Annotated in this window: 88 protein-coding genes and 2 pseudogenes (1 of these 90 only partly in view); 46 read left to right on the top strand and 44 right to left on the bottom strand. The window is 70.3% G+C overall.

Annotated features, from left to right (window positions below; genetic code table 11):
• Positions 1–22: 22 nt before the first annotated feature.
• Genes RGI145_RS15210 through malQ form a run of 6 tightly spaced genes read left to right on the top strand, consistent with a single transcriptional unit; the run spans position 23 to position 14,794 of the window.
• A complete protein-coding gene (locus RGI145_RS15210) occupies positions 23–3,322 on the top strand; it encodes a maltotransferase domain-containing protein (protein WP_075799010.1) in 3,300 nt (1,099 codons plus the stop codon).
• A gap of 9 nt (positions 3,323–3,331) precedes the next feature.
• Positions 3,332–6,586, top strand: coding sequence for a maltose alpha-D-glucosyltransferase (treS, locus tag RGI145_RS15215; RefSeq protein WP_075799011.1), 3,255 nt, complete (start codon positions 3,332–3,334; stop codon positions 6,584–6,586).
• Positions 6,576–8,774: a 1,4-alpha-glucan branching protein GlgB gene (gene glgB / locus RGI145_RS15220; RefSeq protein WP_075799012.1), complete on the top strand. Its 2,199-nt coding sequence runs from the start codon at positions 6,576–6,578 to the stop codon at positions 8,772–8,774. Before treS ends, glgB begins: the two co-directional genes overlap by 11 nt.
• Positions 8,758–10,866, top strand: coding sequence for a glycogen debranching protein GlgX (gene glgX / locus RGI145_RS15225; RefSeq protein WP_075799013.1), 2,109 nt, complete (start codon positions 8,758–8,760; stop codon positions 10,864–10,866). Before glgB ends, glgX begins: the two co-directional genes overlap by 17 nt.
• 14 nt (positions 10,867–10,880) lie before the next feature.
• Entirely contained in the window at positions 10,881–12,701 is a 1,821-nt protein-coding gene (gene treZ, locus RGI145_RS15230) for a malto-oligosyltrehalose trehalohydrolase (protein WP_083670790.1), read from the top strand.
• Entirely contained in the window at positions 12,698–14,794 is a 2,097-nt protein-coding gene (gene malQ, locus RGI145_RS15235; protein ID WP_075799015.1) for a 4-alpha-glucanotransferase, read from the top strand. The genes treZ and malQ overlap by 4 nt, the downstream gene beginning before the upstream one ends.
• Positions 14,795–14,868: 74 nt before the next feature.
• Here malQ and RGI145_RS25580 read toward each other — a convergent pair whose 3' ends face one another.
• Positions 14,869–15,381: a glyoxalase superfamily protein gene (locus tag RGI145_RS25580; RefSeq protein WP_237183088.1), complete on the bottom strand. Its 513-nt coding sequence runs from the start codon at positions 15,379–15,381 to the stop codon at positions 14,869–14,871.
• A gap of 334 nt (positions 15,382–15,715) precedes the next feature.
• On the opposite strand from RGI145_RS25580, the gene RGI145_RS15245 reads away from it, so the two are divergent.
• From RGI145_RS15245 to RGI145_RS15255, 3 genes are all read left to right on the top strand, one after another.
• Positions 15,716–16,309, top strand: coding sequence for an IS5/IS1182 family transposase (locus RGI145_RS15245; protein ID WP_075799017.1), 594 nt, complete (start codon positions 15,716–15,718; stop codon positions 16,307–16,309).
• Positions 16,310–16,436: 127 nt separating this feature from the next.
• On the top strand, positions 16,437–19,232 hold the full coding sequence (gene treY, locus RGI145_RS15250; protein ID WP_075799018.1) for a malto-oligosyltrehalose synthase: 2,796 nt from the start codon (positions 16,437–16,439) through the stop codon (positions 19,230–19,232).
• 174 nt (positions 19,233–19,406) lie between these two features.
• The gene (locus tag RGI145_RS15255) at positions 19,407–21,866 is read left to right on the top strand and encodes a glycogen/starch/alpha-glucan phosphorylase (protein WP_208863879.1); all 2,460 of its coding nucleotides are present in this window, start codon (positions 19,407–19,409) and stop codon (positions 21,864–21,866) included.
• Between the two features lie 20 nt (positions 21,867–21,886).
• Here RGI145_RS15255 and glgA read toward each other — a convergent pair whose 3' ends face one another.
• From glgA to RGI145_RS15275, 4 genes are all read right to left on the bottom strand, one after another.
• The gene (gene glgA, locus RGI145_RS15260) at positions 21,887–23,323 is read right to left on the bottom strand and encodes a glycogen synthase GlgA (protein ID WP_075799019.1); all 1,437 of its coding nucleotides are present in this window, start codon (positions 23,321–23,323) and stop codon (positions 21,887–21,889) included.
• A complete protein-coding gene (gene glgC / locus RGI145_RS15265) occupies positions 23,323–24,507 on the bottom strand; it encodes a glucose-1-phosphate adenylyltransferase (RefSeq protein ID WP_472509012.1) in 1,185 nt (394 codons plus the stop codon). Before glgC ends, glgA begins: the two co-directional genes overlap by 1 nt.
• A 334-nt stretch (positions 24,508–24,841) precedes the next feature.
• Positions 24,842–28,342: a PAS domain-containing protein gene (locus tag RGI145_RS15270; RefSeq protein WP_075799021.1), complete on the bottom strand. Its 3,501-nt coding sequence runs from the start codon at positions 28,340–28,342 to the stop codon at positions 24,842–24,844.
• A 212-nt stretch (positions 28,343–28,554) separates the two neighbouring features.
• Positions 28,555–29,193: a zinc-ribbon domain-containing protein gene (locus tag RGI145_RS15275; RefSeq protein WP_075799022.1), complete on the bottom strand. Its 639-nt coding sequence runs from the start codon at positions 29,191–29,193 to the stop codon at positions 28,555–28,557.
• Positions 29,194–29,252: 59 nt separating this feature from the next.
• Between RGI145_RS15275 and RGI145_RS15280 the strand changes: the two genes are divergently transcribed.
• The 4 genes from RGI145_RS15280 (at position 29,253) to RGI145_RS15295 (ending at position 32,400) form a co-directional block, all read left to right on the top strand.
• On the top strand, positions 29,253–30,026 hold the full coding sequence (locus RGI145_RS15280; protein ID WP_075799023.1) for a cell division ATP-binding protein FtsE: 774 nt from the start codon (positions 29,253–29,255) through the stop codon (positions 30,024–30,026).
• On the top strand, positions 30,019–30,966 hold the full coding sequence (locus tag RGI145_RS15285) for a cell division protein FtsX (protein ID WP_083670793.1): 948 nt from the start codon (positions 30,019–30,021) through the stop codon (positions 30,964–30,966). The genes RGI145_RS15280 and RGI145_RS15285 overlap by 8 nt, the downstream gene beginning before the upstream one ends.
• An 85-nt stretch (positions 30,967–31,051) precedes the next feature.
• Positions 31,052–31,684, top strand: a complete 633-nt coding sequence (locus RGI145_RS15290) for a YdcF family protein (protein WP_167668293.1) — start codon at positions 31,052–31,054, stop codon at positions 31,682–31,684.
• Positions 31,681–32,400 (top strand): lysophospholipid acyltransferase family protein, encoded by a 720-nt coding sequence (locus tag RGI145_RS15295; RefSeq protein WP_083670796.1) that lies wholly within the window; start codon positions 31,681–31,683, stop codon positions 32,398–32,400. The genes RGI145_RS15290 and RGI145_RS15295 overlap by 4 nt, the downstream gene beginning before the upstream one ends.
• Positions 32,401–32,702: 302 nt before the next feature.
• Here the strand turns inward: RGI145_RS15295 and RGI145_RS15300 are convergent, their stop codons facing one another.
• Positions 32,703–33,389: a gamma-glutamylcyclotransferase gene (locus RGI145_RS15300; RefSeq protein WP_237183090.1), complete on the bottom strand. Its 687-nt coding sequence runs from the start codon at positions 33,387–33,389 to the stop codon at positions 32,703–32,705.
• Positions 33,390–33,501: 112 nt separating this feature from the next.
• On the opposite strand from RGI145_RS15300, the gene RGI145_RS15305 reads away from it, so the two are divergent.
• Positions 33,502–34,677, top strand: a complete 1,176-nt coding sequence (locus RGI145_RS15305) for a DUF2125 domain-containing protein (protein ID WP_075799025.1) — start codon at positions 33,502–33,504, stop codon at positions 34,675–34,677.
• Positions 34,678–34,690: 13 nt separating this feature from the next.
• On the opposite strand, the gene RGI145_RS15310 is transcribed toward RGI145_RS15305, so the two are convergent.
• The 7 genes from RGI145_RS15310 to hmgA form a co-directional block, all read right to left on the bottom strand.
• Entirely contained in the window at positions 34,691–36,103 is a 1,413-nt protein-coding gene (locus RGI145_RS15310) for a helix-turn-helix domain-containing protein (RefSeq protein WP_027282841.1), read from the bottom strand.
• A gap of 143 nt (positions 36,104–36,246) precedes the next feature.
• Positions 36,247–37,911: an alpha-amylase family protein gene (locus RGI145_RS15315; protein WP_075799026.1), complete on the bottom strand. Its 1,665-nt coding sequence runs from the start codon at positions 37,909–37,911 to the stop codon at positions 36,247–36,249.
• Between the two features lie 69 nt (positions 37,912–37,980).
• Positions 37,981–39,021 (bottom strand): WD40 repeat domain-containing protein, encoded by a 1,041-nt coding sequence (locus RGI145_RS15320; RefSeq protein WP_075799027.1) that lies wholly within the window; start codon positions 39,019–39,021, stop codon positions 37,981–37,983.
• Complete coding sequence (locus RGI145_RS15325) at positions 39,021–40,031, bottom strand: CobW family GTP-binding protein (protein WP_075799028.1); 1,011 nt, start codon at positions 40,029–40,031, stop codon at positions 39,021–39,023. Before RGI145_RS15325 ends, RGI145_RS15320 begins: the two co-directional genes overlap by 1 nt.
• A gap of 744 nt (positions 40,032–40,775) precedes the next feature.
• Complete coding sequence (gene maiA / locus RGI145_RS15330) at positions 40,776–41,408, bottom strand: maleylacetoacetate isomerase (protein WP_075799029.1); 633 nt, start codon at positions 41,406–41,408, stop codon at positions 40,776–40,778.
• 19 nt (positions 41,409–41,427) lie between these two features.
• A complete protein-coding gene (gene fahA / locus RGI145_RS15335; RefSeq protein ID WP_075799030.1) occupies positions 41,428–42,777 on the bottom strand; it encodes a fumarylacetoacetase in 1,350 nt (449 codons plus the stop codon).
• A 20-nt stretch (positions 42,778–42,797) separates the two neighbouring features.
• Complete coding sequence (gene hmgA, locus RGI145_RS15340; protein WP_075799031.1) at positions 42,798–44,156, bottom strand: homogentisate 1,2-dioxygenase; 1,359 nt, start codon at positions 44,154–44,156, stop codon at positions 42,798–42,800.
• A gap of 68 nt (positions 44,157–44,224) precedes the next feature.
• On the opposite strand from hmgA, the gene RGI145_RS15345 reads away from it, so the two are divergent.
• Positions 44,225–44,785, top strand: coding sequence for a MarR family winged helix-turn-helix transcriptional regulator (locus RGI145_RS15345; protein ID WP_075799032.1), 561 nt, complete (start codon positions 44,225–44,227; stop codon positions 44,783–44,785).
• Positions 44,786–44,792: 7 nt separating this feature from the next.
• On the opposite strand, the gene RGI145_RS15350 is transcribed toward RGI145_RS15345, so the two are convergent.
• The 4 genes from RGI145_RS15350 to RGI145_RS15365 form a co-directional block, all read right to left on the bottom strand.
• Positions 44,793–45,770 (bottom strand): MBL fold metallo-hydrolase, encoded by a 978-nt coding sequence (locus RGI145_RS15350; RefSeq protein ID WP_075799033.1) that lies wholly within the window; start codon positions 45,768–45,770, stop codon positions 44,793–44,795.
• 36 nt (positions 45,771–45,806) lie between these two features.
• Positions 45,807–46,043: a DUF2783 domain-containing protein gene (locus RGI145_RS15355; protein ID WP_075799034.1), complete on the bottom strand. Its 237-nt coding sequence runs from the start codon at positions 46,041–46,043 to the stop codon at positions 45,807–45,809.
• 13 nt (positions 46,044–46,056) lie between these two features.
• Positions 46,057–47,826 carry an FAD-dependent oxidoreductase gene (locus tag RGI145_RS15360; RefSeq protein WP_237183091.1) on the bottom strand — a complete coding sequence of 590 codons (1,770 nt, stop codon included), beginning with the start codon at positions 47,824–47,826 and terminating at the stop codon, positions 46,057–46,059.
• A 113-nt stretch (positions 47,827–47,939) separates the two neighbouring features.
• Complete coding sequence (locus RGI145_RS15365; protein WP_075799035.1) at positions 47,940–49,244, bottom strand: NAD(P)/FAD-dependent oxidoreductase; 1,305 nt, start codon at positions 49,242–49,244, stop codon at positions 47,940–47,942.
• A 421-nt stretch (positions 49,245–49,665) separates the two neighbouring features.
• Between RGI145_RS15365 and RGI145_RS15370 the strand changes: the two genes are divergently transcribed.
• The 4 genes from RGI145_RS15370 to RGI145_RS15385 are packed head-to-tail and all read left to right on the top strand — an operon-like array spanning position 49,666 to position 55,658.
• On the top strand, positions 49,666–51,717 hold the full coding sequence (locus RGI145_RS15370; protein WP_075799036.1) for a hydantoinase/oxoprolinase family protein: 2,052 nt from the start codon (positions 49,666–49,668) through the stop codon (positions 51,715–51,717).
• A complete protein-coding gene (locus tag RGI145_RS15375) occupies positions 51,714–53,372 on the top strand; it encodes a hydantoinase B/oxoprolinase family protein (RefSeq protein ID WP_075799037.1) in 1,659 nt (552 codons plus the stop codon). The genes RGI145_RS15370 and RGI145_RS15375 overlap by 4 nt, the downstream gene beginning before the upstream one ends.
• A 47-nt stretch (positions 53,373–53,419) precedes the next feature.
• Complete coding sequence (locus RGI145_RS15380) at positions 53,420–54,943, top strand: ABC transporter substrate-binding protein (protein ID WP_075799038.1); 1,524 nt, start codon at positions 53,420–53,422, stop codon at positions 54,941–54,943.
• A gap of 19 nt (positions 54,944–54,962) precedes the next feature.
• The gene (locus RGI145_RS15385; RefSeq protein ID WP_075799039.1) at positions 54,963–55,658 is read left to right on the top strand and encodes an SDR family NAD(P)-dependent oxidoreductase; all 696 of its coding nucleotides are present in this window, start codon (positions 54,963–54,965) and stop codon (positions 55,656–55,658) included.
• A gap of 43 nt (positions 55,659–55,701) precedes the next feature.
• On the opposite strand, the gene RGI145_RS15390 is transcribed toward RGI145_RS15385, so the two are convergent.
• From RGI145_RS15390 to RGI145_RS15420, 7 genes are read right to left on the bottom strand one after another with little or no spacing between them, the layout of a single operon-like run.
• Complete coding sequence (locus RGI145_RS15390) at positions 55,702–56,790, bottom strand: Gfo/Idh/MocA family protein (protein WP_075799040.1); 1,089 nt, start codon at positions 56,788–56,790, stop codon at positions 55,702–55,704.
• 11 nt (positions 56,791–56,801) lie between these two features.
• Positions 56,802–57,830: a Gfo/Idh/MocA family protein gene (locus RGI145_RS15395; RefSeq protein ID WP_075799041.1), complete on the bottom strand. Its 1,029-nt coding sequence runs from the start codon at positions 57,828–57,830 to the stop codon at positions 56,802–56,804.
• A 3-nt stretch (positions 57,831–57,833) separates the two neighbouring features.
• Positions 57,834–59,117 (bottom strand): ABC transporter substrate-binding protein, encoded by a 1,284-nt coding sequence (locus RGI145_RS15400; protein ID WP_075799042.1) that lies wholly within the window; start codon positions 59,115–59,117, stop codon positions 57,834–57,836.
• Positions 59,118–59,148: 31 nt separating this feature from the next.
• A complete protein-coding gene (locus RGI145_RS15405; protein ID WP_075799043.1) occupies positions 59,149–60,381 on the bottom strand; it encodes a Gfo/Idh/MocA family protein in 1,233 nt (410 codons plus the stop codon).
• The gene (locus RGI145_RS15410; RefSeq protein WP_075799044.1) at positions 60,371–61,477 is read right to left on the bottom strand and encodes an ABC transporter ATP-binding protein; all 1,107 of its coding nucleotides are present in this window, start codon (positions 61,475–61,477) and stop codon (positions 60,371–60,373) included. Before RGI145_RS15410 ends, RGI145_RS15405 begins: the two co-directional genes overlap by 11 nt.
• Positions 61,474–62,340 (bottom strand): carbohydrate ABC transporter permease, encoded by an 867-nt coding sequence (locus RGI145_RS15415; RefSeq protein ID WP_075799045.1) that lies wholly within the window; start codon positions 62,338–62,340, stop codon positions 61,474–61,476. Before RGI145_RS15415 ends, RGI145_RS15410 begins: the two co-directional genes overlap by 4 nt.
• The gene (locus tag RGI145_RS15420; RefSeq protein WP_075799046.1) at positions 62,333–63,268 is read right to left on the bottom strand and encodes a carbohydrate ABC transporter permease; all 936 of its coding nucleotides are present in this window, start codon (positions 63,266–63,268) and stop codon (positions 62,333–62,335) included. The genes RGI145_RS15415 and RGI145_RS15420 overlap by 8 nt, the downstream gene beginning before the upstream one ends.
• A gap of 218 nt (positions 63,269–63,486) precedes the next feature.
• Between RGI145_RS15420 and RGI145_RS15425 the strand changes: the two genes are divergently transcribed.
• The 5 genes from RGI145_RS15425 (at position 63,487) to RGI145_RS15445 (ending at position 68,481) form a co-directional block, all read left to right on the top strand.
• Positions 63,487–64,125, top strand: a complete 639-nt coding sequence (locus tag RGI145_RS15425; RefSeq protein ID WP_075799047.1) for a TetR/AcrR family transcriptional regulator — start codon at positions 63,487–63,489, stop codon at positions 64,123–64,125.
• A 62-nt stretch (positions 64,126–64,187) separates the two neighbouring features.
• Entirely contained in the window at positions 64,188–65,342 is a 1,155-nt protein-coding gene (locus RGI145_RS15430) for a Gfo/Idh/MocA family protein (RefSeq protein WP_075799048.1), read from the top strand.
• Between the two features lie 5 nt (positions 65,343–65,347).
• Positions 65,348–66,508, top strand: a complete 1,161-nt coding sequence (locus RGI145_RS15435) for a dihydrodipicolinate synthase family protein (RefSeq protein ID WP_075799049.1) — start codon at positions 65,348–65,350, stop codon at positions 66,506–66,508.
• Positions 66,505–67,335, top strand: a complete 831-nt coding sequence (locus RGI145_RS15440) for a sugar phosphate isomerase/epimerase family protein (protein WP_083670801.1) — start codon at positions 66,505–66,507, stop codon at positions 67,333–67,335. Before RGI145_RS15435 ends, RGI145_RS15440 begins: the two co-directional genes overlap by 4 nt.
• 126 nt (positions 67,336–67,461) lie before the next feature.
• The gene (locus tag RGI145_RS15445) at positions 67,462–68,481 is read left to right on the top strand and encodes a Bug family tripartite tricarboxylate transporter substrate binding protein (RefSeq protein WP_075799051.1); all 1,020 of its coding nucleotides are present in this window, start codon (positions 67,462–67,464) and stop codon (positions 68,479–68,481) included.
• Positions 68,482–68,629: 148 nt separating this feature from the next.
• Here RGI145_RS15445 and RGI145_RS15450 read toward each other — a convergent pair whose 3' ends face one another.
• On the bottom strand, positions 68,630–70,747 hold the full coding sequence (locus RGI145_RS15450) for a TonB-dependent siderophore receptor (protein ID WP_075800108.1): 2,118 nt from the start codon (positions 70,745–70,747) through the stop codon (positions 68,630–68,632).
• 270 nt (positions 70,748–71,017) lie between these two features.
• Between RGI145_RS15450 and RGI145_RS15455 the strand changes: the two genes are divergently transcribed.
• The 5 genes from RGI145_RS15455 (at position 71,018) to RGI145_RS15475 (ending at position 77,342) form a co-directional block, all read left to right on the top strand.
• Positions 71,018–71,512, top strand: coding sequence for an RNA polymerase sigma factor (locus tag RGI145_RS15455; RefSeq protein WP_075800109.1), 495 nt, complete (start codon positions 71,018–71,020; stop codon positions 71,510–71,512).
• 57 nt (positions 71,513–71,569) lie between these two features.
• Positions 71,570–72,508, top strand: coding sequence for a FecR family protein (locus tag RGI145_RS15460; protein WP_075799052.1), 939 nt, complete (start codon positions 71,570–71,572; stop codon positions 72,506–72,508).
• A gap of 170 nt (positions 72,509–72,678) precedes the next feature.
• Entirely contained in the window at positions 72,679–75,114 is a 2,436-nt protein-coding gene (locus RGI145_RS15465) for a TonB-dependent siderophore receptor (protein ID WP_167668295.1), read from the top strand.
• Positions 75,111–76,244, top strand: coding sequence for an ABC transporter substrate-binding protein (locus tag RGI145_RS15470; protein WP_083670809.1), 1,134 nt, complete (start codon positions 75,111–75,113; stop codon positions 76,242–76,244). Before RGI145_RS15465 ends, RGI145_RS15470 begins: the two co-directional genes overlap by 4 nt.
• A gap of 12 nt (positions 76,245–76,256) precedes the next feature.
• Positions 76,257–77,342, top strand: a complete 1,086-nt coding sequence (locus RGI145_RS15475; RefSeq protein ID WP_075799054.1) for a siderophore-interacting protein — start codon at positions 76,257–76,259, stop codon at positions 77,340–77,342.
• 72 nt (positions 77,343–77,414) lie between these two features.
• On the opposite strand, the gene RGI145_RS15480 is transcribed toward RGI145_RS15475, so the two are convergent.
• Complete coding sequence (locus tag RGI145_RS15480) at positions 77,415–78,377, bottom strand: methyltransferase regulatory domain-containing protein (protein ID WP_075799055.1); 963 nt, start codon at positions 78,375–78,377, stop codon at positions 77,415–77,417.
• Positions 78,378–78,405: 28 nt separating this feature from the next.
• Positions 78,406–78,837, bottom strand: a pseudogene (locus tag RGI145_RS26215) (class I SAM-dependent methyltransferase); the annotation flags it as partial.
• Between the two features lie 330 nt (positions 78,838–79,167).
• Between RGI145_RS26215 and RGI145_RS15490 the strand changes: the two are divergent.
• The 4 genes from RGI145_RS15490 to RGI145_RS15505 all read left to right on the top strand — a co-directional run bounded on the left by RGI145_RS15490 (position 79,168) and on the right by RGI145_RS15505 (position 84,743).
• Positions 79,168–79,677, top strand: coding sequence for a sigma-70 family RNA polymerase sigma factor (locus RGI145_RS15490; protein ID WP_075799057.1), 510 nt, complete (start codon positions 79,168–79,170; stop codon positions 79,675–79,677).
• Positions 79,674–80,618: a FecR family protein gene (locus RGI145_RS15495; RefSeq protein ID WP_075799058.1), complete on the top strand. Its 945-nt coding sequence runs from the start codon at positions 79,674–79,676 to the stop codon at positions 80,616–80,618. Before RGI145_RS15490 ends, RGI145_RS15495 begins: the two co-directional genes overlap by 4 nt.
• 81 nt (positions 80,619–80,699) lie before the next feature.
• Positions 80,700–83,207: a FepA family TonB-dependent siderophore receptor gene (locus RGI145_RS15500; RefSeq protein WP_237183092.1), complete on the top strand. Its 2,508-nt coding sequence runs from the start codon at positions 80,700–80,702 to the stop codon at positions 83,205–83,207.
• Positions 83,208–83,294: 87 nt separating this feature from the next.
• Entirely contained in the window at positions 83,295–84,743 is a 1,449-nt protein-coding gene (locus tag RGI145_RS15505) for a YncE family protein (RefSeq protein WP_075799059.1), read from the top strand.
• 64 nt (positions 84,744–84,807) lie between these two features.
• On the opposite strand, the gene RGI145_RS15510 is transcribed toward RGI145_RS15505, so the two are convergent.
• On the bottom strand, positions 84,808–85,818 hold the full coding sequence (locus RGI145_RS15510; RefSeq protein WP_075799060.1) for a hydroxyacid dehydrogenase: 1,011 nt from the start codon (positions 85,816–85,818) through the stop codon (positions 84,808–84,810).
• Positions 85,819–86,115: 297 nt separating this feature from the next.
• On the opposite strand from RGI145_RS15510, the gene RGI145_RS15515 reads away from it, so the two are divergent.
• Complete coding sequence (locus RGI145_RS15515) at positions 86,116–87,405, top strand: ABC transporter substrate-binding protein (protein WP_075799061.1); 1,290 nt, start codon at positions 86,116–86,118, stop codon at positions 87,403–87,405.
• Positions 87,405–89,315, top strand: coding sequence for a DUF2264 domain-containing protein (locus RGI145_RS15520; protein ID WP_075799062.1), 1,911 nt, complete (start codon positions 87,405–87,407; stop codon positions 89,313–89,315). Before RGI145_RS15515 ends, RGI145_RS15520 begins: the two co-directional genes overlap by 1 nt.
• Positions 89,316–89,368: 53 nt before the next feature.
• Here the strand turns inward: RGI145_RS15520 and RGI145_RS15525 are convergent, their stop codons facing one another.
• On the bottom strand, positions 89,369–89,842 hold the full coding sequence (locus RGI145_RS15525) for an MmcB family DNA repair protein (RefSeq protein ID WP_027282873.1): 474 nt from the start codon (positions 89,840–89,842) through the stop codon (positions 89,369–89,371).
• Positions 89,843–89,977: 135 nt separating this feature from the next.
• Between RGI145_RS15525 and RGI145_RS15530 the strand changes: the two genes are divergently transcribed.
• Positions 89,978–90,343 (top strand): hypothetical protein, encoded by a 366-nt coding sequence (locus tag RGI145_RS15530; protein WP_156878562.1) that lies wholly within the window; start codon positions 89,978–89,980, stop codon positions 90,341–90,343.
• Positions 90,344–90,392: 49 nt separating this feature from the next.
• Here RGI145_RS15530 and panS read toward each other — a convergent pair whose 3' ends face one another.
• The gene (gene panS / locus RGI145_RS15535) at positions 90,393–91,346 is read right to left on the bottom strand and encodes a ketopantoate/pantoate/pantothenate transporter PanS (protein ID WP_075799064.1); all 954 of its coding nucleotides are present in this window, start codon (positions 91,344–91,346) and stop codon (positions 90,393–90,395) included.
• Between the two features lie 208 nt (positions 91,347–91,554).
• Here panS and RGI145_RS15540 point away from each other — a divergent pair, with 208 nt between their 5' ends.
• Positions 91,555–92,550, top strand: coding sequence for a Bug family tripartite tricarboxylate transporter substrate binding protein (locus tag RGI145_RS15540; RefSeq protein ID WP_083670812.1), 996 nt, complete (start codon positions 91,555–91,557; stop codon positions 92,548–92,550).
• A gap of 334 nt (positions 92,551–92,884) precedes the next feature.
• Positions 92,885–93,838: pseudogene (locus RGI145_RS15545) on the top strand (aldo/keto reductase).
• A 74-nt stretch (positions 93,839–93,912) separates the two neighbouring features.
• Here the strand turns inward: RGI145_RS15545 and RGI145_RS15550 are convergent.
• Genes RGI145_RS15550 through RGI145_RS15560 form a run of 3 tightly spaced genes read right to left on the bottom strand, consistent with a single transcriptional unit; the run spans position 93,913 to position 96,700 of the window.
• Complete coding sequence (locus RGI145_RS15550; RefSeq protein ID WP_237183093.1) at positions 93,913–94,710, bottom strand: ABC transporter permease; 798 nt, start codon at positions 94,708–94,710, stop codon at positions 93,913–93,915.
• Between the two features lie 50 nt (positions 94,711–94,760).
• Complete coding sequence (locus RGI145_RS15555; RefSeq protein ID WP_156878563.1) at positions 94,761–95,609, bottom strand: ABC transporter permease; 849 nt, start codon at positions 95,607–95,609, stop codon at positions 94,761–94,763.
• A complete protein-coding gene (locus tag RGI145_RS15560; RefSeq protein ID WP_075799065.1) occupies positions 95,606–96,700 on the bottom strand; it encodes an ABC transporter substrate-binding protein in 1,095 nt (364 codons plus the stop codon). Before RGI145_RS15560 ends, RGI145_RS15555 begins: the two co-directional genes overlap by 4 nt.
• Positions 96,701–97,077: 377 nt before the next feature.
• On the opposite strand from RGI145_RS15560, the gene RGI145_RS25140 reads away from it, so the two are divergent.
• On the top strand, positions 97,078–97,287 hold the full coding sequence (locus RGI145_RS25140) for a hypothetical protein (protein ID WP_156878564.1): 210 nt from the start codon (positions 97,078–97,080) through the stop codon (positions 97,285–97,287).
• A 705-nt stretch (positions 97,288–97,992) separates the two neighbouring features.
• On the opposite strand, the gene pcaG is transcribed toward RGI145_RS25140, so the two are convergent.
• The gene (gene pcaG, locus RGI145_RS15565) at positions 97,993–98,634 is read right to left on the bottom strand and encodes a protocatechuate 3,4-dioxygenase subunit alpha (RefSeq protein WP_075799066.1); all 642 of its coding nucleotides are present in this window, start codon (positions 98,632–98,634) and stop codon (positions 97,993–97,995) included.
• A 5-nt stretch (positions 98,635–98,639) separates the two neighbouring features.
• On the bottom strand, positions 98,640–99,410 hold the full coding sequence (gene pcaH / locus RGI145_RS15570; RefSeq protein WP_145144974.1) for a protocatechuate 3,4-dioxygenase subunit beta: 771 nt from the start codon (positions 99,408–99,410) through the stop codon (positions 98,640–98,642).
• 160 nt (positions 99,411–99,570) lie between these two features.
• Between pcaH and RGI145_RS15575 the strand changes: the two genes are divergently transcribed.
• Positions 99,571–100,488, top strand: coding sequence for a LysR family transcriptional regulator (locus tag RGI145_RS15575; protein ID WP_075799067.1), 918 nt, complete (start codon positions 99,571–99,573; stop codon positions 100,486–100,488).
• Between the two features lie 80 nt (positions 100,489–100,568).
• Complete coding sequence (locus RGI145_RS15580) at positions 100,569–102,260, top strand: ATP-binding protein (RefSeq protein WP_075799068.1); 1,692 nt, start codon at positions 100,569–100,571, stop codon at positions 102,258–102,260.
• Positions 102,261–102,356: 96 nt separating this feature from the next.
• Here the strand turns inward: RGI145_RS15580 and RGI145_RS15585 are convergent, their stop codons facing one another.
• A complete protein-coding gene (locus RGI145_RS15585; protein ID WP_075799069.1) occupies positions 102,357–102,683 on the bottom strand; it encodes a plasmid stabilization protein in 327 nt (108 codons plus the stop codon).
• Positions 102,684–102,801: 118 nt separating this feature from the next.
• Positions 102,802–103,698 carry a LysR family transcriptional regulator gene (locus RGI145_RS15590; RefSeq protein ID WP_075799070.1) on the bottom strand — a complete coding sequence of 299 codons (897 nt, stop codon included), beginning with the start codon at positions 103,696–103,698 and terminating at the stop codon, positions 102,802–102,804.
• 99 nt (positions 103,699–103,797) lie between these two features.
• On the opposite strand from RGI145_RS15590, the gene RGI145_RS15595 reads away from it, so the two are divergent.
• Both RGI145_RS15595 and RGI145_RS15600 read left to right on the top strand, forming a co-directional pair.
• On the top strand, positions 103,798–104,247 hold the full coding sequence (locus tag RGI145_RS15595; RefSeq protein ID WP_075799071.1) for a PACE efflux transporter: 450 nt from the start codon (positions 103,798–103,800) through the stop codon (positions 104,245–104,247).
• A 17-nt stretch (positions 104,248–104,264) separates the two neighbouring features.
• Positions 104,265–104,684: a secondary thiamine-phosphate synthase enzyme YjbQ gene (locus tag RGI145_RS15600; protein WP_075799072.1), complete on the top strand. Its 420-nt coding sequence runs from the start codon at positions 104,265–104,267 to the stop codon at positions 104,682–104,684.
• Between the two features lie 57 nt (positions 104,685–104,741).
• Here RGI145_RS15600 and RGI145_RS26085 read toward each other — a convergent pair whose 3' ends face one another.
• From RGI145_RS26085 to RGI145_RS15615, 3 genes are all read right to left on the bottom strand, one after another.
• A complete protein-coding gene (locus tag RGI145_RS26085; protein ID WP_075799073.1) occupies positions 104,742–105,467 on the bottom strand; it encodes a 3-keto-5-aminohexanoate cleavage protein in 726 nt (241 codons plus the stop codon).
• A complete protein-coding gene (locus RGI145_RS15610; protein ID WP_075799074.1) occupies positions 105,467–105,748 on the bottom strand; it encodes a PGPGW domain-containing protein in 282 nt (93 codons plus the stop codon). The genes RGI145_RS26085 and RGI145_RS15610 overlap by 1 nt, the downstream gene beginning before the upstream one ends.
• Before the next feature lie 135 nt (positions 105,749–105,883).
• The gene (locus tag RGI145_RS15615; RefSeq protein ID WP_075799075.1) at positions 105,884–107,308 is read right to left on the bottom strand and encodes a M20 family metallopeptidase; all 1,425 of its coding nucleotides are present in this window, start codon (positions 107,306–107,308) and stop codon (positions 105,884–105,886) included.
• 348 nt (positions 107,309–107,656) lie between these two features.
• Between RGI145_RS15615 and RGI145_RS15620 the strand changes: the two genes are divergently transcribed.
• Both RGI145_RS15620 and RGI145_RS15625 read left to right on the top strand, forming a co-directional pair.
• Entirely contained in the window at positions 107,657–109,138 is a 1,482-nt protein-coding gene (locus RGI145_RS15620) for a DASS family sodium-coupled anion symporter (RefSeq protein WP_075799076.1), read from the top strand.
• A gap of 1 nt (position 109,139) precedes the next feature.
• The gene (locus RGI145_RS15625; RefSeq protein WP_075799077.1) at positions 109,140–110,078 is read left to right on the top strand and encodes a lactate/malate family dehydrogenase; all 939 of its coding nucleotides are present in this window, start codon (positions 109,140–109,142) and stop codon (positions 110,076–110,078) included.
• Between the two features lie 63 nt (positions 110,079–110,141).
• Here the strand turns inward: RGI145_RS15625 and RGI145_RS15630 are convergent, their stop codons facing one another.
• The 3 genes from RGI145_RS15630 to hemN all read right to left on the bottom strand — a co-directional run bounded on the left by RGI145_RS15630 (position 110,142) and on the right by hemN (position 114,314).
• A complete protein-coding gene (locus RGI145_RS15630) occupies positions 110,142–111,764 on the bottom strand; it encodes an ABC transporter substrate-binding protein (RefSeq protein WP_075799078.1) in 1,623 nt (540 codons plus the stop codon).
• 414 nt (positions 111,765–112,178) lie between these two features.
• Positions 112,179–112,835, bottom strand: a complete 657-nt coding sequence (locus tag RGI145_RS15635; protein WP_075799079.1) for an OmpW/AlkL family protein — start codon at positions 112,833–112,835, stop codon at positions 112,179–112,181.
• Positions 112,836–112,916: 81 nt separating this feature from the next.
• Positions 112,917–114,314: an oxygen-independent coproporphyrinogen III oxidase gene (hemN, locus tag RGI145_RS15640; protein ID WP_083670815.1), complete on the bottom strand. Its 1,398-nt coding sequence runs from the start codon at positions 114,312–114,314 to the stop codon at positions 112,917–112,919.
• A 201-nt stretch (positions 114,315–114,515) separates the two neighbouring features.
• Here hemN and RGI145_RS15645 point away from each other — a divergent pair, with 201 nt between their 5' ends.
• Positions 114,516–115,064, top strand: a complete 549-nt coding sequence (locus RGI145_RS15645) for a hemerythrin domain-containing protein (RefSeq protein WP_075799080.1) — start codon at positions 114,516–114,518, stop codon at positions 115,062–115,064.
• 84 nt (positions 115,065–115,148) lie between these two features.
• On the opposite strand, the gene RGI145_RS15650 is transcribed toward RGI145_RS15645, so the two are convergent.
• Positions 115,149–115,343, bottom strand: the final stretch of a protein-coding gene (locus RGI145_RS15650; RefSeq protein WP_208863880.1) for a Crp/Fnr family transcriptional regulator. It continues 564 nt past the right edge of the window; 195 of the gene's 759 nt are visible here — the last part of the coding sequence; its start codon lies off the right edge, out of view — the gene reads right to left on this strand; it ends in the stop codon at positions 115,149–115,151.

Here is a 115,343-nt window from a genome sequence, read left to right on the forward strand (position 1 = left end):
CCAACGGAACGCGCCCAGGACCATGAACAGCCACGAGACCTCCCCCGAGACCTCGCATGACGTCGCCCTGGCCGGCCGCTCCATGCCGCCGCTCTACTATCTCCACCCCCTGATGCTCGGCCCCCTGCGCGACTGGGGGCCGGAACTGGCCCGCATCGCCGGGCTGGGCTTCGGCGGCGTGGCGATCCCGCCGGTCTTCGCCACGGGCGCCTCCGGCAACCTGTTCCACGTGGCCGACCACGACCGCCCCCACCCGCTGCTGGAAGCCGGCGAGGACGGCACCGCCGCCCTGTCCCGCATCGCCGCCGCCTGCCGCGCCGAGGGGCTGGCGCTGTTCATGGACCTCGTCCCCGAACGGGTGGCGGAGGACGGCACCCTGCGCGCGCAGCACCCGGACTGGTTCGCCGATCCGGCCGGGCAGCGCCCCGATCCGCGCACCGATCCCGCCCTGCGCGGCACCGTCCGGGGCGACCTGCGGAACGAGGCCCTGTCCGGCTGGTGGGCGGACCGGCTGCGCCGCTGGAGCCAGGCGGGCGTGGCGGGCTTCCGCTGCGAGGAACCCGGCGACGTCCCGCCCGAGACCTGGCGCCGCCTGATCGCCGCCGCCCCCGGCACGCTCTTCATCGCCTGGACGACCGGAATGCCGCGCGACGCCCTGCCCCGTCTGGCGGGGCTGGGCTTCGCCGCCACCGCCAGCTCGGCCGCCTGGTGGGACTACCGCTCCCCCTGGCTCTTCGAGGAGCGCGACGTCCTCGCTGCCATCGCCCCGCCTCTGGCCTTCCCGGAGGACCCCTTCGGAACCCGTCTGGCGGCGGACCAGCCCGACCCCACGCAGCGCGCCCGGATCGCCCGCCGCGCCCTGGGCTTCGCCGCCGGCTTCGGCGACGGCTTCGTCCTGCCCATGGGCTTCGAGTTCGGCGCCCGCACGCCGCTCGACCCGGCCCATGCGCGCCCCGGGGACTGGAGCTGGCTCCGCGACAACGCCCCCTACGACCTTTCCGCCGCGACCCGCGAGGCCACGGCCCTGGCCCATCGCCTCGCCCCCATGGCCGGCGGCGAGACCCGCTCCGTCACCGCGCCGAACGCCCCCGTGGCGGCGGTGCTGCGCCTGGATGGCGGCGACACCCGCACGGCCCGGGCGGCGGCGCTGATCCTCGCCAACCCGGACACGCAGAACGGCCGCGACCTGATGCCCGAGACCGTGCTGCCGGAACTGGGCGGCATGCTGGGCGGCTTCTCCGTGCCCGGCGGCTCCTCGGCCCAGGCGCTGGTGCCCGGCACGCCGCTGCGGCTGGAACCCGGCGCGGTGCTCGCTGCCACGGCCCGGCGCGGCCGTCCCATCCTGCGCGACGCCTCCGACATGCCCGCCGAGGACGCGGTGGAAAGCCCCCGCATCGCCATCGAGGCCATCACCCCCAGCGTGGATGGCGGGCGCTTCCCCGCCAAGCGCATCACCGGCGAGGTGGTCCCGGTGGAGGCCGACATCTTCACCGACGGCCATGGCAAGCTGAGCGCCGCCCTGCTCTGGCGCGCCGCCGACGAGACGGAGTGGCACGAGGTGCCCATGGTGCTGCTCAGCAACGACCGCTGGACGGCCTCCTTCCCGCTGGAGCGGCTGGGCCGGCACGTCTTCGTGGTGGAAGGCTGGATCGACGTCTTCGCCGCCTTCCGCGACGAACTGGGCAAGAAACACGCGGCCGGCGTGCCCGTGCACCTGGAGCTGGAGGAAGGCCGCCGCCTGGTCGCCGCCGCCGCCGACCGCGCCGGCTCCGACCTTCCCGGCCTCGCAGCCCTCGCCGCCCGCCTCCTGGACGCGGCGGATGCGGAGCGCCTCACCCTGCTGCTCGCCCCCGACACGGCGGCGATGATGGCCGAGGCCGACGACCGCCCGCACCGCCTCCGCTCCGCGCCGATCCCGGTGGAGGCCGAGCGCACCGCCGCCCGCTTCGCGAGCTGGTACGAGATCTTCCCCCGCTCGCAGAGCGGCGACCCGCATCGCCACGGCACCTTCGACGACGTGATCGGCCAGCTCCCGCGCATCCGCGCCATGGGCTTCGACGTGCTCTACTTCCCGCCGATCCATCCGATCGGGAAGAAGAACCGCAAGGGCCGCAACAACACCCTCACCCCCGGCCCCGACGACCCCGGCAGCCCCTATGCCATCGGCTCCGAGGCCGGCGGCCACGAGGCCCTGCACCCCGAGCTCGGCTCGCTGGAGGATTTCGAGCGCCTGCGCCAGGCCGCGGCCGACCACGGGCTGGAACTGGCGATGGACTTCGCCATCCAGTGCTCCCCCGACCATCCCTGGCTGCGCGAGCACCCGGAATGGTTCGACTGGCGCCCCGACGGCACCATCAAATACGCCGAGAACCCGCCCAAGAAGTACGAGGACATCGTCAACGTCGATTTCTACGCGGAGGGCGCCATGCCCTCGCTCTGGATCGCACTGCGGGACTCGGTGCTGTTCTGGGCGGAACGCGGCATCCGCACCTTCCGCGTGGACAACCCGCACACGAAGCCGCTGCCCTTCTGGGAATGGATGATCGCGGAGGTGAAGGCCCGCTTCCCCGACGCGATCTTCCTGTCCGAGGCCTTCACCCGCCCCAAGGTGATGTACCGGCTGGCCAAGGTCGGCTACTCGCAGAGCTACACCTACTTCACCTGGCGCAACACCAAGGCCGAGATGCAGGAATACCTGACGGAGCTGACGACCACGGCGCCCAAGGAATTCTTCCGCCCACACTTCTTCGTCAACACGCCCGACATCAACCCGAAATTCCTCCAGACCAGCGGCCGCCCCGGCCACCTGATCCGCGCCGCGCTGGCCGCCACCCTCTCGGGGCTCTGGGGCGTCTACAACGGCTTCGAGCTCTGCGAGGCGACGCCGATGGCTCCGGGCAAGGAAGAGTACCTCGACAGCGAGAAGTACGAGATCCGCGCCTGGGACCATGACCGCCCCGGCAACATCATCGCCGAGATCACCCGGCTGAACGCCATCCGGCGGGAGAACCCGGCGCTGCACAGCCATCTGGGCGTCACCTTCCACAACGCCTTCAACGACAACATCCTCTACTTCGCCAAGGCGACGCCGGACCGCTCGAACTGCCTGCTGGTCGCGGTGAGCATGGACCCGTTCAACGCCCAGGAGGCCAGTTTCGAGGTGCCCCTGTGGGAATGGGGCCTGCCGGACAGCGCCTCCATCGCCGCCGAGGATCTGATGCGCGGCCAGCGCTTCGCCTTCGCGGGCAAGACCCAGCACATGCGGCTTGACCCCGCCGACCTGCCCTTCGCCATCTGGCGCCTGAACCCTGTCGGGACCTGACGAATCGAGATGACCATGACCGAAGATCCGCACTGGTACCGCGACGCGGTCATCTACCAGCTGCACATCAAGAGCTTCTTCGATTCCAACAACGACGGCATCGGCGATTTCGCCGGCCTGATCGAGAAGCTCGACTACCTCTCGGAGCTGGGCGTGGACACGCTCTGGCTGCTGCCCTTCTACCCCTCGCCCCGGCGGGACGACGGCTACGACATCCAGGAATACCGCGACGTCAGCCCGGATTACGGCACGCTGGACGAGGCCAAGCGCTTCATCGAGGAAGCGCACAAGCGCGGCCTGCGCGTCATCACCGAGCTGGTGATCAACCACACCAGCGACCAGCACCCCTGGTTCCAGGCCGCCCGCAAGGCCCCCCCGGGCGACCCGGCGCGCGACTACTACGTCTGGTCGGACAATGACGAGCTCTATTCCGGCACCCGCATCATCTTCCTCGACACCGAGAAGTCGAACTGGACCTGGGACGAGGAGGCGAAGGCCTATTTCTGGCATCGCTTCTTCAGCCACCAGCCGGACCTGAACTTCGACAACCCCCGCATCATGGTGGAGGTGCTGAACGTCATGCGCTTCTGGCTGGATGCCGGGGTGGACGGCCTGCGCCTCGACGCCGTGCCCTACCTGATCGAGCGCGACGGCACCAGCAACGAGAACCTGCCCGAGACGCACGAGGTCCTGAAGACGCTCCGCCGCAAGCTGGACGAGGAATACCCCGACCGGATGCTGCTGGCCGAGGCCAACATGTGGCCCGAGGACACGCAGCAGTATTTCGGGGAGGGCGACGAATGCCACATGGCCTTCCACTTCCCGCTGATGCCGCGCATGTACATGGCGATCGCGCAGGAGGACCGCTTCCCGATCACCGATATCCTGCGCCAGACCCCCGACATCCCCGAGGGCTGCCAGTGGGCGATCTTCCTGCGCAACCACGACGAGCTGACGCTGGAGATGGTCACGGACAAGGAACGTGACTACCTCTGGAACACCTATGCCGCCGACAAGCGGGCCCGCATCAACCTCGGCATCCGTCGCCGCCTCGCCCCGCTGCTGGAACACGACCGCCGCCGCATCGAGCTGATGAACGGCCTGCTGATGTCCATGCCCGGCACGCCCGTCATCTACTACGGCGACGAGATCGGCATGGGCGACAACATCTATCTCGGCGACCGCGACGGCGTGCGCACGCCGATGCAGTGGTCCCCCGACCGCAACGGCGGCTTCAGCAAGGCCGACCCGGCCGGCCTCGTCCTGCCCACCATCCAGGACCCGCTCTACGGCTTCCAGGCGGTGAACGTCGAGGCGCAGTCGCGCGACGCGCACTCCCTGCTGAACTGGACGCGCCGCATGCTGGCCACGCGCCGGCGCTCCCAGGCCTTCGGCCGCGGCTCCATGCGCCTGCTCTATCCGGGCAACCGCAAGGTCCTCGCCTATGTCCGGGAATACGAGGACGAGAGCATCCTCTGCATCTTCAACCTTTCCCGCACCGCCCAGGCGGTGGAGCTCGACCTTTCCGCCTATGTCGGCCGCGTGCCGGTGGAGATGCTGGGCGGCACCGCCTTCCCGGAGATCGGCCAGCTCACCTACCTGCTCACGCTGCAGCCCTTCGGCTTCTACTGGTTCGTGCTGGCGACCGAGCAGGCCCTCCCCCCCTGGCACGTGAAGGCGCCCGAGCCCTTGCCCGACCTGCGCACCCTGGTCTTCCCGGCCAGTGCCACCAGCTTCGGCGACGCGCAGAAGCGCGAGCTGGAGCGGGAGGTGCTGCCCACCTACCTGCCCAAGCGCCGCTGGTTCGCCTCCAAGGGCGAGCGCCTGGAGAGCGTCAGCCTGAAGGCCATGGCCCCCTTCCCGCACGCCCGCTACGTCACCTTCGCCGAGATCGAGGCGAAGCTGCCGGGCCGCACGGAACGCTACTGCCTGCCCCTCGGCGCGGTGGAGGATGACGACAGTGCCAGCCCACTGGCCTACCAGCTCGCCCTCTCCCGCGTGCGCCAGGGGCGGCGCGTCGGCTACCTGACCGACGCCTTCGCCTCCGACGACTTCGTGCACGCCGCCCTGGTGAACTTCCACCGCAACGCCACGGCGCAGAGCGAGGAAGGCGAGATCCGCTTCATCGGCGGCGCCCTGCTGCACGACATCGAGATCCCCGAGGGGCCGGAGATCCGCCGCCTTTCCGCGGAACAGTCCAACTCCTCGATGATCATCGGCGACCAGGTGGTGCTGAAGATCCTGCGCAAGCTCTTCTCCGGCATCCATCCGGAGGCCGAGATGACGCGCCATCTCACCGAGGCCGGCTTCCAGAACATCGCCCCGCTGCTGGGCGAGGTGGTCCGCACCGGGCCGGACGGACAGCCGGTGACGCTGATGCTGCTGCAGGGCTTCGTCCGCAACCAGGGCGACGGCTGGGGCTGGACCCTGGACTGGCTGGCCCGCTCCGTGGACGAGGCGGCGCTGGCGCATGACGGGCACGAGGACATCTTCGCCGGCTACCTCACCTTCGCCACCGCGCTCGGCCGCCGCCTGGGCGAGCTGCACGCTCTGCTTGCCGGCCCCTCCGACAACCCCGCCTTCACCCCCGAACCGGCCGTGGAGGCGGACCGCACGGCCTGGGCCGAGGGCGCGCTGGAACAGCTCGAACCGGCGCTGAAGCTGCTGGAGAAGGCATCCGACCTGTCGGAGGCGGACGCCGCCCTGGCCCGCTCCCTGCTCGGCAGGGCCGGGGCCCTGCGCGGCAAGGTCCACGAGCTCGCGCGCTCGGCCGATGGCGCGCTCAAGACCCGCGTGCACGGCGACTTCCACCTGGGCCAGGTCCTGGTCTCCCAGGGCGATGCCGTGATCGTGGATTTCGAGGGCGAGCCGGCGCGCTCGCTGGAGGAACGCCGCGCCAAGGGCTCGCCGCTGCGCGACGTGGCCGGGCTGCTGCGCTCCTTCGACTACGCCGCCGCCGCCGCGGCGCAGAGCCACGACACGGGCAGCAGCTCCGCCGTGCCGCAGGAACGCCGCGAGGCGCTCCTGGCCCGCTTCCGCCAGGAGGCCTCCGACGCCTTCCTGGCGGCCTACCGGGCCGTGGAGCATGCGGCCGAGCGCCCCTGGGTTCCCGGGGATTCGGAACAGTCCCTCCTCGATCTCTTCCTGATCGAGAAGGCCGCCTACGAGATCCGCTACGAGGCGGCCAACCGGCCCGCCTGGCTCCCCCTCCCCCTGCGCGGCCTGGCCGCCATCGTCGAGAGGCTGATCCCCGATGCGGAATGACGCCGCCATCCAGGCCCTCATCGAGGGCCGCCACGGAGACCCCTTCGCCATCCTGGGCGCTCATGACGGCCCCGGGGGGAAAACGGTCCTGACCTTCCAGCCGGGCGCGAAGGGCGTGGAACTCCTCGACGCGGAAAGCGGCGAGGTCCTGGCGCCGATGGAGCGCATCCATCCCGCCGGCGTCTTCGAGGCCTCCATCCCCGATGCCCGTCCCTACCGCTTCCGGGTCGAATGGCCCGGCGGCGTGCAGGAGACCGAGGACCCCTACGCCTTCGGCCTGCTGCTCGGCGACATGGACCTCTACCTCTTCGCCGAGGGCCGGCACCGCGAGATGGGCCGGGTCTTCGGCGCCCAGGCGATGACGGTCGGCGGCATCCCCGGCGTGCGCTTCGCCGTCTGGGCCCCGAATGCCGAGCGCGTTTCGGTGGTCGGCCCCTTCAACAACTGGGACGGCCGCCGCCACCCGATGCGCCTGCGGCGGGAGGCCGGGATCTGGGAACTCTTCATCCCCCGCCTCACCCCCGGCACCGCCTACAAGTACGAGATCCGCGGCCCCGGCGGCGCCATGCTGCCGCTGAAGGCCGATCCCGTCGCCCTGGCCTCGGAGCTGGCCCCCGCCACCGCCTCCGTGGTGGCGGACCCGGCGCCGCATGAATGGCAGGACGCGGACTGGATGGAAGGCCGCGCCGCCCGCCACGCGCCCGACGCCCCCATCGCCATCTACGAGGTCCACCCGACCTCCTGGTGGAAGGCCGAGGACGGCCACGCGCCCGACTGGGAGGGCCTGGCCGACCGGCTGATTCCCTACGTGGCCGAGATGGGCTTCAGCCATGTCGAGCTGCTGCCGGTCATGGAACACCCCTTCGGCGGCTCCTGGGGCTATCAGCCGCTGGGCCTCTTCGCCCCCACGGCCCGCTTCGGCACGCCGGACGGCTTCGCCCGCTTCGTGGACCGCTGCCACCAGGCCGGCATCGGCGTCCTGCTCGACTGGGTGCCCGCCCACTTCCCGACCGACGCCCATGGCATGGGCCATTTCGACGGCACCGCCCTCTACGAGCATGCCGACCCGCGCGAGGGGTTCCACCAGGACTGGAACACCCTCATCTACAATTTCGGCCGCAACGAGGTGCGCGGCTTCCTGATCGCTTCCGGCCTGTTCTGGCTGGAGCACTACCATGTGGACGGGCTGCGCGTGGATGCCGTGGCCTCGATGCTCTACCGCGACTACTCCCGCAAGCAGGGCGAATGGGTGCCCAACCAGTATGGCGGCCGCGAGAACCTGGAAGCCGTGGCCTTCCTGCGCGAGCTGAACACCGTGGTCGCCGAGCGCTGCCCCGGCGCCGTGGTGATCGCCGAGGAATCCACCGCCTGGCCGGGCGTGACGAAGCCGGTCAGCGAGGGTGGCCTGGGCTTCTCCTACAAGTGGAACATGGGGTGGATGCACGACACGCTCCACTACATGGAGGAAGACCCGGTCAACCGCCGCTGGCACCACGACAGCATGACCTTCGGCCTCGTCTATGCCTTCTCCGAGAAGTTCGTGCTGCCGCTCAGCCATGACGAGGTGGTGCACGGCAAGGGCTCGCTGCTCGGCAAGATGCCTGGCGACGACTGGCAGAAACGCGCCAACCTGCGTGCCTACCTGTCCTTCATGTGGACCCATCCGGGCAAGAAGCTGATCTTCATGGGCATCGAGCTCGCCCAGCCGACGGAATGGAACCACGACGCCGCCCTGCCCTGGCACCTGCTGGACGATCCCGGGCATCGCGGCATGCAGGATCTCGTGCGCGACCTGAACGCCCTCTACCGCGGCCTGCCCGCCCTGCACCGCCTCGACGCGGAACCGGCCGGCTTCGAATGGGTGATCGGCGACGACAGCGCGCAGAGCGTCTTCGCCTATCTCCGCCGCGGCCATGACGGCGACCCGCCGGCGCTGGTGGTCTGCAACCTCACCCCGGTGCCGCGCGAGGGCTACCGCATCGGCGTCCCCTCCGGTGGCTGGTGGCACGAGCTCCTGAACAGCGACGCCGGCAACTACGGCGGCAGCAACCTGGGCAATGCCGGCGGCGTGATGGCCAAGGACCTGCCCAGCCACGGACAGGCGCAATCGCTCTCGCTCATCCTGCCGCCGCTCGCTACGATTGTGCTGTCACCCGGAGCACTCAACACGCATGGCCTTACCCCCTGACCGCCTCGCCCCCGGGCGGCCTTATCCGCTCGGGGCCTACTGGGACGGGCTCGGGGTCAATTTCGCGGTCTTCTCCGCCCATGCGGAGAAGATCGAGGTCTGCGTCTTCAACGCCACCGGCCGCAAGGAACTGGCGCGCTACCCCCTGCCGGAATGCACCGACGAGGTCTGGCACGGCTACCTGCCCGGCGCGCAGCCCGGCCTCGTTTACGGGTTGCGCGCCCACGGCCCCTACGAACCCCGGCGCGGCCACCGCTTCAACCCGCACAAGCTGCTGCTCGATCCCTATGCCCGCAAGCTGGTCGGCCAGGTCACCTGGTCCGACGCGCTCTTCGGCTACCGCGTCGGCAACAACCGGGAGGACCTCTCCTTCGACCGCCGCGACAGCGCCGTGGCCATGCCCAAGGCCCTGGTGGTGGACGAGAGCTTCACCTGGGGCGACGACCGCCCACCGGCCACCCCCTGGACGGACACGGTGATCTACGAAGCGCACCTGCGCGGCCTCACCATGCGCAACACCGCCCTGCACCCGCGCCTGCGCGGCACCTTCGCCGGCCTGTCCGACCCGCGCATGATCGAACACATGCTGCGCCTCGGCATCACGGCGGTGGAACTCCTGCCCGTGCACGCCTTCCTGCAGGACCGCTTCCTCGTGCAGAAGAGCCTGCGGAACTACTGGGGCTACTCCACCCTGAACTTCTTCGCGCCGGAAGCCGCCTATCTCAGCACCGGCTCGCTGAAGGAGATCAAGGTCGCCATCCGCCAGCTCCACGCCGCCGGGATCGAGGTGATCCTCGACGTGGTCTACAACCACACGGCCGAGGGCAACGAGATGGGCCCCACCCTCTCCTGGCGCGGCCTCGACAACGCCAGCTACTACCGCCTGATGCCGGGGGACGAGCGCGTCCACATCAACGACACCGGCACCGGCAACACGCTGAACATCACCCATCCCCGCGTGCTCCAGATGGTCACCGACAGCCTGCGCCACTGGGTGCAGACCTATCGCGTGGACGGCTTCCGCTTCGACCTCGGCACCATCCTGGGGCGGGAGGCGAACGGCTTCGACCCCGGCGCCGGCTTCTTCGACGTGCTGCGGCAGGACCCGGTGCTGTCCCAGGTCAAGCTGATCTCGGAGCCCTGGGACATCGGCCCCGGTGGCTACCAGCTCGGCAACCACCCGCCGGGCTTCGCCGAATGGAACGACCGCTTCCGCGACGACGTGCGCCGCTTCTGGCGCGGCGATTCCGGCCTGCGCCCCGGCCTCGCCAGCCGCCTCACCGGCTCCAGCGAACTCTTCGACCGCCGCCGCCGCCAGCCCTGGGCCTCGGTCAACTTCGTCGCCGCGCATGACGGCTTCACCCTGCGCGACCTCGTCTCCTACGCCCGCCGCCACAACGAGGCCAATGGCGAGAACAACCAGGATGGCCACGGCGAGAACTTCTCCGCCAACTGGGGCGTGGAAGGCGAGACGCAGCAGCCCTGGGTGCAGGAAACCCGGGCCCGCCTCCAGCGCGCCCTGCTCGCCACCGTCTTCCTGTCCGCCGGCACCCCGATGCTCCTGGCCGGCGACGAGATGAACCGCACCCAGGGCGGCAACAACAACGCCTACTGCCAGGACAACGAGACCTCCTGGCTCGACTGGGAGCACGCCGCCACGCCGCGCGCCCAGGTCCTCGCCGAGTTCGTCTCCCGCCTCGCCTGGCTGCGCCAGTGCTGGACCCCGCTCCGCCCCCGCTACTTCCCCCACAGCCGCACCGAGCCCGCCCCCGGGGTGCAGGACACCGGCTGGTTCGACCAGCACGGCCAGCCGATGCAGCCGGAGGCATGGAACGAGCCCGAGGCCCGCACGTTGACGCTGCGCCGCGCCGATACGGCCGCGGATGGCTGGGTCGAGGTCGTGATGCTGATGTTGAATGCCGATGGCGCGGAGCAGAGCTTCCAGATGCCGGAACCGGCGCTTCCCTGGCGGCTGCTGCTGGATACGGCGCTGCCGGAGGCCGAGGAACGCTCCCTGCTGCCGGAGGAGACCAGCCTGACGGTGGGGGCGCACGCGCTGCTCCTGCTGGGCGCGCGGGTCGAGAAGCCATGAGCGCCGCGCCCCCGATGCCCCTCCCGCCCCTCCCCTGGGGCGCGGAACTCCTGCCGGACGGCACGCGGACCCGCTTCCGCCTCTGGGCCCCCTCGGCCAGGGAGGTCGCGCTGGAGATCGCGGACCACCCCCCCGCGCCGATGCAGCCGGAACCGGATGGCTGGTTCTCGCTGGAGGCCGCCGCCCCGGCCGGCACGCGCTACCGCTTCCAGGCACGGCTGGAGAACGGCTCCACCCTCCCGGTGCCCGACCCGGCGGCGCGCTACCAGCCGGACGACGTGCACGGCTTCAGCCAGGTGGTCGATCCACGCGCCCATGCCTGGCGGAACACCGGCTGGAAGGGCCGCCCCTGGCACGAGACCATCCTCTACGAGCTCCATGCCGGCACCTGCGGCGGCTATGCCGGCATCCGCGCCATGCTGCCGCGCCTCAAGGCCCTGGGCATCACCGCCGTGGAGCTGATGCCGATCGCCGAATTCCCCGGCCCGCGCAACTGGGGCTATGACGGCGTGCTGCCCTTCGCCCCCGCCGCCTCCTACGGCACGCCGGAGGAACTCAAGGCCCTGATCGACGAGGCCCACGGCCTCGGCCTGATGATGTTCCTCGACGTCGTCTACAACCATTTCGGCCCGGACGGCGCCTATCTCCACGCCTATGCGAAGGACTTCTTCGACGAGGGCGTGCACACCCCCTGGGGCGCCGCCATCGACTTCAAGAAGGCCCCGGTCCGCGAGTTCTTCGAATCCAACGCCCTCACCTGGCTGCGCGAATACCGCTTCGACGGCCTCCGCTTCGACGCCGTCCACGCCATTGCCGAGCAGGACTGGCTCGACCACCTCGCCGCCCGCATCCGCCGGGAGATCCAGGCCGAGACCCCCGGCCGCCACGTCCACCTCGTGCTGGAGAACGAGCGCAACGGCGCCGGCCATCTCCGCGCCGGCCCGAAGGCACCGGGCTTCGACGCCCAGTGGAACGACGACGGCCACAACGTCCTGCATCCCCTCCTGACCGGCGAGCGCGAAGCCTATTACGAGGACTTCGCCGACAACGGCGCGGAAAAGCTCGCCCGCGTCCTGGCGGAAGGCTTCCTCTTCCAGGGCGAGACGATGCCCCATCTCGGCCATGCGCGTGGCGAGCCCAGCGCGCATCTCCCCCCCACCGCCTTCGTGCTCTTCCTGCAGAACCACGACCAGGTCGGCAACCGCGCCTTCGGCGAGCGCCTGCCCGCCCTGTCGCGCCCCGCCGCGCTGAAGGCCGCCACCGCCCTCCTTCTGCTCTCGCCGCAGATCCCGCTGCTCTTCATGGGCGAGGAATGGGCCGCCACCACCCCCTTCCTCTTCTTCACCGCCTTCCCGCAACAGGATCTCGCGGATGCGGTGCGCGAAGGCCGCCGCAAGGAATTCGCCAAGTTCGCCGCCTTCCAGGACCCGGAGAAGCGCGAGCACATCCCCGACCCGAACGCGGAAAAGACCTTCACCGATTCCATCCCCGACCCGGCCGAAAGCACCCAGGGCTTCCACGCGGAGATGCTCGCCCTGCACAAGGCCCTGATCGCCCTCCGCCATGCCGAGATCATCCCCCGCCTGCCCGGCGCGAAGGCGATCGGCGCCGATGCGGTGGGGCCGAAGGCCGTGCTGGCCCGCTGGCGCCTCGGCGACGGCACCCGCCTGACCATCGCCCTCAACCTGGACGAAGCCCCCGCCGCGGTGACGGCGGGCGGCACCATCGTCCTGCATGAATCCATCCCGGACGCCGCGGAATCGCTGGCCGCCGGAAGCCTGCCACCCGACTGTGCGGTGGTGATGCTCGACCTGCCGGAGAATTCGGGGCCATGAGCCGGGATGTCAGCCGGGATGAACTCCACGCCCTCGCGGAAGCCGCCGGGATCGCCTTGCAATGGCGCGACGCCCAGGGCCGCGACCAGACCGTCGCCCCCGAAGCGATCCGCGCCGTGCTGGAGGCCCTGGGCCTGCCCGCCGCCTCGCCGGAGCAGATGCGCGAGGCGCGGGAGACCCTGGCCGCCCAGGCCACACTGCCCCCGCTCTGCACCGCCACCGCCGGGCAGCCCGTGCTGCTGGGCCTGCCCGGCGAGCCCGAATACCGGCTCGACCTGGAAGACGGCGGCGTGCTGGAAGGCCGCGCCCGGCAGGAGCACGGCCTGTGCCGCCTGCCCGTCGCCCCGCCCCCCGGCTACCACCGCCTCCGCATCGGCGGCGCCGAGACCATCCTCGCTGTGGCCCCGCCACGCTGCTACCGTCCGGAAGACGCGCTGGCCGGAAGCGGCACGCACAACTCCCTCCCCTGGGGCCTGACCGTCCAGCTCTACGGCCTGCGCCGTGCCGGGCGGAACGGCATGGGCAGCGGCGGCGTGGGCGACTTCACCGCCCTGTCGCAATTCGTCGCCTCCGCCGCCCGCAAGGGCGCCCAGGCCGTGGCGATCAGCCCCGTCCACGCCCAGTTCTCGGCCGATCCCAACCGCTTCTCCCCCTATTCCCCATCCTCGCGGCTCTTCCTCAACGTGCTGCACGCCGATCCGGCCGTGCTGGGCGAGGCCCCTCTCCGCGCCGCCCTCGGCCGCACCGGCCTGGCCGGGGAATTCGACCGGCTGGAAGGGCTGGACCTCGTGGACTGGCCCGACGTGGCCCGCGCCCGCCTCGCCGTCTTCCGCGCCCTCTTCGACGCCTTCCCCGGCGCACCGGAATTCGACCGCTTCCGCTCGGAACAGGGCGAGGCCCTGGAAAGCCACGCCCGCTTCGAGGCCCTGCACGCCCATCTCTTCGCCCGCGACCCGGCGCTCTGGAACTGGCGCCAGTGGCCCGCGGAGTACCGCGACCCCGCCAGCCCCGCCGTGGCGGAATTCGCCCGCGTCCATGAGCGGGAGGTCGCCTACCACGCCTTCCTGCAATGGATCGCCGATCGCGGCCTCGGCACGGCGCAGCAGGCCGCCCGCGACGCCGGCGCCCGCATCGGCCTCGTCGCCGACCTCGCCGTCGGCACGGATGGCGGCGGCAGCCATGGCTGGAGCCGCCAGCGCGAGACCCTGCGCAACCTCACCATCGGCGCGCCCCCCGACATCTTCTCGCCGCTCGGCCAGGGCTGGGGCATCACCGCCTTCTCCCCCCTCGGCCTGAAGCAGGGCGGCTACGGCGCCTTCCTGGAGATGCTGCGCGCCGCCATGCGCCATGCCGGCGGCGTGCGCATCGACCACGCCATGGGCCTCGCCCGCCTCTGGGTGGTGCCGGAGGGCGCCGACCCGCGCGACGGCGCCTATCTGCAATTCCCCGCCGACGACATGTTCCGCCTCGTCGCCCTGGAATCGCAGCGCCACCGCGCCATCGTGGTGGGCGAGGACCTCGGCACCGTCCCGCACGGCTTCCGCGAGCGCCTGGAGCAGATCGGCATGCTCGGCATGCGCGTCCTCTGGTTCGAGCAGCGTGAAGGGGGCGGCCCCTTCGTCCCGCCCCGCGAATGGTCGCGCAACGCCGCCGCCATGACCACGACCCACGACCTGCCCACCGCCGTCGGCTGGTGGCGCGGCCTGGACATCGACTGGCGCGCCCGCCTCGGCCTGCTCGGAGAGGGCGAGGACGGCTCCGCCCAGCGCACCGAACGCGACCGCGACCGCGCCGCGCTCTGGCAGGCCATGCGCGACAGCGGCGCCGCCCAGGGCGATCCCCCGCCGCCAGAGGACGGCACCCCGGTCGCCGAAGCCGCCGCCGCCCAGATCGGCCGCTCCGCCTGCACCCTGGCCCTGCTGCCCGTGGAGGACGCCCTGGCCCTGCCGGAGCAGCCCAACCTCCCTGGCACCACCGACCAGCACCCCAACTGGCGCCGCCGCCTGCCCGGCGAGGCCGCGACCCTCCTCGACGACCCCGCCTGCACCCGCCGCCTCGCCGCGCTCGCGGAATCCCGGCCCGGCGCCGGCTGAACCCGCTCTGCCGGGGACCGGTTCCGGTCCCCGGCAGAGCTTCCACACCCTTCCCTACGGATCGGAACCCCGGTTCAGGCGCCCTGCTTGTCCTGACAGAAGCGGATGCGGTTGCTGAACGGGTCGGTCACGCTCATCACGAGCCCCCAGGGCTCGTCCTCCACGCTCGGCTTCCCGTGCTTGTAGTCCTTGCGCGCGAGTTCCCGCTGATAGGCTTCAACCCCCGTCATCCGCACGAACACCGTCGATCCCGGCGTCGCATCCCCATGATGGCCGCTGAGATGCAAGGTCAGCCCGGCGCGCGAGACCTGGGCATAGAGAGGGAAGTTCTCACCGAAACGGTGCTCCCAATCCAGATCGAAGCCGAGGAACCCCAGGTAGAACTCCCTGGCCAGGGCTTCGTCGAAGATGCGCAGGATCGGACAGGTCTGGTTGAAGCGGACCCCATCCCCGGAAGGCGCACGCCCGGCTGCAGCGAGGACATTCCAGCTCGCGAACCCGTGCTGGGCCGCCACGATTTCGAGGGCCGCGCCATGGGTGATGGCGATCTGCCGCTCCTGCAAGGCCGCGCGCAGCGCCTTTGCCATGGCCTTGGGATCAGGATGAGAACGCATAGCCTTCCTCGGATGGGCAAACGGTCGTCAGGGCTCGCCTTGCTGACGCATTCGCCCTCGGGAAGGGATGCGTTGCGGGAAACGGAAACGGCGCTTTCACCATCCCCATGCGGGGGCGAGCAGCAGGCAGCGCCAGCCTCGATACAACCCTAGTTTGGGCCATCCGCCGCAGCAAGCCGGCGCCGCCACGCCCCCTCATCGGCCAGCCCATGCGCGAGGAAGCGCCGAAGACCAGCCCCCCTTCTCGGCCCCGATTGCCTAAAGAATATATTCCTATTTTCATCCGGTCCATGCTACACTTCCCTCCATGCCCCTCCCCCGCCTCTCCCCGCCCCAGCCCTTCCGCCCCCTCTCCGACGCCGAGTGGTACGCCCTCCTCCCCCACCTCCTCCCTCGCACCCCGGCGGGCCGCCGCGTCGCCGACCTCCGCCGCCGCATGGACGCCATCTTCCACCTCGCCCTCACCGCCTCCCCCTGGCGCGAACTGCCCGCCCACTACGGCAACCCCGACAGCATCGCCCGCCACTTCCGCCGCCTCACCCATGCCGGCCTCTGGGAACACCTCCTCACCCTGCTGGCGAAATCCGCCCCCAACCACCCGCTCCGCACCATCGAGCACCGCATCTGCCGCGCCGCCCGCCGCGCCCACCGTATCCTGGGCTTCCGCCTGATCCTGCTCGCCCGCCGCCTGGGCCTGCGCTCGGCACTCCCCGGCCCGCCCTGGCTGCTGCCCGATCCGGATTTGTCCGAAACCCTCTCCCGGGCGAAAATCCCGGACTTCACAGGCGCCTACGGCACGATCGGCCCCTACCGCGCCCTGCTCCGCACCCTTCGCGCCCTCCACCGCACCGCCGCCGGCCGCGCCCGCCTCCCCAACCGCCTCCGCCACGCCTGGCCGTGAGGCCCGCCACCTCCTCCGGCGCTGATTTCCGCCCATGCCCCCTGCCACCACCCGCCCCCCTGGCGCGTTGTGCGCGGCAGCGAGCCCGCATCCAGGGCGCGGCCACGAGTGACGGAGAGCCGAAACAGTGATCCCCGAAACCCCGCGTGCGACGGCGCGTCTGCAGTTCCACAAGGACTTCACGCTCGACGACGCGGTGCCGCTGGTGCCCTATTACAAGGCGCTCGGCATCAGCCACCTCTACGCCTCGCCGCTGCTCAAGGCGCGCCCCGGCTCCACCCACGGCTACGACATCGTGGACCCCACCCGCATCAACCCGGAGGTCGGGGGCGAGGAGGCGCTGCAACGCCTCGTGGAGGCCCTGCACGCGGCCGATATGGGCCTCATCCTCGACATCGTTCCCAACCACATGGGCGTCGGCGGCGCCGACAACGGCTGGTGGCTGGACGTGCTGGAATGGGGCCCGCGCTCGCCCTTCGCCAGCTTCTTCGACATCGACTGGAACCCCGCCGACCCGGCGCTGAAGGACAAGCTCCTCGCTCCCTTCCTCGGCGGCCCCTACGGCACCGTGCTGGAATCGGGCGACCTCGCCCTGCATTTCGAGCCGGAAAGCGGCAAGATCTACGCCGAGTATTTCGAGCACCGCTTCCCCATCGCTCCCGCCACCTACGCGACCATCCTGCGCGCCACCGGCGATGCCTCGCTGGACGGCATCGCCCAGGTCTTCGCCGGCATCGGCCAGCCGGGAAGCGCGGAGGCCATGCGCGCCGCCGCCGGCGTGGCGCTGGACGTCCTCGCCCGCTTCGCGAAGGCGCCGGGCGGCCAGTCGAGCATCGACGCCGTCCTCGCCGCCTTCGACCCGAAGCAGCCCGAGAGCCGCGAGCGCCTGCACCGGCTGCTGGAGGCGCAGAACTACCGCCTCGCCTGGTGGCGCGCCGCGACCGACGAGATCAACTGGCGCCGCTTCTTCGACGTCACCAGCCTGGGCGGCCTGCGCCAGGAAGTCCCCGAGGTCTTCGAGGCCACGCACGAGCTGATCCTGAAGCTCTACGCCGAGGGCGCGATCGACGGCGTGCGTGTCGATCACGTGGACGGCCTCGCCGACCCGCGCGCCTATTGCCGCAAGCTGCGCCGCCGCCTGCGCGCCGCCGGCCGCCACCGCCCCGCCACCGCGCCGAAGGGCGAACCGCTGCTGCTGGTCGAGAAGATCCTCGCCCCGCATGAGCGCCTGCGCCAGGACTGGATGGTGGACGGCACCACCGGCTACAACTTCATGGACGAGGTCGCCGGCCTGCTCCACGACCCGGCGGGCGAGGAACGCCTGACCCGGCTCTGGGCCGAGCTCACCGCCCGCTCCCCCCGCTTCGAGGACGAGGCCCGCGAGGCCCGCCGCCAGATCCTGCGGGAGAACCTCGCCTCCGAGCTGAACGGCACCGCCACCGCCCTGCACCGCATCGCGCAGACCGACCTCGCCACGCGCGACTTCACCCTCACCGCGATCCGCCGTGCCATCTCCGAGGTGCTGGCGCATTTCCCCGTCTACCGCACCTACGTCTCCATGGCCGGCCGCAACGAGGAGGACGAGCGCACGCTGGAATGGGCGCTGTCCGGCGCCCGCCGCACCGTGCGCGCCACCGAGCGTCCCCTGCTCGACCTGCTCGACGGCTGGCTCGGCGGCGAGGTGCCGCGCAGCCTGCCGATCGCCGACCGCCGCCGGCGCCTGCGCGCCGCGGTGCGCTTCCAGCAGCTCTCCGCCCCCGTCGCGGCCAAGTCGGTCGAGGACACCGCCTTCTACCGCTACGGCCGGCTGATCTCCCGCAACGAAGTCGGCTCCGAACCCGGCCACCTCACGGAAAGCCCCGCCTCCTTCCACGCCATGTGCCGGGACCGCGCACGCAACTTCCCGCGCGAGATGCTGGCCACCGCCACCCACGACCACAAGCGCGGCGAGGACAACCGCATCCGCCTCGCGGTCATCTCCGAACGGCCCGAGGAATGGGCCACGGCGCTGACCCGCTGGACCCGGCTGAACAACAGCCTGAAGCGCGAGGTGGACGGCACCCCTGCTCCCGACGCGGTGGATGAGTTGATGCTCTACCAGACCCTGGTCGGCGCCTGGCCGCTGAACCTCGACCCCTCGGACGAACAGGGCGTGCAGGAGCTCATCAAGCGCGTCGCCGCCTGGCAGGAGAAGGCCCTGCGCGAAGGCAAGCGCCGCTCCGAATGGGCCGTGCCCAACGAGGCCTATGAATCCGCCTGCCAGGACTTCCTCCGCAACATCCTCGCCGCCGACCGCGCCAGCCGGATGCGCGAGGAGATCGCGGGCTTCGCCATGCGCCTCGCCCCCGCCGGCGCGGCGAACGGGCTGTCGCAGACGCTGATCCGCTGCACCTCCCCCGGCATCCCGGACCTCTACCAGGGCACGGAGTTCTGGGACTTCTCGCTGGTGGACCCGGACAACCGCCGCCCGGTGGACTTCCCCGCCCGGCAAGCGGCGCTGGAGGCGGGCGAGACCCCGGCCGACCTCCTGCCGCACTGGAAGGACGGCCGTGCGAAGCAGGCCGTGATCGCCCGCGCCCTGGCCCTGCGCGCCCAACGGCCGGAGCTCTTCGCGGAAGGCGACTACCTTCCCCTGGAGGTCCAGGGCGCGAAGGCGGCGCATCTCCTGGCCTTCGCCCGGCGCCGAGGCCAGCAGGCCGCCATCACCGTGGTCACGCGCCTGCCGGCAGCCCTGCTGGGCGAGGCGACGCAACCCCTGATCCCTCCCGAGGCCTGGGAAGACACCGCCATCCTCCTGCCGCCGGACATGCCGGGGGCAATCGCCGATGTGCTGAACGGCGGAGAGGTGGCGGCCCCGGACGGCATCCTGCCCGCCTCCACCCTGCTGGCGCGCCTCCCGGTCGCGCTGCTCTCCCTTGGCTGACCCCCGGCGGGAAGCCCCGGGCCGGACGCGGATGCGCGCCCGGCCTCCTTTTTCCCTGGACGTCGCGGGCAGCCATCCGCACAACCATGGCGAGAACGCTTGGAACCGCTCGCCGGGCGCGAGAGGATGTTTCCGGCTTTCCCTGCTTCCGCCTTTCCAGGAGGACCTGCCCGCGTGAACAATACCGACCTGCTCGCCCCCGCCCATGAGGCGACCGAAGGCACGGTCTCGCCAGAGGCCTTCCGCCAGAGGATCCTCGAAAGGCTGACGTATCAGGTCGGCGGATCACCGGAACGGGCAAGCGAGCGGGACTGGTTTCTGGCCACCGCCCTGGCGACGCGCGACCTGGTGATGGACCGCTGGCGCACCTCGAACGCCGACACGCTGGCCCGGGGTGACAAGCGGGTCTGCTATCTCTCGATGGAATTCCTGATCGGCCGGCTGCTGGCCGACACGCTGGGCAACCTCCGCATCACCGAGACAGCGCGGGAGGCCCTGTCGGGGCTGGGCGTGGACCTCGATGCCATCGCCGCACAGGAGATGGACGCGGCCCTGGGCAATGGAGGGCTGGGCCGGCTGGCCGCCTGCTTCATGGAAAGCCTGGCGAGCCTCGGCATCCCCGCCTTCGGCTACGGCATCCGCTACGAGCACGGGCTGTTCCGGCAGGTGATCCCCGCCGACGGCACCCAGCACGAGCTGCCAGAGGACTGGCTCTCGCTCGGCAACCCCTGGGAGTTCGAGCGCGCCAACCTGCGCTACAAGGTCGGCTTCGGCGGGCATGTGACGGTGGATGGCGGCCGGCTCACCTGGCATCCCGGGGAAACGGTGCGCGCCATCCCCTACGACACGCCCGTCACCGGCTGGCGCGGCAAGCGCGTCAACACGCTGCGCCTCTGGTCGGCCCGGGCCAGCGACCCGCTGCACCTCGCCGCCTTCAACCACGGCGACCACCTGGGCGCGCAGGCGGAGCGGATCCGGGCGGAATCCATCTCCCGCGTGCTCTACCCGGGCGACGAGACCCCGGCGGGGCAGGAGCTTCGTCTGCGCCAGGAATACTTCTTCGCCTCGGCCTCGCTGCAGGACGTCCTGCGCCGGCACATGGCGGAGTTCGACCGGCTGGACAACCTCGCCGACAAGGTCGCGGTGCAGTTGAACGACACGCATCCAGCGATCGGCGTGTCGGAGCTGATGCGGCTGCTGGTCGATGTCCACCACATGGAATGGGACCTGGCCTGGGACATCACCCGCGCCGTCACCTCCTACACCAACCACACGCTGATGCCGGAGGCGCTGGAGACCTGGCCCGTCTCGCTGGTGGAGCGTCTGCTGCCGCGCAACATGCAGATCATCTACATGATCAACGCGCGGCACCTCGACGCCGTGCGGAAGGCACAGGGCGAGAACGCCCGGCTGCTCGCCTCCGTCTCGATCATCGACGAGGACCACGGCCGCCGCGTGCGCATGGGCCATCTCGCCTTCATCGGCTCGCACCGGATCAACGGCGTCTCGGCACTGCATACGCAGTTGATGAAGGACACGGTCTTCGCCGACCTGAACCGCGTCTGCCCCGACCGCATCACCAACAAGACCAACGGCATCACCTTCCGCCGCTGGCTGCTGCGCGCCAACCCAGGCCTGACCAAACTCCTTGTGGACACGCTGGGGGAGGAGGTGCTCGACAACCCGGAGAAGCTCGCCGGGCTGGCACCGCATGCGGAGGAGATGGAATTCCGCCGCCGCTTCGCCGCGCAGCGCCGTGTCGCCAAGGAGAAGCTGACCCGCCTCATCCGCGACAGGATCGGCCTCGCCGTCGATCCCGAGGCGCTGTTCGACGTGCAGATCAAGCGCATCCACGAGTACAAGCGCCAGCTCCTGAACATCCTGCAGGCGGTGGCCCTCTACAACGCCATGCGGGCGCGGCCGATGAACAACTGGGTGCCGCGGGTGAAGATCTTCGGCGGTAAGGCGGCGGCGAGCTACTGGCAGGCCAAGCTGATCATCCGTCTCGCCCATGACGTGGCGCGGGTGGTCAACAACGACCCGACCCTGAACGGCATGCTCAGGATCGCCTTCCTGCCGAACTACAACGTGTCCCTGGCCGAGGCGATCATCCCCGCAGCCGACCTGTCGGAGCAGATCTCCACCGCCGGTCTGGAAGCCTCGGGCACCGGCAACATGAAGCTGGCGCTGAACGGCGCGCTGACCATCGGCACGCTGGACGGCGCCAATGTCGAGATCCGCGAGCATGTGAGTGCGGAGAACATCTTCATCTTCGGCCTGACTGCGGAGCAGGTCGCACGGAAGAAGGCCGCCGGCTACGATGCCCGCGAGGCGGTGGCAGCCTCGCCCGCCCTGTCGCAGGTCCTCGACGCCATCCGCAGCGGCGTCTTCTCGCCCGAGGAGCCGGACCGCTACGCGGGGCTGGTGGACGGTCTGCTGAACGACGACCGCTTCCTGGTGACGGCGGATTTCGACAGCTACGACACCGCGCAGCGCGAGGTCGCGGCCCGCTGGCGCGATCCGGAAGCATGGTGGCGCAGCGCGGTGCTGAACACCGCCCATGTCGCCTGGTTCTCCTCCGACCGCACGATCCGCGAATATGCCGAGGACATCTGGGATACCCCGCCACGGTGAGGCGGGGAGCCCCGCCTGCCCTACCGCATGATCTCGCGGTACAGCGCCGCGTACTGGCGGGCCGGGCGGGACCAGCCCACATCTGCCGCCATGGCATTGCCCTGCATCCGCCCCCAGGCGGCACGGTCCTGCCACAGGGCGCCAAGGCGGGCGAGGGCCAGTTCCAGCGCCTCCCGCGTCGTCGGCGCGAATTGCAGGCCGTTCGCCACACCGGCCGCCAATGCCGCCTCGTTGGCGTCGATCACCGTGTCGGCCAGTCCGCCGACCCGCGAGACCAGCGGCAGGGCGCCGTAGCGCAGCGCGCAGAGCTGCGTGAGGCCGCAGGGCTCGAAGCGCGAGGGCACCAGCAGCGCGTCGCAACCCGCCTGGATGCGGTGCGCCAGGGCCTCGTCATAGCCGAGTACGGCGCCCACCCGCCCGGGCCAGGCTCCGGCCGCGGAAAGGAAGCCTTCCTCCAGCGGTTTATCGCCCGCACCCAGCAGGGCGAGTTGCATGCCGCCCTCGGTCAGCGCCGGCAAAGCGGCGAGGACGAGGTCCATCCCCTTCTGCCAGGTCAGCCGGCTGACCACGCCCAGCAGTGGCGCCGAGGCATCCACATCCAGCCCCATTGCCGCCTGCAGGGCGGCCTTGTTCGCGGCCCGTCGCTCCGGATGCTCCCGGTCATAGGGCGCAGTCAGCAGGGGGTCGGCGGCAGGGTTCCAGACCGTCTCGTCGATGCCGTTCAGGATGCCGGAGACATCCGTCCCGCGCGAGCGAAGCAGGCCGTCGAGCCCCATGCCGCCTTCAGGCGTGCGGATCTCGGCGGCATAGCTGGGCGAGACCGTTGTGATCCGGTCGGCGAAGTAGAGCCCGGCCTTCAGGAAGCCGATGGCCCCGTAATATTCGACCCCGTCGATCGACCAGGCTTCCGGCGGCAGGTCCAGCTCCGCCAGGAGGTGGGGCGGGAACTGCCCCTGGAAAGCAAGGTTGTGCACCGTCATCACGGTGCCGGGGCGGCGCCCTTCGCCGTAATGGAGATAGGCCGGGACGAGGCCTGCCTGCCAGTCATGCGCATGGACGATATCGGGCGTGAAGGCGGGCAGCAGGCCCCGCGCCAGGCGCTCGGCCACGCGGCCCAGCGCGGCGAAGCGCTGGGCGTTGTCGGGCCAGTCGCCTTCCGGCCCGGCATAGGGGTTGCCCTCGCGCCCATAGAGATGCGGCGCCTCGATCGCCAGCACGTCCAGCGCCCCCGCCCGCCCCGACAGCAGCCGGGCCGGACCGCCGAAGAGATCCGGCAGTTCCGCCGCGACCTCCCCGCCCTCCAGCCGCCGCAGCACGGCGGGGTAGCCAGGCAGCAGCGTGCGGGCGGCGAAGCCCTCTCGTGCCAGGGCCGCCGGCAGCGCGCCCGCGACATCGGCCAGCCCGCCGGTCTTGATCAGCGGATAGGCCTCCGAGGCCACCGACAGGACAGAGGGCATCAGGCGGACAGCCGGTCGATCATCGGCTGGGTGATCAGGCAGATGCCCTTGTCGGTCCGGCGGAAGCGCTGCGCGTCGAGTTCAGGGTCCTCGCCGACCACGAGCCCTTCCGGGATACGGACCTCGCTGTCGATGACGACGTTGCGCAGCCGCGCGTGGCGTCCGATGTCGCAACGGGGAAGGATCACGGAACTCTCGATCTCCCCATAGGAATGCACGTGCACGTTGGGGAAGATCAGTGATTTGCGCACCAGCGTGCCGGACACGATGCAGCCGCCCGAGATCAGGGAATCCATCGCCTGGCCGCGCCGGTCGTCATCGTCATGGACGAACTTCGCCGGTGGCGTCAGCTCGCTGTAGGTCCAGATCGGCCATTCATGGTCGTAGAGGTCAAGCGCCGGCACCACGTCGGTCAGATCCACATTCGCCTGCCAATAGGCATCCACCGTGCCGACGTCGCGCCAATAGGCCTCGGCCTGATCGCTGGAGCGGACGCAGGATTCGGCGAAGCGGTGCGCCACAGCCGTACCGTGCTTCACCAGATAGGGGATGATGTCCTTGCCGAAGTCATGCTCCGAAGCCGGGTCCGCCGCGTCACGCCGCAACTGGTCGGCGAGGAAAGAGGTCTCGAAGACGTAGATACCCATGCTGGCCAGCGCCATCTCCGGATTGTCCGGCATGGCGGGCGGGTCCTTGGGCTTCTCCAGGAAGGAGATGATGCGGTCGTTCTCGTCCACATGCATCACGCCGAAGCCCGTCGCCTCCATGCGCGGCACCTCGATGCAGCCCACGGTGACGTCGGCACCGCTCTCGCAGTGCTGCCGCAGCATCTTCTCGTAGTCCATCTTGTAGACGTGGTCGCCGGCGAGCAGGACGATATAGCGCGTGCCATAGCTCTCGATGATGTCCAGGTTCTGGTACACCGCGTCGGCGGTGCCGGCGTACCAGGCGCTCTCCGAGACACGCTGGCTGGCCGGCAGGATGTCGAAGCTCTCGTTGCGTTCCGGCCGCATGAAGTTCCAGCCGCGCTGGAGATGCCGGATCAGGCTGTGCGCCTTGTACTGCGTCGCCACGCCGATGCGGCGGATGCCGGAATTGATGGCGTTCGACAGGGCGAAGTCGATGATGCGGGACTTGGCGCCGAAATAGACGGCCGGCTTGGCGCGCCGGTCGGTCAGCTCCATCAGCCGACTTCCTCGTCCGCCCGCCAGGACATAGGCCATCGCCTGACGCGCGAGCGGGGATCCTGCATGCGGCCGTAGAGGCATGGATGGGTGACTCCCTTCGACGACGCTTCCTCGTGCACGTCCGGTATGGCGCGCGAAGCGAATGTCACATGCACGTGGCCGCAAGTCTCTGCCCGGCCGCGCTTAATTTTCCGTGCGCGGCGGCTTCGGAGGCAGGAAATGCGGATAAGGCGGCCGCTTTCCGGCGTGCGGCCGGCCGCAGCGCACCGGAAGGAAGAAAGATCCGAACGGTCCTCGCGCCTGGATTGCGGCCGCAGTCCCTCGACGCCGCCTAATCCGAGGCGGGCTCCATCCCCACCCGTCCGGCCCTGCGCGGCCCACCCATGGCCGTGGCCACGGCTTCCAGCAGCATCGTGCCGGACACCGGTTTGTGGAGCAGCAGCAGCGGCCCGTTCTCCATGGCCTCGGCCACGCCGGCCACGGTGTCGCTTTCGGCATAGCCGGTGACCAGCAGTGCTGGCAGGCCGGGCAGGATGTCACGGACGGCCCGCAACAGGTCGAGCCCGGTCATGCCGCCCGGCATGGCGAAATCCGTGACCAGCAGGTCCGGCCGCTCTCCCCCCCGCAGACGCCGCAGGGCCTCGGCGGGCCCCTCGGCGCAGACGAGGCTGTGGCCCGCATCCGACAGGGTCTCGGCCAGTACGTCCCGCACCATCGGTTCGTCATCCACCAGCAGGATGCGGCAGGGCGCGTCCTGCGGAGCCGGCCGCGCCGCGGTGGCCTGCTCCACCCGGCCCTCCGCACACGGCAGCCAAAGGGAGATCACGGTGCCCTTTCCGAGCCGGCTGTCGATCTCCAGCGCCCCACCCGACTGCTCCGCGAAGCCGCGTGCCATGGCCAGGCCCAGACCGGTCCCCTCCCCTACCGGCTTGGTGGTGAAGAAAGGCTCGGTGACGCGGTTCAGCACCTCCGGCGCCATGCCCATGCCATGGTCGGCAACACGCAGACGCAGATAGCGCCCGGGCTTCAGCGCGGGCGAGGCCCCGGCCGCGCCCGGCAGTTCCAGCGCCTCGGCCGAAAGCCGGATCATGCCGCCATCCGGCATGGCATCCCGGGCATTGGCGGTGAGGTTGACCAGCACCGTCTCCAGTTGCGCGCGGTCGGCGAGCACCGGCGGCAGGGCGGGATCGACCGCCAGGGTGATCGAGACGCGGCCACCCAGCGTGTGCAGCAGCACTTCCCGCAGTTCGGTCAGCAGGAGGCCGACATCCTGCGGCTCCGCCCGCAGCTCGCCCTGCCGCGCGAAGCTCAGCAGGCGCCGGGTCACCGCGCCGCCCCGTTCCGCCTGTTCCGAGACCAGTCGGGCGAGGCGCCGCACGCTCGCCGGCTCCTCGGCCCGCAGCGCCATCAGCCGCGCGCCCCCCAGCACCGCCTGCAGCACGTTGTTCACGTCATGCGCGACACCGCCGGCGAGGCGACCCAGCGCCTCCATCTTCTGCGCCTGCGCCAGGCGACGTTCGCTTTCGGTCAGGGCCGCCGTGCGTTCCGCGACCAGCTGCTCCAGCCGCGCCGCCTGCCGCGCGCGGTCTTCGCGCGCCGCCACGATCTCGTCGATCCCCGTGCTGGAGCCGAGCCAGCGCAGGATGCGGCCCGATGCATCGCGCTGGGCCAGCGCCCGGACCAGGAACCAGTGATAGGCACCGTCCCGGCCCAGGAAGCGCATCTCGATGCTGTAGTCCTCGCCCGTTTCCAGGCTGTATCGCCACAGGCTGAGGGCATGCTCGCAATCCTCGGGATGCAGCACCCGGCGCCAGGCCTCCTCGTCGATCTGCTCCGGCGTCTGTCCCGTGAACTCGTACCAGCGGCTGTTGAGGTAATCGAGATTCCCGTCCGGCCGGCAGGTCCAGATGATCTGCGGCAGGACCTCCGCCATGGTGCGGAACCGGGCCTCGCTTTCCCGAAGTGCATCCGCGGCCCGGATGCGATCGGTGATGTCGCGCAGAACCCCGACGAGCCGCACCGCCCGGCCATCCTCGTTGCGCAGCACGCGGGCGCGGCCCTCCAGCCAGACCTCGCCACCGTCGGGCGCGGGGCGCAGGGGCCGGAAATCCACGGCAAAGGTATCGCCCTCGCGCGACATTCCCTGCCAGGCCGCGCCGATCCGTTCCCGGTCCTCCGGGTACGTCGCCGCTATCCAGTCGGCGGCGAGGATCCTGCCGCCCGGGGCCGTGACGCCGAGCAACTGGGCCGCCACGGGCGACAGCGTGCCCCCCTGCTTTCGCAGGTCGAGGTCCCAGGTGCCAAGCCCGTCGCCCTCCACCGCGAGGCGCAGCCGGGTTTCGCTCTCGGTCAGGGCGCGGGAGGCGGCGCGCGCCTCGGTCACGTCCTCCAGCAGGCCCACCCATTCCCGCACCCGGCCGCCAGCCTCGATGAGCGGCACCGCCCGCACCGAGAACCAGCCATGGAGCCGCTTCTCCCGGCCCGCCTCCTCGTCGCCCGCCGGCAGGGCGCGCCGGATGCGCCATTCGCCGCCATAGGGGCGCCGGCTGGCCAGCGAGGCGTGCCAGAGCGCATCCGCCACGCTGCGGTCGTCCGGATGCAGGGCCTCGAACCAGCCGCTTCGTCGCAGCCGCTCCACTGGCAGGCCGGTGAGGCGCGCCCAGGCCTCGGCTCCTTCCGGCAGGAGCCGGCCCGAGGGATCGGCGATCCAGACCAGCTCGCTGCTGGCCTCCACCAGGGCGCGGTAGCGGGCTTCCTGGGCCCGCAGGGCGGCGGTCACCGCTTCCCGCTCCACGGCCGCGACGCTGAGTGCGGCCGAGACCTCGGCGATCTCCCGGATTCCCGTGGGCAGCGCCAGCACGGCGCCGGATCGACCCTGGTCGGCCAGCAGGCCCAGCGCGTCGCGGATGCGGCGCGTGATCCGCAAGGTCAGCAACAGGCTTCCGGCCAGCAGCAGAAGCGCCACCCCAGCGGCGGGCAGGTAGTCCCGCAGCATCCCCTGATAGAAGAAGGCACGGGGCATCGACAGGGCGAGCGAATAGTCCTCCGTGGCGAGACGCGACCACGCCATGATGGCCATCACACCTTCCTGGTTCCGGACATAGGGCAGGACACCTTCCGGCGCCCGGGCGAGGCCGGCCACGATCTCCGGCGGGGCCGGGCGACCGATCATCTCCTCGCCGCCATGGGTGCGGGCAACCACGACCCCGTGCCGGTCCATCAGGGTGGCGGTCCAATCCTTCTGCATCAGGCGCTGCCGCAGCGCGCCACTCAGGGTCTCGGGCGCCAGCCAGAGCGCCGTGACGGCAAAGGGCAGGCCGGACGGGGCCGGGACCAGGATGCCCACCCGGCGGTCCAGCAAATCGGTCACCTCGGCCTGTCCGTCGCGCGCCACGCGCATCAGGGCCTGGCGCCAGCTTTCGGGAACGGGATCGGCCTGGGCAGCAGGGGACAGCGCCTCGATGTCGCGCCCCCGGGCATTGTAGAAGCGCAGGCTGCCCATCCGCGCCAGGGTCTGTGCCGGCGGGGTGGCGCGCAGGGCCGCGAGGGCGGACGCGGTGTCCGGGGAACCGGCCGGGAACGATGCCGGAAACTGCGCAGCGGCGAGCAATTCGCGCAACCGTGCCTCACCCAGCGCGAAGACCTGATCCGGCACCACCGCCAGCGCGCAGACGCTGGTGATTAGGTCGGAGGCCGTGCGCCGCATGTCGCGGCTGTGCAGGCTGGCCATGGCCCAGACGGCATAGAACGCGAAGGGCAGCACCGTGCAGGCGACCACCAGCAGCAGGTGGCGGCGCATGCCATAGAGCCGGCGCCCGGCCGGACGTGGCATCCGCGGTCCCCGTCCGGCCAGGGGCGCTTCGGTGGGCACTTCAGGTGACATGGAACCGGCTGGCCCGCTGACCGGCCGCATGGAACCGCACTTCGCGGCCCGCCGGAAGCCTGCCGAAGAGCGCGTGCCCCTGTCCGGAGGTGGAGGGAAGGCAGGCAGGCGCGGGGCGGCCGGGCAAGGGAGCGGCGGCCACTATCCCGCGCAGGGGCGCGTCAGGCGAGGCCAAGGGCACGGTAGAACCATTGCGACGGCGGCCAGGCGATGGCGATCTCCCCCCGCCAGATCAGCAGAGCCGCCACCACGGCGAGCAGGACGAGGATCGAGAGCGTCCAGGCCAGAACCAGGCTGGGGCCAGGCTCGGGGCGCGTGACGGGTGGAACAGGGCGCGGCGGTACCACGATCCCCTCGCGCGGCGGGCGCTCCCACTCCTCCGCCAGGGCAGAAGCGTGCTCCTGCGGCGCCGACCGGGGGGGTGGCTCCTCCAGGGCCAGGGCGGGGTCGGCCTCCAGGGCGCTGGCAGGCCGATCCGGGTGAGGCGTCCCGATGGCCTGGATCGGGCCATCGCCGGGCGATTCCTCCGCCGGTGCGTCACCACCTTCCGGCCGTGGCTCGCCGGGTTCGGCCACCATGGCCATGACGGGGTCCTGAGCCTCCGCCGCAAGCTCCCTGGCCGGAGGCTCGGCCGGTGGAGCGGCCGGGATGTCTTCCTCCACCACGGCGGCGGCCTGGCCCTGTTCCGGCAAGGGGAGCCAGTCCCGGCCGCAACGGGCGCAGCGCACCGTGCGTCCGGGCGACAACATCGCCTCCGGCACCTCGTAGGCCGCCTCGCAGCCGGGACAAACGATACGCATGCGAACTCCCTCGGAGCGATCCTAGCCTCATGCGGGCACGCGTGGCACACCCTGCCCCCATGGTGCGCTTCAGTGATGCGACCCTCCGCTACCCGGACCCGAATGGAGGAACCGGAAAGGAGGCCCTGCATGGTCTGCGTTTCTTCCTGCCCGCGGGCTCCTTCACCTGGCTCACCGGCGAATCGGGGGCGGGAAAGACCACCCTTCTCCGCCTCATGCAATGCGGGCTGCGCCCCAGCGCGGGCGAGGTCGAGATCCTGGGCGTGCGCCTGTCGCGCGCGCGCCGCACCGCCCTGCCCGCCCTGCGACGCCGAATCGGCTCGGTCTTCCAGGACTACCGGCTGCTTCCCTATCTGAGCGCCTTCGACAACGTGGCCCTGCCGCTCCGCCTGGCCGGTCGCTCCGAATCCTCGCTGCGGGCCGATGTGACGGAGATCCTGCGCTGGGTCGGCCTCGGCCACCGGACGGATTCGCTGCCGGAGCAGCTCTCCGGCGGCGAGCAGCAGCGCGTGGCCATCGCCCGGGCGGTGGTGGCGCGGCCGGAACTGCTGGTGGCGGACGAGCCGACCGGCAACCTCGATCCGCGCCAGGCACACCGCACCCTGGCCCTGCTGAACGAGATGAACCGCCTGGGCACCACCGTGGTGGTGGCGACCCATTCCCAGGAGCTGGTGGAGGCTTTCCCGGCGCCGGTCATGACCCTCTCGCGCGGGCGGCTGGTGCATTTCACCGGCCACGACCAGGGCGAGCTGGACGCCTACGACGCCTGGACCGAGCAGCCGGAGGCCGGGGAAGACGGGCTCGACGAGGATGAGGAGGCGCCGCATGGCTGAGCGCCGGCGCTCCCGCGATCCGCTTGGCTTGCGCCGGGCGCTGTCGAGCAAGCTGCTGCCCGGGCTGGTGGCAGCCATGGCGCTGCTCGCCGCCCTGGCCCTGGCCGGGGCGCATGGCGCGGCAGCCCTGGCCGAGCGCTGGCAGTACGGGGCGGCGGCGGCGGTGACGGCGCAGGTGCCCGACCCCACGCCGGAGCGCATGGCGGCGGCGCTGTCCGTGCTCCGCGCCTCGCCGGAGGTCGCCTCGGCGGAAACGGTGGACCCGGAGCGGATGGCGGCGCTGCTGCGGCCCTGGCTGGGGCAGTCCTCCGCCGCCTCCTTCCCGCTGGCCCTGCCGGGGGTGATCGAGGTGCACCTGCGCGATCCCTGGGGCGATGGGGATGGCGATCCCGAGGCGCTGGCCGGGCTGCTGGCCCAGAAGGTGCCCCGGGCCGAGATGGAATCGCATGGTATCTGGGTCGCCCGCCTCGCCGTCCTGGCGCGCAGCGTGGAGGGCATGGCCTTTGCGGTGCTGGCGCTGGTGGCCGGGGTCTCGGCGGCGGTGGTAGCGGTGGCGACGCGGGCCGGCCTGGCGGCGCGGCGAGAGGCGATCGGCATCCTGCATGACCTGGGCGCCACGCATGGCGCCATCGCGGGGCGCTTCGCGGCAAGGGTGGCCGGGTTGGCCGCGAGCGGGGCTCTATTTGGGACAGTGCTGGCCGCCCCGGCCCTGATGGCGCTGGCGCGGCTCGCCGCCCCCTTCATGGGCGGGGGTGGCGTCGGTGGGCCGCGGGGCGCCATTCCTGGTGCCGCTGTTCCGGTGACCGGTCTTTCCTGGGGTGGGCTCCCCTGGGGAAGCCTGCCCTGGACCGGGCTGCTGATCCTGCCTTTCGCCGCCGCGCTGATCGGATGGCTGACCGCCCAGGCCACCGTGCGCCGATGGCTGCGCCGCCTGCCGTGACCGGGGCAACCAGGCCGGGACGGTCCCTGCATGGGCGGGGCCCGGTGAAGAACCCGTGCTGCCGGGCCCCTGCCGGGATGGTGCCGTGAACCTCCCGCCGCGTCTGCGGACCCTCACGCCGGCCTTGCGCCGGGCCTTCACCGGGCGCCGGCTGCTGCGGCGCGGCGCCTTCGCCCTGCTCCTTGCCGTCTCGTTGGCCATCGGGGCGGGCTATGCCTGGTTCCTGGATGCCGCCTCCGTACCGCCGCCGCCCCGATTGCCGGAGGGGACGGGAATCGCGGTGCTGACCGGCGGCCCCGACCGGGTCGAAACCGGGTTGCGCCTGGCGGCCGCCGATCCGGGCGCGCCGCTGATCATCTCGGGCGTCGGGCGGAACACGGATATCGCGGCCCTTGCGCACGAGGTCAGCGTGGAGCCCTGGCCCTATCTGGACCGGATCACCCTGGGGCACACGGCCCGCAGCACGCGCGGCAATGCGCGGGAAATCGCCGCCTGGGCGCGGGGGCACGGGATCGGGACATTGGCGGTGGTCACCGCGGGCTTCCACATGCCGCGCGCCCTACTGGAGATACGGCGGGAGTTGCCGGATACCCGGTTGATCCCTTATCCCGTCGCTCCCGCCCGTGCCCGGCCCCCGGCCATGCTGCGGGAGTACCTGAAATTCGCCGGCGCCCTCGCCGGCCTTTCCGCCTATGGCCGCTCGGAGCCGGACCCTTGATCGCCTTGCGCTCCGCGCTGTTCAACGCGCTCTTCCTCTTCTCGATGGCCGTCTTCCCCTGGATCGGCCTGATGCTGCCCCGGCGCATGACGCGGCCCTTCGTGCGCGGCTGGACTCGCTGGGTGCTGCGCTGGATGGAGCTGATCTGCGGCATGCGGGTGCGGGTGACGGGGCTGGAGAACATCCCGGCCGGCCCCTGCATCGTCGCGTCCAAGCACCAGTCGGCCTTCGACACCTTCGTCTGGCTGACCCTGCTGCCCCATCCGGTCTATGTCATGAAGCAGGAATTGCTGCGCCTGCCGGGCTGGGGCGCGCTGGCGCGCCGCTTCGGCTCGGTGGGGGTGGACCGCGCCGGCGGCGCCACGGCCCTGAAATCCATGGTGCGGCAGTCGCGCGAATTCGCCGAGCGGGACGGGGCGCAGCTGGTGATCTTTCCGGAAGGCACCCGCACCGCGCCGGGCGAACGCGTGCCCTGGCAGCCGGGCGTGGCGGCGCTTGCTTCCGCCACAGGCCTGCCGGTGGTGCCGGCAGCCACCGACAGCGGGCGTTTCTGGGGACGCCGCTCCTTCGCCAAACGGCCGGGAACCATCACCCTGGCGATCCTCCCTGCCCTGCCGCCCGGCCTGCCCCGCGCCGAGCTGATGCGGCGGCTGGAGGATGACGTGGAAACCGCTTCGGCCGCGTTGCCTGGGGGACACCCGCCCCCCGGGCCCTGACGGGGATGTCGAACGGGCGGCTGTCAACACGCATCTGTGGATAATTTGGTGGAAGAGCTGCGGGGCGATCCTGTCATGCGCCACCATCACCACGCGTCAAGGGCTTGCCAAACCACGGTTTTGATGCATCGGGCCTTGAGCGCCCTTTGTTCTTCTTCTTTTTATTTCAACGCTTTAACGGCAGGCACAGGCTATCCCCAGCCCATTGTGGGCAAGGGGGCGCAAACCAGCCCGGCGCTGGGGACGACTCCGCCCGAACCTGTGGACAACTCTGCGGAAAGCTGCGTGGCGATTGGGTTTTTTCAGCCTCGGTTTTCCCGGTCCGGCTTTTCCCCAGGCTTCGCCTCACCGAAGGCCGTGCCAGGCACCGCCCCGGCCGGCGGCAGCAGGTCGGCCAGCCTTTCCAGTGCCGCATCCCTGACCCCCAGGGCCCGGAGTTGCGATACGGTGTTGAGCAGATAGTCACGGTTGCTGCCCATCGCCCCGATCCCGAGGCCGATGGCGTGCGCCGCCTCGTCCGGACCCAGCCCGGCGCAGTAGGTGTCCGACCGGCGGTCCACCACATAGGCCACCGCCCGCACATCGCGCCCCTCGTCCAGAAGCCGGACCTTCAGGCGCATCTGGTGGTAGGAGCCGCCGGACATCTCGCGTTCGTGGAGATAGTCCAGAACCTCCGCCGCCCGGCTCCGGACGACGCGCAGCGCCACGCCCCGGCAGGCGCCGCCCCGGTCGAGGCCCAGCACCAGGCCCGGGCGTTCCGGCGTGCCGCGATAGCGGGTGGAGCGGATGCAGAAGCGGCGATGGTAGCCGCGCAGCAGGGCCGGGTGCGTCCCGTCCACCGCGAAGCCCGGCTTCCAGATGAGCGAGCCATAGGCGAAGACGTAGAGCGAACCATCCGCGTCCAGCAGCGCCTCGTCCAGGACGGGCGGCGGCTCGGTTTCCGGTGGGCTTCGGGTGCCTTCGGGGGCTGCGGAGGGGTCAGGGGTCATGCGGTCGGCCGGGGGGCGCGCTATAGCGGTTGGCGTGGATACCGAGAAGAACGGCGCGCCCGCGCCAGGCACATGGCAGGCTTCCCAGGCAGGACCGGATGCCCCCGCGCGGATGGCCGATGGCCAGGACACCAGAGCCGGAGGCGGGCGGAGCGCCCAGTCCCCTCCGGAGCGCGCTTCGGGACGCCGCTCCGCCCGGCGCCGCCGGCTGCGGCCCGCGCCGCTGCTGCTGGGGCTGACCGTGCTGCTGGCCGGGCTGGCCGCCGCCCATGCCATGCTCTGGCACTGGATGGGCGGGCGGCTGGAGGAAGGCTTCACCGCCTGGGCGCAGAGCCGCCGCGCGCAGGGCTGGCGGGTGGAGTACGGCACGCCGCAAAGGGGTGGATGGCCCTTCTCCGCCACGCTGCACCTGCCGGATTTCCGGTTGAGCGGCGGCAATGCCACGCTGCCGGGGGGGATCGACTGGCGCTCGCCGGCCCTGGACTTGCGGGTCGTGCTGCCACGGCTGGACGAGCTGCGCATCGAGCCCAAGGGGCCGCAGCGGCTGCGCCTGGGTACGCTGGAACTGCCCTTTGCGGCGGACCGGCTGACCGGGCTGCTGCCCTTGCAGGCGGATGTCCTGCCCCGCGGCGGCGAGTTCCGGGCCGAGCGCCTGCGGCTGGGCCTGCCCGGCACCGCCGCGGATGGCGGGCTGGAGATCCGCCGGCTGGATGTCACGCTGGACACGCGCAGCAGCGCCACGGAGGGCGAGAGCGCCATTGCCCTTTCGGTTCAGAGCCAAGGCATCACCCTGCCCACCCTGCCGCAGGGGCGAAGCTGGCCCCTGGGGCCGAGGATCGAATCGGCGGGGCTGACCGCTTCCATGACCGGCCCCCTGCCCGTCGGCCGCATCCCGACCCGGCGTGCCGAAATCTGGCGGGATGCTGGCGGCGTGCTGGAACTGCGCGACGTGACCCTGCGCTGGGGTCCCGCCGCGGCGGCCGCCGCGGCGACGCTGGCGCTGGACGAATCGCTGCAGCCGATGGGCGCCGGCACGGTGCGCCTGGTGGGTGCGCAGGAGGCCCTGTTGATGCTGGGCGCCGGCGGCGTGATCGACGCACGCACGGCCGAGACCGCGTCCCGCATGGCGGCGCTCCTCGCCCGGCCGGGCGCCGAGGGCGAACCGCCTCAGATCGAGTTGCCGCTCACGCTCCAGGACCGCCGGCTTTCGCTGGCGCGGCTGCCTGTCCTGCGCCTGCCGGAACTGGTCTGGCCGGTGCCGCCGGACCACCGCGACAGCGAGGAGTAGCACCGCCCGGCCGTCAGGCCGGCGCCGGAAGCTCTGCCTCCTGCCGGAAGCGGAAGGGGGTGGAGCCGGTGGTGCTGGGGTCCATGGCGAGGCGATGCGCGAGCGGCGGAAAGGCGCGGGAACGGCAGTCCGGCCGGTCGCAGAGGCGGCAGGAGAGGCCGATGCCGACACGGGCGCGGTCGAGGTCCAGCCCATCGGCGTAGAGCACCTCCCCGGCGCGGGAGATCTCGCAGCCCAGCGCCACCACATGCACGGGCACCGGCTCGCCCCAGCGCGCCGCGCGGCCCTCCACGGTGCGGGCGATGCAGAGGAAGGCGGCACCATCGGGCAGTTCCACCGCCTGCACCCGCAGCCGGCCCGGCGTGGCGAAAGCGTTGTGGACGATCCAGCGCGGGCAGGAGCCGCCGAAGCGGGCGAAGGGGAAACCGGCGGCGGAGAAGCGCTTGCCGACATTCCCGGCCGGATCGACGCGCAGGAAGAAGAAGGGCAGGCCACGCGCCTCCTCCCGCTGCAGGGTCGTCAGGCGCTGGGCAGCCTGCTCGAAGCTGACACCGAAGCGGGTGGCGAGGCGGTCGAGGTCATGGCGCAATTCGGCGGCGGCGGCGCGATAGGGCTCGTAGGGCATCAGCAGCGCCGCGGCGGCGTAGTTCAGCAGGCCGATGCGGATCAGGTTCGCGGCTTCCGGCGTCGAGGGCGGCTGTGGCGCGAGGCAGGCCTCCACCGCCTCCCGCGCTTCCAGCAGCATGAGCTGGAAGGCGAGGTGGAAGGCCCGGCTCTCGCGCGTCAGATCCTCCGACAGGTCGAGCCTGCGGGTGGCGGGGTCGTAGTGGCGCAGGTTCCCCTCGGTGGGGCCGACGAAGATCGAGACGCCGTGGCGGGTCCGCAGCCGCTCGCCGATCGCATGGCCCGAATCGGTGCCGCCATCGGCCAGCTCCCGGCCGATCGCCTCGGCGGCTTCCTCCAGTGGGGGGAAGTGGTTGGCGCGGTCCTGGAAGAAGTCCCGCGCCTCCTCGGTCGGCAGGATCAGCCGGCGTCCCGAAGGCAGGGCGATGCCGCCGGCATCCTCTCGCGCCACGCGCAAGGCGCGGTAGAGCGCGAGCATGGCGCGGGCCGCCGTGGGCGAGCCCTGGACCAGTGTGGCGAACTCGGCCTCCGGCACGGCCTCCAGCCCCAGCAGCGGATCGCGCAGGACCTCCCGCAGCCCCGTTTCCACCTGCTTCTCGCGCTGGCCGGACAGGGCGGCGAGATCGACGCCGAAGGCATCGGCCAGCTTGAGCAGGAGCGAGGCGGTGACGGCACGCTGGTCGTGCTCGATCAGGTTCAGGTAGCTGGCGGAAATGCCCAGCCTCGTGGAGAGCGCCTGCTGCGTGACGCCGCGTTCCTGGCGCAGGCGGCGGATCGTGGGACCGATCAGGGTCCGGGACATTTTTTTACAGACCTTACATATTTACAGGCTTCACAGTGAAGTTCTTCACAGCTTGCCCGTTGCACAGCAAGGAAAGCGTGGCTTGCGCCGGAGAGCAATGTCAATTCTTCACGAAGGCACTCACATGAGGTGGAGGGCGGTGGTCAGACCTCGCTGCGGCGGAGCAGGTAGTCGAGGCCGCCGACGCGGTACCAGTGATAGCCATAGGCCTCCATCAGGATGCGGTGGCGGCCGTGCTTGTCGGGGCGGCTGTGGTCACCAGACAGCAGGTTCACCAGAAGGCTGTCGTGCGAACCCTCGGCGCCCGGGTCGATCATGATCTCCCGCGCCTCGGCGCTCAGGTTGTGGATCACCAGCACCGAGTTCCGCCGCCAGTCGTAGCGCAGCGCCAGAACCTCCGGCGTGCCGGTGGAGACAGGTTCGAAATCGCCCCAACTGATTTCCGGCACCTCCTTGCGCATGCGGATGATGCGCTCGGTCCAGTTCAGCAGGGATTCCGGGTCCCGCCGCTGGTCGGCGACGTTGACGTGCTCGAAGCCATAGGCGCCGCCGGAAATGACGGGTTTCGCCGGATGGCTGCTCCTGGTGAAGCCGGCCTGCGGCTCGCTGGACCATTGCATCGGCGTGCGGGCGCATTCGCGTTCCGGCAGGCTCAGGTCGTCGCCCATGCCGATCTCGTCGCCATAGCGCAGGACGGGCGTGCCCGGCAGGGTCATCATCAGGCTGTAGGCCAGCTCGATCCGGCGCCGGTCGCCCTGCAGCATGGGGGCGAGGCGCCGGCGGATGCCGCGCCCGTAGAGCTGCATCGAGGGGTCGGGGCCAAAGGCATCGAAGACGGTCTGGCGCTGCCGCTCCGTCAGCCGGCCGAGATCGAGCTCGTCATGGTTGCGCAGGAACAAACCCCATTGCCCCGTGGCAGGGCGGGGCTTGGTCTTCTCCATGGCCTTGACCAGCGGGCGGCTGTCGCCGCTGGCCAGGGCGTAGAACAGGGTCTGGTTGACCTGGAAGTTGAAGATCATGTGCATGCGGTCGCCGTCGTCGCCGAAATACTGGAGGTCGGCCTTCGGCAGCACATTGGCCTCGGCGAGGATGATGGCGTCGCCGCGCCGCCACTGCAGGAATTCGCGGAAGCTGCGCAGCATGTCGTACTGCTCGACGGGCCTCGTGACGCCGGGGCCCTTCTTCGCGATGACGAAGGGCACGGCATCCATCCGGAATCCGGACACGCCGAGTTGCAGCCAGAAGCCCATGATCTTGAGGATTTCCGCCTGCACATGCGGGTTGGCGGTGTTGAGATCGGGCTGGAATTCGTAGAAGCGGTGGAAGTACCAGGCTTTCGCGACGGGATCGCGGCTCCAGGTGCTGTCCTGCACGCCGGGGAAGACGACGCCCTGATCCGCATGGGCGGGCTTCCGGTCGGCCCAGACATACCAGTCGCGATAGGGCGAAGCCGGGTCCTTGCGGGCGGACTGGAACCAGGGATGCTCGTCCGAGGTGTGGTTGACCACGAGGTCGATGATCACGCGCATGCCACGCTGGCGGCAGGCATGGGTGAATTCCACGAAGTCGCCCAGCGTGCCGTAGCGGGGATCGACGCCGTAATAGTCCCTGATGTCGTAGCCGTTGTCGCGGCCCGGCGAAGGCTGGAAGGGCATCAGCCAGACGGTGGTGATGCCCAGGCCCTGGAGGTAGTCGAGGCGCCGGGTCAGCCCCTCGAAATCCCCGACGCCGTCACCATTGGCATCCATGTAGGTGCCGACCGACAGGCAGTAGATGACGGCGTTCTTGTACCAGAGGTCGTCGATCAAGCGAGGGCTCCCGGAACTGCTTCGCGGCGCTGGCGGAGGTGCCGCCAGCCGGCGAAGCCCCTGGCTCCCTTACCGCCGCGCCAGGTCGATCAACGCCGCGAAGCCCGTTTCGCTGCCGAAGGCGAGATGCGTTCCGGTGCTGTTCCAGCTCAGCGCCGAGACGGGGCCCCGGCCGGGTGCCGCCAGCGGCACGATCTTGCTGGACGCGATCTCCGCCATCAGCACCAGCCCATCGGAGAAGCCGGCGGCGAAGACCTCCTGGCTCGGATGGCAGGCGACCGCGGTGCAGAGCACGCCGTCGCCGCCCGCGATCTCCTCCGGCGCCTTGCCCATCGGGCCGCCGCCGAAGAAAGGCCAGCAGATCACCGCCTCGGAACCCGAGGTGCAGAGCCAGCGGCCCTTGGGGGTGAAGGACAGGAAGCGCGTCTTGGACGGGTAGCCGGACATGCGCATGTGCTGCCCGTCCGTCAGGCGCCAGCCGTGCAACGCGTTCTCCTGCATCGCGGTGACGACATGGGAGCCGTCGGGCGAGAAGGCGATGGCGTGGTGGCTGCCCTTCCAGTCCAGCTTGCGCGGGTTGTCCTCCTTCGCCGCGACGAACCAGATCGAGGCGCCGTTGTAGTGGCTGGCCGCGATCCGCTTGCCCTTGGCATCGAGGGCGACGCCGCCGGCGGTGGAGGGGGTGGCGAGCGTCTTGAGCGTCTTTCCCTTGCCGTCGAGGACATGCACCGCCTTGCCCACCGCCGCGACGCGCACGCCGGAGGGATGGGTGGCGAGGTGTTCCACCCATTTCATCATGCCGAAACTGGCCAGTTCCGTGACCTCGCCCGCCGGGCTGGTGCGCAGCAGGCGGCCGTCGTCGCCGCCGGAGAGGTAGCCATCGGCGCAATCCGGCACCAGGGACTGCGCCGCGCCGTCATGCGCCTCGACCCGGCGCCATTCGCCGGACAGGTCGCGCAGGTCGGCCAGGTGCAGGGTGCCGTCGCCCAGGGCGAAGGCGGCGGAGCCTCCGTCATGGCCGAAGGCGGCGCCCACGACCCAGGCGCCGAGGTCGCGCGAGGTGCCCCGGCTTTCCAGCACGAAATCGACGTTGCCGAGCGTTTCCGACATCAGGCGGCGACCGTGGATTCGAAGCCGCGGCGCAGGCGAGGGCGGTTGATGTTGCGCCCGATGAAGACGATGCGGGACTTGCGCGGCCCCTCGGCATCGGCGGCGGCGAGCGGGATGTAGTCGCCGTCGGCGATCATGTGCACGGCCTGGAAGGCGAAGCGGCGGCCTTCCTGGCCCTTGTAGTAGAGGATGCCCTTGGTGCGGAGGAGGTCCTGCCCCTGGGTGGCCAGCACCTCGCTGATCCAGGCGTTGAACTTCGCCTCGTCGATCGGCTTGTCCACCTCGAAGGAGACGCTCAGCACCTCGCTGTCATGGCTGTGCTCGTCCTCGCCGGAGAGGAATTCCGGCTCGCGCTCCAGGATGCGCTCCAGGTTGAAGGCGTCGCGGCCGATCACGCTTTCCACCGGGATATCGGACTTTGTGGCGCGGCGGATCTCGACGGTGGGGTTGATGGCGCGGATGCGGCGCTCGACCTCGTCGGCCTGTTCCGGCGTCACAAGGTCCATCTTGTTCAGCACGATCAGGTCGGCGAAGGCCACCTGCTCCTCCGCCTCGGGGCTGTCGCCCAGGCGCTCCAGCAGGTGCTTGGCGTCCACCACCGTCACGATGGCATCCAGGCGGGTGGCCTTCTTCACGTCCTCGTCGACGAAGAAGGTCTGGGCCACCGGCGCCGGGTTGGCGAGGCCGGTGGTCTCCACGATGATGCCGTCGAAGCGGTCGCGGCGCTTCATCAGGCCGCCCAGAATGCGGATCAGGTCGCCGCGCACGGTGCAGCAGATGCAGCCGTTGTTCATCTCGAAGACCTCCTCGTCGGCATCGACGACAAGGTCGTTGTCCACCCCGAGCTCCCCGAACTCGTTGATCACGACCGCGAATTTCTGGCCGTGGTTCTCGGTGAGGATGCGGTTCAGCAGGGTGGTCTTGCCGGCGCCGAGATAGCCGGTGAGCACGGTCACGGGAACGGGCTCGCGCTCCTGCGGCTTGGCATCCTGGGTGGTCGTGGCGGACATGCGGAGGCCCTCCGGAAGTCGGGGAAACAGGGTTCAGGGCGTTATATGGTACGGTTTGCCCGCTTGGTCACGGGGCCGGGCCAGAAGGGGCCGCGCCCGGGGTGGGTGGCGGCCCTGCGCGCCGTTCGGGGCGCGCTTCTGCCTGGCACCGGGCCGGGGCATGCCGCCAGCCATGACACTTTAGGGTTTTAGCGTTTTAGGATTTTAGCCCTTTATCTGTCCCGGCGGATGCAGGGCTTCGATCCTCGGGGCGAAGCCGACCCTTCCGGTCCGGGGCAGGTGGCGCCTTGGAGGGAATGGCGCGGGATGCGTCTTGATTATATTCCTATATCGCGCCGCCAGCGAGGAAGCAAGGCGTGTCAGGGGGCTGTGCTCCGATCCGTGCGGCGGGACACATGGCCCGGGGGAAGGCTCCGCCTTGCCCCCGTACCCCCATCCGCCAGGACCCTGAGGGTCCTGGACCTCCCCTTCGCTGGCACCTGCCGCGGCTGGATCACGCCGGAGAGCGATGCTCCCCGGCGATGGCCGGTGCCACGCGCGCGGACAGGTGTGCTTGATTCTTCGGGCGCCTGCTGTTTCCGCCAGCCCTGCGGGATGGGACCGGCGGACCGAGGGTGACCGTGGGTGCCAACTCCCGGGGTCCAGGGCGCGAAGCGTCCTGGCGGTGAGGGGGTTCCGGGGAAGAGGCGGCGCCTCTCCCCTGGGGGTGGCCAGGGGAGACGTCCGTGCCTGCCAGGGCTCGTCCTATTCCGCGTCCGGCTGACGCGCCGGGGCGGCCTCGGCGAAGGCCGGGAGGGCGTTGCAGGCCGCCTCCGCCGCCAGGAGGCGCGGAAGGGCGGCGAGGTCGCAGCCGAAGCGGCGGGCATTGCCGAGTTGCGGCACCAGCGCGATGTCGGCCAGGGTCGGCGCCGTGCCGAAGCAGAAGGGACCCGGCTGGTCGTGGATCAGCGCCTCGCAGGCGGCGAGGCCATCGCCGATCGCCCAGCGGGCCCAGGCCGTGACCTCCTCCTCGGGCAGTCCCAGGCCGCGCAGCCGGGCCAGGACCTTGAGGTTCTGCACCGGATGGATGTCGCAGGCGATGGCCTGGGCGAAGGCGCGGACCCGGGCGCGGTCGTCGCGCCCCGAGGGCAGCAGGGGCGGCTCGGGCCAGCCTTCCTCCAGCCATTCGCAGATGGCCAGGGACTGGGTGAGGACCGCGCCCTCGTCCGTCTCCAGGGCGGGCACCAGGCCCTGCGGATTCAGGCGGAGATAGTCCGGCGCCCGCTGCCCGCCATGGCGCAGGTGGTGGAAGGCCTGGCCGGGGCGGAGGCCCTTCAGGTTCAGGGCGATCCGCACGCGCCAGGCGGCGGAGGAGCGGAAATAGCCGTGCAGGCGCATCGTTTCGCCTTTCGCCGCGTCAGCGGGCCGGAAGGATGATGGCGCGGCACTCGCCGAAGCCGATGGGGGCGGCGCCGTCGCGGCGGGCGCGGGCACGCAGCGTGACCTCGTCGCCATCCTCCAGGAAGCGGCGGCTCTCGCCGGAGGGCAGCGCCACCGGCTCCTTGCCGCCGCGCGTCGTTTCCAGCAGTGAGCCGAAGCCCGTGGGATCGGGCGCGGAGATCGTGCCGGAGCCCAGCAGGTCGCCCGGCTGCAGGTTGCAGCCGTTGCTGGTGTGGTGCGCGAGCATCTGCGCCACGGTCCAGTACATGTGCCGCGCGTTGGACAGGGAGAGGCGGTGCGGGGGCAGCCCCTGCTCCCGCATCCGCGCCGTGGAGAGCAGCACCTCCAGTTCCAGGTCGAGGGCGCCGGTGCGCTGGTCGGCCTCGTCCAGCAGATAGGGCAGCGGGGCCGGGTCGCCCTCGGGCCGGGGTGGCTGGGCGATGCGGAAGGGTGCCAGGGCCTCCGGCGTCACCACCCAGGGCGAGAGGGTGCTGGCGAAGTTCTTGGACAGGAAGGGGCCGAGCGGCTGGTATTCCCAGGCCTGGATGTCGCGCGCCGACCAGTCGTTGAGCAGGCAGTAGCCCGCGACATGCGAGGCGGCCTCGCCCACCGGGACGGGCTCGCCCAGTTCGTTGCCGGGGCCGACCCAGATGCCGAGCTCCAACTCGTAGTCCAGCCGCTCGCAGGGCGCGAAGCGCGGCGCCTCGGCTTCGGGTGCCTTCAGTTGTCCTTTCGGGCGCCGCACATCCGTGCCCGAGACGCGGAGCGAGGAGGCGCGGCCATGATAGCCGATGGGCACGTATTTGTAGTTCGGCAGCAGCGGATTGTCCGGGCGGAAGACCTTGCCGATGTTGGTGGCGTGGTGGATGCCGACGTAGAAATCCGTGTAGTCGCCGACCTGCGCCGGCAGGTGCAGGGTGCAGTCCGCCAGGGGCAGCAGGCAGGGCTCGGCCCGAGCGCGGTCGTCACTGCCCAGGGGGCTGTCCAGGGGGCTGTCCAGGGGGCTGCCCAGGGCAAGGATTTCCGACAGGCGGGCGCGCAGGGCGCGGCGCGGGGCGGCGCCGAGGGCGAGGAAGCCGTTCAGCGTTCTGGCGGAAGCGGCCTCGGCAGCCCGGGCGGCCTCCCCGGCGAAGAGTCCGGCGGCCAGTGCCGCCGGGAGGTCCAGCACATGGTCGCCGATCGCCACGCCGCCGCGTTTCCCCGCCCCGGCCGACGAGAAGATGCCGAGGGGCAGGTTCTGGATCGGGAAATCCGCGTGCCCGTCCGCCCCCGGCACCCAGGAGCGGAGGGCGGGGTCATGGGTGGCGTCGAGGGGGGTCTCGGTCATGGTGTCTCTCGCGGTCCGGCTCACGGGCGGTTCGGGTCGAAGTTCTTGTGCAGGCCCAGGCCGTAGCCGGTGTAGTCGGACTGCAGTTGCGGTGCCTCCGCCGCGAAGCGGGTCACGCGCTGGGGGAAGCGGGTCTCGAACATGAAGGCCAGCGTGCCTTCCAGCTTGTGCGGCTTGAGCTCGGCGTTGCTCGCCTTCTCGAAGGAAAGCTGGTCCGGCCCGTGCGGCAGCATGGTGTTGTGCAGCGAGAAGCCGCCCGGCGCGAAGCCGCCGCCGGTCTTGGCGTCATAGACGCCGTAGATCAGGCCCATGAACTCGCTCATCACGTTCATGTGGTACCAGGGCGGGCGGAAGGTGTTCTCGGCCACCAGCCAGCGGTCGGGGAAGATGACGAAGTCGATATTGGCCGTGCCCGGCGTCTCGGAGGGCGAGGTGAGCACGGTGAAGATCGAGGGGTCGGCATGATCGAAGAGGATCGGGCCGACCGGCGAATAGCGGCGGAGGTCGTATTTGTAGGGGGCGTAGTTGCCGTGCCAGGCGACCACGTCGAGCGGCGAATGCGCGATCTCCGCGCGCCACAGGCTGCCGCCCCACTTGATGGTGAGAGTCGAGGGCGCGTCGCGGTCCTCATAGGCCGCCACGGGGGTGAGGAAGTCGCGCGGATTGGCCAGGCAGTTGGCGCCGATCGGGCCGCGGTCCGGCAGGGTGAAGGCGCCGCCGTAGTTCTCGCAGAGGTAGCCGCGTGCCGGCTGTTCGTCATGCAGCTCCACGCGGAGCTTCACGCCGCGCGGGATCACCGCGATCTCGCCCGGTTCGATGTCGATGATGCCGAACTCGGTCCAGAGCCGCAGGTCGCCCTGCTGCGGGACGAAGAGCATCTCGCCATCGGCGTTGTAGAAGTACTCGTCGCGCATGGAGCGGGTGACGAGATAGAGATGGCTGCCCATGCCCGCCTGGGTCGCCGCGTCGCCGGCCGTGGTGATGGTGCGGATGCCTTCCAGGAAGCCCGTGCCCTGCCCTTCCGGCAGCGGCACAGGGTCCCAGCGCAGCGGCGCCGGGGCCATCTCGGTTTCCGTGCAGGGCGCCGTGCGCCAGAGGCCGGCGTCGATCTTCCGGAACTGGCCCCAATGCGTCACGGTCGGGCGGATGCGGTAGAGCCAGGAGCGCTCGTTGGTGGCGCGCGGCGCGGTGAAGGGGGAGCCGGAAAGCTGCTCGGCATAGAGGCCGTAGGCGCAGCGCTGCGGCGAGTTGCGGCCGATGGGCAGGGCGCCCGGCAGCGCCTCCGTCTCGAAGCCGTTGCCGAAGCCGGACAGGTAGGCCGCCTGGTTCGTCGCGGTGGACGGCGCCACGGCCAGCGCGGGTTTCACGGTCTGGTTCATGCGTCTTGCTCCCGATCCGGGTCAGAGCCGGTTATGATAGTTCGGCAAAGGGTTTTATATCGTCTCATATGATATCGAAAGCACGAAATGCGGCCCGCGCCGCGCGGCCTGCTGCCGGGGCTGGGAATGGGGCCGATGGGGAAACGCCCCGGCCGCTGGTCCTGGGGGAGTTCCTCCCCTATCGCCTGTCGGTGGTGACGGAGGCGGTGAGCGGCCTCTTCGCCACCCGCTACCAGGAACGTTTCGGCCTCAGCATCCCGGAATGGCGCGTGGTGGCGGTGGTGGGCGAACAGGGCTCGCCCAGCACGCAGGAGGTGATCGAGCGCACCGGCATGGACCGGGTGCGGGTCAGCCGCGCCGTGATCCGCCTCGCCGACAAGGGGCTGCTGGACCGGCGCACCCATCCGCGCGACCAGCGGGCGCAGATATTGAGCCTGACGCGGCAGGGGCTGGCGACCTATCGCCAGATCGTGCCGCTGGCCCTGACGTTGCAGGCGGCGCTGGCCTCGGCGCTGACCGAAGCGGAGCAGCGGCAGCTCGACGGCATCCTCGACAAGATCGGCACGCGGGCGCGCGAGATGCTGGGCGAGGAAGCCGGGCACGGGGAGGCGGAGGAGGCGGAGGGCTGAGCGGGGATCAGCCGTCCAGCTCGGCGGATTTCACGGGGCGGCTGCCTTCCAGGGCGCGCCACATCTCCACGTCCCGCTCGGCGGTCCAGATCTGCGGGCGGTCGAGGCCGCGCGCCTCGTCATAGGCGCGGCTGACGTTGAAGGGCATGCAGTGCTCGAAGATCACCCAGTGGCCGTATTTCGGGCGCATCCGGTCCATGGCGGTCGCGTAGATCTCGCCGAGTTCCTGGCCGGCCGCAACGCCTTCCCTGGCGATGCGGAAGAGGTCGGTGGTGAAGGAGGCGGTGCCCTCGATGCCCTCCGCGATGTCGGCCTCCGTGACCAGGGAGCGGCCACGGCCCGGCACCATGGCCTTGGGGCCCAGTGCCTTCAGCGCCGCCAGCGTGTCCGGCCAGTCGGTGAAATGCGCGTCGCCGCAATAGGGGGTGGCGCCGAATTCCACCGTGTCGCCGGCGAAGGCCACGCGCTCCTCCGGCAGCCAGACCACCGTGTCGCCCGCCGTGTGGGAGCGGCCGATATGGATGATCTGCACCTCCCGCCGGCCGAGCCAGAGCGTCATCTTCCGCTGGAAGGTGATGTGGGGCCAGGTGAGGCCGGGGATGCTCTCCTTGCCGCGGAACAGGCGCGGGAAGCGGCCGATCTCGCTGTCCATGTCCTGCTGGCCGCGTTCCACGATCATGTCGCGCGTGACGTCGGAGGCGATGATCTCCGCGCCTTCGTAGCCTGAGGCGCCGAGCACGCGCACGGCGTGGTAGTGCGAGAGCACCACATGCTTCACCGGCTTGTCGGTCACGGTGCGGATGCGGGCGATCACGTCCTGCGCCATGCGCGGCGTCGCCTGGGCATCCACCACCAGCACGGAATCGTCGCCGATGATCACGCCGGAATTGGGGTCGCCCTCGGCGGTGTAGCCGTAGAGGCCGGGGCCGAGCTCCTCGAAGGAGACTTTCTTCTCGGCGAGATCCGTGGTGCTGGCGAATGACATGGCGTGGTCCTCGTTCTCTTCGGTTCGTGCCACGCTTCAGTGCGTGACGCGGAGGGTCTCGTCGGTGCCGGCAGGGACGATGCCCTGGCGGGCGCGGGCCAGGGCCTGTTCCAGCACCCGCGCATCGCCGATATGGTTGGCGAGGAGCAGGATCAGCCGCGCATTCACCTGCTGGCTCTGCGCCGGGGTGAGGCCGCGCTGGGCATCGATCAGGGCGGCGTAGAAGTCGTCCGGCGCCTCGATATTGGGCTCGGTGTTCAGCGTGCCGGGCATGGCGGGCGTCCCTTCAGGCATTGCCGCTGGCGCGGGCGAGCGCGGCCAGGATGCGGGCGGGGTCGGCGGTGCGCCAGCGGGCGCAGACATGCTGGTCGGGGCGGAGGAGATAGAAGCTCCCCTCCCCGGCATCGTAGCGTTCCCATGCCAGGCCCCCGGCATCCTCCAGCACCGTGGCGCCTTCCACGGCGAAGGGTGCGGAGCCGGCGGGGCGAAGGATCACGAGGCGCATCGGCACGGCGCCGGAATCGAGCGCGCGCAGGGCGGCCAGTAGGCCGGGCGATGGCGGTGCCGTGGCGAAGAGCAGGCCGGTGAAGCCGCCGCCCAGATGCGGCAGCAGCCATTCCGCCGCCCCATCCCGATGCACGGGCGCATCGGCCGCCGCCGCGCCGGGCACCATGGCGCCGGCGAAGGCCTCGCCATCCGGCGTGTTCAGCGGAGAATCGCGCAGCACCGCCGGGACGGAAAGGCGGCCGCTGTTGACCATGCGCCGGGCGAAGTTGCAGTCGCGCGCCAGGTCCAGCACGGCATCGCGGAAGGCCCGGCTGGCCTCGTTCTTCGGCGTGATGAAATCGGTGCTGCGCGTCGAGTGGCGGATGTTCTCGTCGGCGGCGAAGACGCGCTCCCCGTCATAGCTGTCGAGCAGGCTCTCCGGCGCGGCGCCCCGCAGCACGAGGCCGAGCTTCCAGGCGAGGTTTTCGGCATCCTGCACGCCGCTGTTGGCGCCGCGGGCCCCGAAGGGAGAGACGCCATGCGCGGCGTCGCCGGTGAACAGCACGCGGCCGTGCCGGAAGCGGTCCATGCGGCGGCAGACGAAGCTGTAGACGCTGACCCATTCCAGGGTGAAGGCGCGGTCCTCGCCGAGCAGCGCCCGGACGCGGGGGATGACGTGTTCGGGGCGCTTCTCGGCCTCCGGATCGGCATCCCAGCCGAGCTGGAAGTCGATGCGCCAGACATTGTCCGGCTGGCGGTGCAGCAGCACGGACTGGTTGGGGTGGAAGGGCGGGTCGAACCAGAACCAGCGCTCGGAGGGGAAGCCCGCCTCCATCCGCACATCGGCGATGAGGAAGCGGTCGCGGAAGACCTGGCCCTTGCTTTCCAGCCCCATGAGGCGGCGCGTCTGGCTGCGGCCGCCATCGGCGGCGACCAGCCAGTCGGCCAGGAGGCTGTAGGGACCGTCCGGCGTCTCCACCTCCAGGCGCACGCCATCGGGGCCGTTCTCCAGGCCCGCGAGGCTGTTCTTCCAGCGGATTTCCAGGTTCGGGAGGTCCCGCGCGCGTTCCAGCAGGAAGCCTTCGACGTAGTACTGCTGCAGGTTGACGAAGGCCGGGCGGGCGTGGCCCGTCTCGGGCAGCAGGTCGAAGCTGTAGACGGGCTCGTCGCGGAAGAAGACCTTGCCGCAGTTCCAAACCACGCCCTTCTCGACCATGCGATGGCCGCAGCCGAGGCGGTCGAAGATCTCCAGCGTGCGCTTGGCGAAGCAGATGGCGCGGGAGCCGCCGGCGAGGCGGTCGTCGTCGTCCAGCACCACCACGGGCGTGCCGGATTGCGCGAGGTCGATGGCCGTGGCCAGTCCGACCGGGCCGGCGCCGACCACCACCACCGGATGGCGCACCGGCTGGGCGGCATCCTGGTCGGCGGAACGGCGGTAGCCGAAGCGGAGCGCCTGGTAGTCGGGCGCCGGGGCGGCGGGCAGGGGAAGTGCCAAGGGGGAGACCGGGGGAGCGAGGCCCGGCACGGATGGCGAGACGGCTTCCTGCAACCCCTTGATCCTCCCTTCCACGGACGCCTTTCCGGCGTTCCTGCGCGTTTCAGGGACAGATATGTCTCATATGATATGATCCGGTCAAGGCGCTTCGGCGGTGGGTCGCCCCGGGGGTCAGGTCGCCTTGAGGGTCAGGCTGCCGAGCGGCGGAAGCGGTCATGGCGGAAGGGCGTGGGGTCCACGATGGGGGTGTCGTTGGCCACCAGATCGGCCATCAGGCGCCCCGCCCCTGGTCCGATGCCGAAGCCATGGCCGGAGAAGCCGGTGGCGATATGCAGGCCGGGGATGCGCTCCACCGCGGAGATGACGGGCACGACATCGGGCGTCACGTCGATCAGCCCGCCCCATTCCTGTGCCACCTGCATCGCGGCGAAGCCCGGGAAGGCGCGCGTCAGGTTGGCGCGGGCGCCGTCCAGCAGGGCGCGGGAGGGGACGGGGTCGAGGACCCGCACCGCCTCGAAGGGCGAGGCTTCCTCCATTCCCCAGTGGCGGGGGATGCGCCATTCCTCCAGGAAGCGGCCGCCGACGCGCAGGCGCAGGTCGCTCCAGGTCGCGCGCAGATTGGGCAGGAAGTCGAGGAAAAGGCGGAAGCTGTCCGGCGTGATGTCCGAGACGGCGGCGCGCTGCGAGATGGTGTAGCCGCCATCGGCGCGCTTGCGGAAGGCGAAGTCCGAGGCGGCTGCCGCGGTTTCGGGCAGCCCTTCCAGCGGCTGGGTGCGCAGGACCGAGCCCAGCACCTTCATCTGCGGCAGGTCGAAGCCGACATTGCCGCAGAAGAGGCGCGACCAGGCGCCACCCGCCAGCACCACGGAATCGCAGGCGATGCGCCCCTTCTCCGTCACCACCCCGGCGATGCGGCCGCCCTGCCGGTCCAGGCCGCGCACGGCGCAGCCGGTGAGGATGGCGGCTCCCCTCTCCCGTGCCGCGCGGGCGATGGCCGGGGCGGCGCGCTGCGGCTCGGCGCGCCCGTCGCTGGCGGTGTAGAGGCCGGCCGGCCAGCGCCGGGCGGAGCCGGGCAGCACCGCATCGACCTCCGCCGTGCCGAGCATGCGGCTGTCGAGCTGGTAGAGCTTCGCGTGTTCCAGCCAGGCCTCGTGCCGGGCGATATCGGCCGGCCCTTCGCAGAGATAGACGATGCCGGACTGGCGGTAGCCCGTGTCGATGCCCAGGCGTCGATCGAGGCCGCGCCAGATGCGCTGCGCCTCGATGCTCAACGGGATCTCGCGCGGGTCGCGGCCCATGGTGCGGCACCAGCCCCAGTTGCGGCTGGACTGCTCGCCGCCGATGCGGCCCTTCTCGCAGAGCGCGGCGGAGATGCCCTTCTCCGCCAGGGCGAGCACGGTGCTGACGCCGATGATGCCGCCGCCGATCACCACGACATCGACGCGCGCCGGCAGGCTGGGATCGGATTCCACGGGATCGACGGGTGGGGACATGGTGTCTCTGCTTCTCCAGGGCCCGGATGGCGGATGGCGCCGGGCGGGCGGCTCCGACGGCATACAGAGGAACTGGAGCAGCAAGTCCCGGGCCACCGCAAGCCCGTATCCGGCCTGGGGGAATCCTGGGCGGCCCCGCTGGTGCCCCGGTGGTTGGGTATACCGGGATCTGCGCCTCGTCCCACCGAGACCGGGCCGGGCCGGAACCTTCCTGGCCCGCCTCTTGCTTCCGGCAGGGTGTCCACCCCCGGACGGGCGTCTTGCCGCAGCGCATGAAGACAGCAGGCCCGTCGCGGGTGGAGAGTGCCGGAAGCGGCGGCAGGACGGACCGGGACCGGCCCGCCGCGACCGGCGGGACTGCGGCGAGGAAGCGGACGGGGGCATGCCCCCCGGCCCAGAAGCGGATGAGGGGATTGATCGGATGGTCTGGCGTATCGGGGTGGATTCCGGCGGCACCTTCACCGATGTCTGCCTCTTCGAGGAGGAGACCGGGCGGATGGCGGTGTGGAAGGTGTCCTCCACACCGGACGATCCTTCGCGCGGCATCGCGCAGGGCTTCGAGGAGGGCATCGGACAGGTCGGCGTCGCCGCCGGCGAGGTGGGCTTCCTGGGCCATGGCACCACGGTCGCGACCAATGCGCTGATCCAGCACCGGGGCGTGAAGACCGGGCTGATCACCACGGACGGGTTCCGCGACCTGCTGGAGATCGGGCGGCAGAAGCGGCCGGATCTCTACGACCTGCAGGCCGACAAGCCGGAGATCCTGGTGTCGCGCGACCTGCGGCTGGAGGTGCCGGAGCGGGTCCACCACGACGGCCGGGTGGAGACCGCGTTGGACGAGCAGGCGGTGCGCGAGGCCGCCCGGGCGCTGCGGGCGGCGGGGGTGAAGTCCGTGGCCGTCTCCTTCCTGTATGGCTTCGTCCGGCCGGAGCACGAGGCCGCCGCGAAGCGCATCGTGGAGGAGGAGTTCCCCGAGGCCTTCGTCTGCGCCAGCCACGAGGTGGCGCCCGAGTTCCGCGAGTTCGAGCGCCTCTCCACCACCGCGGTGAACGCCTATCTCGGCCCGGTGATGGAGGGGTATATCCGCCGCCTTTCCGCCCGGCTGCGCGACCTCGGCCTGACTGTCACGCCGCAGCTCACGCAGAGCAATGGCGGCGTCATCGGCTTCGAGGCGGCGGCGCGGCTGCCCGTCCGCACGGTATTGTCCGGCCCCTCCACCGGCGTGGTGGCGGCGCAGGAGATCGGGCGGATGGTCGGCATCCCCGACCTGATCACCTTCGACATGGGCGGCACCTCCACCGACGTGGCGCTGCTCAAGGACAGCCAGTGCCGCCTGACCGGCGAAGCGGAGGTGCATGGCTATCCGATCAAGGCGCCGATGCTCGATATCCACACGGTGGGGGCGGGTGGCGGCTCCATCGCCTATGTGGATTCCGGCGGGCTGCTGAAGGTGGGGCCGCGCTCCTGCGGCGCCTTCCCCGGGCCGGTCTGCTACGACAAGGGCAGCACCGAGCCCTCCACCACCGATGCGAACGTGGTGCTGCAGACGCTGAACCCGACGCATCTGCTGGCCGGGCGCATGCCGGTGCGGCAGGACCTAGCGCGCGAGGCGATCGGGCGGCTGGCGGAGAAGCTGGGGCTGGACGTGATGGCCACGGCGCAGGGCATCATCAGCGTGGTGACGGCGAACATGGCGCGGGCCATCCGCGTCATCTCTGTGCAGCGCGGGCACGATCCGCGCGACTACACGCTGGTGGCCTTCGGCGGCGCCGGGCCGCTGCACGCGGCACGGCTGGCGAAGGAGCTCGACATCTCCCGCATCCTGGTGCCGCTGACGCCGGGCATCCTCTGCGCCACCGGGCTGCTGCTGACCGATCTGCGGGCGGATTTCGCCTCCACGCGGCTGGCGGTGCTGGGGGAGGATTCGCTGCCGCTGATGCGCGAGGCCTTCGCCGGGCTGGAGACCCAGGCCCGGGCCTGGTTCGGCACCGAGGGCATCGCGCCGGAGGCGCAGCGCCTGAAGCGCACGGTGGACATGCGCTATGCCGGGCAGAACTACGAGCTGAGCATCCCGCTCCCCGAGGGGGAGATCGGGGCCGCGACGCTTGGCGCCCTGGCCGGGGGCTTCGCCGCCGCGCACCGGCAGCGCTACGGCTTCGTGGCGGAGGGGGAGACGGTGCAGCTCGTCACCTATCGCGTCGAGGCGACAGGGGTGGTGCGCAAGGCGGCTTTCCAGCCGCAGCCGGAGGAAGGGCCGGACGCCTCCGCCGCGCGGATCGGCGAGCGCGAGGTCTGGATGCCCGAGGCCGGCGGCTGGACCCCCTGCCCCATCTACGACCGCGCGAAGCTGCGGCCCGGCAACATCGTCCAGGGGCCGGCCATCATCGAGCAGATGGACACCACCACCGTGGTGCTGCCCGCGATGGCCGCCCGCGTCGAACCCTATCTGAACCTGATCCTGGAGGCCGCATGAGCGCCGCCGCGCAGGACCGCGTCGCGGTCGATCCCATCACCGTCGAGGTGATCTCCTCCGCCCTGTCCTCGATCACCGAGGAGATGGGCGAGGCGCTGGTGCGCGCCTCCTATTCCACCAACATCAAGGAGCGGCGGGACTGCTCCACGGCCCTGTTCAACACGGCGGGCGAGACGCTGTGCCAGGCCGAGCACATCCCGATGCATCTCGGCTCCTTCATCGGGATCATCCCGCATATCCTCAAGCGGCATCCGGTCGCGGAGATGCGGCCGGGCGACGTCTTCATGGGCAACGACGCCTATGAGGGCGGCGGCACGCATCTGCCGGACATCGTGCTGGCCGAGCCGGTCTTCGTGGAGGATGGCGGGGCGAGCCGCATCGTCGCCTGGGCGGTGAACACGGCGCACCATGCCGATTTCGCCGATCGCGGCCATGCCCATATCTTCCAGGAAGGCATCCGCATCCCGCCGATCCGCCTGTACCGCGCCGGCGAGTTGCAGAAGGACGTGCAGGAGCTGCTGCTGCTGAACTGCCAGGTGCCGCGCGAGCGCCTGTCGGACCTGCGGGCGCAGATGGCGGCCAACCGGTTGGGCGTGGAGCGGATGCAGGCGCTCTGCGCGAAATACGGCACGGACACGGTGCTGGCGGCGGGCGATGCGCTGCTGGACTATGCCGAGCGCAAGATGCGGGCGGGCATCGCCACCATCCCGGACGGCACCTACCGCTTCGAGGATCTGTTCGACAACCCCGAGATCGACCGGGACCTGACCATGTCCTGTGAGATCACCGTGGCGGGCGACGAGATGCGCCTGCATTTCGAGGCGCCGGACCAGGTCCGGGCCGGGCTGAACATGGTCTACACGGCGCTGCTGTCCACCGTCTATTACGCGGTGAAGACGGTGGTGGACCCGACCATCCTGCCCAATGCCGGGCTCGCCCGGCCGCTGACGGTCACGGCGCGGGAGGGCAGCATCGTGAACTGCACCGCCCCCGCGGCGGTGAACGGGCGCATCGCCGCCTGCCAGCGCGTGGTGGACCTGATCCACGGCGCCCTGGCCCAGGTGGTGCCGGAGCGGGTGATCGCCGCCTGCAACGGTTCCGTCGCCTCCGCCACCTTCGTCGGCACGCAGCCGGGCACAGGGGAGATCTGGGTCTATCTGGAGACCATCGGCGGCGGTTCCGGGGCGCGTCACGACAAGGACGGGCTGGACGGCGTGCATGTCCACATGACCAACACCTCCAACCTCCCGGCGGAGGCGCTGGAGCTGGAATATCCGCTGACCCTGCTGCGCTATGAGCTGGTGGACGGTTCCGGCGGCTGCGGCACGCATCGCGGCGGCATGGGGCTGCGCCGGGTCTATCGCGCCGAGGCCGAGTGCCGGCTGCGCGTCGATGGCTCGCGCCTGCGCTCCGCGCCCTGGGGGCTGGCTGGCGGTCTGCCGGGCGGCATGGGCGGCTTCGTCTATGGGGAGGGCGTGGCGCCCTTCGACCATGGTTCCGGGGTGCTCAGCCCGGGGCAGGTGGTGGAGATCGTCACCCCCGGTGCCGGGGGCTATGGCCCGCCTTCCGGCCGCGGCGCGGAGGAGGTCGCCCGCGACCTGGCGGAACGCCGCATCGACCCCGAGACCGCGCGCCGCGTCTACGGCGCGGCCTGAGAGCATCATGCCCGGCCGCCCGGCCGGCCCTGGGAAGGACTGACGACATGTCTCCACGCATTGCCCGTCGCTCGCTGCTCGGGGCCGGCATGGCCCTGCCGCTGCTCGGGCTCTCCGCCCGGGCGGCGGATGCCGCCGGCGTGCTGCGCCTCGGCCTCTCCTCCTATCCGCCCAACCTGACACCCTGGATCAATGCCGGCTCCGCCGCCGGCACGGTGGTGTCCCTGATGCACCGGGGGCTGCTGTCCTTCGACGCGCAGGGCCGGCTGCAGGGCGAGATCGCCGAGCGCTGGGAGGCCGACGGCAAGGACTGGGTCTTCCATTTGCGCGACGTCACCTGCCACAACGGCCGGAAGATGACCGCCGAGGACGTGAAGTGGTCCCTGGAACAGGTCGGCGGCGAGAAGTCCACCGCCTATATGCGGCCGCAGATGCAGACGGTGGAGCGCATCGAGACGCCGGATGCCCGCACCGTGCGGCTGGTGATGAAGCAGCCGATGGTCACCATCCCCGAATGGCTGGCGACCTATTTCATGCCGATGGTGCAGAAGGATTCGATCGAGCGCGGCGGGGTGGGCGTGGGCTGCGGCCCCTTCGTCATGAAGTCCGCCGAGCGCGGCACCTCGATCGAGCTGGAAGCCTTCCCGGGCTTCTACAAGCCCGGCCTGCCGAAGCTGAAGGGCGTGCGCGTCGTCGCCTATCCCGACGAGAATGCCCGCGTGGCCGCGCTGGTCGCGGGCGATGTGGACCTGATCGACTATGTGCCGTGGCAGTCCATGGGGCGGATCGAGGCCGAGCCGAAGCTGAGGCTGGACACGCAGAACGGCCCCTTCATGTACCTGCAGTTCAACGGGCGGAGCGGGCCGCTGGCCAATCCGCTGGTGCGGCAGGCGATCGGCTTCGCCATCAACCGGGACGACATCATCAAGGGCGCCTTCTTCGGACGCGGCACGCCGATCCACGGCGTTCCGCTGCTGCCCGGCAGCCCCTTCTATTCCGAGAGCGCCAACAGGACCTTCCGCTTCGATCCCGCCCAGGCCAAGGCGCTGCTGGCCAGGGCGGGGCTGGCGGAGGGCTTCTCCTGCAACCTGCTCTCCACGGCGCAGTACGGCATGCACAAGGACACGGCCGAGGTGGTGCAGCAGAACCTCGCCGCCATCGGCATCCAGGTGCAGATGAACCTGCCGGACTGGGCGACCCGCGTGCAGCTCGGCAATCGCGGGCAGTACGACCTCGCCATCAACGGCACGGCGGTCGAGATCACCGATCCGGACGGGCTGAGCCCGACGATCGACAACAGCCTGCCCACTTCCTACATCCGCAGCACCGGCTTCACCACACCGGGGCTGAGCGAGCTGCTGGCCCAGGGGCGCGGCGAGAGCGACTTGGCGAAGCGCAAGGCGATCTATGCCAGGGTGCAGGATCTGGTGGTGGAGAACGTGCCGATGCTGGCGCTCTGCTACCGCTCGCAGGGCTATGCCATGACCTCGGCCCTCAAGGGCTTCGCCAACCTGCCGGGGCCGCTGACCTTCTATGCCCCGGCCACGCTCGAAGCGGCGAGCCTGTCATGACGGTGCGGGGGAGGATCTGATGCTGGATGCGCAGGGGCGCGTGGTGATGGTTTCCGGTGCCTCGCGCGGCATCGGGCGGGCGGTGGCGGAGCGGCTGCTGGAGAGCGGCTTCGCCGTGTCCGCCGGGGTGCGGAACCCCGATGCCCTGCCGGAGCATCCACGCCTGAGCCGGCACCGCTACGACGCGGAGGACCTGGCCAGCGCGGAGGCCTGGGTGGCCGGGACCGTGGCCCGGCACGGGCGGGTGGACGGGCTGGTGAACGCGGCGGGGATCAACCCCATGGCCGGCCTGCACGACGCCGACGAGACGGCGCTGGATGCGCTGTGGCGGGTGAACGTGAAGGGGCCGGCGCGGCTGATCCGCCTCGCCTGGCCCCATCTCGCAGCGGCCGGGCATGGGCGGGTGGTGAACCTGTCCTCGCTGTCGGGCAAGCGGGTGAAGAACGCCAATCTCGGCTATGCGATGAGCAAGTTCGCCGTGGTGGCGCTGACGCACGAGGTCCGGCGGGAGGGCTGGGAGCAGGGCATCCGCGCCACCGCCGTCTGCCCTTCCTTCGTCGATACGGACATGACGGGCCATGTCACGAGCTGGCCGCGCGAGAAGATGACGCAGCCCGCCGATCTCGCCCGGCTGATCGAGACCTGCCTGCTGCTGCCGGACGAGGCGGTGGTGGCGGAACTGCTGGTCAACTGCCGGCTGGAGGACCTGTTCTGAGGGCGGGGCGGGAGAGGGCGATCCCCTCCCCCGCCGCCATCGCTCAGGCGGCTTCCTGTTCCACCGGCCGCCAGCTCGCATAGCGCGGGTGCGTCGGGCCGATGGGCAGGATGACGGCCTCGCCGGTTTCCGCGGAATGGTACATCGCCGTCAGCAACTCCAGCGAGCGGCGGGCATCGGCCAGCGTCACCGGCAGTTCGCCGCCGCTTTCCAGCGCGGCGTGGAAGTCGCGCATCTGGCCGGTGAAGCGCGGCGGCACCGGCACCCAGCCGCGCAGCGCTTCCTCGACCCGGGCCGCCGTGGCGGCGTCGCGCGGGACGATGCGCCAGGGGTCCTCGCCGGGATTGTAGGGGCCCGGGCTGCTCTCGAAGGTCAGGTTCTCGAAGCAGAGGTACAGGCGCGTGATCTGTTCCTGGCATCCCACCGTGGCGGCGAGCGAGACCAGGGCGCCGCTTTCCATGGTCAGGCTGGCGACGGCGCAGTCCTCCACCTCGATATGGGGATGAACGCGCGTGGCCGTGCGGGCATAGACGTCGCGGATCGGCCCCATCAGCTCGCAAAGCATGTCGTGCGGGTGGATCGCATGGGTGATCAGCGTGCCGCCCAGCTCGGTGCTCCAGCGGCCGCGCCAGGGCACGGCGTAGTATTCCGGCAGGCGCTGCCAGGCCGTTTCCACCGTCGCCAGATAGGGCTTGCCGGCGATGCCGCTCGCGACGAGGTGCTTCGCCTTCTGGAAGCCGTCGCCGTAGCGGTACTGGAAGATCGGCATGACCCGGCCCGCCGAGCGCGCCTCGGCGGCGATCACCGCATCCACTTCCTGCAGGGAGCCGACCAGGGGCTTCTCGCAGACCGCGTGCTTGCCGGCGGCGAGCGTGGCCATGATCTGCTCGCCATGCAGGCCGGGCGGCGTGCAGATGTCCACGATCTCCACATCCGGCATGGCCAGCACCTCGGCGAAGCTGGGCGTGGCGCGGGGGATGCCGTAGTCGGCGGCGAAAGCGGCGAGGCGCTGCGGGTCGATGTCGCAGATCGCGACCACCTCGAAGAGGTCCGGATAGGGGAGGTAGCCTTCCTCCATGTGCCGCCGGCCGATCCCGGCACCGACGATGGCGAGTTTGCGTCTGATGGGCATGGTCCGGCTCCTCACTTCCCGGCGAAGGCGCGATCCGCCATGGCCTGGGCGGTCAGGGCGAGTTCCATGGCCTTGAAGCCGAGTTCCTGCGGCATGGCGGTTTCCGTGCGGTCGCGCAGGTCGTTGGCGAAGAGGCGGCCGAAGGGCCGCACCGTGTCGTTGCAGTCGATGTAGCGGACGCCGTCCCGGTTCGAGAGGAAGAGGTGGTCGCCGCCCGGGCGTCCCTCGGGGTCGAAATACTTCCGCAGCTCGATCGTGCCCTGGGTGCCGAGGATCACCAGCCGCCCGTCGCCCCAGACGGGCATCGCATCGGGGGTGTACCAGTCCACCCGGACATAGCCGGTCACCGTGCCGGCGCGCAGGTGCATGTCGCCGAAGTCGCGGAAGCGGGGATGTTCCGGCAGGGCGCGGTTGCCGACCGTGGCGGAAAGGACCTCGCCCTCCACATCCTGGCCCATGGCATCGGCGAAGAAGAGGAACTGCTCCGCCTGATGGCTGGCGATGTCGGTGAGGATGCCGCCGTTGCGGGCGGGATCGAAGAACCAGTCCGGACGCTTTGGGGCGCTGAGGCGGTGCGGGCCGAGGCCCACGGTGTTCACGACCTCTCCGATCGCGCCCTGGCGCACCAGCTCCCCGGCCCGGACCGTCGAACGCTGGTCCAGGTGTTCCGAGAAGAAGATGCTGTAGAAGCGGCCCGTTTCCGCCCGCGCGGCGCGGACCGCCGCCAGATCTTCCGGCGTGAGCATGCCGGGCTTGTCCACCAGCACGTCCTTGCCGTGGCGCATCGCCTCGATGCCGATGCCGGCGCGGTCGGAGGGGATGGCGGCGCTGAGGACCAGGCCGATCTCCGGGGACTCCAGGATGCGCCGGCGATCCGCGATGCGCGGGATTTCCGGGTAGCGGTCCTGGAAGGCGGCGGCGAGGTCGTCCTCCGGCGCGTGGAAGCCGGCGCATTCCCCGCCGGCCTCCCGCATCGCGCGCATCATGCCGTGGATATGGTCGTGGTTGATGCCGATGACCGCGAAACGGAAGGCCGTCATGGTTCAGCCGCGCTCCAGCACGTCGTTGGCCTCGTTCACGAAGCGTTTCGCGCCGTCCTTCGGCGACAAGCGCCCGAAGCCGATCTCCTCGTTGGTCCGCTTCAGGATGTTGGCGATCTCGCCCGCCCCCTTCGGCGGCGGCGGCGGCACGGGGCCGACCCGCGTGCTGACCATGTCGATATAGGCGACCAGCTCCTTGCTGGAATCGTCCATGCCCTTCTTGATGACCTCGCGCTGGGCCGTGGCGATGGGCACGCCGCGCTCCACGCCCAGGATCTCGCCCGCGCGCGGATCGGTGACGTAGAAGTTCAGCAGCTTCACCGCCTCCTCCGCCCGGGGCGAGCGGCCATAGACGCTGAGCAGCTGCGATGGCTTCAGGTACTGGCCGGGCGGGGCGTCCGGGGCGACGGTGGGCACCATGGTCATGGCGACGCGGTCGCGGTTCAGCTTCTGCATCGCCACGAGCTGGTTGGAATGGGCGAAGTCGATGGCTGCCTTGCCCAGGGTCAGCGGGCTGGTTTCCAGGCTGTTCTGGTAGAGCGCCTGGACCTCCGCCGGCACGCAGGCCTTGCGCTTGCGCAGCCCGTCCCAGTAACCGAACCATTCCTCCATATCCGCGGTGGTGAAGCCCAGCTTGTCGTCCGGCGTGTAGAGCAGCTTGCCTTTCTGGCGCAGGAAGATCTCCAGGATCGGCTCCTGCTGCCCGGCATCCGAGAGGCCGTAGAAATCCGGCTTCCTGGCCTTGCGGGTGATCTCCTCGCCCAGCTTCGCATAGGCGTCCCAGGTCAGCTCGGGCGTCGGCTGCGGCAGGCCGAACTGTTCCAGCAGCGTGCGGTTGAACATCATCGAGGGCGAATTGGCCCCGAAATTGATGCCGTAGAGCTTGCCGGCCGCCTTGCCGACATCGACGAATTTCGGGTCCCAGTCGGCGATCTGCAACGTCTGGGGCACATAGGGATCGAGCGGCAGCAGCACGCCGCGGCGTGCGTATTCGAAGAGGTAGCGGTAGTCCATCTGGATCAGGTCCGGCGCGTTGCGGCCGACGACCTGGGTGGCGAGCTTGGGCCAGTAGTCGCTCCAGCCCATGTTCTCGCTGTCCACCGACACGTTCGGGTGGAGCTGGCTGTAGAGGGCGCTGACCCTGGTGGTCCGGTCCGCGCGCTCCTTGGTGCCCCACCAGGTCATGCGCAGCCGCACCGCCGCCTGCGCCCTGGCCAGCCTGCCACCGCCCGCGAGAAGGCCGAGCGACGCCATCCCGCCCAGCATGAGGTTCCGCCTCGTGGACATGTTTCCTCCTGTTCGTTCTTCTTGATTCGGCTCAGTCGAGTTGCGCGGCCACGGGCACGGCCCGGCCGGTCTTCACGCTTTCCACCGCGGCGACGCCGCAGAGCACGGACAGCGCCCCGGCCCGCGCCCCGGCCCGCTGGTGCAGGGGGTCGGGCATCTCCGGATCGAAGAGCATGGCCTGGAGGCGCTTGTCGCCGCCGAAATGGCCGCCATGCTCGCGCCTGATGCGGATGGCCTCGGAGGGACCGAAGTTCCGCATCAGCAGGATCTCGTCATGGTCGCCGATGCCGAAGGGGTCCTTCTCCTTGTGCCGGATCTCCAGCCGCCCCTTGCGCCCGTTGAAGGCGAGGTGGTGCCCCTCGACCGGCATGCAGGCGTTCAGGGAGTAGGAGACCTGCACGCCGTTGCCATAGACCAGCGAGGCGCTCATCGTGTCGTAGATGTCGATATCCTCGCGGAAGACGCAGGCGTCGCGGACATAGCCGTCCTCCCGCGACGGGTCCTCGTAGAGCATCTCCAGCCATGGGTCGGCGGCGATATCGAGGTGGAAGTCGCAATCCGGCGCATGCAGGCAGTCATGGCAGCGTTCCCCGCGATAGGGGCCGTTGGCGCCGTAGTGCCGCAGGTTGCCGCGCGCGAAGATCTCCTTCGGCTCATCCGCCACATACCAGTTCAGCAGGTCGAAATGGTGCGTGGACTTGTGGACGAACAGGCTGCCGGAGTTCTTCTGGTAGGCGTGCCAGCGGCGGAAGTAGTCCGCCCCGTGCCGTGTATCGAGATACCAGTGGAAGTCGATCGAGGTGATCTCCCCGATCGCCCCTTCCATCAGCAGCTCCTTGATCTTCGCGCCGAAGGGTGCGTAGCGGTAGTTGAAGGCGACGTTCACCTTGCGCCCGGTCCGCGCCTCTGCCTCCAGGATGCGGCGGCACTTGGCCGCGGTGGTGGCCATGGGCTTCTCGGTGATGACGTCCGAGCCCGCCTCCAGCGCCTGCACGATCAGGTCGTCATGCGTGTCGTCACGGGTGCAGACCATCACCGTGGCGGGACGAAGCGTGGACAGCATCTCCCCGAAATCGGTGAAGACGGGGGCATTGGTGCCGATCGCCCGCTGCGAGCGATGGGCGCGCATCTCGTTGATGTCGCAGAGCCCGACGAGATCCACCTGCGGGCCGAGGCGGGAGAGCAGCTCCTTGCCCCACATGCCGGTGCCACGATGGCCCGTGCCGACCAGCGCAATCCGATGTTGCGCGAGATCAAGCGACATACTCACTCCCCATGGACAGGACCGGCGTCAGGCGCGGACAGACGGAGCCGTCGGCGCGGAACAGGTGGCAATCCCCGGCATCGCAGGTGATCGGGATGTTTTCGCCCGGATGGATGCGGCGCTGTCCTTCCAGTTGCAGCGTCACCGCCTGCCCGTCCGCCGTCTGGCCATAGACCAGCGAGGCGCTGCCGAGCTGTTCCACGAGCTGCACGCGCAGGCCGCCGAGTTGCACGCCGTCGCTTCCGGCGCGGAGGTGCTCCGGCCTGATCCCCAGCACCAGCCCTTCCTCGGCGGGCGGGCGGAGGCCGGGCAGGCGCACCTCCTGGCCGCCCAGGATCACGCCTTCCCCGCCCGGCGCTGGCGCGACCGACAGGAAGTTCATCTTGGGGCTGCCGATGAAGCCCGCCACGAAGCGGTTGGCAGGGTTGTTGTAGAGATCCAGAGGCGAGCCGATCTGCTCCACCTTTCCGGCGCGCAGCACCACGATCTTGTCGGCCATGGTCATGGCCTCGACCTGGTCGTGGGTCACGTAGATCATCGTGTTGCCGAGCTTGCGGTGGAGGTTGGCGATCTCCACCCGCATCTGCACGCGCAGCTCGGCATCCAGGTTCGACAGGGGCTCGTCGAAGAGGAAGATCCCCGGCTCCCGCACGATGGCGCGGCCGATGGCCACGCGCTGGCGCTGGCCACCGGAAAGCTGCTTCGGCTTGCGCTCCAGCAGGTGGCCCAGTTGCAGCACCTCCGCCGCCTGCCGCACCCGCCGGTCGATCTCGGCTTTCGGCATGCGGGCCGTTTCCAGGGCGAAGGCCATGTTCTTGTACACGTTCATATGCGGGTAGAGCGCATAGGACTGGAAGACCATGGCGATGCCGCGCTGTGCCGCCGGCACGTCGTTCATGACGTTGCCGCCGATCACCAGATCGCCGTCCGAGATCGTTTCCAGCCCCGCGATCATGCGCAGCAGGGTGGACTTGCCGCAGCCGGAGGGGCCGACGAAGACCACGAACTCGCCGGGCGTGATGTCGATGTTCACGTCGTGCAGCACGGCATGCTGGTCGAAGCGCTTGAAGACGTGCTGGAGGTTCAGGCCGGTCATCGTTTCATCCCCGTGGTGGCGATCCCCTCGATCAGCAGGCGCTGGAAGAAGAGGAAGAAGAGGAAGACAGGAACCAGGCCCAGGACGGACATGGCGAAGAGCGCGGGCCAGTCGGATTCCCCGCCCGAATCCACGAAGGAGCGCAGGCCGATCTGGGCCGTGTAGGTGTCCATGTCGTTCAGGTAGATCAGCGGCCCGAAGAAATCGTCCCAGGTCCAGATGAAGGAGAAGATCGCGGCCGTCGCCATCACCGGCAGCGAGAGCGGCAGCATGATCTTCCAGTAGATCCGCCAGGGGCTGCACCCGTCCATCATGGCGGCCTCGTCCAGCTCGCGCGGGATGTTGCGGAAGAACTGGACCATCAGGAAGATGAAGAAGGCGTCCGTGGCCAGGAACTTCGGCACCACCAGAGGCAGGATGGTGTTCACCCAGTCCAGGTTCAGGAACAGGATGTACTGCGGGATCAGCGTGACGTGGTAGGGCATCATCAGCGTGCCCAGCATCAGCGCGAACCAGAGGTTCCTGCCGCGGAAGCGCAGCCTGGCAAAGGCATAGGCGGCGAGCGAGCAGGATACGACGTTGCCGATCACGGAGAGCACCGCGATCACCGCCGAGTTCCAGAAGAACCGGCCGAAGCTGACCTGCAGGCTGTTCCAGCCGCGGAAATAGGCGTCCAGGCTCAGGCTCTGCGGGATGATGGAGATGGTGGAGAAGATGTCCTGGCTGCTGCGGAAGGAGCTCGCGAGCATCCAGAGCAGCGGGTAGAGCATGCAGAAGGCGACGGCGATCAGCAGCGCATGCTTCAGGGCGGATCGGCCGGCCTTCGCCGTGCGGGGGCCGCCATGGCGGAGGGCCTCACTCATCGTAATGCACCCAGAAGCGCGCGGAGAGGAAGGAGACCGCGGTGAAGCCCGCGATGATCAGCACCAGCACCCAGGCGAGGGCCGAGGCGTAGCCCATGCGGAAGAAGCTGAAGGCCTCCTGGAACAGGTAGAGGGTGTAGAACAGGGTGGAGTTCACCGGCCCGCCGGTGCCCTCGCTGATGATGAAGGCCGGGGTGAAGGCCTTGAAGGCGTCGATCACCTGCACGATGGAATTGAAGAAGATGATCGGCGTCAGCAGCGGCAGGGTGATGCGGAAGAACTGCCGGCGCGGGGAGGCACCATCCAGGCTGGCGGCCTCGTAGAGATCCTGCGGGATCTGCCGCAGCCCGGCCAGGAAGATGATCATCGGGCTGCCGAACTGCCAGATGCCCAGCACCACCAGCGTGTAGAGCGCGGTGTCCGGGTTGGCGATCCAGCTCGGCCCCTGGATGCCGACCAGGGCGAGGAGCTGGTTCAGCAGGCCGGTGCCGGAGAAGATCTCCCGCCACAGCACCGCGATGGCCACGCTCGCCCCCAGCAGGGAGGGCAGGTAGAAGATGGCCCGGTAGATGGAGAGTCCGCGGATGCCCTTGTTGAGCACCATCGCCACGCCCAGGGCGAAGGCGAGCTTCAGCGGGACGGTCAGCACCACATAGGTGAAGGTGACGCGGAGCGATTCCCAGAACTTCGTGTCCGAGAACAGGATGCGCCGGTAGTTGGCCATCCCCGCCCAGCGCGGGTCGGTCATCAGGTCGAAATGGGTGAAGGACAGCGCCAGCGAGGCCAGGGCCGGCCCCAGCGTCAGCCCGAAGAAGCCGATCAGCCAGGGCAGCAGGAAGAGGTAGCCGGGCAGGCTTGCCCAGCGTTTCCGGCTGGCCCTATGCTTCCGGGCGGCGGTCCAGCCCGTCTCAGCGGCGGCGATCTGCATGATCCCCCGCCCCGTTTCCGGGTTTCGTCATCGGTCGTCCTCCCCATGGCTCTTGCGGCCATGTCCGTCAGCCCCTACTCAACAAGCAGGTAACCGGTTGGTTCCCACGCTAGGGAGGCGCCTCCCTTCGTGTCAAGCACGGATATGATCGGTCGTGATCGTGCGCGAGCGGTCTTTCCTCTGGCCTTGTGCGGCACCCACGGCAATTTTGCGGAACCATGTCGGACATCCTCATCCCGCAGCGCAGCAAGCGCGCCGAAACCACCCGCCGGAAGATCCTGGACGCCGCGGTTGTCGAGTTCACCGCCAATGGCCTGGCCGGGGCCCGGGTGGACGAGATCGCCGCCCGGGCGGGGGTGAACAAGCGCATGCTCTATGTGCATTTCGGCAGCAAGGAGGAGCTCTGGATCCAGGTCCTGGAGCATGTCTATAGTGCCAAGCGGGAGGAGGAGCGGGCGCTCGACGTCGGCAGCCTGCCGCCGGTGGAGGCCATGGCGCGGCTGGTGCGCTTCAACCTGCGATACACGGCGCGGCACCCGGAATTCGTCACCCTGCTGAACCAGGAGAACATGCACCGGGCCAGTTACCTGGGCCGCAGCGAGCAGGTGCGCGCGCTCTACTCGCCCTTGCTCGAATCCGTGCGTGACGTGCTGGTGCGTGGCGCGGAGGCGGGCGTCTTCCGGCGCGATGCCGATCCGCTGCAGACCTATGTGACGATCGTGGCGGTCGGCCATTTCTACGTGGCCAACCTCCATACCCTGTCCGCCATCTTCAAGACCGACCTGTCCACCGAGGTGGCGCTGGGCCTGCGCGAGGATCACTGCGTGGATGTGATCCTGGGCTATCTTCGTGCTTGACCGGCGAGGCCCTCCCGTTCTTAGGTAACCATGTAGTTACCAAAACACGGGATGGAATCGTCATGGCAGAGCGTCGCATTGGCCTGATCATGCATGGCGTGACGGGGCGCATGGGCATGAACCAGCACCTGATCCGCTCGATCGCCGCGATCCGGAAGGATGGCGGCGTCCCCCTGAAGAACGGCGACCGGCTGATGCCCGACCCGATCCTGGTCGGCCGCAACCGGGAGAAGCTGGAGGCCCTGGCCCGGGCGCATGGGGTGGAGCGCGTGGGCACCGATCTCGACGAGGCCCTGGCCAACAAGGACGACGAGATCTTCTTCGATGCCGGCACGACGCAGATGCGCGCCGCGCTGATCCGCAAGGCCATCGCCGCCGGCAAGCACATCTACACCGAGAAGCCGACCGCCGATAACCTGGAGGACGCGCTGGACGTGGCACGCCTCGCCCGCAAGGCCGGGGTGAAGAACGGCGCGGTGCAGGACAAGCTCTTCCTGCCCGGGCTGGTGAAGCTGAAGATGGCCATCGACAGCGGCTTCTTCGGCAAGATCCTCTCGGTGCGGGGCGAGTTCGGCTACTGGGTCTTCGAGGGCGACCTGCAGCCGACGCAGCGGCCTTCCTGGAACTACAAGAAGGACGAGGGCGGCGGCATCATCCTCGATATGCTCTGCCACTGGCGCTACGTCCTGGACAACCTGTTCGGCGAGACCAAGGCGGTCTCCTGCCTCGGCGCCACGCATATCCCGCGCCGCATCGACGAGAAGGGCGAGGCCTACGAGGCCGATGCGGACGACGCCGCCTATGCCACCTTCGAGCTGGAAGGCGGGGTGATCGCGCAGATCAACTCCTCCTGGGTCACGCGGGTGCGGCGGGACGACCTCGTGACCTTCCATGTGGACGGCACGCATGGCTCCGCCGTGGCCGGGCTGATGACGTGCCGGACGCAGAGCCGGGTGAACACGCCGAAGCCCGTCTGGAGCCCCGACACGCCACAGCCCATCGACTTCTTCGAGGGCTGGGAGGAGATCCCCGACACGCAGGCCTATCCCAACGGCTTCCGGGCGCAGTGGGAGCTCTTCCTGCGCCATGTCGCGGGCGAGCTGCCGGAGTTCAAATGGAACCTCCTGGCCGCCGCCAAGGGCGTGCAGCTCGCTGAGGCGGGGCTGAAGTCCTGGGCCGAGCGCCGCTGGATCGACCTGCCGAAGCTGGAGGTCTGACCGCCGTGCCGACCCTGACCCTGCCGGGTGCCGACGGGCGCCTGGCGCCCTATACCACCGGCGCGCCGCGGGAGTTCCCCGTGGCGAAGCCGCCCTTCCCCCGCATAGCCCTGGCGGCCGCGCATCTGGTGGCCGATCCGCTGGCCGAGCAGGACCCCTGGCTCGACGTGAAGATCGACTGGGACCGCACCATCGCCTTCCGCCGCCATCTCTGGTCGCTGGGCCTGGGCGTGGCGGAGGCGATGGACACGGCGCAGCGCGGCATGGGCCTCGACTGGGCCGGGGCGCAGGAGCTGATCCGGCGCTCCCTCGACGCGATGAAGGACGTGCCCGGCGCGGTGATGGCCTCCGGCGCCGGCACCGACCATCTGGCGCCCGGGCCGGATGTCACGGTGGACGACGTGATCCGCGCCTATGAGGAGCAGTGCTCCGCCGTCGAGGGCATGGGCGGGCGCATCATCCTCATGGCCTCCCGCGCCCTGGCGAAGGCGGCGCGCGGGCCGGGCGACTATGTGCGCGTCTATGACCGCATCCTGCGGCAGGTGCGGGAGCCGGTGATCATCCACTGGCTGGGCGAGATGTTCGACCCGGCGCTGGAAGGCTACTGGGGGCATCACGACCACTGGAAGGCCATGGAGGTGGCGCTGGAGGTCATCGCCGACCATGCCGCCAAGGTGGACGGGGTGAAGATCTCCCTGCTCGACAAGGAGAAGGAGATCACCATGCGCCGCCGCCTGCCTGAAGGCGTGCGCATGTACACGGGCGACGACTTTAACTACGCCGAGACGATCGCCGGGGATTCCGAGGGGCATTCCGACGCGTTGCTCGGCATCTTCGACCCGATCGCCCCGGCGGTGGGCGGCGCGCTGGCCTGCCTGTCGCGGGACGACCTGCAGGGCTTCCACGACATCCTGGCGCCGACCGTGCCGCTCAGCCGGCACATCTTCAAGGCGCCGACCCGCTTCTACAAGACGGGCGTGGTCTTCATGGCCTGGCTGAACGGGCACCAGGACCATTTCACCATGGTCGGCGGGCAGCAGTCGGCCCGCTCCATCGGCCATTTCGCGGAGCTCTTCCGCCTCGCCGACAAGGCCGGGCTGCTGCGCGACCCGGACCTCGCCGCCACGCGTATGCGGCAGATCCTCGCGGTGCACGGCGTGTCATGAGCATGGCGAAGAGCGATCCCGGCCCCCTCTCCCTCAACACCGCCACGGTGAAGGAGCGCTGGGGGCTGGCGGAATGCATCGAGGGCTGCGCCCGGCACGGCATTCCCGGCATCTCCCCCTGGCGCGACGTGCTGCAGGCCATGGGGGTGGAAGAGGCGGCGCGGCAGATCCGCGATGCCGGGCTGCGCGTCACCGGCCTGTGCCGCGGCGGCATGTTCACGGCCCCCGATGCCGCCAGCCGCGCCGCCGCCATCGAGGACAACCGCCGCGCCATTGCCGAGGCCCATGCCATCGGCGCCGCCTGCCTCGTGATGGTCTGCGGCGGGCTGCCGCCCGGCTCCCGCGACCTGCCCGGGGCACGGGAGATGGTGCGGGAGGGGCTGCATGCCATCATGGGCGAGGCCCGCGATGCCGGCGTCACCATCGCGCTGGAGCCGCTGCACCCGATGACCTGCGCCGACCGCTCCGTGCTCGCCACGCTGGGGCAGGCGCTGGATCTCTGCGAGGAGCTGGGGCACGGCAGCGGCGTGGCGCTGGATGTCTATCATGTCTGGTGGGACCCGGACCTCGCCCGGCAGATGCGGCGTGCCAAGGGGAGGATCGCCGCCTTCCACACCTGCGACTGGCTGGTGCCCACCACGGACACGGTCTTCGACCGGGGCATGCCGGGCGACGGGGTGATCGACATTCCCGCCATCCGCGCCATGGCGGAGGAGGCCGGCTGGCCCGGCGGGGCGGAGGTGGAGATCCTGTCCCGCCGCTGGTGGGCGCGCGATCCGGACGAGGTGCTGCCGCTGCTGAAGGAGCGCCACCAGAGCGCCTGCTGACGTCATTCGCCTTTCGCGTCAGCAGGGCGCGAAGGGCACGGCCGGCCTTCCGGCGGAACCGCGGTGCGGACCCGTGCGGCCCGCACCCGCCCAATCAAGAAGAATACGCTCGGGAGAAGAACGGGAATGTCCCTCAACAGACGCGGCCTGCTGGCCGCCGGGCCGGCCCTGTCATGCCTGGCCCTTCCTTTCCTGGCCCGGCCCGCGCTGGCCCAAGGGAACGGTGCCCCGGGCAACGGTGCTCTATGGGCGCCGACGCATCCGGTGCGCTTCGTCGTCCCCTTCCCCGCCGGCGGTGCCACGGATGTGGTGGCACGCGTGCTGGGGGAACGGTTGCAGCAGCGCCTCGGCCAGCCGGTGGTGGTGGAGAACCGGACCGGCTCGGGCGGCAATCTCGGCATGGAGAATGCCGCGCATTCCGCCGCCGACGGCCATACGCTGGTGATGGCGACCATGGGGACGCTGAGCATCAACCAGCATCTGTACCGCAACCTCGGCTTCGATCCGGCGAAGAGCTTCGCCCCGATCTCCATGGCCTTCGGCACGGACCATGTGCTGATCGTCAATCCCGGAGTGCCCGCGCGGACGGCGCAGGACTTCGTGGCGCTGGCGAAGGAGAAGGGCGGCAGCATCAGCTATGGCTCGGCCGGTTCCGGCAGTTCCACCCATATGGTGGCGGAACTCTTCCGGCTCGCCGCCGGCATCCAGCCGATGCACGTGCCCTATCGCGGCAGCGCCCCGGCGCTGAACGACACGATCGCCGGGACGGTGCAGTTCATGCTGGACCAGCTTCCCTCCGCCATCGGCCAGATCCAGGCCGGCACGGTGCGTGCCCTGGCGACGACCGGCCCCCGGCGCTCCGCCCTCTTGCCGGAGGTGCCCACCATGGCGGAGGTCGGGCTGCCGGCGGCGGAGGCGACCTCCTGGGGAGCGGTCCTCGCGCCCGCCGGGACGCCGCCCGCCGCCATCGCCCGCTACAACCAGGCGATCCGCGAGATCCTGGCCGAGCCCGGGGCGCAGGAGCGCCTCGCCGCTGCCGGGGCGGATGCGGTCTCGTCCACGCCCGGGGAACTCGCCGCCACTATCCAGCGGGAAAGCGATAAGTGGGGCCGCGTGGTGCAGGAGGCGAAGATCACCGTGAACTGATGCACGGGGCGCGGCCCGCGCATCCGGCGTTGCGCCATGCCGGGGAAAGGTTCCGCCACCGGCGTGGCGCATCGGCCCTCCCGAGTTCGCATTGCCCTTGCCGGACAGTGAGGCCCGCCCCGCTCCTTGCCGGGGCGGAGCGCCGCCCTCACCAGCGATAGGCGAGCGTGGCGTAAACGGCGCGGCCGACGCCATAGGAACAGGAGCTCGAATAGCAGGCGGCGAAGTAGTCCTTGTCGCCCAGGTTGGTGCCCGTCACGGTCAGGCGCCACTGCTTGTAGTCCGCGCGCAGCATGGCGTCGTAGAGGGTGAAGCCCGGCGCGTGGAAGATCGGCGTGGTCGCCGTCGGTGCGTTGTTGGCCATGGTGTTGCCGACGTAGCGGATGCCCGCGCCGGCGCCGAGCGTCAGGTTCTCCGATACCGGATAGCTGTAGTCGGCCCAGAGCGAGGCCATGTGGTTGGGCACGGTGGTCAGGCGGCGGCCAAGATTGTTGGCGGTGCTGCGCGTCACCTCCGTTTCCTGCGCCGTATAGGCGCCGATCAGGCTGAGCCCGTCGGTGAGGGCGACATGCGCCTCCAGCTCCACGCCGCGCGACTGCGCCTCGCCCGTCTGGATGGAGTAGTTCGCATAGATCGGATCGGCGGTCGTGACGTTCTTCTGCGTCAGCTCGAAATAGGCGGCCGAGAAGAGGCTGCGGCTGCCGGGCGGCTGGTACTTCACGCCGCCCTCGTATTGCGTGCCGGTGGTGGGCTTGAAGGTGTCTCCGCCGCGCTGCGGCGCGTAGGTGCTGAGCACGGGCAGGAAGGAGGTGGCGTAGGAGATGTAGGGCGACAGGCCGAAGTCGAAGGCGTAGAGCAGCGCCGCGCGGCCGGTGAGGGCGCTGTCGTCCTGGCTGGTGTCGGTGCCGGTGCGGTTGTTGTGCGTGTCGGAGCTGGCCCAGTCCTGCCGTCCGGTCAGCGTCAGGATCCAGTTGCCCAGCCGCGCCTGGTCCTGCGCATAGAGGCCGAGCTGGTTCTGCTTCTGGTTGTTCAGGGTGACGCTGGTGGCGCCGCGCGGCAGGGTGGGCACGGTGCCGTAGGAGGGATCGTAGACATCCAGCGTCGTGGTGGCGCCGGCCCAGGTGCGGTTGCTGACGCGCTGGTAGCGGTAGTCGAGCCCGACCAGCGCGGTATGGCGCAGCGGGCCGGTGTCGAAGCGCGCCTCGGCCTGGTTGTCGAGGGTGAGCGAGGCGGCGAGCGGCTGGTTGATCGAGGCGACGCGGTTCACCCGGCGCCACTGTCCGGCGACGAGGCCGGAGGCGTAGATCGTGTTGTAGTCGAGGGACTGGTAGGTGTAGCGCAGGTTCTGCCGCAGCGTCAGCCAGTCGGTCGCCTGGTGCTCCAGCATGTAGCCGAGGCTGTACTGGCTCTTGCGGTAGGTGTCCCAGTCCGGCTCGCCGGTGGTGCGGCCGCGCGGGATCCTGCCGTTGGGGTTGTAGAGCGCCGTGCCCTGCGGCGGCAGCCACTGGCCGGTCACGCCGTTGTCGTCGCGCAGGTAGCTGCCGAGCAGGGTGAGCGTGGTGTCCGCGCTCGGGCGCCAGCGCAGCGAGGGCGCGAGGTAGATGCGGTTGTCGTGGCCGCCGTCGAATTCCGTGTCGGCGTCGCGGATCAGGCCGACGAAGCGGCCGAGTAGCGTGTCATCGCCGGTCAGGCTGCCGCCGACATCCCACATACCCTGGAGGCGGCCGAAGCTGCCGGTCTGGAAGGCGATCTGCCGCACCTGCCCGGGATAGGGCGTCTTGCTGACCGCGTTGACCAGGCCGCCCAGGTTGCCCTGGCCATAGAGGGCCGAGGTGGTGCCGCGCAGGAGTTCCATGCGCTCCATGCCCCAGGGCTCGATGCGGAAGGACTGTGCCGTGACGGGGGCCGGCACGCGCGTCCCGTCCAGGAAGACATCGGCGCTGAAGCCGCGGACGCTGAAATACTCGCCGCGGTAGTCCGTGCCGCTGCTGAAGGCGCCGGGGCTGTAGCGCAGGGCCTCGTTGACCGAGCCGATGTTCAGCTTCTCGATCTGGTCGCTGGTGATGACGGAGACGGATTGCGGCGTCTCGACCAGCGGGGTGTCGGTCTTGCTGCCGGTGGCGCTGCGCGTGGCGACCAGGCCCTCGACCGGGCCGCGCGCGGTTTCGGCCGGCCTGCCGCGACCCTCCACGGAGACGGTGGGCAGAACCACCGGCTGGTCGGCCGCCGCGCCGGATTGGCCGAAGGCGGCGGGGGCACCGGCCATCAGGCCAAGCATGCCCAGGCAGATGGGAAGCTGTCTTGAAGCTGCGGGAACGCGCACGATTCGTACCCTTGGAAGCGGGGCGTCACGCTTAGTTGATAATGGATATCAATCGCAATACCTTGATACATGAGCCCTTGGCATGGCCGGCGATACAGCGACCGAAGCGACCCTTGTGTTTGCGAATCACTTTTAATATCACTAATGGGTGAGCCGCGCCTGGGATTCCGCAACCTCCGCACGGGCACGGAACCGAACCGCAAGAGGCCGCGCTTGCCCCGAGACCTGGAGACCCTGTTCCGTCTGCATCATCGGGAGTTGCGGCACATGGCCTATGGGGGTGTGCGCTGTTCCGCCACGGCCGAGGACATCCTTCAGGACGCCTTCCTGCGCTATGCCGGGTCGGCCTCCGCAGCCTCCGTGGCCAATCCCTATGCCTTCCTGTGCCGGATCGTGGCCAATCTGGTGCGGGACGAACGACGCGTCAGGCGGAACCGGGGCCACCTCCTGCCCCTGGAGGACGCGGAAGCCTGCCCGGCCGCGGAGATCTCCCAGGAACGCCGGCTGGCGGACCGTCAGGCGCTGGCGATCCTCGTCGCCGCGCTTCATGAGCTGCCCCATGACTGCCGCCGCGCGCTGCTGCTGAACCGGCTCGACGGGTTCACCCATGCCGAGATCGGCCAGCGGCTCGGCATCTCGACCAGCATGGTCACCAAGCATATCATCCGCGCTCTGCGCCATTGCCAACGCCGCCTTGGCCCGGTCTGACCTTGCGGCGCGGGCAAGCCGGCCAGCCCGCTGCGCGACAGCACCGGAGCCAGTGCCATGCCATCCCTCCCCCAGGCTCGCGACCCGCTGGACGAACCGCTCGACCCGCTGAGCGAGACCGCGCTGCAATGGGTGGTCCACCTGCACTCCGGCATGGCGACCCCGCAGGACAAGGCTGCCTATGAGGCTTGGCGGAGCAGCGGGCCCGGGCCCGCCGCCGCGGCTTCCGAGGCGGAAAGGCTCTGGCAGGGCCTGGGCGCGGCACGGGGGCGACGTTCCCTCCTTCCTGGCCTGGCCGCCCTCGCCGTCGCCGGCGGGGCCGCGGCGCTGTCCGTGCAGGGCGGGCTGCTGCCGCGTCCGGACCGTCTCTGGACGGATATCAGCACGGCCACGGAACGCCGCCACCTCACCCTGCCGGATGGCTCGGAGCTGGAGGTGGATGCCGCCACGCGGCTGGACCTCGCCTATGACGCGGAACGGCGCGGCCTCGTCCTGCATGCGGGGCGCATCCATGTCCATGTCGCCCCGGAGCCCGGCCGCCCCTTCGATGTCCGCGCCGCCGGCGGCACCACCCGCGCCCTGGGCACGCAGTTCGCCGTTTCCCGGGACGGGGATGCCGTCGCGGTCGTGGTGTCGGAACATGCTGTCCGGGTGAGCTATGCGGGGCGGGCCGTGGAGGTCCCGGTGGCCCAGGGCGTCGCATACGCGCCCGGGACCGGGCTGGGGGAACCGCAGCCGGTCGATCTGGCGGCCGAGACGGCCTGGCGCCGGGGGACGCTCGTCTTCCATGGCAGGCGCCTGGCGGAAGTGGTCGGAGAGATCGGCCGGTATCGCAGCGGCTGGATCCTGATCCCCGATGCGGTCCTGCGGGAACGACGGATCACGGGCGTGTTTCCGGCCAACGACGGCGACGCCTTCCTCGCGGCCCTGCCCTCCCTGTTGCCGGTCAGGCTGCGCCGCTTCCCCCTGGTGACGGTCATCGAACCCCTGTCGTGAGCCGCCCGGCGGGGGCCGGAAGGACATATTTCGTTCCGGAATCATATCTTCGTTGTCGTAACGCCGCGCTCCTTCGTCCCTGGCTTTGAAGCAACGACAATCCGGACGAGAGATCGATGGCGAGGAATGCCGGGCGGCGGAAGCCGCGGGGATGGAGGACGGCCGGCTGGGTGCTGGCGGCCCTGGCGGCCGCATCGCCGGCCGGGCGGGCGCTGGCGCAATCCCGGGTGGAGGCGCCCGCGACGGCCTTCTCCATACCGCCGGGTCCGATAGGCGGAGCCCTCACGCGCTTCGGCGAGGCTTCCGGGCTGCGCGTGCTCGCCCTCAGCCAGGAGCTCGAAGGCCGCCGGTCGCCCGGTGTCTCGGGGAGGATGCCGGCGGAGGAGGCACTGCGCAGGCTGCTGGCCGGCACCGGCCTCGGCTACCGTTTCTCGGATGCCGGCAGCGTCACGATCGTCGTGCTGCCTCCGCCAGCCGCCACGGGTGGCGTGGCCGTGGATGGCGATGCCGTCCTGATCCCTCCCGTGGATGTCCAGGGCCGCGTGGGGCGCGGCTGGGCGCCGGCACCGGGCCTCATCGCCGAGGCCACCAACACCGGCACCAAGACCGACACGCCGATCATCGAGACGCCGCAATCCATCTCCGTCGTCACGCGCGACCAGATGGACCGCCAGGCGGTGCAGACGGTCTCCGACGCGTTGCGCTTCGTGCCGGGCGTGGTGACGGGCACGGCGGGCAACCAGACGCGCTACGACAGCATCTTCCTGCGCGGCTTCGGCGGCTTCGCCAATGATTCCGCCTTCGTGAACTACATGGACGGGCTCAAGCTGCTGCGCGATGTCCGCATCTCGCCGCAGATCGACCCCTGGGCGCTGGAGCGGGTGGAGGTGTTCCGCGGCCCGTCCTCGGTGCTCTACGGCCAGGCCAATCCCGGCGGCTTCGTGAACCTCGTCAGCCGCCGCCCCACCGAAACGCGCTTCGGCGAGGTGAACCTGCAGGCCGGCACGAACGAGCGGAAGCAGGCCGCCTTCGACCTGGGCGGGCCGATCGACGCGGACGGGAAGTTCCTCTACCGCCTGACCGGACTGATGCGGAACGCGGAGAGCGACGTTCCCTACCAGAGCGACCGCCGGGTGCTGATCGCCCCCGCCCTCACCTGGCGGCCGGATGCCGATACCTCGGTCACCTTCCTCGGCCAGTACCAGCACGATGCCGACGCGCCGAATTTCGGCATCGCGCCGTATAACGGCTCCGTCCTGCCGAACATCAACGGCCGCCTGCCGGCCACCTTCTTCCAGGGCGATCCGAACTGGAACGAGCTGCAGCGCACGCAGTGGCTCGGCGGCTGGCTGGCCGAGCACCGGCTGAACAACGTCTTCACCATCCGGCAGAACTTCCGCTACCAGAACTTCTCGGCGGACACGAAGGACGTCTCGATCGGCTCCCTCGCGGCGGATCAGCGCAGCCTGAGCCGCACCTTCAGCCTGTTCCGCCACCGCTACGAGGCGGTGACGCTGGATAACCAGGTGCAGGCCGATTTCGCGACCGGCCCCCTGTCGCACACGCTGCTGGTGGGCCTGGACTACCAGCATCTCTGGGGCGACTTCCGCTTCGGCCAGACGGCGGGCCCCGCGCTCGACATCTTCCAGCCGGTCTATGGCGTGAACTTCACCGCCCCCACCCTCACCAACATGCGCAAGACCGATGCCGACCAGATCGGGATCTACGTGCAGGACCAGGTCCGGCTGGACCACTGGGTCCTGTCGCTGGGGGGGCGGCATGACTGGGCCGACAGCCGGCTGACGAGCATCTCGCTCGCCGCGCGGCGCGGCAGCACGAGCGAGCAGTCGGACAGCGCCTTCACCGGCAAGGCCGGGCTGCTCTACCTCTTCGACAACGGCATCGCGCCCTATGTCAGCTACTCCGAATCCTTCGAGCCGCAGATCGGCACGACGCTGGAGGGCAAGGCCTACGAGCCGACCGAGGGCCGGCAGTACGAGGCCGGGATCAAGTACCAGCCGCCCGGACGCAACAGCTTCGTCACCCTCGCGGCCTATAACCTGACGCGCACGAACCTGCTGACGCCGGACCTTCGCGCGCCCACGCTGTACAGCGTGCAGACCGGCGAGGTGCGCGTGCGCGGCATCGAGCTGGAGGCGAAGGCCCGCCTGCTCGACGGGCTGGATGTCCTGGCCTCCTATGCCCTCCAGGACGCGGAGGTCACGAAGGATAACGGCACCGCCTCCGCCCCCAGCGCCCAGGGCAAGCGCCCCACGGCCGTGCCGCGGAACACGGCCTCCGCCTGGGCGGAGTACACCTTCGCGGGCGGGCCGCTCAACGCGCTCTCGGTCGGCGGCGGCATCCGCTATGTCGGCTCCACCTATGCCGACCGGCAGAACACGATCAAGGTGGATTCCTACACGCTGTGGGATGCCAGCATCCGCTACGACCTGGGCGCCAACATCGCGGCGCTGAAGGGGATGAGCCTCGCCGTCAATGGCCAGAACATCGGCAACCAGCGCTATGTCGCCGCCTGCGACCAGTACAACGGCTGCTATTTCGGCGCGAGGCGCAGCGTGATCGCGACGCTGCGCTACCGCTGGTGAGCGGCTGGCGGACGGGGCGGCGCCCCGTCCTCGCGGCCGCCGCCGTGATGCTCGCCGCCCCAGCCGTCATTCCCGCCATGGCCCAGTCCGCGCGGGAGGTGACGGACGGGCTCGGCCGGCATCTCGTGCTGCGGGCGCCGGTGCGCCGGGTCGTGCTGGCGGAGGCGAACGACCTCCTGCTCCTGGCGCTCGTCCACCCCGATCCGGTGGACCTGCTGGTCGGCTGGGGTGGGGTGGGACGCTTCGACCGGCCGCTGCTGGACGAGTGGCAGCGGCGCGAACCGCGTCTGGGCCATCTGCCCACGATCGGCGGCGACACGCCCGACAGCGTCTCGCTCGAACGCATCCTGGCCCTGTCGCCCGACCTGGTGCTGATGCCCCGCCTCTTCAGCCCGCAGGGCATGCTGGTCCGCCAACTGGAGGAGGCGGGGGTCACCGTGGCCTTCGTCTCCTCGCCCTCTCCGGGCAGCCGTGCCTGGGACATGGCGCCGGTGGTGACCATCATGGGCCGGCTGCTGGATCGCGAGCGCCAGGCCGGGGAATACGCGGATTTCTACCGGCGGCGCATCGAGCGGATCGCGGCGCGGGTCGCGGGGGCCGGGCCCGGCCCCCGGGTGATGGTGGAGGCCCATGCCGGCCGCGCGGTCTGCTGCGCCTCCCCCGGGCGGCAGGGCAGCATGGGTGACTTCATCGACCTGGCCGGCGGCGAGAACATCGCCGCCCCGGTGCTGCCGGTGCCGATCGGGCAGATCAGCCTGGAATACGCGGTCTCGCGCGCGCCGGAGGTCTATATCGGCACGGGCGGTGCCTATCTCGCGGCGGAGGGCGGGCTGGTGCTCGGCCCCGGCCAGGGGGAGGAGCGGGCCCGCGCCAGCCTGGCGGCGACCCTGCGCCGGCCCGGCATCGCCACCCTGCCCGCGGTGCGGAACGGGCGGGCGCACGGGCTCTGGCACCAGCTCGTCTCCTCGCCGATCAGCGTCCTGGCGGCCGAGGTCATGGCCCAATGGATCCGCCCCGAGCTGTTCGGGGACCTCGATCCCGCCGCGAGCCTCGCCACGCTGAACGAACGCTTCCTGCCCGTCAGCCTGCGGGGCTGCCTGTGGGTCAGCGCCACGCCACCGGTTCCCTGAGGAGTGTCCCCCATGCCGAGCGCCGAGACACGCTTCCGCCTTTCCGATCCCGAGCGGCGCATCGCAGCGCTTTGCGAGGTGCTGGCGGAACTCGATGTGGAGATCACCGGGCGGCCGGAGGGCCGGCGCCACGCGCTCTTTCACTTCGGGGAAGCGGAGCTGGAGCATGGCGAGGGGGAGGTCCGCTTCCGGGCGGAGGCGCCCGACCTTTCCGGCCTGGCTTCGGTGAAGCTGACGCTCATCGGCCGCCTGGCGCAGCTGGTTCCGGCGGAACCCCTCGACGTCGTCTGGAACGGCGACGGGACGGAGCTGTCCGTGCCGCCGAACTTCCGGCTGATGCGGGTCGTTTCCGCCCGGTGGGTCACGCCGCACATGCGCCGCCTGACCCTGGCGGGCGAGGCGCTGGACCGCTTCGCATCCCCCGACCACATCCACGTCAAGCTGCTCATCGCCCCGGACGGCGGCGACCCGGCCTGGCCCACACTCGACGCCTCGGGCCGTCTGGTGCCGGTGGTGGATCACCGCCGGCCGGCAGTGCGGACCTATACGCTGCGCCATGTGGACCCCGTGCGTGGAGAGGTGGAGATCGACCTGGTCGCGCATGGCGACGAAGGGCCGGGCTCGCGCTTCGCCCTCATGGCGAGGCCGGGGGACGAGGTGGGCATGATGGGGCCCGGCGGCAGCGGGGCGCACAACGGCGCGGCGGACTGGATCCTGCTGGTCGGGGACGAGACGGCGCTGCCGGCGATCGCCCGCATGGCGGAGGGGCTGCCGCCCGATGCGAAAGGCGTCGCCCTGATCGAGGTCGCCGACGCGGCGGAGCAGCAGGCGATACGCCATCCGCCGGGCCTGGAGATCCGCTGGCTGCACCGTGGCGGCGCCCCGGCCGGGACGACGCGGCACCTGCTGGAAGCGGCTCTGGCCCTTCCCTGGCCCGGGCCGGATATCCGCGTCTTTGCCTGGGCGGGCTGCGAGTACGAGACCTTCCGGGCACTCCGCAAGCACTGGCGCGAGAGCTGTGGCCTGCGGAAGGAGGATCATCTCGCCCTGGCCTATTGGCGCCACGGGGTCCGGGAGGGCGAGTTCAAGAAGCACTGAGCGGCAGGTCCGGGCGGCGGGCGGGGCGGTCCCGGACCGACCGGTCGGGTCTCGTCGGACCGGCGCGGCACGTCAATGCCGCGGCGGAAGGACGCCGAAGGCCGTCCAGCGGTCACGAAGCGCCCGCATCCCGGGGGGCGCCTCGGCGGCCGGGGATTCCAGCGCGGCGCGGGCCATGGCCATCGCCTCCGCCGTCGCCGGCAGGGCGGTGCCGAGCGCGGGAGCGACCAGCCAGCCGGGGCCTCCATCCCGGGCGAGGTGCCGGTTCAGCGCCCAGGCGGCGGCGGGGTCCGGCAGGGCACGGGCCACCGGGTGCGCGCAGGCGCTCCACAACAGCATCTGGACGGCCTGGTTGAGCATGGCGGGGTGCGGGGAGAAGCCCGGCAGCCGGGCCAGCTCGGCCACCGTGCGGGGGGCCTGTGCCAGCGCGTCCAGGATCGGCCCGAACAGGGCCCTGTCGCCGCTCACCCGGCCGATGGGGGTGTCGAAATGGAGGTCCTGCCCGCCGGAGGGCGCGCCCGGCAGGGCGGCAAGGGCCAGGGCTCCCAGCGCCTCCATGTGCCGAGCGGGGGAGAGCGGGCCGCCGCCGCGCTGGTAGAGATCCCGCCGCAGGGACTGGTTGCGGGCCATGTCCCGGACGGTTTCCGCGACCGAAGGGGCCTGGATGCCGGCCAGCAGCGGGCGTGTGGCGGCCGGGAGGCTGACGGCATCGATGTTGTCGGCCGGCGTGGCGCTGCCGCGATAGGTGCAGCCGGCGGCGGCGAATTCCTCCATCATCGTGGCGACGTGGAATGGCTCCCACCCGGCCGTCAGCAGCTCATGCGCCAGGGCATCCCGGTCCTGCCGGGCGGCCGAGGCCAGGCGCAGCTTCTCCTGCGGATAGGCGGCATAGAAGCCGGCGCCGGCTTCCGAGAGGCGCGACAGGAAGGCGAGGCCATGCCGCGCGCGTTCGGCGGAACTCCCGGCCAGCGTCTCCCCGTAGCGGCGGGCCAGATGCTGGGCGGCGGCGGCGGCCGAAAGCCCCGGATGCGTCATGTAGTGCGCATAGACGATGGCCCCCCGGCCTGAGGAAACGCGCCACGAAGCGGAAGAAGGCCTGGCGCTGCGGCCGGGAGATCCAGGACAGGACCCCATGCGTGACGATGGCGTCGAAGGGCTCCAGCGGCTCTCCCTCCGGCCCGTCCCAGGCATCGAAGCCGGCATGGATGACGCGGAGGTTGCGCAGGCCGGCCGCCGTCGCCGCGGCCCGGGCCTGATCCACATGGCGGGCATTGGCATCGATGGCGACGAACTCCGCCCGGGGATGGGTCGCGGCGGCGACGAGGCTGTTGAGCCCCGTGCCGCAGCCGAGCTCGCACCAGCGGAAGGGCCGCGCGATGTCCGGCATGGCATGGCCGAGGCCCCGGGCGACGGCGTCGATCCAGGCCGGCGTCATTTCCCGGTGGAACTGCGCCGGATAGGTCACGTCGTGGATGTAGTCGTCGGTCTCGCTCATGGATGGGCGTCGGTTCCTGGCAGGGGGGGCGGAAGGCGCGTCCTGCGGCCCCTGCCGGCGATCCTGTCCAGGTCGGTGCCTTCTTGGATGTAGACGGATGAGACAGCCGAAGGGACAGCGGCGAAGGGGCGTCCTCTGTACAAGCTCGGAAGACGTCCCGGATCTGGCTACGCATTCATCCGTTCTGAAGGCAAAACGTTATAGGAATCAGAGACATGGCAAGCCTGTAGGGGCTCTATCAGGCGGGGGATGGGCTGAATTCATATTGCGATCAATTCGCATTTGCTTCATAGACCGTCACCGAGTTGTTACAACATTCGGTCCCCTGACATGCTGTCCAGCCACGCCGGCGATCTCTGCGAGAATCTCTATGCCGACTATCGTGGCTGGCTGGTCTCGTGGCTCGGCAAGCGGATGCGTTGCAACGACAAGGCCAGCGACATCGTCCAGGACCTGTTCTGCCGCCTGGTCGAACGGCCGCCCTCGGCCATCGGCAAGCCGCGCGCCTTCCTCGCCACCAGCGCCATCCGGCTGCTGATCGACCAGCGACGGCGTTCGGCCGTGGAGCAGGCCTATCTCGAAGCCCTCGCGGTGGCGGAACAGAGGAACAGTGCCGCCTCTCCCCTGGAGACCTATGAAGCGGTGGAAACGCTCACCGCCATCGCCTGCATGCTGGAGGGCATGGCGGAGCGCCCGCGCCGGGCCTTCCTGCTGAACCGCCTGGAGGGGCTCAGTTATGCCGAGATCGCGGCGGAACTCGGGGTCTCCACCAGCATGGTGAAGCAGTACATGGCCAGTGCCCTGGTGCATTGCTACAGCATCGCCCATCCGCCGGCATGACGGAGCCCACCCCGGACATGGTGCGCCATGCCGCCGACTGGCATGCGGCGCTCAGTTCCGGCGATGCAACGGAAGCCGACTTCGCGCGATGCTCCGCCTGGCAGTCGGAGCATCCGGCCCAGGCCGAGGCCTTCCGCCGCATCGAGCGGATCATGGGCCGGCTGGACGGCCTGCCTCCCGGCCCGGCGCGGGAAGCGTTGCGAGCGGGTGGCGTGGCGTCGCGGCAGGCGCGGCGGCTGATCGCGGGCGGGGCCGTGCTGGGGCTGCTCGTCCCCCTCGCCCTGGCCTCGGCGGACTGGCCGTGGATCACCGCCGACTATCACACCGGCACGGGCGAGATCGCCGAACGGACGCTTCCGGACGGCACGCGCGTCACGCTGGCGTCCAACAGCGCCATCCGCATCGACTACGACCGGCCGGAGCGGCGCATCCAGCTTGTACGCGGCGAGATCATGCTGGATGTCGCGCGCGATCCCGTCCGGCCGCTGCTGGTGGAGACCGCGCAAGGCAGCCTGCAGGCGCTGGGGACACGCTTCGCGGTGCGGCGGGGGGAGTCCGGCTCGGACACGGATGTCATCGTCGAGGAATCCTCGGTGGAGGCCTGCGCCGCCGGGGGCAACTGCCTGGTGCTGAAGCCGGGTGATTCGGCGCATCTGCGAGGGCATCATGTGGAAGGCCCCATCCCGGTTCCGGCGGATGCGACGGCCTGGACGCGCGGTCTGCTGGTGGCCGATGCCATGCCGCTGGCGCAAGTGCTTGCCGAGCTGTCCCGCTATCATGCCGGCTTCCTGCGATACGACGCCTCGCGGCTCGCCGATCTCAGGGTCTCCGGGGTCTTTCCGCTGCGCGATACGGCCACGGCGCTGACCGCGCTGTCCGCCGCCCTGCCCATCGAGGTGCACCGGTACACCGGATTCTTCCTGGCCGTGGAGCGTCGCTAGAAAAAGCGCGGCGCCGCTGTCCCTGCGACGATCTCATCCGTCTGCATCTGCAGGAACTCACCGCACCCGGATGAATCGCTCATGTATTCCAGGACTCACCGCTACGCGCGCCTCGGGCGCACGCTCAGGGCCGCGCTGCTGGGCAGCGTGACTCTCGCGGCGCTGCCGTGCGGAGTGGCCCTGTCCCAGGACATCGCGCCCGCGCGTGCCGCCAGCTACAACATCCCGCCGGGCCCGCTCGGGGCGGCCCTGAACAGCTTCGCCCAGCAGGCCGGCGTCACCCTGTCCTTCAACTCGGCGCAGGTCCAGGGCCTGCGCAGCAACGGGCTGAGGGGGGAGACGAACATCGTCAGCGGTTTCTCCACCCTGCTCGCCGGCACGGGGCTGGAGGCGCATTCCAACGACGGCGCCATCTTCACCCTGCGATCCGCGACCCAGGCCGGCAGCGCGGCGGCGCCGTCGCCGGACGGGATGGTCATGCTGCCCGAGGTCAGCGTGGTCGCCACGGCGGAGGAGGAGCTGCTCCAGGCGCCAGGCGTGTCGATCATCACGCGCGAGGACATCCAGCGCATGCCGCCCGCGAACGACATCTCCGAGATCGTGCGGACGATGCCGGGCGTGAACCTCACCGGCAACTCCTCCTCCGGCCAGTATGGCAACAACCGCCAGATCGACCTGCGCGGCATGGGGCCGGAGAACACCCTCATCCTGATCGACGGCAAGCCGGTCCGCTCGCGCAACTCCGTCCGCATGGGCCGGAGCGGCGAGCGCAACACGCGCGGCGATTCCAACTGGGTGCCGGCCGATGCCATCGACCGCATCGAGGTGATCCGGGGGCCGGCGGCCGCGCGCTACGGCTCGGGCGCCTCCGGCGGCGTCGTCAACATCATCACCAAGCCGCCGACCGACGAGACGCATGGCAGCGTCACCCTCTATGCGCTGCAGCCGGAAGACCGGCGGGAGGGCGATGGCCGCCGCGTGACCGCCACGCTCTCCGGACCGACGACGGTTCCGGGCTTCAGCTACCGCCTCTATGGGAACTTCAACCGAACGGACGCGGACAGCCTGGATCTGAACAGGGCCGCCTCGGGAACCGCGGCGGATGCCACGCCGCCCGCCGGGCGGGAGGGCGTGGAGAACCGCGACGTCAACGGACTGCTGCGCTGGGACATCAATCCGCGGCATGTGGTCGAGCTGGAGTTGGGCTACAGCCGGCAGGGCAACATCTATGCCGGCGACCGCGCGGTGAGCAGCGCCGGCAGCGCGCTGCTGAGCCAGCTCGCCAACGAGGGCGCCGAGACCAACATCATGACGCGGACCACCACCTCGCTGGCGCATCGCGGCGACTGGGGATGGGCGGATTCGCGCGCGCTGTTCCAGTACGAGGGAACGGTCAACAAGCGGCTCGTGGAGGGCCTCGCGGGTTCCAGCGAAGGCAGCATCAACACCGAAACCGGCTTCAACACGGCGCATCTCAACAACTACACCCTGAATGGCGAGATCAACATCCCGCTGGAACTGCTCTTTCCGCAGCGCCTGACCATCGGGGCCGAGTATTTCGGCGAGAACCTCAAGGACCCCGGCTCCGTGGCCCAGGCCTTCTCCGGCGGCGCCATTCCTGGCATCGACCAAGCCAACCGTCCCGGCAGCGCCAACGCGGAGACCTATTCCGCCTTCATCGAGGACAACATCTCCGCGACGACCCGGCTGACCGTGACGCCGGGCGTGCGCTTCGACCGGCACAGCCAGTTCGGCTCCAACTGGAGCCCGTCGCTCAACGCGTCCTATGAGGTGCTGGACGGCCTTTCCCTGAAGGGCGGCATCGCCCGTGCCTTCAAGGCGCCGAACCTTTATCAGTCGAACCCCAACTACATCTACTACACCATGGGCAATGGCTGTCCGGTCGATTTCCCGTCCCTCGGTGCCGGTTGCTATGTCCAGGGCAATGCGGACCTGAAGGCCGAGCACAGCATCAACAAGGAGATCGGCCTGGCCTATAACCGGGGCGGCTTCAGCAGCAGCGTGACCTATTTCCACAACGACTACCGCGACAAGATCGTCGCCGGCATCATCCCGGTCGGGCAGACGGCGACCCGTGGCCGCATCCTGCGCTGGGAAAACACGCCGGAAGCCGTCGTCCAGGGCATCGAGGGCAACATCCTGATCCCGATCCTCGACGGCCTCGCCTGGAACACCAACGTCACCTACATGATCGAGAGCAAGGACAAGGCGACGGGCCAGCCGCTTTCCCTGATCCCCGAATACACGATCAACAACTCGCTCGACTGGCAGGCCCGCGACGACCTCTCCTTCCGGCTCGCCATGACGCATTACGGGCGCCAAGAGGCCCGGACCATCGACTCGCTGGGGGGCGCCAATACCGGCGCCGAACTGTGGGAACGCAAGCCCTATACCGTGGTCGATGTCAGCGGCAGCTATTTCATCAGCGACAATACGCGGCTGACCGCAGGCATCAACAACCTGTTCGACGAGCAGCTGTTCCGCCAGGCGAATTCCAGCGGCGCGGGCGCCAATACCTACAACGAACCGGGACGCGCCTATTTCGTGAGCCTGACCGCCAGCTTCTGAGGCCGCGCCTTCCGCTCCTCCAGGGGGAGCGGGAGCAGCGGGGTTATCGCAATGCAGCCACATGACATCAACGGAGATGAAACAGCCATGACGCGCCTCGATCCCCGGCCCCGCTGGACCCTTGCGGGCACGGTGCTGCTCGGCGCCCTTGCCCTGGGCGCCGGCCCGCTGGCGGCCCAGTCCCCCTTCGGTGCCGTCGATCCGGCGCCGGGCTCGCAGATCAGCTTCTCGGCCGTGGAGCGCAACCGCCCGATCCATGCGGGCGCGGAGGTGGCCGTCGCCGGCCAGGGCTTCAGGCCCGGCCAGCAGGTGACGCTGCTCTATGGCACGGCGCCCCTGCTCGACCGCGCCCTGGTGGCCGATGGCGAAGGCAGGATCGCGGGGCGGATCGCCGTGCCGGCCAGGGCGGTCGCCGGCAGCCATCCCATCGTGGTGGTGGCGCAGGAGCCGTACAACGCGACGGTCGCGACGCTGAAGGTCTCGCCCGTCATTCCGCTTTCGGAGCAGGAGCGGTTCCAGATCGGCGAGAAGCAGATCGCGCGCGGCCTGTACCAGTCCGCCTACAGCGCCCGCAACAACGCCCTGTTCGTCGCCTCCGCCGTCGGCCGTCCGCCGGTGCGGCAGTCCGAGCTGGTGCGGGTCGATCCGGACACGCTGGCCGTCGTTGCCCGCATCACGCCTGCCGCCGCGCCGGCTCCGGCGCCGCGGCCGGGCGCTCCCGCGAATGGGCAGGGCGGGGGCGCGGCGGCCGATGGCGGCGTCTATGCCGTCTATGGCGTCGGTGTGGACGATGCCAACGACACCGTCTGGGTCACCAACTCCCGCCAGAACACCGTGGCCGTCTACAGGCAGTCCGACCTGTCGCTGGTCCGGCAGTTCGAGCCGGGCACGGTCAACCACGCGCGTGACGTCGTGGTCGATCAGGCGCTGGGGAAGGCCTATTCCAGCGCGACCTTCCAGCCGGAGGTCGTCGTGTTCGACACGCGCAAGCCCGAGGTCGCCAAGCGCGTGAAGATCCCGTCGCGGGTGCGGGGCGGCAGCTTCTCGGCGGCCAGCCTTTCCCTGAATGCCGCGGCGCATCGCCTCTATGTCGTCAGCAACTCGACCAACGAGGTCGCCGTCATCGACACGCGGACGGATGAGGTGGAGAAGGTCCTGCCCGTTCCGGGCACGCGGAGCGCCATCGGCGTGTCGCATGACCCGCAGACCAACCGCATCTTCGTGGCCGCCCAGGGGAGCGACAACCTCGTCGTGCTCGACGAGAACGGCAAGACCGTCGCCGACACCCCGGTGGGCGCCAATGCGCTGAACGTGGTGTTCGACCCGGTGCGCCGTCTGGCCTATGTGAGCAGCCGAGTGGCCGGCACGATCACCGTCACGGATGCCGATGGCAGGATCGTCGCCAATCTGGGCCCGGCGCCGCTGGCCAACCATGTCGCCCTGGGCCGGAATGGCACCGTCTTCGCGGTCGACAAGTCCGCGGGCGCCCGGAACGAGGAGGGGGACAGGCTTCTGCGCATCCAGCCGCGTTCCTGACCAGCGACGGGGCCCCGGTGATATCCCCGGGGCTCCGGTCGTCCCCATATGGGAAAGGCCCCCGTCAGGCCAGATGCGGCAGGTCCTGCGCCCGGACCTCGTGGCGCAGCGGCTCCCCGGACAGGAAGCGCCGGATCTCCTCGATGACCAGCGCCGTCATGCGCTGCGTTTCCGTCCCCTCCGCCCCCGCGATATGCGGCGTGAGGAAGACGTTGGGCAGGTCGTAGAGCGGATGCTCCGGCGGCAGCAGGTCGGGTTCCGTCACGTCGATCACCGCGCTGATCCGCCCGCCCGATAACGCCTCCACCAGCGCCTCCTGATCCACCAGGCCGCCCCGCGCCGTGTTCACCAGCACCGTGCCGTCCCGCATCAGCGCCAGTTGCCGCCGGCCGATCATGCCGCGCGTGGCGGTCAGAAGCGGCGCATGCAGGCTGACCAGATCGGCTTCGGCGAGCAGGGCCTCCAGCGGCCGCAAGGTGGCGCCCAGCCGTGCGGCCTCCTCCTCATCCAGGAAGGGATCGCTCAGCAGCACATGCAGGTCGAAGGGACGCAGCAGCTCGATCACCCGCCGCCCGATCCGGGAGGCGCCGACGATGCCGACCGTCTTGCCGTAATTGCCCAGGCCGGGCGCGAGGTTGCTCCAGGGCTTCGGTGCATCGCGCCGCTCCCGGTACAGGCGGTTGAGGCGGAAGACCTGCTTGTTGGCGAAGAGGATCACCGCCAGCGTGTATTCCGCCACCGGCAGCGCATTGGCATCGGCGGCATTGACCACGCGGATGCCGCGCTCCCAGGTCTCGGGCGCGAGATGTCCTTTCACCGTGCCGGCGAGATGCGCCACCAGGCGCAGGCGCGGCATGGCATCCAGCGCCGCCCGGTCCAGCGGTGGCGCGCCCCAGCCGGTCACCAGCACCTCCACCCGCGGCAGGAGCGGCGCCAGCGCGGGATCGTCGAAGCGGCGCACGGGACCGGGCGATATGACGTCCAGCAGTTCCCGCAGCCGCGCGTGCTGCGCTGCGGAAACGGTTTCGGGGTTACGGTCCGGATCATAGGCCAGCAGGGCGGCGGGTCCGCTCATCGTTCCTCCCCACGCGGTTCTTTCTGCATCGCAGCAAAAGTAACCAATCGTTTACATGAGTTCTTGCCCGATCTATCCGCGATGCCCCCTTTCCATCAAGATCATCTCTGATGTTGCTTGACAGGCCATGACGCAGGAATAACCTTCCGGTTACCAAAAATCGGCGGCCGGCTGCCACGAACCCGCGGCGGCGACAGGGTTCCCGGATGCGATGGCCCCCGGGGCGTGGAACCCCGGCGTCATCCCCGCGGGACGATCCAGGGCCGGACGACGCCGGACAAAGGGGAGAACACGTCCATGGCGAATCTCGCGCGGCGCGATCTGGGTCGCCTGGCCCTGGGGGGCGGCCTCGGCCTGCTGGGGGGCACGCTCGCGGGTGGCCAGTCCGCCCGGGCGGCGGAAACGAAGATGGCGGTGCAATGGTTCGGCGCCAGCGACCGCGCCCGCCGCACCTTCGCGGTGATCGAGCTCTTCGAGAAGCGCCATCCGGGCCTCAAGATCAACGGCCAGTACGGCAACTCCACCGACTACTTCCAGAAGATCAACACGCAGATCGCCGGCCGCAACGGGCCGGATGTCTTCCAGCTCGAACCCAACAGCCTGTCCGACTATGCGCGGCGCGGTGCGCTGCTGCCGCTGGAGCCGATGCTGGGCAAGGCCATCGACGTGTCGGGCATCGATCCCTCGATGCTCGATCTCTGCCGCGTGGACGGCAAGGTCTATGGCATGGGGCTCGGCCTGAACTCCTTCGCCATGCTCTATGATTCCGAGGTCTTCGCGCGCACCGGCCTGACGCCGCCGGACGAGAAGACGAGCTGGGACGACTATGTCCGCCTCTCGGTGGAGATGACCAAGGCGGCCAAGCAGGAGAACTGGTGGGGCTCCGCCGATATCAGCCGCAACCAGCAGGCGCTGACCGTCTGGCTGCGGCAGCACGGCATCGATCTCTTCACGGCGGAGGGCAAGCTCGGCCTCACTCCGGAACTGGCGGCGGAATGGTTCGCCTTCTGGGACAGGCAGCGCAAGGCCGGCGGCTGCATCACGCCCGACATCGCCTCGCAGGACGTGAATTCCATCCAGTCCATGCCGCTGGTCACCAAGAATGCCGGCATGGCGCTGATGTTCTCCAACCAGCTCGTCGGGACGCAGGAGGTCGTGCCCTTCAGGCTGGGCATGACCACTTTCCCGCATGGTGGTCCCGGCGCGAAGCCCGGGCATTTCTACCGGCCCGCGTTGATCTGGTGCCTTTATGGCCGCGGCCGCAACACGCAGCTCGCGGCGGAGTTCGTGAACTTCTTCCTCAACGATCCGGAGGCGGTGAAGATCCTCGGCGTCGAGCGCGGCGTGCCGATGGCCAGGTCATCGCGCGAGCTCGTCCTGCCGACCCTGAACGAGCTGGAGCGCCGCACGGTGGAATACGTCAACTTCCTGGCCGACAAGGTGGGCCCCTACCCGCCCGCCATGCCGGTGAACGCGCAGCAGTTCGGCCAGTTTCTGCGCAACGCCGCCGACGAGTTCGCCTTCGGCCGGATGGATGCGAAACAGGCCGCCGGGAAGCTGGTCAGCGACACGAACGCCATCCTGTGATGCACGAGAACCAGCACGCGGCCATCCGTGGGAACCCGCTGGCCAGCCGCGCCGATGCCGCCCGCCTGCTGCTGGACCTCAACGCGCCGCTGCGCCCGTGCTTCAGCCCGGGACGCGCGCAGGTGCGGCTGGGGCTGGACAGCGCGCATTTCGACCGCAAGGCCGAATGGTTCGAGGGCTATGCCCGCCCGCTCTGGGGCCTCGCGCCCCTCGCGGCGGGCGGGGGCGATTTCGACGGCTGGTCCTTGTTCCGCGAGGGGCTGGCCAGCGGCGGCGACCCCGCGCATCCGGAATACTGGGAGGCCGTCACCGACCACGACCAGCGCTCGGTGGAGATGGCGGCGCTGGGCTTCGCCCTGGCCCTGGTGCCGGAGCATCTCTGGGACCCATTGCCGGAACCCGCGAAGCGCAACCTCGCCACCTGGCTCGGCGGCGTGCAGCGCGTCGCCATGGCCGACAACAACTGGCATTTCTTTCCGGTCATGGCCGGGCTCGGGCTGCAGCGTGTCGGCCTGCCGATCGACGAGGCTTCCCGCGACCGCCATCTGGCGCGGATCGAGGAGTTCTACCTCCGCGACGGCTGGTACGGGGATGGGGCCGGCGGTCATATCGACCACTACAACGGCTTCGCGCTGCAGTTCTACGGCCTCGCCTATGCCGCCCTGGCCGGCGGCCGCGATCCGGAGCGCGCTGCCCGCTACCGCGACCGTGCCGCCGCCTTCGCCCGGGGTTTCCGCCACTGGTTCGGCGATGACGGCGCCACGCTGGCGATCGGGCGTTCGCTGACCTACCGCTTCGCCACCGCCGCGTTCTGGGGTGCGCTGGCCTATGCCGGGGTGGAGGCGCTGCCCTGGGGCGTGATCCGCGGGCTCTGGGCGCGGCAGATCCGCTGGTGGCTGCAACAGCCGATGCTGGACGAGGCCGGGCGGATGCGCGTCGGCTATCGCTGGCCGAACCTGCTGATGAGCGAGAACTACAACTCCCAGGGCTCGCCCTACTGGGCCTTCAAGGCCTTCCTGCCGCTCGCTTTGCCGGAAACGCACCCCTTCTGGCAGGCCGAGGAGGCGCCGCATCCGGACGCGGACGGCGTGACCCTGATTCCCGGCGCCTCCATGCTGGTGCAGCGCCAGGGCGGCGACGTCACCGCCCTGCCCGCCGGGCCCAGCCACGACAACATGCGCGGCGGCACGGAGAAATACGCGAAATTCGCCTATTCCACGCATCTCGGCCCCTGCATGGAGGCGGCGCGCTGGATCCACAACGGCGCCTGCGGCGACAACATCCTGGCCGTCAGCACGGATGAACGGGACTGGCACATCCGCCGCGACATCCCCGCCCGCCGCCTCGGCCCGGACTGGATCGAGACCAGCTGGTCGCCGCTGGCGGGGGTGGAGGTCACGACCCTCCAGTTCTTCAGCGAGGGCTGGGAGATCCGCCTGCACGACGTCCGGTCCGACCATCCCGTCGCGACCCTGGAATCCGGCCATGCCGTGCCCTGCCGCGTCCGTTCCCGCAAGCGGCCGGGCGGCTCCGTGCTGGACCTCCTGTCGGAAGGCGGCCTCCTGCTGCGGGCCGGGGACGCGGCGGGGAGCGCGATCCTCGATCCGCTCGGCCGGCGGCGGAGCGGCGCGATGGATGTCATGGCCAATACCAGCCTGATGTTCCCACAGGCCGCCGTGCCCGTGCTGGGCGGCCGCCTGCCGCCCGGCCGGCACCTGCTGGCCACCGCGATCCGGGCGGAACGACTGGCGGGGGCGGCATTTCCGCTGCCCGGCTGGGACCGGATCGCGGCCCTGGCCGCCGAGGCCGGCTGGGATGCGGCATGGAGGGCGGAGGCCGGCCCGCTGCCCGGGCCGTCTCTCATCCTCCGGACCGACAGCCGCGTTCCGGACCCGGTCCTGGTGATGTGAGACCCGGGGGGGGACGCTATCCCGGAGCGTCCCTTATGCCGTTGCGCGGAGCATCACTCGCAGCGCAAGGCCGCCCGCATCTCCTGCGCCCCCAGCGGGTCGCAGACCGCCGCCAGGCGACCGGCGGCGATCACGGCATAGCGGTGCAGCAGCGACTTGCGCCGCGCCGGGGCCAGAGGGCGGTGCGGAGCCTCGCGCAGCACGGCCGTCTCGTAGCCGTCGGTGCACCAGAGGCCGACCTCTTCCGGGATGAGGTCCTGCGGGAAGTCGCAGTCCACCGCGAAGAACAGCCGGTCGCACCATTCCAGGTATTGCGGCCATTTCGCGTCGGAGAGGAAGTCGCGCGGCCCGCTCTTCACCTCGATGGCGTTCAACTGCCCTTCCGGCGTCAGGGCCATGATGTCGAGCCTGCGGCCGCAGGGGATCGGCACTTCCAGCACGGGAGCCCAGCCCAGGCGGGCGCAGTGGCGCATGGCGGAACGGCAGACCAGCGCGGTGCGGTCAGGTACGGACAGGTCGAGCGGCATGAGAACGAATCGGGGACAGAATGCCGGCGGAGTCAAGCGCCCGGTGGCCCGCCTTCACGGATGCGCCAGGAAGGCTGTCCCTTCCTGGCATCGCTCCGGGGAAGCGCCCTAACCTTGCCAAGCAGAGGATGGAGCGTGGAACGCGTCATGGGGCCGACCCTGCGCAGGCTGGCTTACGGGCTCGTCCAGGGCCTGGGATGGATCGGCGTCCTCGCCCTGATCGGGGCGAGCCTGCTCCTGGTCCGGCGGCTGGGCTTCCCGGCCGTGCTGCTGCTCGGCCTGATCGCCAGCCTGATCTGCGTGCGGGCCGAATTGTCGCAGGACGTGCCCGGCTGGGGGCGGGACATCTTCGCCGCCCGCTGGCACAGCCGCCCCGATGCGTCGGAACGGCTGGCCTCGGCGGAGCAGATCGCCGCGCTCCGTTTCTACCGGAACTGCGGCTTCGCGCTGATCCTGGCCGGCGCGCTGGGCTCGGTCTGGCAGGTTTGGCGGATTGGCTGAGCCGGATGGGGGGGGACGGCCCCGCCCTCACCCCGACCGGCGTTCCGGTTCAGTGCCCGGTATAGGCGGCGCGCTCCTCCGCCCCATCGTCCCGCCCACCCGTCGGGCGACCGGCCCAGAAGCCCGCGATCAGCGAGCCGGACAGGTTGTGCCAGACGGAGAAGAGCGCCCCCGGCAGGGCCGCGAGCGGCGAAAAGTAGATCTTGCCCAGGGCGGCGGCGAGGCCGGAATTCTGCATCCCCACCTCCAGCGCCAGGGTGCGGCAGATGCTTTCCTCGAAGCCGAGCAGCCGCCCGCCCCAGTAGCCGCCGAGCAGGCCGATGCCGTTGTGCAGCACCACGCCCAGCATCACCACCGGCCCCACCGCCGCGATGCTGTTGCGGGTGCCCGCCACCACGGCGCCGATGATCAGCAGGATCGCGACCATGGAGACCAGCGGCAGCACCGGCTTCACCCCCTGCACGGCGCGCGGCACGAGGTGGCTCGCCACCAGGCCGGCGGCGATGGGCAGGGCCACGATCTGCAGGATGCTGGTCAGCAGGCCGAAGGTGTCCACCGCGATTTCGGCCGAGACGTAGAGCCGGGTCAGCAGCGGCGTCGCCACCACGCCCACCAGGGTGGAGAGCGCGCTGATCGTCACCGCCAGCGCCACGTCGCCGCGCGAGAGATAGACCATGACGGTGGAGGCGGTGCCGCTCGCCACGCTGCCCACCAGCACCATGCCGGCGGACAGGTCGGGCGGCATGTGCAGCAGCCGGGCGATGCCCCAGGCGGCCAGCGGCATGATCAGGTAGTGCAGCCCGACCCCGGCCAGCACCGGCGCGGGGCGGGTGATCACCCGGCGGAAATCCTCCAGCTTCAGGGTGACGCCCATGGCGAACATGATCAGCGACAGGAGCAGCGTGACCCAGGGGGCGACCGGCTGGAACACGGCGGGGGAGAGATAGGCCAGGGCGGCGGCGATCACCGCCCAGAGCGGGAAGAGCCGGGTGACGGCGGACATGGCGGCAACTCGTGCAAGGCGGTTGTAACGGATGCGGGACCGTTTCCTGTAGAGACTGCCCCCGGCGCCGGTAACCCATCCCGCCGCAAGGCAGCCCCGTGCCTTCCGTCCGGCCCGGGGGCACCGCCTTCCGGGGAGCAAAGCGCCGGCTGGTCTTGACCCGGGCGGAGGCCAGGAGCCTGTTGCGCGGCGGAGGAGACACGTCCGCATGATCCATCGCCGCACCGCCTTGCAGGCCCTGGCCGGCCTCGGCCCCATCGCCGCCGCCAGCCTGTCCCGCCCCGCCCGCGCCCAGGGTCAGGCCAAGATCCAGGGCGCGCCGCCGCTGCATCTCGTGGTGCCCGCCCCACCGGGCGGGCCGACCGACATCCTGGCCCGCGTTCTGGCGGAGGGCGCGCATCCCGCCCTGGGCCGCGTCGTGGTGGTGGAGAACAAGCCCGGCGCCGGCGGCGTGATCGGCAGCGAGGCCGTGGCCCGCGCGGCACCTGACGGCAACACCATCGTGCTGGGCCACAACCAGACCCATGCCTCGAACCAGTGGATGATGCCGAACCTGCCCTATGACGTCATCGCCAGCTTCACCCCCGTCGCGCGGCTGGGCACGGTCCATCACGCGCTGGTCGTCGGGGCGGACTCGCCCTCGCACACTCTGGCGGAGCTGATCGAGCGCGGGCGGCGGGAGGATCTGAGCTATGCCTCCTCCCAGGCCGGCTCCGCCTCGCACGTGATCAGCGAGACGCTGGTGCGGCGCACGGGGATGCGGGCGGTCCATGTGCCCTATCGCGGCGCCGCCCCGGCGGCGACCGACACGATGACCGGGGTGGTGGATTTCTACACCGCCACCTTCCCCTCGGTCGCGCCGCTGGTGCGCGACGGCAAGCTGCGCGCCCTGGCCATCGGCGCCCCGGCCCGCCTGCCGGACTTCCCCGACATCCCCACCGCCGCCGAGGCCGGGCAGCCGGAGCCCTTCGTGGATGCCTGGTTCGGCCTTTTCGCCCCGGCGCAGACCCCCGCGCCGCTGGTGGAGCGGATCGCCGGGGCCATGCTCGGCGTGGTGCGGGACCCCTCGATGGGTGAGAAGCTGCGGAATGCCGGCTTCACCCTGGCCCCGCAGGGTCCGGCGGAATTCGCCGCCTTCCAGAAGCAGGAGGTCGCCCGCTGGCAGGAGATGGTGCGACTGACCGGGGTGAAGCTGGAGGGCTGAGAGCGGCCGGCCACGTGCCGCCTGCCCCGGCGGCTCCGGGCTCGCATCCCGCCCGCCCGGCCTGACGGATGCGACCGCCGCGCCCGACCCTGTGACCGGAAGCGGGCTGGCCAAGCCGCCTGACCGGAGGGATGCTGGCCGCCGCGACCCGCCCCACCCGGCGCTTTCCGCCCGGGCGAGGTGGGGGCATGACCGTTCCGAAGCCATCCCACCCCGCCGCCGACCGGTCCGGACGCCGCTCCCACGCCCGGTCCGGCGCCCGGCCCGGCGGGGAGCCGGCCACGGGAACCGCATCGGCCAGGAACGGCGGCAGACACTGAACAAGGACAGGACCATGGAACGACGCCCGCTTGGCCGATCCGGCCTCACGCTCCCGCCTCTGGTCTTCGGCGGCAATGTCTTCGGCTGGACGGCGGACGAGACCACCTCCTTCCGCCTGCTCGACCGGCTGGTGGAGGCGGGCTTCAACGCCATCGACACGGCCGACATCTATTCGCATTGGGCTCCGGGCCATAGCGGCGGCGAGTCCGAGAACGTCATCGGCAAATGGCTGAAGCAGCGCGGCCGGCGCGACGACGTGCTGATCCTGACCAAGGTCGGTGGCGAGATGCCGGGCCAGGGCAAGGGGCTCGGCCGCGCCTGGATCAAGAAGGAGGTGGAGCATTCGCTCAAGCGCCTGCACACCGACCACATCGACCTCTACCAGTCGCATTTCGACGATCCCGACACGCCACTCGCCGAGACCATGGGCGCCTATGCCGAGCTGATCGCCGAGGGCAAGGTGCGCGCCGTCGGTGCCTCCAACTACTCCGCCGCGCGGCTGCGCGAGGCGCTGACGGCGGCGGCCGAACTTGGCGTGCCGCGCTATGAGAGCCTGCAGCCGCACTACAACCTGATGGAGCGCGAGGGCTTCTAGAAGGAGCTGCAGCCGCTCTGCTACGAGGAGGGGATCGGCGTGATCACCTATTTCTCGCTGGCAGCCGGCTTCCTCACCGGCAAGTACCGCAGCGAGGAGGATCTGGGGCAGAGCCCGCGCGGCAACGGCGTGAAGAAGTACCTGAACCCGCGCGGCCTCGCCGTGCTGCGCGCCCTGGACGAGGTCTCGGCCCGCCATGGCGTCACCCAGGCCCAGGTCGCCATCGCCTGGCTGGCGAACCGTGGCGGCGTCACGGCCCCGATCGCCAGCGCCACGAAGCTGGAACAGCTGGAGGATCTGCTGAAGGCCGCCACGCTCAAGCTCTCCGCGGAGGATATGGCGGCGCTCGACAAGGCCAGCGCACCCGCCTGACGGGGTTCGTCTTCACCTTGCGGCCCGGGGGGAAGGCGCCGCCTTTCCCCCGGGGCCTGCCAGGGGCGGCCGCCCTACCCTTCCTCCGCCCCGCGCTTCAGCCAGAGATCGACCAGCAGCAGCGCCGCGCTCACCGCCACCAGCAGCACGGCGACCGCCGCGAGGGTGGGGTCGAGGTTCTCGTTGATCCCGTCCCACATCCGGCGCGGCAGGGTGAAGACGCGCCGCCCCGCGATGAACAGCACCAGCACCAGCTCGTCCCAGCTATGGATGAAGGCGAAGATCGCGCCGGAGAGGATGGCGGGGAGCAGCGCCGGCAGCAGCACGCTGCGGGTGGAGAGCCAGGCGCTGGCCCCCAGCGAGCGCGCCGCCTGTTCCAGCCGGAGGTCGAAGCCGGAGAGCGCGGTGGAGGCGATGATCACCACATAGGGCATCCCCGTCACCGCATGGGCCAGCACCACGCCGATCAGGCTGTCCAGCAGGCCGAGCTGCGCGTAGCTGCGGTACAGGCCCAGCGCATAGACGATGGTGGGCACCACGATCGGCACCAGCATCAGCGCCCGCACCGCCTCCGCCCAGCGCGTGCCGAGGCGCCAGCAGCCGATGGCGCAGAGCGTGCCCGCCACCACGGCGATGGCGGTGGAGAGGAGCGCGACCAGGAAGCTCTGCGCGATGCTCCCCTGCCAGGGCGCGGAATGCAGCAGCCTGGCGTAGTGCTGCCAGGAGATCCCGTCCTGCGGCATGGAGAGGTAGCGCTGGTCGGTCAGCGAGACCGGCAGCACCACCGCGATCGGCAGCAGCAGGAAGAGCAGCACCGCCCAGGCGCCGAGACGCGTGGCGCGGGCCGGGCGTGTCATCGAGCGGATCGACATGCCAGCCTCACGTCATGCATCTCATTTTGTCTGCCCTCACTTCGTCCCCCTCACTTCGCACCGAGGAGCTGGCGCAGGTCGACCAGCCGCGACAGCGCCAGCAGCAGCGCCGCGATCACCAGGATCAGCGTGGTGGCGAGCATCGTGCCGGTGCCCCAGCGCAGCAGCTCCTGGATCTGCAGGCTGATGTATTCCGCCACCATCAGCACCCGGCCGCCCCCGAGCAGCGCCGGCGTGACGTAGAAGCCCAGCGAGAAGATCAGCACCAGCACCCCGGCGCCGATCACCCCGGGCAGGCTGAGCGGCAGGAAGACCCAGGCGAAGACCTGGGACCGGCTGGCTCCCAGCCCGCGCGCCGCGGCGAGCAGGCCGGGGCTGATGCCCCGCATCTGCGTCGCCATGGGCAGGATGGCGAAGGGCAGCATGTAGTGGACCATGCCCACCGCCACGCCGAACTCGTTCCACATCAGCGGCAGCGGCTGCGCGATGAGGCCCGTCGCCTGCAGCCAGGTGTTCACCAGCCCCTCCCGCCGCAGCAGCGTCATCCAGGCGAAGCTGCGCGCCAGCACCGAGACCCAGAGCGGCAGCAGCACGCAAAGCAGCATCAGCCGCTGCCGCCGCGCCGGCGACTGCGTCAGCACATAGGCGACGGCATAGCCGAGCACGAGAGAGACCAGAGTCGTGACCGCGCAGATCCGTGCCGTGGTGAGCAGCATCCGCCCGATGGCCGGGCTGTTCCAGAGCTGGGCATAGTTGCCCAGCCCCGGCCGCGGGTCGGTCACGCTGATCACCAGCACCTGCGACAGCGGCAGCAGATAGACCCCGAACAGCAGCAGCAGGGCCGGCAGCAGGAAGAGCTGGTAGGTCAGCCCGGCCCGCGATCCCGCGCCGCCCCTCACGCCGAGATCATGTCGATGAACTGGCGGTAGCTGTCGCCATAGTGCTCGCGGTACCAGTCGGCGCTGATCTTCACCTGCGCCGCCGCATTGGCCGGCGAGCCGGGATCGGCCTCGCGCAGTTCCGGCGGCACCAAGGCGCTGGCCTTCGGGTTGGCGGGGCCGTTGGACATGCTTTCCAGCAGGCTGACCTGGCCGGGCGGCTCCTGCATCGAGGCGATGGCGACCATGGCCTGCCTGCCGGCGGGATTGCCGCGCGGCACGACCCAGAGCCCCGGCTGCAGCACACCGTCCTGGAAGTTCCAGGCGATGCGCCCCTGCGTTTCCCGCCCCAGCAGGAAGGCGCGCGTGTGCCAGAGCCAGCCCATCACGGCCTCTCCGTCGCGCAGCAGGCTCTGGCTCTGCGCCCCGGTGTCCCAGGTCAGGAGCGCGTCCCTGATCGAGGCCAGCTTGTCCAGGCCGCGCTTCACGTCGAGGGGATAGAGCTTCTCGCGCGGCACGCCGTCGGCGAGCAGGGCCATCTCCAGCATCGCCTGGCTGTTCTTGCGGATCATGCGCTTGCCGGGGAACTTCTTCAGGTCGAAGAAATCGGCGAGCGTCGGGGTGCCGGGGACCCGCTGCTTGTCCCAGGCCATGACGCTGCTGAACATGTAGTTGCAGACCCCGCACTCATAGGCGAATTCCGGGACCACATCGGCCTTGCTCACCACGCCGTAGTCGATCGGGGCCAGCAGGTTGCGCCCGGCGAGCTCGGCCAGCCCGGTCACGCCGCTGTCGCAGAGGTCCCAGCGCACCGCATTGGCCTCGACCATCGCGCGCATCTTGCCGTTGGTGGGGCCGCTGCCGTCGATCACCATCCTGCCGCCGGTGCGCTTCTCGTAGGGTTCGACGAAGGCCTTGGTGAAGGCAGGCACGGCATCGCCGCCCCAGTTGCACAGGACGACCTCCGGCACCGCGGCCCGGGCGGCGCCTCGCCCGGCCAGGGTCGCGGCCAGCAGGCTGCCGGCCCCGAGGGCGCCGGCGCCGAGCAGATGGCGCCGCGTGCCCTGCCTTCCGAGGAGCATGGCCAAGTCCTGCCCGAATTCCTGACCCATGGTCTCTCACCTCTGTCTGACGGAACGGCCGGACAGTTCACCCGCGGCGATCCGGTCCGTGCCGGGGGAGCAAGCAATCCCGGTGCCATGGCGGGGTCATCCCGGCGGTGGCCGGGAACGGGGCACAGGGCATCGCCCCGGTTCCGGCGATGATGAGGCGACGATCGGAGCTGCCAGGGTGGCGGATGCGGCGGGCGGGCTGCGTGGGGAGGAGGCAGGAGGCGCGGCGGGCGGGCAGATCGCCGCTCCCAGCGCGGAGGCTTTTCCTGTCCTCGTGGTTCGGCAGGAAAAATCTCTTAAAGATAGAATTGTTATCTAATTTGACTTCTGTATCAAAATTTGTTCTGCTCTGACATCCTTCCAGGCCCGGAGCAAGGATGCCGAAAGCAGCACGAATCCTGAACGAAGCGATTCTGACCCAGCAGAAGATTCACGATGAGGCACTGCGCGGCGCTGGAAGCGCTGTCACAGGACCGGCACGTCTGGCGCTCCACGACATAGCGGATGCCGCCATGCTGGCCATCCGGCATCTCCAGAACCGTTTGCTGGCCATGGGGCGCCCTGCGCCCGACACCCGGGGGCACTGACCGCCGACCCCTCCCGCGCCACGATGCGGGGGGCGTGGGCAGGCGCTTCCCGGGATAGGTCAGCAGGCGGGCTTCTCGTCGTCCTTCCACCACTCCTGCACCAGGGCAAGCCAGAACGGCTTGGACAGGAGGTGGTCGGTCGCGAGCCTGAGCATGGAGGGGTTCAGAAGGTCGAGCATGGGACGTTCCCTGAATCTGCCACAGGGCCTGATTGCCCGGCGGCGACGCCCCTATGCCTCAGCACGGCACGGGGTGGGAACGAATGAAATTATGATCCTAACTATCAATCGGGCAGATGCCCGTGAGCCATGCGTTTCTGGCACAAGAAAATCGCATGAAGCATGACGTTTCATTGATGTGGGCGCATGTCGGGTGGTGAAGGGCAGGATGCGGAAACGACCGCACTGGAGGCAAGGGAGAGCCTCGGAAATTCCGCTCAGCCAAGTTCCGACCGCTTTCCCGATCGTCAGGCATCCGCTTGTAGAAGAAGGATTTTCCAGGGAGGGCGGGTGCTACCGGTCCGGAAAGTTCCGGCAGCTCAGCCTGGAGCAGGGGTGGCATCACAGGGGACTGCCGGCCGTCGGGAACCGGTCCGGACAGGGTGCCGCCATCCAACGGGGATGATGGACCTTCTCCCGCTGGATACACGGGACGGGCAGCGCAGCCATCCCGGTTGGGAATGGCTGCGCAGGCCGCCACCTGGGGTCAGACGTCGAAGAAGACGGTCTCGTCCGCGCCGCCCTGGAGGCGGATGTCGAAGGTGTAGACCACCTTGCCGTCGCGTTCGGAACGCTGCGCGATCAGGGTCTTCCGACGCTCCGCCTGCTCGATGATGTTGAGCACCGGGTCCTTCTTGTTCGCCTCCTCCTCGTCGGAGAAGTACATGCGGGTGCTCAGGCCGATATTGATGCCGCGCGCGGCGATCCAGAAGCTGACATGCGGCGCCATCTCGCCCCGGCCCGAGCGGCCGGCGACCTTGCCGGGCTTGATCGTCTCGAAGGTATAGACGCCGGTGTCGAAGGCCGTGCCGGTGCGGCCCCAGCCACGGAAGGCCGGGTCCACCGGCTTGTCCTGCTGGTCGGCCTCATGGGCGTACTTGCCGGCGGCATTGGCCTGCCAGATCTCCAGCAGGATGTCCTTGCAGATCGAGCCGGTGCCGTCGATGACGCGCCCCTCGATGGTGATGCGCTCGCCCTCGGTCTCGGGCGTCACCAGCGTGTTGCTGAAGTCCTTCTCGAAGATGTCGAAGCCAGCCTGGTGCGGGATCAGCCCGATATGCACATAGGGGCCGGCGGTCTGGGACGGCGTTTCCTGGAGGAAGGAGGCCGGGGCGTTGACGTTGAACATGGCGCTCAGTTCCCCTGCAGCTTGTTCTCGAAGAGCGTGGAGCGCTGGCCGCGCAGGACGATGTCGAAGCGGTAGGCCAGGGAGTCCAGCGGCACGCCGGCGTTCATGTCCAGGCGCGCGATCAGGCGGTCGCGGGCCGCCAGGTCCGGGACGGTGCCCAGGATCTGGTCGTGCGGGATCAGCGGGTCGCCCTCGAAATACATCTGGGTGATCAGGCGCTGCGCGAAGCCGCTGCCGAAGAGCGAGAAGTGGATATGCGCGGGGCGCCAGCTGTTGACGTAGTTGCGGAAGGGATAGGCGCCCGGCTTGACCGTCCGGAACACGTAGTAGCCGTCCGCATCCGTCACGGTGCGGCCGCAGCCGCCGAAATTCGGGTCGATGGGGGCGAGGTAGGTGTCGTTCTTGTGGCGGTAGCGGCCGCCGGCATTGGCCTGCCAGAACTCCACCAGCGCGCCGCCGACGCCGCGGCCGTTCTCGTCCACCACGCGGCCATGGACGATGGTGCGCTCGCCGATCGGCTCGCCCGTCTTGGCGTAGTTCAGGATCAGGTCGTTATCCAGCTCGCCGATATCGCCATGGCCGAAGACCGGCCCGGTCACCTCGGAGAGCGAGTTCTGCAGCGAGAGCAGCGGCCAGCGGGGGGAGCGGGCGACGCTGGTCTTGTAGGTGGGCGTATAGGCCGGCGGATGGATGGCGCGGTTGCGCATCATGAATTCCGGCGCCGCGGCGCGCCGCAGGCTGTCGCGGTTCAGCAATTGCTTGTGGCCGTCGGGCATCGACGCCTCCCTGCTGGTTGCTTCTGTTCCGGGGCTGCGGAGCCCCGCCGGTCGCCGTCGGCGGACGCCGGTTCGAGGCGCAGGCTTGCACCTGTGGCGTCCGGGGATCAACGAGGCAGACTCGCGGAATCCATAAGTTATAAGTTATGAATGTCCCGGGATGACCAATCGCCGCTTCGAATGTTTCGTCACCGCCGCCCGGGAACTGCATATCGGGCGTGCCGCCGAGCGCCTCGGCATCGCGCAGCCCGCCCTCAGCCAGCAGATCCGGGCTCTGGAGCAAACGGTGGGAGCACGGCTGCTGCGCCGGGTCGGGCGCGGCATCGCCCTGACCGAGGCGGGGGCTGCCTTCCTGCCCGAAGCCGTGGCGGCGCTGGAGCAGGAGGCGCGGGCGGTGTATGTCGCCCGCCGTGCTGCCCGGGGCGAGCTCGGCGAGATCAGCATCGGCTATGTGAACACCGCCATGCTGGGGCCGGAACTGCCCACCCTGCTTTCGGCCTTCCGCCGTTCCGTGCCCGATGCGCGGATCGACCTGCAGGAAATCTCGGTGCAGGACCAGCTTCCGGCCCTGGAACAGCGGCGCCTGGATCTGGCCGTGGTGCGGGAGCCGGTGGGAGGCCTGCCGCCCGAGTACCAGGCCCGGCATTTCAGCCGGGATGCGTTACTGGCGGCGGTGCCGCTCTCCCTGGCCGAGCGCCTGCCCCGTCCGCTGCCGCTGGCGGCACTGGCGGAACAGCCCTTCATCGCCCTGCGTGACCCGCATGGCATGGGGCTCGGCCACCGGCTCTGGCAGCTTTGCCGGGAGGCCGGGTTCGCGCCCCGGATCGAGCTGCGGGTGAACAATGCCACCAGCATCCTGGGGCTGGTGGCCGCCGGCTTCGGGGTCAGCCTGGTGCCGGCGGTCCTGCGGCGGGTCGGGATGGCGGGGGTGGCCCTTCTGGAGCTGGAAGGGAGCGAGGCGCATACCGACCTCGCCATCGTGCACCGACCGGCCGATACCTCGCCCCTGAAGCTGCGCTTTCTGGCCCAGCTGCCGCAGGATGGGACTGCCTTTCCACAACCGGAAGTCATCAGTTAACGAAGGTTGAATCAACCCTCGATACTCTCATTCCTGTTGTGTATGATGCGTCGCAGCAACCATAGGTGGACATGGCTGAGATGAGCACCATCACGAGGCTGCGGGTCGGCAACGAAGACTTCCTGGTCGCGGCCATGATCGAGCGGTGCCCGAAGTCGATGATGATCCGGGAACTGCTGCAGAACGCGCTGGAGGCGGCGCAGAGCGCGCCGGACGGGGAACGGCGCGTGGAGTTCTCGGCCCTGACGGTCGACGGGGCGCGCAAGCTGGCGCTGTGGAATGCCGGGCGGGGGCTGACCGCGGCGGAACTCTACCGGATGTGCGACATCGCCGCCTCGATCAACAAGGTGAACGGGCTCGATGCCAATTTCGGCATGGGCGCCAAGGTGGCCTCGCTGCCCTCCAACCAGCACGGGATGCGCTACCGCTCCTGCCGCGACGGGGTGGTGCATGAGGTGGTGCTGGGCAAGCGGGGCGGCACCTATGGGCGCCTGCACCAGCCCGGCCCGGACGGACGCCTGACCGAGATCGTCGAGGTCACCGCCCTGGCCCAGGCCGAGGGCCGGGACACCGCAAGCGACTGGACCGAGGTGGTGCTGCTCGGCAACCGGGCGGAGCAGGACACCGTGGCCGATCCCTTCGACGGCCATCCGCGCAGCCCGGCCAACTGGCTCATCGAGACCATCGGCGGCCGCTACTTCCGCTTCCTGCCCGGCGGTGCCGTGACGCTGCAGCCCGGCATCCATCCGGTCACCGCCAGCTATGCGCTGCGCAGCCTGGAACAGCGCCTCGCGGCCCTGCCGCATTACGAGCGCGTGGCGCTGCCGGACGGCGTCGCGATCCACTACGCCTATGACGCCCCGCATCCGGACAAGCCGGGGGCCAATCTCAGCCAGTCCTCCGGGCTGGAGAATGCGGAGGGCATGGCCGGCATCGTCTTCCGCGACGAGATCTTCGCGGTGCTGCGCGGCGCGCAGTGGCGGCGCGAGGCACCGAGCTTCGGCGTGCCGGTGGGCGCGCGGCATGTCTCCATCCTGGTGGAGTTGCCGCCGGATCATCCGGTCCAGGCGGAGGGCTATCGCGAGTTCCTGCGCTATCGCGGCGGCGCGCAGGCACAGGTGCGGCTGGCCGATTTCGCGCCCCTCATCGCCGAGCACCAGCCGGGCTGGCTGAAGGAGATCCTGGCCGGCAGCTCGCCTTCCGCCGCCCTGGTGGCCGAGGCGCAGCAGGAGATGGGGGAACTGCTGCGGAGCCTGGGCGTCGCCCGCCGCCGCCCGCCCCGCCCGCGCACGGAGGACATGCCGCCGCCCGCGACGCCGGTGGCGACGCCAGCCCCCCGCCCGGTGGTGATCGAGACCGCGCCGGCCCTGTTCCTGCTGCGCGGGGCCACCGAGGTGGCCGATGCCGGGCTGACCTTCCGCGCCGCCTGCTACTATCCGGAGAGCCACCAGCTCCACATCAACCTGACCTATCCGGCGGTGGCGGTGATGGCCGCCATGCTGACCGGCAGCGAGGACAGCGAGGAGGTCGCCCCGGCGGTGCAGGCCGCCGCGACCGAGATCGCGGAGCGCAGCCTGGTCATGCGGGTGGCACGCGCACTGGTCCATGGGCTGGCCAAGCGCGGGCGCCCGCGCGAATGGAATGATGGACAGTTGCGGGTGCTGCTGTCCGCGGAGAGCCTGACCCTGGCGGCCGACGACGTGCATGCCGGCCTCACCGAGGCGCAGGAGAGCTTCCGCCAGAGCGTGCTGGCCGTACCGGCGGCGGAATAGCCGCCACGCTGCTTCCCCGGGGGTGCCGCATCCCCGGGGAGCGATGGCCCCGCCAAGCCGGACGGCCGCCACGGCCCCGGCGCGACGGGTGACGTTTCAGTGGTGCTGCGTTCCGTGTTCCGCGTTCCGGCGCCGGGTTTCCGCGGCCTTTTTGGCGGAGGCCGAGCGCTCGCTGGCCGGGCGGGAGGCCGAGGCTTTGCCGCCCAGATGGCCGCCCTTGTGCGAGGGCTCGTGCGAAACCGCGTGGCCGCGCCCCGAACCGCTCTTCTTGCCGCCGCCATCCTGCTTGTTCACCGTGGCCCAGGCCCGCGCCTCGGCCTCCTTCTCCGGCACGCCGCGGTGCTCGTAGCCTTCCTCGATATGCTCGGCCTGGCGCTTCTGCTTGTCCGTGTATGCGTCCTTGCTGCCGCGTCCCGTTGCCATCCCGCATCTCCCTGCATCCGGCGGCCCGATGACCTCCGCCCGGTGAGGAAACGTGCCGGCCGCCGGATGGCTGCGCCTCCCACACAGGCGGCGATCCTGATCGGCTGCCGGAAGCCCCTCAGGCCGGGGCCCGCGCCCCGATGCGCTCGGCCGCCAGCCTCTGCCGCAGCCAGGCGGCGGCGGGGCCGGAGCGGCGCTGCTTGTGCCAGACCATCTCCAGCGCCACGGGCCAGTCGCCGCGGTCGAACTGGAGTTCCGGCGTGACGAGGTCCGGCGCCGCCGGGGAGGCGGCGATCACGTGGTCGGAGGCGAAGGCCCAGCCGATGCCATGCTTCACGAATTCCAGGATCACCCAGTGGCTTTCCACCCACCAGACCTCGGCCGCGACGCGCAGCCGGCTCTTCTCCCGGCTCTCGCTGCGGGTGGCGAGCATGATCTGGCGGTGGCGCTTCAGCTCCTCCCATTCCACCCGCTCCTTGGCCAGGGGGTGGTCGCGGCCGCAGACCAGCTTCAGCGGCACCCAGCCCAGCGTGTGGAAACCCAGTTCGGTCGGCAGCACCTCCGGCCGCCACTGGATGCCGAGATCAGCCTTCCCTTCCAGCACGAGCTGGCTGACATCCTCCATGAGCGAGAAGAGGATCTCCAGCTCCACGAAGGGGAAGTGCCGGGCGAAATCGGCGAAGAGGCTGCCGAGCGCGTTCTCCGGATAAAGCTCGTCGATGGCGAGGACCAGGCGGTCCTCCACCGCTTCCTCCAGGCTGCGCGCCACGCCGATCAGGTGTTCCCGCCGCTCCAGCACCACCCTTGCCTCCTGCAGCAGCCGCTGGCCGGCGCGGGTCAGGCTCGGGTTGCGGCCCTCGCGGCGGAAGAGCTCCAGCCCGAGATCGGTCTCCAGATTGGCGACATGGGTGCTGACCACCGACTGCGCCCGGCGGAGCTTCCGGGCGGCAGCAGAAAAGGAGCCGGTCTCGGCGGCGGCCACGAAGGCCTGGAGCTGGTCGAGGGAAACGGTCATGGCTGCGATCTATCGCCCAAGACGATGGCAACCAACTTTGCCATGGAAGGAAAAGCGATAGAAACCCCGCAACAACGCCAGCCGCACAAAGGTTCCTCCATGCGCAGCACAGCGGATCGCATCCGTCACACCATCCTGTTCGAGATCGTCGGCCTCGCCCTGGTCCTGCCGCTGGGCTCCTGGCTCTTCGGCCTGCCGGTCGAGAAGATGGGGGTCATCGGCGTCGGCAGCGTCTTCGCCGCGGCGATCTGGAACTACGTCTACAACCTGGGCTTCGACCGGGCGATGCTGGCCCTGCGGGGGCGGGTGGAGAAGACGCTGCCGCTGCGCGTCCTGCACGCCATCCTGTTCGAGGCCGGGCTGCTGGTGGTGCTGCTGCCGGCCATCGCCTGGTATCTCGGCATCAGCCTGGTGGAGGCCTTCGTCATGGATATCGCGATCGCGGGCTTCTATGTGGCCTATGCCTTCGTCTTCAACCTGGCCTATGACCGGATCTTCCCGATCCCGGAGCGGCGGGCGCGGGCGGACGGCCTGCCGGCCCGGGCCTGACCTCGTGGGACAGTGACATGCGGCAGGCCCTCCATACCCTCCTGGTCGAGACCCCCGGTGCCGGACTGGTCGAGATCACCGCCCCCATCCGCCGCTGGGTGACGGGCCAGGGGATCGCGACCGGGCTCCTTACCCTCTGGTGCCGGCACACCTCGGCATCCCTGCTGGTGCAGGAGAATGCCTCACCGGATGCGCGGGCCGACCTGGAAGCCTTCTTCCGGCGGATCGCACCGGAGGCGCGGGGCCTGTACCGGCATGACGAGGAGGGGCCCGACGACATGCCGGCGCATCTGCGCGCCGCGCTGACGCAGACCCAGCTTTCCGTGCCGGTCGCCGATGGGCGGCCGGTCCTGGGCATGTGGCAGGGGATCCACCTGTTCGAGCACCGGGCGGCGCCGCACCGGAGGGAGGTGGTGCTGCACCTGATCGGGGAGTGATCCCCGGCGGGGTGCGGCCGCCCTGCCCCCTTGGTCAGCGACGCGCCGGGGCCGCCGTCACGCCCACTGGGCGGCGCGGGCCAGCCCGGCCCGGATCAGCGCCACATTGCCGTCGGCCTGCCGCCCGTCCGGCAGTTCCGCCCCGTCCTCCAGGCCCAGCCGGGCCATCAGGCCCAGTTCGGCGGCGAGGTCAAAGCAGGGCCAGACCGACCGTCCCTCGCCATGCAACTGGCGCTCCGCCCCATGGCCAGCGGCGTCCAGCCGGGCCAGGATGGCCTTCGCCAGCGGCACGGCCCGGTCCGGCGGCAGGTCCGGGATTTCCACCAGCACCCGCCGGCAGCCCCGGTCCAGCGCCAGGAAGCGGTCCGTGTCCTGGACGGAGGCCAGCCCCGCCTCCACCCCGATGCCCGAGGCGTGCAGGGCATCGATCACCGCGGGGGCATCGGGTTCGGACAGGTTGACGGACGCCTCCTCGGGCCGTCCTTCGCCCAGCAGCGCCCAGGAGGCGATCATGGCGCGCCGCCGGGCATCGTCGCCGGCGATCCAGGCCCCGGTGGAGACCGAGACCGGGAGCCCGGACAGCCGCGCCGCCATCACCGCGCTACGGATGGCCTCGGGGGCCAGGCTTTCCACCAGCCGGGTGTTGCGCGGATGCAGGTGCAGCGCCACGGCCCCGGCCTCGGCGCAGGCGGCGGCATCGCGGGCCACCTCCGCCTCGCCGAGCGGCAGGCCGGGATGGAAGCCGACCGGGCGGGCCCCGTTCAGGCAGGCCTGGATCCGCATCAGCGGCGCCCCAGCAGGCGCCCGGCCCGCTGCTTCCAGCCCTTGAAGCGATCGCTCATCCGTCCCTCCAGCCCTTCCACCTTCCCCACCGCCCCGGGCCAGCGCCGGGCCACCTTGTCCCACCCCCGGGCCGCCCAGCCGTGCTGGTCACGCAGCACGAACAGGCCCAGCGCCAGGAACAGGAAGCCCTGCAGGAAGGGCAGGACACAGCCCAGCACGCCCAGGGCCAGGAGGCTCCACCCTGTCGCCTTGCGCGCCGCGCTCGGCCGCAGAACCACCATGCTTCGCCTCCTGCCCGGCTCGGGGCACCCGCCCTCCGGGCGCCCCGAGCCAGCCCAGTTTGGTGCGGAAGCGCCATCCTGCAATGGCGGCGGGGCATCATCCGGGGTGCGGGTTCCCCGCCGCCGGAGGAGCGCTCAGTGGCCGGCCATGGAGAGCGGGGGCTGCACGTCGTCGGGGATCGGGTTGACGAAGGGCGTTTCCGCCAGACGGGCCCGATGGTCGGCCTTGGCCTTCTCGATCAGCGTGGGGTCGCGCAGCGCGTCCAGGGCGGTGCCCGCCATGATCTTGGCCACATGCTCCAGGCCCTTGTGCGCGGCCGGGGTCTTGCCCTGGGCCGTGAGCTGCCAGGAATGCCCCGGCGTGCCCACGGCATAGGTGGCGCCGCGCGCCTGCACCGTCGGAACCACCCAGCTCACCGTGCCCACATCGGTGGAGCCGAAGCTCTTGGGCTCCGGCGCATCGAGCGGCACGATGCGTTCGCACAGCGCCTCGCCGGGGATCGGCGGGATGCCGGCGCGGCGGTAGGTGGCGGCGATCTCCTCGGCCGTCAGGGTCTTCTGGATCTCGCGCGCGAAGGCCTTGTCCGCCTCGTCGAAGCGGGGCGGGCCGAGGCGCTCATAGTTGGCGTTCATCGCCTGTTCCAGCGGCGTGTTGCCGACGAGGTTGGCGTCGGCGCTCAGCACCTGGTGCGAGACCTTGGTCTCGGTCATCAGCGCGGCGCCCTCGGCGATCTTCTTCACGCGAGCCACCAGGGCCTGCATCTCCGGCAGGGTCTTGCCGCGCACGAGATAGCGCACGCGCGCCTTGCCCTGCACCACGTTCGGCGCGATGCCGCCGGCATCCTGGAGCGCGTAGTGCACGCGCGCGCCATCCGGCATGTGCTCGCGCATGTAGTTCACGCCGACATTCATCAGCTCCACCGCATCCAGCGCCGAGCGGCCGAGTTCCGGCGCGGCGGCGGCATGGGAGGAGCGTCCCAGGAAGGTGAAGTCGATCTCCATGCAGGCCAGCGAGACCGGCTTGGTCACGCCGGAGAAGGGTGCCGGGTGCCAGCAGATGGCGATGTCCACGTCGTCGAAAGCGCCGCCACGCACCATGAAGCCCTTGGCGGAACCGCCTTCCTCGGCAGGGCAGCCATAGTAGCGCACGCGGCCCTTGATCCCGTTCTCCGCCAGCCAGTCCTTCACCGCCGTGGCGGCGAGCAGCGAGGCGGCGCCCAGCAGGTTGTGGCCGCAGCCATGGCCCTTGCCCTCCTGCCCCTCGACCGGGCGCGGCTCGGCCACCCCGGCCTCCTGGCTCAGCCCGGGCAGGGCGTCGTACTCGCCCAGGATGGCGATCACCGGGCCGTCCTCGCCCGCCTCCCCCATCACCGCCGTCGGGATGCCCGCCACGTCGCGGGTGATGCGGAAGCCCTGCCGTTCCAGCATCTCGGCATGGGCGGCGGCGGAGCGGCGCTCGGCATAGTTCAGCTCGGGCGTGTCCCAGACGCGGTCGCTCAGCCCGGCGAATTCCTCGCGCTTCGCCTCGACCAGACGCCAGATGTCCTCGCCGTTCTGCATGAGCCTGCCACCATTCCATGATCCCGGGGATGCGGGTTCCCCGGCGGTTATTCCCGAAGAGGGCGCAATCTGCTCCCTTCGGGTCGCCGGGAGAAGAGGGGGAAAGCCGGGAGGGGACAGGCGGCCGCGTGGCGGAAAAGAGGGGCAGGTTCGCGCATCCGGCACCATCCGTCCTTGCGGCAGATCAAGAAACATTCACACGGAACAAGCGATCACAGGAAAAACATCAGTAATACCCATGCCGCATGGTAAATATGTCCCACGGCCATGCAGAACTGCCGAAGTCATGTTGACCAATCCCACCAGCAGGCCAGCATCGCCCTTGCCGAACAGGACCGGGAGTCTTCCATGCTTCTCTCATCACCGGCGGAACCGACCTCGAACCGCAAGCTCGCCTTCCTTGCCTTCGCGCTGGTCGTCTATGCCGTCATCCTGATGCTGCCGACGCCGGCCGGCCTCACCGCCTCCGGGCAGGTGGCGCTCGGGCTGCTGGCACTGGTGATCATCCTCTGGATCAGCGAATGCGTCTCGCCCGCCGCTAGCGCCATCGTGCTGACCGGCATGGCCGTGCTGGGGCTGATGGGCCATCCGCTGACCGAGGGCGGGGCGCCCATGACCTCCTCCAGCGCCCTGGCGGTGATGCTCACGGGCTATTCCTCCTCCGCCGTGCTGCTGGTGGCGGGCGCGCTGTTCCTGGCGGTGGCGCTGAAGCTCACCGGCCTCGATCGTCGCGTGGCGCTGCTGGTCATGTCGAAGGTCGGCATCTCGCCCGCGCGTCTGATCATCGGGGCGATGGTGGTGGGCTTCGTGCTGGCGCTCTTCATCCCCTCCGCCACCGCCCGCGTCGGCGCGGTGATCCCGATCATGGTGGGCATCGTCACCGCCCTAGGCCTGCCCGTCGCGAGCAGCCTGGGCGCCACGCTGATGATCGTCACCGCCATGATCTGCTCGGTCTTCAACATCGGCATCAAGACCGGCGCGGCGCAGAACCTGATCAGCCTGGACTTCATGCAGAAGGCCTTCGGCGTCAACATCTCCTGGGGCCACTGGTTCATCACCGCCCTGCCCTTCACCATCGGCATGTGCGTCACGATGTTCGTCGTGGCGCTGCTGATGCTGCGCCCCCAGGTGCCCGAGGCGGGCGAGGCACAGCGCCTGCTGCGGGCGGAGCTGGACAAGCTCGGCCCCGTCAGCCCGGCGGAGAAGCGGCTGATGCTGGTCGCCTTCCTGCTGCTCGTCCTCTGGTCCACCGAGGGCTGGCTGCACCCGCTCGACACCACCACCACCACGCAGCTCGGCATCGCGCTGCTGCTGATGCCGCGTATCGGCGTCATGAACTGGTCGCAGGCGGAGAAGCTGGTTCCCTGGGGTACGGTCGTGCTCTTCGCGGCCGGCATCTCGCTGGGCCTGCTGCTGTCCCGCACCGGCGCCGCCGCCTGGCTGGCGGGGGTGACGCTGGGCCAGCTCGGCCTGGGCGGCATGGCCGTGGCCAATGTGGTGCTGGCGCTCTCGGTCTTCTCCGTCGTGCTGCATCTGGGCTTCGCCTCGGCGACCGGGCTGGCCAGCACGCTGATCCCGATCATGATCGCCTTCACCCAGACCCTGCCCTTCGGCCCGCAGGCCGCTTTCGGCATCGTGCTGATCCAGAGCTTCGTGGTGTCCTTCGGCTTCATCCTGCCGACCAACGCGCCGCAGAACATGCTCTGCTACGGCACCGGCGCCTTCAGCACGATCCAGTTCGCCAAGGTCGGCGTGGTGATGACCGTGGTGGGCCTCGCGCTGATCTGGCTGCTGTCCGTCACCCTCTGGCCGATGATGGGAGTGCTGTGAGATGCGCAAGGTCGGGATCATCGGCGCCGGGCTGGTCGGCGCCGCGGCGGGCTATCTCCTCGCCATCACGCCTGGGGTGCGGGAGATCGTGCTGGTCGATCTCGACCAGGCCCGCGCGCGATCCGAGGCGCAGGACATCGCCCATGCCGCCGCCTTCGGCGGCACGGCGCAGATCCGCGCGGGGGACTATGCCGACCTCGCCGGGGCGCAGGTGGTGGTGATCACCGCCGGCACCAGCCTGAAGCCGGGGCAGACGCGGCTGGACCTGCTTTCCGCCAACGTGCATGTCGTCTCGGCGGTGCTGGAGCGGGTGCTGAAGGTGGCGCCGGAGACGGTGCTGCTCTTCGCCACCAACCCGGTGGACGTGATGCCCGCCATCGCGGTGCGGCGCTTCGGCGTGCCGCGGGGCCGCGCCATCGGCACGGGCTGCGCGCTGGATTCCGCCCGGTTCCGCGACCGGCTGGCACAGCACCTGGGCGTCTCGCCCGGTTCCGTCCATGCCAACGTCCTGGGCGAGCACGGCGATTCCGAGGTCCTGCACTGGAGCGGCGCGCATGTGGCCGGCATGCCGCTGACGCTCTTCGCCGAGAAGCTGGGCCATCCCATCCCGCCCGATGTGCAGGCCACCATCGCGCAGGAGGTCCGCACCTCCGCCTACCGCATCAAGGAAGGCAAGGGCGTGTCGAATTTCGGCATCGGCGGCTGCATCGCGCGCCTCACCCGCGCACTGCTGAACGACGAGCATGTGCTGTTCAGCGTCTCGACCTTCATGGACGAGGCGCTGGGCGTGCCGGAGACCTGCATCTCGCTGCCGCATGTCCTGGGCGCGCAGGGGGCCTCGGCGCCACTGCTGCCGCCGCTGGATGCGCAGGAGAACCAGGAGCTCCGCCACAGCGCCGAGGTTCTGCGCGACGCCATCCGGCACGGGCTGGCCGCCTGAGTTTCCCCGGCGGGCGCGGCATGACGCGCCCGCCGGGGGGAGGCCACCTATAGCAGTCGCAGGCTACTTCTTCCGTTCCACATTCATGGCCACGGTGTACTCGTCGGCCCGCGCCTCGTAGCCCAGCGGGCCGCGGAGCGCCCAGATGTTCTTCTGCATGTGCAGCGGGACGAGGCCGACATCGTCCATGCCGACCCGCATCGCCTGCTTGAAGAGCTCCTCGCGCTTCTCGTCGTCCGCCGTGCGCAGCCCTTCCTCGGTCAGCCGGTCCAGCTCGGCATTGGAATAGCCGCTGAAATTCGTGCTGCCGTAGCCCTTCTCGTTGTTGCGCGTCATCAGGTTGCTGCGCAGCGCCGTGGAGGGCTCGCCGCCGGTGGCCCAGCCGATCAGCAGGGCGGACAGGTCGTTGCGGGACTGCCGCTGCGCGATCACCGCGAAAGGCAGGGCCTCCACCGTCGTCTTGATCCCGACGCGCTGCCACATCTGGCCGATGGCCTGGATGACCTGCGCGTCGTTCACATAGCGGTTGTTGGGGCCGATCAGGCCGATGGCGAAGCCGTTGGGATAGCCGGCCTCGGCCAGCAGCTTCTTCGCCCGGTCCGGATCGAAGGGCGGCGGCGCCAGGTCCGGCACGTAGCCATTGGCGCCCGGCGGCATCATCTGCCCGGTGGGCAGGGCGGCGCCCTGCATCACGCGTTCCACGATCGCCTGCCGGTTGATGGCGAAGGAGAGCGCCTGGCGGACGCGCAGGTCCCGCAGCGGGTTCTTGTCGAGTTTCTGGCCGGAATGGTCGGTGATGTAGGGGGACGAATCATGCGCCGTGTCGAGCTTCAGATAGATGCAGCGCAGGCTCGGGATCTCGGAGAAGCTGACGCCCGGGGTGCCCTTCAGCCGCGGCATGTCCGGCGGCGGCACGACGTCGATCACCTCGACATCGTTGGACAGCAGCGCGGCCACGCGGACGCCGTCCTTCGAGATGAAGCGATAGGTGACATTGGCCCAGTCGGGCTTGTCGCCCCAGTACCCGTCGTTGCGCACCATCACCACGCGGTCATCCGAGGCGAAGGAGACCAGCTTGTAGGGACCGGTGCCGATGACGGCCTTGCCGTTGTTGAAGTCGCCCGTGGAAACGTTCTCTCCCACGCTCTTGCTGATGATGTAGACCTGACTGAAATCCTGCGTCAGGAGCGGATACACGCCGTCCGTCTTGAAGCGGATGGTGTGGGGATCGACGATCTCCCAGGACTTGGCGCCGCGCGTGTAGATGGAGAACGGCCCCGGGCTGTTCACGACCTTCGGCACGCGCGCGAAGGTGGCGGCCACATCCTCGGCCGTGAAGTCGTCGCCGTTGCTGAACTTCACGCCGCGGCGCAGCTTGAATTCCCAGGTGTCGTCGGAAACGAGGCGCCAGGATTCCGCGAGACCCGGGATCAGCTTCGACTGCGCGTCCTTGTGGACCAGCTTATCGAAGAAATGTTCCGCCACCATATTGTTGGGCGACAGGGTATGGTAGTGCGGGTCCAGCGAGGTGGGCGGCGCCGCGACCGCGAGGCTCAGGGAACTGCCCTTGGAACCGCCCTGGGAATTGCCTTGAGCCTGCGCCTTGAAGGCACCGCCGCTCAGCAGGGCAACCGACGGAATGGCGAGAACGGCACGGCGGGACAGCCGGGTGGTTTTACGGTCCAAGACGTCGATCTCCGTGGTGCAATGTTGGCATGACGGGGCTGCCGCGCTCCACCGGGCCTAGCGGTGTCGCAGAATAGATTGCTGCACAGTAATGGGCGGACGGTCAACGACCGCGCGACCGGAGTATCGGCTTTTGTGGACATTCCGCCCCGGGCAGTAATGGCGGGACATGAACCCTGCCCATAAAGCCGTCATGCTTCCGGCTTCGGTGCTCAACCCGCCGCCATTCCGGGTGCCGGACAGGGTGATGCGCCCGTGTTGCCATGCGGCGCGGGCAGGGGCGCCATGGCAAGCGCCGGCGATGGCATCGCGGCCATCACCGGCGTGGTGTTCCTCCCGTCCCGGGGTTCCGAGGGACCCTGGCGGAGGAGGATGGTCCGGGGGGAAGGGCGGCGCCCCTCCCCCCGGAGCCGGTCAGAAGCGGTAGCGGATGCCGGCGCCGACGATCCAGGGATCGAGATCCGCGCGGGCCATGATGGCGCCGCTGTTCACCGAGACACGCGGGTCGAGGAAGAGCTTCTTCGCATCGACGTTGATCACCCAGCGCGGGCTCAGCTCGTAGTCGATGCCGGCATTCAGCGCCCAGCCCCAGGAATTCTTCACCACGACCTTGTTGACCGGCGCGGAGAGGCTGCCGCCTTCGCCATAGAAGACCGAGTAGTTCACGCCGACGCCGATATAGGGGCTGAAGCGCGAGGCCGGCAGCGGGTGGAACTGCGCCGTCACGGTCGGCGGCAGGATCCAGGCATGGCCGAGATCCACGTCGCCGATGGCGGAGCCACGCACGGACAGGTCATGCCGGGTGGTGGCGGCGATCGCGTTCACGGAGAAATAGGGCGTGAAGAAGTAGCTCAGGTCGAGCTGTGGCGAGGCGCTGTTGCTCGCATCCGGCTTGCCGCCGATCGCGTCCACGCGGCCGCCCTTCTCCGGCAGCACGCCGATGGCGCCGAAGCCCAGAACCAGGTCGCCGGCCTGCTTGCCGCGCACGGGCTCCTGCTGCGCCAGGGCCGGGGTGGCCATCAGGCCCGCCGCCATCGCCACCGCAGAAACCATCCGAAAGGTCTTGTTCATCGTCTCTCTCGCGTCGAAGCGGCGCAGTCACCGCATGGGCATGTTCATAGGCGGCGGCGGCGCGGGCTTCCTTGATCTGGATCACACCGCGGCGGAATGCCGCTTCGCATCGGGCGCGAGATACGCATCGAAGCAGGCCGCGACCTGCCGCACGAAGCGCCGGCCGGCGGGCAGCACCTCCAGACGCGCGCCCTCGCGCCGCACCAGCCCGTTGCGGCAGAGCGGCAGCATCCGCTGCAGCCCCTCGTCGAGGATGGCGCGCATCCCCGGCTCCGACTCCGCCTGCGCGTCGATGTCGAGCGCGAAGTCGCACATCAGCCGCTCGATCAGCGCGGCGCGCTGCCTGTCCTCCCGCGTCACCGCCACGCCGCGCACGACCGGTAGATGGCCGGCGAGAACCTGCTCGCGATAGCGCCGCTCATCCGTCTCGTTCTGCGCGTGGCCGCCCGGCAGGCTGCCGATCGCGGAAGGGCCGAGGCCCAGCAGCACCGGCGCGCGGTCGGTGGTGTAGCCCTGGAAGTTGCGGCGCAGGCTGCCCTCCCGGGCCGCCCGGGTGAGCGGGTCCGCGGGCAGCGCGAAATGGTCCAGGCCGAGCGCCTCGTAGCCCATCTGCCGCAGCACCGCCTCGGCGCGTTCCGCCTGCCCCAGCCGCGCGACCACGCCGGGCAGCAGCGTGGCGTCGATCGCCTGCTGGTGTGGCCGCATCCAGGGCACATGGGCATAGCCGAAGACCGCGATCCGGTCGGCACGAAGCCAGGCGGCGAAGCGGGCGCTGGCCTCCACATGTGCGATGGTCTGCCCCGGCAGGCCGTACATCAGGTCCAGGTTGATGCCGGGAATCCCCGCCGCGCGCAGCCATTCCATCGCGCGCGCGACCTGTTCCGCCGGCTGCGGCCGGCCGATCCTGGACTGGACCTCCGGCGCGATGTCCTGCACGCCCAGGCTCGCCCGGTTGAAGCCCATCCCAGCCAGGGCATCGGCCAGGGGTTCGTCCAGCAGGCGCGGATCGAGCTCGATCGCCAGCTCCGCGTCCGGGCGGATGTGGAAACGCTCCCGCAGCGTTGCCAGCAGGGCGCCCAGCCCTTCCGCGCCCAGGATCGAGGGGGTGCCGCCGCCCAGATGCAGGTGCGACACGCCGGCATGCGGCGGCAGCGCCTCCGCCAGCAGCGCGACCTCGGCCAGCAGCGCCTCGGCATAGGCACGGATGCGCGCCGCCGAGCGGGTCGGCTTCGTGTGGCAGGCGCAGTACCAGCAGAGCTCCCGGCAGAAGGGCACATGCACGTAGAGCGACAGCGTGTCGTCCGGCCGCACGCCCTGGCGGAGCCAGTCGCGGTAGCGGTCCTCCTCCAGCGCCCCGAACTGCGCGGCGGTGGGATAGCTGGTGTAGCGGGGCACCCGGGCCTCCGCGAGCGCGAGCAGCGCGCGGTCCTGGGGATGGTCCTGAGCCGGGTGCTGGGCCATGTCGATGAAGCCGTCCATGGCGCGCCTCATGCGCCCTGGCGCGCCAGCGCGCCTTGATCCAGCGCAAGCGGGCACCCTGGAACACCATGCCCCGGGGCCACGGCTCCCCGCATTGCAGTCACGGCGTGCGGAGCATGGCCGATCGGGGCGTGGCCTTGATTGGGGTCAATGCCGGCCGCTGCTGCCGCCACTATGACCGGCCCGGCAGGAGGGCCGAAGATGGTGGAGACGACACAGCCAGGGGCACAGCTCTTCCGGCTCTGCGAGCGGTGGCAAGGGGACCTGGACCAGCGCATCCGCGCCCTGGCCGGGGACCATGCCTCGCTGCGTCAGCTCTGCGACCGGCTGGAACGCATCGCGGACCGGCTGCCGCATCTCCCGGAGATGGAGGAGAAGCAGGCCGTGAGCCGCGAGCTGCGCGTCCTCGTGCCGCGTCACCAGCAGCAGGAGCAGGCCCTCCTGGCCATGCTCTTTCCCGGGACGGACGGCACGGGGCTGCGGCGCTGTGTCCTCGACCGGATCAGGGGGCAGCACGCGCTGGACGAGCTGCATGCCAGGGACCTGGGCGGGCAACTGGACGCCGCCGTCCCCGGAGCGCTGGCGGAGGATGCCGAGGCGCTGGGCTACATGCTCCGCTGCTTCTTTGACGGCTATCGCCGCGCCCTGGCCTTCGAGGAACTGGCCATCCTGACCCTGGCCCGCGCGCGCCTTTCCCCGGCCACGGTAGCCATCCTCTCGGCCAGCCTGGAAGCCGATCCGCAGGCGTGACCGCGGCCCGGACCCCCTCCCCGGGGGCGGCGCAACGGCAGCGATGAAGCGCAACCGGCGAACGGGTCGCGGCAGCCCTCCGGATCAGGCGGCCTCGGCCCGTTCCTCCAGCGCGTCGCGGTCGCGGATGGTGACGAGGCGGCCGGCGGGCAGGTCGATCAGCCCGGCACGCTTCAGGCGCGTCATCTGCCGGCTGACCGTCTCGATGGTCAGGCCCAGCACGTCGGCGATCTGCGCCCGGGTCAGCGGCAGGTCGAAGGTGACGGCCCGCCCGCCCTG

Origin of the sequence: Roseomonas gilardii (assembly GCF_001941945.1) — a bacterium.
Lineage (GTDB): Bacteria > Pseudomonadota > Alphaproteobacteria > Acetobacterales > Acetobacteraceae > Roseomonas.

What these genes read in the sequence shown, in the direction of transcription:
- RGI145_RS15625 (WP_075799077.1), top strand. Translation starts at nt 109,140, where the DNA reads ATGCGCAAGGTCGGGATCATCGGCGCCGGGCTGGTCGGCGCCGCGGCG.
- RGI145_RS15325 (WP_075799028.1), bottom strand. Translation starts at nt 40,031, where the DNA reads ATGTCCGCCACGACCACCCAGGATGCCAAGCCGCAGGAGCGCGAGCCC.
- RGI145_RS15380 (WP_075799038.1), top strand. Translation starts at nt 53,420, where the DNA reads ATGTCTCCACGCATTGCCCGTCGCTCGCTGCTCGGGGCCGGCATGGCC.
- RGI145_RS15245 (WP_075799017.1), top strand. Translation starts at nt 15,716, where the DNA reads ATGCCCCTCCCCCGCCTCTCCCCGCCCCAGCCCTTCCGCCCCCTCTCC.
- RGI145_RS15620 (WP_075799076.1), top strand. Translation starts at nt 107,657, where the DNA reads ATGCTTCTCTCATCACCGGCGGAACCGACCTCGAACCGCAAGCTCGCC.
- RGI145_RS15410 (WP_075799044.1), bottom strand. Translation starts at nt 61,477, where the DNA reads ATGACCGGCCTGAACCTCCAGCACGTCTTCAAGCGCTTCGACCAGCAT.
- RGI145_RS15635 (WP_075799079.1), bottom strand. Translation starts at nt 112,835, where the DNA reads ATGAACAAGACCTTTCGGATGGTTTCTGCGGTGGCGATGGCGGCGGGC.
- RGI145_RS15305 (WP_075799025.1), top strand. Translation starts at nt 33,502, where the DNA reads ATGGCCGATGGCCAGGACACCAGAGCCGGAGGCGGGCGGAGCGCCCAG.
- RGI145_RS26085 (WP_075799073.1), bottom strand. Translation starts at nt 105,467, where the DNA reads ATGCGGATCCAGGCCTGCCTGAACGGGGCCCGCCCGGTCGGCTTCCAT.
- RGI145_RS15285 (WP_083670793.1), top strand. Translation starts at nt 30,019, where the DNA reads ATGGCTGAGCGCCGGCGCTCCCGCGATCCGCTTGGCTTGCGCCGGGCG.
- RGI145_RS15645 (WP_075799080.1), top strand. Translation starts at nt 114,516, where the DNA reads ATGGTGGAGACGACACAGCCAGGGGCACAGCTCTTCCGGCTCTGCGAG.
- RGI145_RS15460 (WP_075799052.1), top strand. Translation starts at nt 71,570, where the DNA reads ATGCCATCCCTCCCCCAGGCTCGCGACCCGCTGGACGAACCGCTCGAC.
- RGI145_RS15575 (WP_075799067.1), top strand. Translation starts at nt 99,571, where the DNA reads ATGACCAATCGCCGCTTCGAATGTTTCGTCACCGCCGCCCGGGAACTG.
- RGI145_RS15510 (WP_075799060.1), bottom strand. Translation starts at nt 85,818, where the DNA reads ATGAGCGGACCCGCCGCCCTGCTGGCCTATGATCCGGACCGTAACCCC.
- RGI145_RS15495 (WP_075799058.1), top strand. Translation starts at nt 79,674, where the DNA reads ATGACGGAGCCCACCCCGGACATGGTGCGCCATGCCGCCGACTGGCAT.
- glgC (WP_472509012.1), bottom strand. Translation starts at nt 24,507, where the DNA reads ATGGAGCTGACCGACCGGCGCGCCAAGCCGGCCGTCTATTTCGGCGCC.
- hemN (WP_083670815.1), bottom strand. Translation starts at nt 114,314, where the DNA reads ATGGACGGCTTCATCGACATGGCCCAGCACCCGGCTCAGGACCATCCC.
- RGI145_RS15430 (WP_075799048.1), top strand. Translation starts at nt 64,188, where the DNA reads ATGGCAGAGCGTCGCATTGGCCTGATCATGCATGGCGTGACGGGGCGC.
- RGI145_RS15490 (WP_075799057.1), top strand. Translation starts at nt 79,168, where the DNA reads ATGCTGTCCAGCCACGCCGGCGATCTCTGCGAGAATCTCTATGCCGAC.
- RGI145_RS15300 (WP_237183090.1), bottom strand. Translation starts at nt 33,389, where the DNA reads ATGACCCCTGACCCCTCCGCAGCCCCCGAAGGCACCCGAAGCCCACCG.
- RGI145_RS15425 (WP_075799047.1), top strand. Translation starts at nt 63,487, where the DNA reads ATGTCGGACATCCTCATCCCGCAGCGCAGCAAGCGCGCCGAAACCACC.
- RGI145_RS15480 (WP_075799055.1), bottom strand. Translation starts at nt 78,377, where the DNA reads ATGACGCATCCGGGGCTTTCGGCCGCCGCCGCCGCCCAGCATCTGGCC.
- RGI145_RS15440 (WP_083670801.1), top strand. Translation starts at nt 66,505, where the DNA reads ATGAGCATGGCGAAGAGCGATCCCGGCCCCCTCTCCCTCAACACCGCC.
- RGI145_RS15395 (WP_075799041.1), bottom strand. Translation starts at nt 57,830, where the DNA reads ATGACGGCCTTCCGTTTCGCGGTCATCGGCATCAACCACGACCATATC.
- fahA (WP_075799030.1), bottom strand. Translation starts at nt 42,777, where the DNA reads ATGACCGAGACCCCCCTCGACGCCACCCATGACCCCGCCCTCCGCTCC.
- RGI145_RS15400 (WP_075799042.1), bottom strand. Translation starts at nt 59,117, where the DNA reads ATGTCCACGAGGCGGAACCTCATGCTGGGCGGGATGGCGTCGCTCGGC.
- treS (WP_075799011.1), top strand. Translation starts at nt 3,332, where the DNA reads ATGACCATGACCGAAGATCCGCACTGGTACCGCGACGCGGTCATCTAC.
- RGI145_RS15505 (WP_075799059.1), top strand. Translation starts at nt 83,295, where the DNA reads ATGACGCGCCTCGATCCCCGGCCCCGCTGGACCCTTGCGGGCACGGTG.
- RGI145_RS15415 (WP_075799045.1), bottom strand. Translation starts at nt 62,340, where the DNA reads ATGAGTGAGGCCCTCCGCCATGGCGGCCCCCGCACGGCGAAGGCCGGC.
- RGI145_RS15280 (WP_075799023.1), top strand. Translation starts at nt 29,253, where the DNA reads ATGGTGCGCTTCAGTGATGCGACCCTCCGCTACCCGGACCCGAATGGA.
- RGI145_RS15550 (WP_237183093.1), bottom strand. Translation starts at nt 94,710, where the DNA reads ATGTCGATCCGCTCGATGACACGCCCGGCCCGCGCCACGCGTCTCGGC.
- RGI145_RS15390 (WP_075799040.1), bottom strand. Translation starts at nt 56,790, where the DNA reads ATGCCCATCAGACGCAAACTCGCCATCGTCGGTGCCGGGATCGGCCGG.
- RGI145_RS15405 (WP_075799043.1), bottom strand. Translation starts at nt 60,381, where the DNA reads ATGTCGCTTGATCTCGCGCAACATCGGATTGCGCTGGTCGGCACGGGC.
- malQ (WP_075799015.1), top strand. Translation starts at nt 12,698, where the DNA reads ATGAGCCGGGATGTCAGCCGGGATGAACTCCACGCCCTCGCGGAAGCC.
- RGI145_RS15355 (WP_075799034.1), bottom strand. Translation starts at nt 46,043, where the DNA reads ATGCCCGGCACGCTGAACACCGAGCCCAATATCGAGGCGCCGGACGAC.
- panS (WP_075799064.1), bottom strand. Translation starts at nt 91,346, where the DNA reads ATGTCCGCCGTCACCCGGCTCTTCCCGCTCTGGGCGGTGATCGCCGCC.
- RGI145_RS15520 (WP_075799062.1), top strand. Translation starts at nt 87,405, where the DNA reads ATGCACGAGAACCAGCACGCGGCCATCCGTGGGAACCCGCTGGCCAGC.
- RGI145_RS15590 (WP_075799070.1), bottom strand. Translation starts at nt 103,698, where the DNA reads ATGACCGTTTCCCTCGACCAGCTCCAGGCCTTCGTGGCCGCCGCCGAG.
- RGI145_RS15270 (WP_075799021.1), bottom strand. Translation starts at nt 28,342, where the DNA reads ATGCCACGTCCGGCCGGGCGCCGGCTCTATGGCATGCGCCGCCACCTG.
- RGI145_RS15515 (WP_075799061.1), top strand. Translation starts at nt 86,116, where the DNA reads ATGGCGAATCTCGCGCGGCGCGATCTGGGTCGCCTGGCCCTGGGGGGC.
- RGI145_RS15560 (WP_075799065.1), bottom strand. Translation starts at nt 96,700, where the DNA reads ATGGGTCAGGAATTCGGGCAGGACTTGGCCATGCTCCTCGGAAGGCAG.
- RGI145_RS15310 (WP_027282841.1), bottom strand. Translation starts at nt 36,103, where the DNA reads ATGTCCCGGACCCTGATCGGTCCCACGATCCGCCGCCTGCGCCAGGAA.
- RGI145_RS15475 (WP_075799054.1), top strand. Translation starts at nt 76,257, where the DNA reads ATGCCGAGCGCCGAGACACGCTTCCGCCTTTCCGATCCCGAGCGGCGC.
- RGI145_RS15585 (WP_075799069.1), bottom strand. Translation starts at nt 102,683, where the DNA reads ATGGCAACGGGACGCGGCAGCAAGGACGCATACACGGACAAGCAGAAG.
- RGI145_RS15365 (WP_075799035.1), bottom strand. Translation starts at nt 49,244, where the DNA reads ATGTCCCCACCCGTCGATCCCGTGGAATCCGATCCCAGCCTGCCGGCG.
- RGI145_RS15370 (WP_075799036.1), top strand. Translation starts at nt 49,666, where the DNA reads ATGGTCTGGCGTATCGGGGTGGATTCCGGCGGCACCTTCACCGATGTC.
- RGI145_RS15540 (WP_083670812.1), top strand. Translation starts at nt 91,555, where the DNA reads ATGATCCATCGCCGCACCGCCTTGCAGGCCCTGGCCGGCCTCGGCCCC.
- RGI145_RS15420 (WP_075799046.1), bottom strand. Translation starts at nt 63,268, where the DNA reads ATGCAGATCGCCGCCGCTGAGACGGGCTGGACCGCCGCCCGGAAGCAT.
- RGI145_RS25580 (WP_237183088.1), bottom strand. Translation starts at nt 15,381, where the DNA reads ATGGCAAAGGCGCTGCGCGCGGCCTTGCAGGAGCGGCAGATCGCCATC.
- glgX (WP_075799013.1), top strand. Translation starts at nt 8,758, where the DNA reads ATGGCCTTACCCCCTGACCGCCTCGCCCCCGGGCGGCCTTATCCGCTC.
- RGI145_RS15350 (WP_075799033.1), bottom strand. Translation starts at nt 45,770, where the DNA reads ATGTCATTCGCCAGCACCACGGATCTCGCCGAGAAGAAAGTCTCCTTC.
- RGI145_RS15615 (WP_075799075.1), bottom strand. Translation starts at nt 107,308, where the DNA reads ATGCAGAACGGCGAGGACATCTGGCGTCTGGTCGAGGCGAAGCGCGAG.
- RGI145_RS25140 (WP_156878564.1), top strand. Translation starts at nt 97,078, where the DNA reads ATGCCGAAAGCAGCACGAATCCTGAACGAAGCGATTCTGACCCAGCAG.
- RGI145_RS15210 (WP_075799010.1), top strand. Translation starts at nt 23, where the DNA reads ATGAACAGCCACGAGACCTCCCCCGAGACCTCGCATGACGTCGCCCTG.
- treZ (WP_083670790.1), top strand. Translation starts at nt 10,881, where the DNA reads ATGCCCCTCCCGCCCCTCCCCTGGGGCGCGGAACTCCTGCCGGACGGC.
- hmgA (WP_075799031.1), bottom strand. Translation starts at nt 44,156, where the DNA reads ATGAACCAGACCGTGAAACCCGCGCTGGCCGTGGCGCCGTCCACCGCG.
- glgB (WP_075799012.1), top strand. Translation starts at nt 6,576, where the DNA reads ATGCGGAATGACGCCGCCATCCAGGCCCTCATCGAGGGCCGCCACGGA.
- RGI145_RS15610 (WP_075799074.1), bottom strand. Translation starts at nt 105,748, where the DNA reads ATGGTGGTTCTGCGGCCGAGCGCGGCGCGCAAGGCGACAGGGTGGAGC.
- pcaH (WP_145144974.1), bottom strand. Translation starts at nt 99,410, where the DNA reads ATGCCCGACGGCCACAAGCAATTGCTGAACCGCGACAGCCTGCGGCGC.
- RGI145_RS15580 (WP_075799068.1), top strand. Translation starts at nt 100,569, where the DNA reads ATGAGCACCATCACGAGGCTGCGGGTCGGCAACGAAGACTTCCTGGTC.
- RGI145_RS15500 (WP_237183092.1), top strand. Translation starts at nt 80,700, where the DNA reads ATGTATTCCAGGACTCACCGCTACGCGCGCCTCGGGCGCACGCTCAGG.
- RGI145_RS15450 (WP_075800108.1), bottom strand. Translation starts at nt 70,747, where the DNA reads ATGGCCGGTGCCCCCGCCGCCTTCGGCCAATCCGGCGCGGCGGCCGAC.
- RGI145_RS15385 (WP_075799039.1), top strand. Translation starts at nt 54,963, where the DNA reads ATGCTGGATGCGCAGGGGCGCGTGGTGATGGTTTCCGGTGCCTCGCGC.
- RGI145_RS15525 (WP_027282873.1), bottom strand. Translation starts at nt 89,842, where the DNA reads ATGCCGCTCGACCTGTCCGTACCTGACCGCACCGCGCTGGTCTGCCGT.
- maiA (WP_075799029.1), bottom strand. Translation starts at nt 41,408, where the DNA reads ATGCGCCTGCACGGCTATTTCCGCTCCTCCGCCGCCTGGCGCGTGCGG.
- RGI145_RS15595 (WP_075799071.1), top strand. Translation starts at nt 103,798, where the DNA reads ATGCGCAGCACAGCGGATCGCATCCGTCACACCATCCTGTTCGAGATC.
- RGI145_RS15600 (WP_075799072.1), top strand. Translation starts at nt 104,265, where the DNA reads ATGCGGCAGGCCCTCCATACCCTCCTGGTCGAGACCCCCGGTGCCGGA.
- RGI145_RS15375 (WP_075799037.1), top strand. Translation starts at nt 51,714, where the DNA reads ATGAGCGCCGCCGCGCAGGACCGCGTCGCGGTCGATCCCATCACCGTC.
- pcaG (WP_075799066.1), bottom strand. Translation starts at nt 98,634, where the DNA reads ATGTTCAACGTCAACGCCCCGGCCTCCTTCCTCCAGGAAACGCCGTCC.
- RGI145_RS15345 (WP_075799032.1), top strand. Translation starts at nt 44,225, where the DNA reads ATGATATCGAAAGCACGAAATGCGGCCCGCGCCGCGCGGCCTGCTGCC.
- RGI145_RS15320 (WP_075799027.1), bottom strand. Translation starts at nt 39,021, where the DNA reads ATGTCGGAAACGCTCGGCAACGTCGATTTCGTGCTGGAAAGCCGGGGC.
- RGI145_RS15445 (WP_075799051.1), top strand. Translation starts at nt 67,462, where the DNA reads ATGTCCCTCAACAGACGCGGCCTGCTGGCCGCCGGGCCGGCCCTGTCA.
- glgA (WP_075799019.1), bottom strand. Translation starts at nt 23,323, where the DNA reads ATGCCCTCTGTCCTGTCGGTGGCCTCGGAGGCCTATCCGCTGATCAAG.
- RGI145_RS15275 (WP_075799022.1), bottom strand. Translation starts at nt 29,193, where the DNA reads ATGCGTATCGTTTGTCCCGGCTGCGAGGCGGCCTACGAGGTGCCGGAG.